Here is an 87,352-nt window from a genome sequence, read left to right as displayed (position 1 = left end):
GCGACGGTTCGGAATGGAGAACCCTACCGGCTTGAGGAAAGACAGTTGCTCCTACGGAAGCTGCATGATGGCCTCAGCCGTCGATCAGCGCGCGCGCGCCCTGTGCCAGCAGCGCCTGCGCGACCTCGATGCCCAGCGCCTCGGGGGCAGTGGCGGGACCCTCGGCCTGCGCGCGGATGCAGCGGCCGTCGGCGGTCGCGCCGACCAGTCCCTGCAGCAGCAGGCGTTCGCCCTGCAGCGCGGCCAGCCCCGCCACGGGGACATGGCAGCTCCCGTCCAAGGCGCGGTTCATCGCCCGCTCGGCGGCCACGCAGGTGCGGGTGGCGGCATCGTCCAGCGCCGCGCACAGCGTCGCCACGCGCGGGTCGCCGTCGCGGGTTTCGATGGCGATGGCGCCCTGCGCCGGCGCCGGCAGCCAGGCCGGTGCGTCCAGCCGCGCGCGGATGCGGGCGTCGAAACCCAGCCGCTGCAGGCCGGCGCAGGCCAGCACGATGGCGTCGTAATCGCCGGCGTCGAGCTTGGCCAGGCGCGTGTTGACGTTGCCGCGCAGGTCGCGCAGCTGCAGGTCGGGACGCAGCGCGCGCAGTTGGGCCTGCCGGCGCAGCGACGAGGTGCCCACGCATGCACCCTGCGGCAAGGCATCGAGACCGTCGAAGCGGTTGCTGACGAAGGCATCGGCATGGTCGGCGCGCGGCAGGATGGCGGCCAGCGCGAAGCCGGGTTCCAGCGTCATCGGCACGTCCTTGAGCGAGTGCACCGCGCAGTCGGCTTCGCCGCGCTGCATGGCGATTTCCAGCTCCTTGAGGAACAGGCCCTTGCCGCCGATGGCCGCCAGCGAGCGGTCCAGGATCTCGTCGCCGCGGGTGGACAGCGGCACCAACTCGACGCTCAAGCCCGGATGCGCGACGCGCAGGCGCTCGGCGACGTGTTCGGTCTGCCACAGGGCGAGCGGGCTCTTGCGGGTGGCGATGCGCAGCGTAGTCATGCGCGCATTATCGCCGCTGGCCGGCGCGCGTGCCCGCCGCGCCCGCAACGCGCCTACTCGACCGGCGGCTCCAGCACCACCGGCGTTTCGCCCGGCAGCGTGTCCACCTCGCGCAGGCTGCGCTCGATGGCGCGGGTGCGCACGCCGGTGTGCTCGATCTGCTTGCTGGCCTGGTCGAGCTTGTTCTTGACGTTGTCGAGCACGTCGCCGAACTTGCCGAATTCGGTCTTGGCCTTCTCGAGGATGCGCCACACCTCGGCCGAACGCTTCTCGATGGCGACGGTGCGGAAGCCGATCTGCAGGCTGGTCAGCAGCGCCAGCAGGGTGGTCGGGCCGGCGATGGTGATCCGCTGCTCGCGCTGCAGGCCCTCGAACAGCCCCGGCCGGCGCAGCACCTCCGCGTACAGGCCTTCGGTGGGCAGGAACAGCACCGCGAATTCGGTGGTGTGCGGCGCGGCCACGTATTTGCCGCGGATGCGCTTGGCCTCCTCGCGCACGCGCCGCTCCAGCGCGTCGCCGGCGGCACGCGCGGCGTCGACGTCGGCGCGTTCCTGCGCGTCCACCAGGCGCTCGTAGTCCTCGCGCGGGAACTTGGCGTCGATCGGCAGCCACACCACCGCATCGGCGCCCGAACCCGGGAAGCGCACCGCGAATTCCACCCGCTCGCTGCTACCGGGGATGGTGGCGACGTTGGCGGCGTATTGGTCGGGCGCGAACACCTGTTCCAGCAGCCCGGCCAGCTGCACTTCGCCGAAGATGCCGCGCGACTTCACGTTGGTCAGTACGCGCTGCAGCCCGCCCACGTCGGCCGCCAGCTTGCTCATGTCGCCCAAGCCCTGGTGCACCTGCGCCAGCATGCGGGTGACGTTGCCGAAGCTCTCGGTCAGGCGCGTCTCCAGGGTGGCGTGCAGCTTCTCGTCGACGGTGGCGCGCATCGCCTCCAGCTTGGCCGCGTTGTCGGCCTGCAGCGCCTTCAGCTGCTGCTCCAGGGTGGCGCGCAGCTCGCCCAGCCGCAGTTCGTTGCGCTCGCCCATCTCGCGCAGCTGCTGGCCCTGCGCCTCGGCGTGGCGCTGCTGGCTGGTGGCCGCTTCCAGCCGTGCCTTGCGGGCATCCTCGGTCAGCGCCGCGCGCAGTTCGTCCAGGCGCGCGTCGGTGCGCTGGGTCAGTTCGTCCAGCCGTTGGTCGGTGCGCGCGGCCACCGCCTGCAGCTGCGTGCCGAAGCCGTCGATGCGCTGGCCCTGCTGCAGGGCGAAGCTGTCCAGCTGGCCGCGCAGTTCGTCGCGACCGCCGCGCTGTTCGTCGCGCAACAGCGCGGCGATGCGGTCCTCAGGCCGACGCAGCAGCAACAGCGCGACGAGGGCCAGGACGGCGAGCAGCAGCAGCGACAGCAGGAGCGTGTTGGTATCCATCCCGCCAGTGTAGCGGCGGGCGTCGCAGCGCCTGCGACCGCGATCAGCCGACGCTGACCCCGAACGCCCAGCCGATCAGCGCGGTGGCGGCCTGCGCCAGGCTGCCCCACAGCAGCACCCGCCAGGCGCCCTTGATGCCGCCGCCGCCGGCCACCCGCTCGGCGACGTAGCCCAGCACCCACAGCAGCACGGTGGTGCTGGCGACGATGGCGATGGCCAAGCTTCCGCTGCGCCACAGCCAGGCCAGCAACACCGGTGGCAGGGCACCGACGGTGAACGAAGCCGCGGAGGCCAACGCGGCCTGTACCGGCCGCGCGCGCTGCAGGTCGTGGATGCCGACCTCGTCGCGCAGGTGCGCGGCCAGGTCGTCGTGGGCGGTCAGCTGCTCGGCCACCTGCCGCGCCAGCTCCGGCTCCAGCCCACGGCGCACGTAGATCTGGGTGAGTTCTTGCAGCTCCGCTTCCGGATGCTGGTCCAGCGCCGCGCGCTCGATGCGGATGTCGGCGTGCTCGGCATCGGCCTGCGAGCTGACCGAGACGTATTCGCCCGCCGCCATCGACAGCGCACCGGCGGCCAGGCCGGCCATGCCGGTCAGCAGGATGGTGGCCGGCTCCGCCTGCGCGGTGGCCATGCCCAGCACCAGGCTGCTGGTGGAAATCAGGCCATCGTTGGCGCCGAGTACCGAAGCACGCAGCCAGCCGCTGTGCTGGCTGCGGTGCGGCTCGTGGTAGTGATGGGTTTCGATCTGCATGGACGCGGGCCTGGCAGGGGCTTGGGTGCGCGCATTGTAGGCGCGCCCGCTACTCGTCATGCCAGAGGTCGTGCGCGTCCACCAGCACCCGCAGCCGCGCCCGCTCGGCATCGGCCCGGGCATCGGCCTCGGCGGCGGCGATCTGGGTGTGCTGACGCTGCACGAGCAGCCATTCGGCCACCGCCACCTCGCCCAGTTCCCAGCCGCGCTTGACGCGTTTCAGCGCCGCCACGCTGGCGTCGAGTGCATCGCGCTGGGCCTGCCACTGCGCCGCCAGCGTGGCGGCCGCGGTCACCGTCACTACCGCTTCGCGGCTGATGTCGCGGCGCATGCTGGCGACGTCGCCGTGCACGGCGGCGGCCTGGGCGGACTCCGCCTGCGCATTGGCCGCGCGGTAGCGACCGCCCAGCGGAATGCTCAGGACCAGGCCGTTGACCTGCTCGGCGCCGCCGCGCTCGTCCAGGCGGCGGAACCCGAGGACGGGATCGGCGATGCGTTCGGCGCGGGCGCGCGCGGCGCGCGCGTCGGCCTGTTCGGCATCGGCGGCCAGCGCGCCGATCTCATGGCTGCGCGCGATGATCCGGTCGATCCACGCCTGCGGCGTCTCCGGCAGCGCCAGCGGCGGGTCCACTGCAAGCGCGCTGGCGGGGATCGGCAGGCCCGGGAAATCGCTGTGCATGGCCTCGCGGGTCGAATGCAGCGCCGCCTGCGCGGCCAGCAGGCGCGCCTGCGCCTGGGCGCGCTCGACGTCGATCAGATCCAGGTCCTTGCGCGAGGATTCACCCAGTTCCACCCGCCGCGCCAACCCGCTGCGCTCCCGCTCCAGCAGGGCGGAGGTCGCCTCCGCGGTGCGCAGGTGCTCCGCCGCACGCAGCCAGTCCATCCAGTCATCCAGCATGCGCCGCGCGCCCTGGTGACGGGCATCGTCCAATCGCAGTTCCGCCGCCACCACGCCGGCATCGCCGATGCGGCGGTCCAGCGCTGCCTTGCCGGGCAATCGAATGGCGCGACTGAGGGTGAATTCGGATTCCGAAAAGCGCTGGCGGCCGCCCAGCTCGTCGGTACTGCGCCGCTGCGCCACCGCATCCAGCTGGAACTCGTGCGGCCCGGCTGCCAGCGCGCCGGCGTGCGCGCGCGCCGCGTCCACCCGCGCGCGCGCCGCGACCACGTCCGGCTGGGCATCGATGGCCTCATGCACCAGCTCGTGCGGGGGCAGCCACTGCTGCGCCTGCGCACCGAGGCTGCAGGCGCCCAACAGGATCACGAACAGTCGTTTCATCCCAGCCTCCCCATCGCCAGCACCGGCTCGATCCACCAGCGCACTTCCCGTGCATCCACCTGCCCGCGCAGCGCCGCCAGCACGGTGTCCACCTGCGCCCGCGGCAGCAGCATCCACAGCACCCGCCGTTGCACCCGGCCATGCACCTGCTCGGCGGCCGAGGCGGTGCTGAAGTCACTGGAATGGCCCTCGGCCTGCAGCAGGGTGAAACCGGGCAGGCCCGCTTCGGCCACCAGCGTTTCGGTCACCGCGGTTTCCAGCCGCGGTGGGAACACCAGGTTGAATCGCACGATGTCGTTCATGCGGCCTCCTTCGAGGGTTCGATGCCGAACCGCCGGTACAGGATCGGCAGCAGCAACAGGGTCAGCGCGGTGGACGTCACCAGCCCGCCGATCACCACGATGGCGAGCGGCCGCTGGATCTCCGAGCCCGGCCCGCTGGCCAGCAGCAGCGGCACCAGCCCCAGCGCAGTGATGCTGGCGGTCATCAGCACCGGCCGCACCCTCTGCAGCGCGCCGCGCCGCACCACTTCGCCTATCTCCAGCCCGGCGTCATGCAGCTGGTTGAAGCAGGTCACCAGCACCAGTCCGTTGAGCACGGCGATGCCAAGCAGGGCGATGAAGCCCACCGAGGCGGGCACCGACAGGTATTCGCCGGACAGCCACAGCGCCATCACCCCGCCCACCAGTGCGAACGGGATGTTGCCCAGGATCAGCAGCGCCTGCCGCAGCGACCCGAAGCTCAGGAACAGCACCACGAAGATCGCAGCCAATGCGATCGGCACCACCAGACCCAGCCTTGCGGCGGCGCGCTGCTGGTTCTCGAACTGGCCACCCCATTCCATCCGGTAGCCGGGCGGCAGCTTCACCGCCGTGGCCAGCGCCGCCTTGGCTTCCTCGACGAAACCGACCAGGTCGCGGCCATCCACGTTCGACTGCACCAGCGCATAGCGCGAGCCCTGTTCGCGCCCCACCTTCACCGGACCGCTGCCGGCCTTGAGCGAAGCGATCGCGGACAGCGGGATATCGCCGCCACCGGGCAGGGCGACGCGCAGGGTGCGGAAGCGCTGCGCCGACATCCGCACCTCGTCGCCGCCGCGCACCAGGATCGGCGTGCGCCGGCCGGGTTCGATCACGGTGCCGGCCGGCATGCCGTCGATTTGCGCGCGCAGCTCGTCCTGCACGTCGGCCACCGCCAGGCCGTTGCGACCGGCCGCCACCGGGTCGACCACCACCTGCAGGTAGTCCACCCCCTCGGTGGTCTGGGTAAGGATGTCCTGCGCGCCGGGCACCTTCTCCAGCGCGACCGCGGTCTGCTGCGCCAGCGTGCCGAGGGTGGCAAGGTCGGGGCCGAAGATCTTGATGGCGAGGTCGCCGCGGCTGCCGGTGAGCATTTCCGAAACGCGCATCTCGATCGGCTGGGTGAAGCCGATGTCCATGCCGGGGAAGCCGTGCAGCACCTTGCGGATCTCCTCCGCCAGCCAGGCCTTGTCCGGGTTGCGCCACTGCGCCTTGGGCTTGAGCTTGAGGAACATGTCGGTTTCGTTCAGGCCCATCGGGTCCAGGCCGAGTTCGTCCGAACCCACCCGCGCCACCACGTGGTCGACCTCCGGCACCTTCGCCTTGATCGCGCGCCCGACCGCCAGGTCCAGCTCGGCGGAACGCTGCAGCGAGATCGCCGGCGACTTGGCAATCTGCACCAGGATGTCGCCTTCGTCCATGGTCGGCATGAAGCTCTTGCCGACCCCGAGGTAGGCGGCCACGCCCAGCACCAGTGCCGCCAGCGCCGGCAGCAGCGCGCGTTTCGGCCGCGCCAGCACCGCGTCCAGCAGCGGACGGTAGACCCGCTCCACCTGGCGCATCAGCCACGGCGTGTGTTCCACGTGCGAACGCAGCAGGAAAGAGGCCAGCACCGGGATCAGGGTCAGCGACAGCAGCAGCGACGCGCCCAGCGCAAACACGATTGTCAGCGCCACCGGCCCGAACAGCTTGCCCTCCAGCCCTTCCAGGGTGAGCAGAGGCAGGAAGGTCAGGGCGATGATCAGCATGCCGGCGGCCACCGGCGTGGCCACTTCGCGGGTGGCATCGAACACCCGGTGCAGGCGCGGCAGGTGCGCGCCGCGTGCGTCCGGCTGCAAGCGGGTCACGGTGTTCTCCACCACCACCACCGCCGCGTCCACCAGCATGCCGATGGCAATCGCCAGCCCGCCCAGGCTCATCAGGTTGGCGCTCTGTCCGGTCAGGTGCATCAGCAGGAAGGTGAACAGCGCCGCCAGCGGCAGCATCAGCGACACCACCAGCGCCGCGCGCAGTTCACCCAGGAACAGCAGCAGCAGCACCACCACCAGCACGGTGGCTTCCAGCAGCGCGTTGCGCACGGTGGCCACCGCGCGTTCGATCAATTCGCTGCGGTTGTAGAAGGGAACGATCTTCACCCCCGGCGGCAGGCTCGGCGCCAGCGATTGCAGCCGCGCCTCGGCCGCATGCACCAGCTTGGAGGCGTCCACGCCGCGCAGCGCCACGACAATGCCCTGCACCGCCTCGCCCTTGCCGTCGCGGGTCACCGCGCCATAGCGGGTCATCGCCTCGGTGCGCACGCGCGCCACGTCGCGCACCCGCACCGGCGGCATGCCGGGCTTGAGCACCACGTTGCCGATGTCGTCGGCATCCGCCAGCGCGCCTTCCACGCGCACGATCAGCGCGTTCTCGCCGGCCTGCAGCCGGCCGGCGCCGTCGTTGCGGTTGTTGCGCTCCAGCGCCAGCACCAGGTCGTCCAGTTGCAAGCCGTTGGCCAGCAGGCGGGCGCGGTCCGGGACCACAACGAACGCGCGGGCGTGGCCGCCCAGCACGTTGACGTCGGCCACGCCGGGGACCGTGCGCAGGGCCGGGCGGATGGTCCAGTCGAGCAGGGTGCGCTTTTCCTGCAGGTCCAGGCCGCCGCCCTCGATGGTGAACATCAGCACGTCCGACAGCGGCGTGGCGATCGGCGCCAACCCGCCGCCGACCCCCGCCGGCAGCACGTCGGCGACGTTGCCGTAGCGCTCCGCCACCTGCTGACGCGCCCAGTAGATGTCGGTGCCCTCCTTGAAATCCAGGGTGATGTCGGCGATCGCATACTTCGCGGTCGAGCGCAGCATCACCGCGTCGGGCACGCCCAGCAGCTCCATCTCCAGCGGCGCCACCACCCGGCTTTCCACTTCCTCCGGGGTCATGCCCGGCGCCTTCAGGATCAGCTTGACCTGGGTGGGCGAAATGTCGGGATAGGCATCGATGGGCAGCTGCATGTAGGCGCGCAGGCCGAAGCCGGCAAGCACCAGCACCGCCAGCAGCACCATCAGGCGCTGGCGCAGGGAAAACGCGATCAGCCGCTGCAGCATGGGCTTACTCCCCCGCCGTCAGGGTCTTGAGCAGGTTGGCGCCGGCGCTGGCCACCGGCAGTCCTGCGCGCAGCCCTTCGCCGGTGACGATGGCGCGGCGCCCGTCGTCGCCCAGCAGGCGCACCGGCAGGCCGCGCCAGGCGTCGCCTTCGAGCACGAACAGCAGGTGGCCGTCGCCGTCCTGCAGCAGCGCACTCGCCGGCACCGCCACCGCGCCGGCGGGCGCCGGCAGCTGCAGGGTCACGTCCAGCTGCTGGCCCGGCAGCAACCCGCTGCCAGCGGCCAGCTGGGCGCGCACGCGCAGGCTCTGCGCGCCGGCATCGGCATCGCCACCCACCGCCGCCACGCTTGCCGTGGCGCCGCCGGGCAGCGCCACCGGCTGGCCGACGCGCAGCTGCGTCGCCAGTTCCACCGGCACCGCGAATTCCAGGTCCAGGCGGTCGTCGCTGGCGAGCGTGAAGACCGGCGCCAATGCGTCCAGCGCCTGGCCGGGACGCACCTGCCGGTGCAGGACGCGGCCGGCCTGCGGGGCCAGCAGCTCGAATTCACCGGCGTTGCCGCCGCTGGCCCGCAGCTGCGCCAGCGAGGCGTTCGCCTGCCGCAGGCTGGCGTTGGCCACCTGTGCCCGCGCGCGGCTTTCCTGCGCGCGCGCGGCCGGTATCAGCCCTTCGCGTTGCAGCAGCGCGTCGCGCTGGGCCTGCTGCGCCGCCAGCCCGGATTCGGCGCGGGCCCTGGCGTAGTCGGCCTGCACCGCCACCAGCTCGCGACTCTGCACCCGCAGCATCGGCTGGCCGCGGCGCACGGTCTCGCCTTCGTCCACCAGCACCCGCGTCACCACCCCGGCGTACGGCATGGTCACCTGCGCACTGGAGGCCAGCGGCACCGTGACCTCGGCCGGCAGGCCGGTGACCGGCACGCTGTCGGCAGCCACCGCCGGGGTGCGCTGGATGCCGAGGTTGGCGGTCTGCGCGGCGCTCAGGCGGATCCGGCCCTGGGCGTCGGCCTGCGGGGCGGCTTCCGTTGGCGCGGCGTCGTTGGAGGAGCCGCAGGCGGTGAGCGCCAGCAGCGTGGAAGTCAGGACGAAAACGGCGGGAAGACGGCGCATGGCGATGACGGAGTCCGGCGGTTGGGCTCAGTCTGAATACGCAAGCTTTCGCCAGGCTTAAGACCCGGCGGCCCTGGAGTTGCTGTCGCCCGGAGGCACGGACGGCACCGGAGCGTCGCGACGATCGGCACGACGGGCAGGGTTTTCCCGGCGCGGCGGGAAGCCGGGCCGGGAAAACCCGGCACGCAAGCACCCGATCTGCTTTACCGGATCCGGCGGCCTGTCCGGCCCTGCCCACCCGCTACAGCGCCGGGATCGGCCCCAGTGCCGCCTGCAGCTGGCCCTCCTGCAGGGTGAACCGCAGTTGCAATCCCAGTGCCGCCGCCATCGCCCGGACCAGCGCCAGGCCCAGCCCGGCATGGCGGGCGTCCGCCTCGCGGTCGCCACGCCAGTGGCGTTCGCCGAAGCGGGCAAGGTCGGCATCGGCCAGACCGGTGGCGCGGTTGCGCACCTGCAGCCACCATCCGTCGGTTGCCTGCTCCAGCGCGGCCTCCACCGGCGCATCGGCATCGCCGTATTCCATCGCGTTGAGCAGCAGGTTGGTGGCGATGCGCTCCAGCATGCCGGCGTCGCAGACCACCCAGGCCTCGACCGGAAGCAGCAGGCGCAGGCGCCCGGCCTCCCACTCCTCGCCGCCGCTGCCCGCCAGCTGGCGCAGCAGCGCCGCCAAGTCCAGCGGATCGACCTGCGGCGCCTCCTGCCCGGATTCGAAACGGGCCAGCGCCAGCAACGCTTCGATCCCGCGCTGCATGCGCGCATTGACATCGCGAACGCTGTCCAGCGCCTGCCGCAGGCCCTCGACATCGTGCCGACGCTGCGCCAGCTCGGTGACCGCGGCGATCTCGGCCACCGGGGTGCGCAGCTCGTGGGCCACGCTGCGCGACAGCCGACGCTCGCGTTCGGCCATGCGCCATGACCGGCGCAGCGCTTCGTGGGCGGCCTCAACGAATGGATGCAGTTCACGCGGCGTGCTGGCCAGCAGCCCCGGTTCCGGCGGACCGTCGTGCGGCAGCCGCCGCGCTTCGCGCGCCATGTGCACGAAGGCCTGGCGCACCAGCAGCAGGCACAGCAGCACCGCCGCAGCAATCGCCGCCAAGGTGCCGGCCAGCAACACGCCGTGCATGCGCCGCTCGGTGCTGTCCCAACTCTCCCGTTCAGTGGCCATCACCAGCCGGCCGCCGGCGAAATGACCGCCGGCCAGTGACAGCACCCGGTAACGCCCGGCATGGCCGTCCGGCAGCAAGAGGTCGCCGCGCGCGCTGGCCGGCAGGCGCAACGCGCCGTCGCCGCTGTTCATCGAGGCCGCGCGCAGGTGGCCGCCGGCGTCGTAGATGGCGAAGAAGTCGGTATGCCCGGCGATGTCCCAGGCCGGCAGGATGTGGGCGCGCGGGTCGTCGTCCACCTGCAGCTGCTGCGCCAGCGCAGACGCGCGCGCGTCCAGGAACTGGTCCAGCTGGCGGAACATCGCCCGGTCCACCAGCACGTCCAGCACCAGGAACAACCCGCCCAGCAGCAGGCCGATCGCCAGCACCAGCTGCCACAGCAGGCGGGTGCGCAGCGACCACGCGCGCGGCCTATTCGATGACATAGCCGAAGCCGCGGCGGGTGCGGATGGGATCGGGCGCGCCGGCCTTGGCCAGCTTGCCGCGCAAGGTGCTCAGGATCACTTCCACCACCTTGTCGGAGGATTCGCTGGCGCTGTCGTACAGGCGGTCGAAGATCGCCGGCCGCGACAGCACCTTGCCGCGCTGGCGCAGCAGCAGTTCCAGCAGCGCGTATTCCTTCGGCGACAGCTGCAGGTCGCTGCCCCGCCAGCGCGCGCGGCGGGCGCCGGTGTCGACCTGCAAGCCGTCGAGTTCCAGCACGGTATCGCCGCCGTCGCGTGCGCGCCGCGCCAGCGCCCGCACCCGCGCCTGCAGTTCGTCCAATGCGAAGGGTTTCACCAGATAGTCGTCGGCGCCGGCATCCAGCGCCGCCACGCGGTCGGCGACGGTGTCGCGCGCCGACAGCATCAGCACCCGCGCGCGCGAACCGGACCCGCGCAGCGCCTTCAGCACCTGCAGGCCGTCACGCCGCGGCAGCATCCAGTCCAGCACCAGCAGGTCGTAGTCGTGGCCGGCAAGGAAGGCGATGGCCTGCTCGCCGTCGGCGGCGTGGTCGCAGGCATGGCCGTCCTGTTCCAACGTGGCGCGCAGGCTCTCTGCCAGCGTCTGCGAGTCCTCGACGATCAGCAGGCGCATGGCCGGCGGCCCTTCAGTCCAGCACGCGGCAGAACACCGCCTTCAGGTAGCGCGATTCCGGCACCTGCGCCAGCCACGGGTGGTCCGGGCCGGCGCCGGCGACCTTGAGCACCTGCACGGTGCGGCCGGCATAGAACGCGGCGCGGCGCAGCATGTCGAGGAACTGCTCCTCGCTGACCAGGCCGGTGCAGCTGAAGGTGGCGAACAGCCCGCCCGGCTTGACCACGCCCAGCGCCAGCTTGTTCATGTCCAGGTACTTCTTCAGTGCATTGATGACCTGCTCGCGGTCGCGGGTCATCTTGGCCGGGTCCAGGATCACCGCATCGAAGCGTTCGCCGTTGAGCGCGGCGTCGCGCAGCCACGGGAAGATGTCGGCCTGCACGAAGCGCGGCTTGCGGCTGCCGATCAGCGCGCTGTTGAGCTGCGCGTTCTGCTTGGCCAGTTCGATCACCGCCGGGTCGATGTCGATCCCCACCACCTCGGCCGCGCCGCGCGCCGCCGCGTACACGCCGAAACCGCCGGTGTTGCAGCACAGGTCCAGCACGCGTTTGCCTTCGACCTGCCGGCTCAGCCACTCACGGTTCTCGCGCTGGTCGGCGAAGAAGCCGGTCTTGTGCGCGCCGGCCGGGTCGGCGCGGAAGCGGATGCCATGCTCGGTGACGATGGCCGGCTCGGTGCCCTGGGTGTCCTTGTAGTCGAAGCTTTCCTGCTTCTGCACGTGCTCGTCGGCGAAGCTGTGGAAGCGGCAGCCGGGGAAGTGCTCGCGCAGGGCATCGAAGATGATGCTGCGGTGGCGCCACGCGCCGGCGCTGAAGAACTCGACCACGATCAGGTCGTCGTAGCGGTCCACCACCAGCCCGCTGATGCCGTCGCCCTCGCTGTGGACCACGCGCCAGGCGTTCGACACCTCGTCCAGGCGCAGGATCTCGCGGCGCAGGCGGATCGCCTCGCCGATCTTGTGGACGAACCAGGCCGCGTCCACCGCCACGTCGGGGTCGCGCTCCAGCATGCGCAGGGCGATCCGCGAATGGCCGTTGTAGAAGCCGCGGCCGATCCAGGTACCGTCCACCGCCTCCACGTCCACGATGCTGCCCGGCTTGGGCCGCTGCGCGGGCTTCTCCACCAGTCGCTGGAAGATCCACGGGTGGGTCGAGTTCCAGGCGTTCTTCAGGCGGACGACGGGCAGGGGTTCGGCCATGGCGGCATTCACGCGGTTTTACGGGGATCTGCTATTGTCGCCGAAGAAGGGGAGTAACTCCGCGTGCGGTCGTCGTCATTACGGGCAGGTTGTCTTCCGACAGCAGCCCCGGCGCCGCAGCTGGCCACCGGCCAGTGAGTGAGACCTTCGCCGAACGGCGAAGCGCGCTCCCTTTCCATGCGTCCCTGCATGGACGCCTCCGTCGGTCGCAAGGCGCGGAGCTCTCATGGAAACGATTGGAACCCCTTTTCTCTGGCTGGTCTTCGGCCTGGTGGTGGTCGCCGCGCTGGCGGTCGACCTGGTGCTGATGCGGCACGGCGGCCCGCACAAGGTCACGTTCAAGGAAGCCGCCTGGTGGAGCACCGGCTGGGTGGCGCTGGCCCTGGCCTTCAACGCCTGGCTGTGGTGGGAAGCAGGGCAACGCTTCGGCGCCGAAGAGGGCGGGCGCATCGGCATGGAGTTCCTGACCGGCTACCTGGTCGAGAAGGCGCTGGCGGTCGACAACATCTTCGTGTTCCTGATGATCTTCAGCTATTTCGCGGTGCCGGAGATGCAGCGCCAGCGCGCGCTGGTGATCGGCATCGTCGGCGCCATCGTGCTGCGCGCGATCCTGATCTTCGCCGGCGCCCTGCTGCTGGCCAGGTTCCACTGGATCCTCTACGTGTTCGGCGCCTTCCTGCTGTTCACCGGCGCCAAGATGTGGCGCGCGGCCGGCGAGGAGCCGGACCTCGAGCGCAACCCGGTGCTGCGCTGGATGACCGCCCACGTGCCGTTCGTGCGGCGCTACGTGGGCAGCGCGCTGTGGATCGGCCAGGGCAGCCGCCGCAAATTCACCCCGCTGTTCATCGTGATCGCGATGATCGGCATCACCGACGTGATCTTCGCGGTGGACTCGATCCCGGCCATCTTCGCCATCACCGCCGACCCGTTCATCGTGCTGACCAGCAACGTGTTCGCGGTGCTGGGCCTGCGCGCGATGTTCTTCCTGCTGCAGGGCATGGCCGACCGCTTCCACCTGCTGCCCTACGGGCTGGCCCTGGTGCTGGTGTTCATCGGCGCGAAGATGCTGATGGTGGACCTGTACAAGCTGCCGGTGCTGCTGTCGCTGGGCGTGGTGGCCGCGATCATCGGCAGCACCATCGCGCTGAGCCTGCTGCGGCCGGCGAAGCCGCATGCCTGACGGCAAGGCGGGCGCGCGCCGGCAACATCGGCCGCGCCCGGGTTGCAATCGGCCGCCGCCGCCCCACCTCGGTGGGATGTCCGCCGCCTCCGACCATCCACACCAGAGCGACCGCCGCCGCGTGCGCCGCGCGTTGAATGCCAGCCTCGCCGGCGTGCTGCTGCTGTGGCTGTGCTTCGCCGCGCAGCAGGGCTTCGACTGGCGCTTCCTGGCGGTGGTGCCGCAATCGTTCGCCGGCCTTGCCGGCGTGCTCACCGCGCCGCTGCTGCACGGCTCGGTGGCGCACGTGCTGGCCAATACCACCGCGCTGCTGCTGCTCGGCACGCTGGCCGGCACCGTCTATCCGAAGGCCAGCCTGCGCGCGCTGCCGCTGCTGTGGCTGGGCGCAGGGCTGGGCGCGTGGCTGCTGGGCCAGCCCGGCTCGCACCATCTCGGTGCCAGCGGGATCACCCACGGGCTGGGCTTTTTGGTGTTCGTGCTGGGCCTGCTGCGGCGCGACCGCGCGGCGATCGCCGCCGGCATGATCGCGTTCCTGTTCTACGGCGGCATGCTGATGAGCGTGCTGCCGCGCGAAGCCGGCGTGTCCTGGGAATCGCACCTGGGCGGCGCGCTGGCCGGCATCATGGCCGCCTTCCTGTTCCGCCGCAGCGACCCGCAGCCGGCGCGGCAGAAGTACAGCTGGGAGCTGGAGGAGGAATTCGAGGCCGAACAGGCGCGCCGCAAAGCCGAAGACGGCTTCGCCACCTACGAGACCCGCGCCCCCGACGACGTGCCGGTGCTGTGGCGGCGCGAGCCGCCGGTGGAAGAGCAGGGCAAGGTGCTGCCGTTCCGGCGTCGCGAGTGACCGCGTGGATGAAACACCGGCGTTACTTGCCGGCCAACACCGCCGCCCCCAGCTGCCGGTCGTGCCAGCGCGACAGCAGCAACAGCGACACTGCCGCGCCGCACAGGCACAGGAACATGTCCCACTGGGTGTCCCACTGGTCGCCCTGGGTGGCGAGGAAAGCATCGGCGTCGGCGCCGTAGATCAGCGCGGCCCACCATTCGATCAGCTCGAAGAACGCCGAGAAGCTCAGGCAGGCGGCCAGCACCAGGTAGACCAGCCAGCCGCCGCGGCGCAGCGGGGTCAGCCGCAGCAGCAGCTCGCGGGCGAGGATGGCCGGCACGAAGCCCTGCATCCAGTGGCCCAGCCGGTCCCAGGGATTGCGCGCGGTGCCCAGCAGCTCCTGCAGCCAGAACCCGCCGGGCGTCAGCGAATAGGTATAGGCGCCGCCGTGGATCAGCACCAGCGCGTGCAGCGCCAGCAGCCAGCACAACAACCGGGTCAGCGGGAAGCGCGGCCAGCGCCACGCCACCAGCGCCAGCCCGACCATGGCCCAGATCACCTCCAGGAACCAGGTCAGCCGATCGGCGGCGATGACGAACGAGACGGCCAGCGCTGCCAGCACGCCCCCCGCCAGCAACCAGCGTTCGATCCGGGAGGGCGGCGCGGCGATGGGGTGGTGGGGCATCGTGATGTCCGAAGTCGCGGGTCTGCGTCGGGATTATGGCGTTCCTCCGCGCCAAGGCGGATGCGGGATCCCGCACCGGCATGAAGGCCGCGTGGCGGTCGCCGGGCGGATGCGGGATCGGAGCGGTTTGGCTCGCGTTGCGGCATTGGCAATTAAGCTGGGTGCTCCCCGGTTATTCCAGCATCCGATGCGCGTCCTTGCCGCCGCCCTTGCCTGCACGCTTCTTGCCGCCTGCGCCAGCGCGCCGCCCGCGCCCGCCATCGCGCCGTCCGGCGCACCCGTTACCGTCGCGCCGATCAAGGTGGGGCTGGCGCTGGGCGGCGGCGCGGCCAAGGGCTTTGCCCACATCGGCGTGATCAAGATGCTGGAAGCCAACGGCATCAAGCCGGTGGTGGTGTCCGGCACCAGCGCCGGCAGCGTGGTCGGCGCGCTGTACGCCAGCGGCATGGATGCGTATGCGCTGCAGCAGAAGGCGGTGGCGCTGGACGAGGCCAGCATCCGTGACGTCAGCCTGTTCTCGGGCGGCGTGGTGAAGGGCCAGAAGCTGCAGGACTACGTCAACGCGCAGCTGGGCGACCGCACCTTCGAGAAGCTGAAGAAGCCGCTGGCGGTGGTGGCCACCCGGCTGGAGGACGGCCAGCGCATGGTGTTCGTGCGCGGCAACGTCGGCCAGGCGGTGCGCGCGTCCAGCTCGATCCCCGGCGTGTTCGAGGCGGTCAGCATCGGCAAGCATCACTATGTCGATGGCGGCGTGGTCAGCCCGGTGCCGGTGGACGCCGCGCGCGAGCTGGGCGCCGACTTCGTGGTGGCGGTGGACATCAGCAGCAAGGCCAGCGGCGCGGCCGATCCGTCCAGCATGCTCGGCAACGTCAACCGCAGCATCGCGATCATGGGCCAGAAGCTGGGCGCGGCCGAACTGGCGCGCGCCGACGTGGTGATCCGCCCCAGCGTCAACGACATCGGCGCCACCGACTTCGCCCTGAAGAACCGCGCCATCCTCGAGGGCGAACGCGCCGCGCAGGCCGCGCTGCCGCAGATCCGCAGGAAGATCGCCGCTTTGCAGGCGCAGCGTCTGGCGCAGGCACGCCAGGTCGCGGAAACGAAGGCGGCGCAGCAACGCGAAGCCGAGCGCCAGGCGCGCTGCGCGCAGCAGACCGGCCTGCTGGACAGGCTTCGCCGCGATGCGGACTGCAAATGAGCGCGCCGGGCGCTACGCCTCGCGCGCGGTGACGCCCACCCCGTAGCCGTACACCAGCTTGCCGCCCAGCCAGCCGGTGGCCAGCAGCGACAGCAGGCCAACGCCGCCCAGTACCAGCGCCCACGCATCGGGCGGCACCGGCCGCTGGTCATGCAGGCGCAGGAACACGCTGCCTGCGTACAGGCACCAGGTGGTCAGCGCCAGCCCCATATGCGCATTGGCGGTGCTGCCGGCCGGGTGCCCGGCCGGCAGCTTGAGCAGCTCCAGGAACCCTGCCGCCGCCGCCACCAGTCCGAACACGCAGCCCAGCACGGTCAGCGCGAACGCCAGCTGCCACAGCCACGGGATGGACCAGAACAGGCCGATGCCATCCGCCAGCGTCGCCAGCGACCAGCAGGCCACCGGGAAATGCACCACGGCGGGATGAACAGGGTGGCTCATTGCATCACCACCGCCGCGATCAGCAGCACCGCACCGGTCACCGCGACACCGGCATGGGTCAGCACCACCCGCTTGAGGGCCACCTGCTTGCCGTAGTGGATCGACGCCAAATGGAAGCCGAACAGGGCGGCGACCACGAACACGCACAGCGCCGCCACCGGCAGAACGCCGACCGCATCGCCGGTCAGGATGGCCGCAATCAGCAGGATCAGGCCGCTGGCACCCAGCAGGGCGTGCAGCAGCGACACGGCCCACGGCGCCAGCTTCCCGCGCAGCACGTACGAGGCCAGCACCAGGCCGCCACAGGCGCCCACCAGGAACACGAACAAGGCATACAGCAACATTCCACACCCCCTTGTTGATTGGACATCGACAACATCAAGCCTGCGCGCCGGGCAGTGCCGCGATCCGCGCCATCACCAACTCGGTCATGCGCGCGCAGCGCGCGCCCATGAACTGGAACGCCTCCACCTGCGCCGCCGAGACGCGGCTGGTGAGGGCCTCGCGCAATTGACGGCGGGCGCGGTGCAGGCGGGTCTTCACGGTTTCCGGGCGGATCTCCAGCGCGCTGGCGGTTTCCTCCACCGAGCAGCCCTCCACGTCGCGCAGCACGTACACCAGCCGGAACGCTTCCGGCAGTTCGTCCACCGCCTGTTCCAGCAGCCGGCGCAGCTGCGCGCGCGCCGCTTCCTCGGCGGGGTCGTCGCCCAGCACGCGGCCGGGGAACGCAATCAGCTGCGCCGCCGGCGCGCTCGTGTCGATATCGTCGATGTCCACGCTGTCGCGCCTCCGGCGCAGGCGACCATAGGCTTCATTGAGGGCGATGCGGGTCAGCCAGGTCGCCAGCGATGCCTCGCCGCGGAAGCTGCCCAGCTTTTCGTAGCCGTGCACGTAGGCTTCCTGCACCACGTCCTCGGCTTCGGCCTCGTTGCGGATGACCCCGCGCACCACCCGGAACATGCGCTGGTTGCAGCGCTGCATGATCTGCCGGAACGCGTCGCGCTCGCCGTCGCGCACGCAGGCCACCAGCGCGGCATCGTCCAGTGCGGCGTAATCGCGCGCGGTGCCTGCGGCAATCGTGTTCATGGCTGTTCCTCCATCACGCCGACAGCGCAGCGAGGATATCGCCGCGCCACGGCTCGCGTTCGAACGCGCCCAGCAGGCGCCGGGTCAGCATCGCGCTGCCGTGCACGCGCACGCCGCGGGTGGTCATGCAGGCGTGGCTGGCGCGGATCGCCACCGCCACGCCGCGCGGCTGCAGTTCGCGCTGCAGGGCGTCGGCGATCTCCACCGTCAGCCGCTCCTGGATCTGCAGCCGGCGCGCATAGGCATCCACCAGCCGCGCCAGCTTGGACAAGCCCACCACGTGTTCGCCCGGCAGGTAGGCCACGTGGGCGACGCCGGTGATCGGCGCCATATGGTGTTCGCAGGTGCTGTGCAGCGGGATGTCGCGCAGCAACACGATGTCGTCGTAGCCGGAACGCTCGAAGCGGCGGCCGAGGATCCGCGCCGGATCCTGGGCATAACCGCCGCACCATTCCTCGTAGGCGCGCGCCACCCGCGCCGGGGTGTCGTGCAGGCCGGCGCGCAGCGGGTCGTCGCCGGCCCAGAGGATCAGCGTGCGCACCGCCGCTTCGGCTTCGGCGCGACTGGGGCGAGGCATTTCGGCTACGGTGTCCTGGACATCGGCAAGCGGCGGCGCGGCGGCAAGCGGGTTCAGCATGGCAGGGCCTTTCGGGGGTCTTGCCTCGGCAGATGCAGCGGCCCAAAAAAGGTTCCCGGGAACCTATGCGCCCATTCCGCATCTGCAGTTGCAGGGATCCACACACCAGCGGAGCGCGACATGGCACAGGCGGCAGTTCTTTCCGGCCCGGATTTCACCGCCGGCGTGGCGCTGGCATCCATCCCGGCAACCGGCGTGTTGCTCGGCCACGTCGGCGAAACGCCGGTGCTGCTGGCGCTGGTGGACGGCAAACCGCACGCGGTCTCCGCCAGCTGCACCCATTACGGCGGGCCGCTGGCGGAAGGCCTGCGGGTGGGCGATGAAATCCGCTGCCCGTGGCACCACGCCTGCTTCAGCCTGCGCAGCGGCAAGGCGATGAAGGCGCCGGCGTTCGCACCGCTGGACTGCTGGAAGGTGGACGTGGAGGGCGAGCGCGTGTTCGTGCGCGGCAAGCAGGTCGCGGCCGACGCCGCAGCCGAGCCCTTGGCGACGTCGCTGCAGGACGTCCTCATCGTCGGCGGCGGCGCGGCCGGTTTCGCCTGCGCCCAACGCCTGCGCGAGCGCGGCTTCGCCGGCCGCATCACCCTGCTCAGCGCAGACAGCGCGCCGCCGGTGGACCGGCCCAACCTGTCCAAGGACTTTCTGGCGGGCAGCGCGCCGGCCGAGTGGATTCCGCTGCAGCCGCCCGCCTACTACCGCGAACACGGCATCGACCTGCATCTGGATTGCGCGGTGACGGCGCTCGACCTTCGGGAGCGCCGGGTGACCACCCGCGCCGGCCAGCGCTTCGGCTACGACGCACTGCTGCTGGCCACCGGCGCCGAGGCCGCGCGCATCCCGCTGCCGCGCTTCGACGCGGCCAACGTGTTCACCCTGCGCAGCCTGGCCGATGCCGACGCGCTGATCCGCGGCATCGCCGATGCCGGCACCATCGCCGTGATCGGCTCCGGCTTCATCGGCATGGAAGCCGCCTCCGCGCTGCGCGCCCGCGGGCTGGCGGTGCACGTGGTGACGCCGGAAGCGCTGCCGCTGGAACGCATCCTCGGCGCGCAGCTGGCGCAGCATCTGCTCGATTTGCACCGCAGCCACGGCGTGCGGTTCCACCTGCAGACCCAGGCCGAGCATTTCGACGGCCACAACCTGCGGTTGGCCAACGGCGACACCCTGGCCGTGGACGCGCTGCTGGTGGGCATCGGCGTGCGCCCGCGGATCCAGCTGGCCGATGCCGCCGGGCTGCGGATCGAAAACGGCATCGTGGTCGACGACCGCCTGCGCACCGCGGCCGCCGGGGTGTATGCCGCGGGCGACGTGGCCCGCTATCCGCACGCCGGCGGGATGGCGCGGGTGGAGCACTGGGTGCACGCGCAGCGGCAGGGCCAGTGCGTGGCCGACAACATGCTGGGCTTCGATCGCGCGTTCGATGACCCCCCGTTCTTCTGGACCCACCACTACGGCACCGACCTGCGCTACCTCGGCCACGGCAGCGGTTGGAACCGGGTGGAGATGGATGGCGACCCTGCCGCCAATGACTGCCTGGCGCGCTACTACCGCGACGATGTGCTGGTGGCGGCGGCAGCCATTGGCCGCGACCGCGGCCTGCTGGCGCTGCAGGCGCAGCTGTAGCGCCGCGCCAACTCAGCCGGCGTCCGCCTCCAGCGGCAGCGCCTGCGCGCGCTTGACCGTGCGCAGCACGAAGCTGGAGTTGACGTCGTCCACCTCCGCCTGCGCCAGCAGCTTGTCCAGCAGGAAGCGCGAGAAATGCTCCAGGTTGCGCACCACCACGTGCAGCAGGTAGTCCATGTCGCCGGTCAAGGCATGGCAGGCCACCACTTCCGGCCAGGCGTTGACCTGGCGGGCGAAGCTGTCGATGCGCTCGGCGTCGTGGCTCTTCAACTGCACCCGCACGAACGCCTGCAGGCCCAACCCCAGCCGCTCGGGATCGACCTCGGCGCGGTAGCCGACGATCACCCCCTCACGCTCAAGCCGCTGCACCCGCCGCAGGCAGGCCGAGGCGGACAGGTGCACGCGTTCGGCCAGCTCGGCATTGGTCTGGCGCGCGGCGCGCTGCAACTCCGCCAGCAGGGTCAGGTCGATCCGATCCAGGGTGATTGCGCTCATTTGTTCCTTCCGCCTGCCATCTAGCGCTTGAATCTTGCGCTAAAACGCCGAGTACCTGCAATTTTGCAGACATCTTGCGTGCAGTTGCGCCTACCCTGAGGCACTCGCCACTGCCCTTGCCGCCATGTCCGCCCAGCCCCAGCCGCGCCGCCTCGAAAGCATCCAGACCGACCGCGGCTCGGTGCCGGTCTATGCCACCGGCACGGTGGAACAGCCGTGGGACAGCTACAGCGACGAAGACCACGACGTCTGGCGCCAGCTGTATGCGCGCCAGCAGGCACTGCTGCCGGGCCGCGCCTGCGATGCGTTCCTGCAAGCGCAGGCGCGGATGCGGATGCCGGCCGACCGGATCCCGAAGTTCGCCGACCTCAACGCCATCCTCGGTGCCGCCACCGGCTGGCGGATCGTGGCGGTGGAAGGGCTGCTGCCGGAACTGGACTTCTTCACCCACCTGGCCAACCGCCGCTTCCCGGTCAGCTGGTGGATCCGCCGCGCCGACCAGATCGACTACATCGAAGAACCCGACCTGTTCCACGACCTGTTCGGCCACGTGCCGCTGCTGATGGAGCCGATGTTCGCCGACTACCTGCAGGCTTACGGCGAGGGCGGGGTGAAGGCGCACGGCTTCGGCCCCGAGGCGCTGATGCAGCTGGCGCGGCTGTACTGGTACACGGTGGAATTCGGCCTGATCCGGCAACCGGACGGGCTGCGCATCTACGGCGCCGGGATCGTCAGCTCGAAGGGCGAATCGATCCACTGCCTGGAGTCGGCGTCGCCGAACCGGATCGGCTTCGACCTGGAGCGGGTGATGCGCACCCGCTACAGGATCGACAGCTACCAGAAGACCTATTTCGTCATCGACAGCTTCGAGCAGCTGATGGACGCCACCCGCCCGGACTTCGCCCCGCTGTATGCGCGACTGGCCGGACAGGACAGCATTCCCGCCGGCAGCGTGCTGGGCACGGACGCATTGCTGCACCGCGGCACAGGTGAGGGCTGGACGTGCGACGGCGACGTCTGAGCGCGCAGTGGGCGCATAGGCATCACTTCATCTGCACGGTGATGCGCTTGTCGGCTGCAGAAAGCTCGAACGCCACCTTGTCGAAACCCGGCCGCTTGAACACGAAGGGGTTGTTGGAGAAGCCGTAGCCGTCGCGCGGGATCCCCAACGGTCCGACGTCGAACTTGCCATTGCCGTCGCGGTCATGCAGCACCACCACGCCGTAACGCCCCGCACGCAAGCCATCGAAGCGCACCTGTTGCTGGCTGCTGCCGCCCGGATGCACACGGCGCGCGGCCAGTGCATTGCGCTTGCCTTGCCAGGCCGCTTCGGAATCGAACAGGTACACGGTGAGGCGTCCTGTGTTCTGCGGGTAGATTTCCTTGATCTCGACCACCAGCTCGGCGGCAGTGGCAGCCGGGGATGCAAAACAGGCCAGGACGGCGGCGATGGCGATGCTGAAACGGGGGCGGGTCATGGCAGGCTCCTGAAGGCGGGGGTGGACAGGGGCGCATCTCTGCGCATGCGCGGGCGTGCGTACTTGCGGTCCAGCCAGAGGCCAGCCAGCACCGCCACCGCCACTGGCGCAAACCACGGAAACAGCTGGGCCACTTGCTCCGGCAGCGCCGCGTTGGTGCGCAACCAGGCCCACACCGGCCGCATCGCGATGCCCAGGAAGGCCACATGGGTGGCGATGCCGCAGCCAAGCATGGCCTGGTAGTGCTGGATCACATGCCAGTTAGCGTGCTTCGGGCCGCGCCGGGCGAACTGCCGCATCTGTACCCCCAGCAGCAGGCCGATGGTCGAAAAGCCCATGAACAGCGGCTCAGCCCGGGCCACCCCCAGCGCCAGTACGCCGAGTCCGGCGCCCATCGCCGCCCACGACCATGCCCGCCACGCGGGCCGCGCAACCATGGCCCGCCAGTCGCGCTTGTCGGTCACCGCGCGCCAGGCCATCCACATCGCCTGCGCGGTGATTACCAGCAGGTAGCCGAGAAAGACTGCGGCAACCGATCTTCCGGTAAACAGGAAATGCGCGGACATCGGCATGCCGCTGGCGAGGATGCCGCCCATCGCGATCAGGAATGCACGCCCGACCAACCGGTGTCGCGGAGACCCCTTCTTCAGCCAGGCAGCGACCCAGAAAGTCAGCAGAGCGACCACGCCGCTGACCACGTGCAGTACGACGAACAAGCGATAGCCCGGCATGGCGAAGTCCTCGTTGCAACATGCAGACAGATTGCAGGACCGGCGATCGCCCCCCCAGTCCCGCCAGTCACCTTTGCGACCTGCCGGAAGTCACTTTCTGGCTGGAAACACTTGTCGGCAGGCTTCGCCTCGCCCAGCATGCCAACATGCGCCTGAAATCACTGCTGCTGCCGCTGAACATCGCTGCCATCAGCACCGTCGCAGCCATCGGCGCGACACTTTCCGCCTTACCACCGGTGCACTGGCCTCTCGTATACGGGCTGTTGCTGGCATTCGGGGTCCTCATGCTGCTTGCGGACCTGCTGCCTTCAGCACCGCGCCATGTGCATCACGCCGCGCTGCTGGCGATGGGCGCGATCGGACTGTTTCTCCTGCTGCAGTTCCCGCGCGCCGGCAGCTTGCCGATCCTGAGCGTGATCTGGGCGGCGATGATCGCTAGCAGCTGGCCACTGCGGACAGTGGTTGCGGGGCTGCTGGCCAATAATCTCGCTGCGTGGTGGATCCTGCAGGACGCAGGGTATCGAAGTCCGCTGATGTCGGTGGTGCTGTTCGCCTGCTTCCAGTTGTTCGCGGTGTTGACTGTGCACTACGCCCGCAGCGCGGAACGCTCGCGCGATGCGCTGGCGCTGGTGAATGCAGACCTGCTCGCCACCCGCGCGCTGCTGACCGACGCCACCCGCGATGCAGAACGCCTCCGCATGGCCCGCGAGCTGCACGACGTAGCCGGCCATAATCTCACCGCGCTCACGCTCAATCTGCACGCATTGGCGGCCGACCCGGCGCTGGCTTCCCGCGGCGAACTGCGCACCGCGCAGGCGGCGGCGTCCCGGCTGATGGGAGATATCCGCGGAGTGGTTCACGCGCTGCGCGATGCCCGCGGGCTTGATGTGGCGACTGCGCTGCAGGCGTTGGCTGCACCGTTGCCGCGACCGCGTCTGCATCTAGATATCGCTGCCGACGTCCGCATCGAGCACGCGGCGATCGCGGAGACGCTGCTGCGCATCGTGCAGGAGGCGCTGACCAACGCCGCACGCCATGGCAACGCCAGTACCCTGCACGTACGGCTCCAGCACAAGGAGGACGCGTTGCAACTCCAGATCCACGACGATGCCCGGGCCCCGCGCATCAGCGCGCCACTGCGCGAAGGTCATGGCCTGACCGGCATGCGGGAGCGGATCGGGGCGTTAGACGGAACCGTGGATATCGCGCGCAGCGCAGGCGGCGTGCGCATCAAGGCGAGTCTTCCATACCCCGAGATTCGCGCATGAGCCTGCAAGTCGCATTGGTGGATGATCAGGCGCTGGTGCGCGCGGGGCTGCGCGCACTGTTGGAACGCAGCGGAATCACGATCGCATTCGAATCCGAGGACGGGAAAACGCTGCTCGACCAGTTGTCGATGCAATCAGTGGACGTGGTGCTGAGCGACATCCGCATGCCGGGCATGGACGGCATCGCCGCCGTGCAGGCGCTGCGTGACCGCCACGACAACACCCCGGTGCTGCTGCTCACGACTTTCGATGACGCCGACCTGCTGCTGCGCGCGACCGAAGCTGGCGCGCAGGGTTTCCTGCTCAAGGATGCCGCACCGGAGGACCTGCTCGAGGCGATTGTGCGCGTCGCCGGCGGCGACACCCTGCTGCAACCGGTAAGCACCGCCCCTGTGCGCGCACGCTACCGCTTCCACGCCGACGAGTCACCCCCGCGCGACACATTCGGCAAGCGGGAGGTTGAGATCCTGCGCTTGATCGCAGGCGGCTACTCCAATCGTGAGATAGCGCGCAGCCTGTTTCTGGCGGAAGGCACTGTGAAAAACTATGTGTCCGCCATCCTTGACAAGCTCGGCACCCGCGACCGTACACGCGCCGTGCTGAAGGCGATCACGCTGCGCATCATCTGAGCGCGACGACGTACATCGAGGTGCCAAGCTTCTTCCAAGGACATGCGTGGATCTGATGGAGCCGATGATCGGCGACTGCTAAGAAGCTGTGCCGAGGATCAAGCCCCACGGCCTGCATGAGCTAGCGCGCCGGCCGCCGCCTCATGCAGGTCGGCGCGACACCCGCAAACCTGCCGCCCCGAACAGGGTGAACGCGCCGCCGAAGAGCGTGAACAACGCCGGTACGCCCCAGATCTCCGCGAGACTGTCGATCCGCGCACTCACGGTGCCATCGGCCAGCACGGAATAACGCACCGCGACCTGTCTGCCAATCCGGGGGGCCCGGTTCGGATCGCGTGCCCGCATGCCATGCAGCTCCATCCCACGGCCATCGGGCAGGTAGTAACGCACCACGGGCACCACGCTGCGGAGGCTGTTGCCGGCGGCATCCCGGCGATCCCGTCGGTCGGTCATTGCCGCCTGATGGCGCACCACCTTGCCTGCCGTAGTGGCGGACCGGCCTTGGAACTGCACGGCCGCGGCGAGCAGCAGAAACCCGAACAGCAATGCCGGCACGCCGATCGCCAGCCACACCCATGCGTGCTTGCGCACCGCAGGTTTGTCAACCCAGACCGCTCGTCGCATGACCAACCCGCCCATTGCGCCGGAGTGCGCCGACCCGATTCTGCCCGATCTCGGCACGGGGCAGCGCGTGGCTTGCGCCGCATCCGGACCGGAGCGGCCACCGCAAGTCGGTGGCCACCGGCAAGACGCCGCGTTCACATTCGCGCGACGGCGCTTCGTCCATGCTCAGCGGCACTTCACGCAAAGGAGCGGCTCGATGCTCAAGTGGGCCCTGATTTTCGCCGTGATCGGCCTGGTCGCCGGCGCGCTCGGTTTCGGCGGCATCGCCGGCGGCGCGTTCGGCATCGCCAAATTCCTGTTCTGGGCCGCGATCATCATCGCGGTGGTGTTGTTCCTGCTGGGCGTGACGATCTTCAAGAAGCTGACCTGACGCGCATGGCCGGATGTGGGGTCACCCGTGCGGCGCGCCTGCGTGCCGCCCGTGCGTCGACTTGGGCGACAATAGGCATCCGTCTTCCCACAAGGGCATGGCCGTGTCGCAACCTTCCGTCTCCCTCACCCGCTTCCTGATCGAAGAACAGCGGGCCGGCCGCGTCAATGCGGAGCTGCGCCTGCTGGTGGAAGTGGTGGCGCGCGCCTGCAAGCGCATCTCCATCGCGGTGGGCAAGGGCGCGCTGGGCGGGGTGCTCGGCGATGCAGGCACCGGCAACATCCAGGGCGAGGCGCAGAAGAAGCTGGACGTGATCGCCAACGACGTGCTGCTGGAAGCCAACGCCTGGGGCGGCCACCTGGCCGGGCTTGCCTCGGAGGAGATGGACCACAGCATGCCGATCCCGGACGTCTACCCGCGCGGCAATTTCCTGCTGCTGTTCGATCCGCTGGACGGCAGCTCCAACATCGACGTCAACGTCTCGGTGGGCACCATCTTCTCGGTGCTGCGCTGCCCGGAAGGCGTGACCACGCCGGCCGACGAAGACTACCTGCAGCCAGGCACCGCGCAGGTCGCAGCCGGCTACTGCGTGTACGGCCCGCAGACCACGCTGGTGTTGACCGTCGGCCACGGTACCCACGCCTTCACCCTCGACCGCGAGGTCGGCAGCTTCATCCTGACCACCCGCGGCATGCGCATCCCCGAGGAGACGAAGGAATTCGCGGTCAACGCCTCCAACCAGCGCTTCTGGGAACCGCCGATGCAGCGCTATGTGGGCGACCTGCTGGCCGGCAAGGACGGCCCCCGCGGCAAGGACTTCAACATGCGCTGGATCGCCTCGATGGTGGCCGACGTGCACCGCATCCTCACCCGCGGCGGCATCTTCAGCTATCCGCTGGACAGCAAGTGCGCGCCCAAGGGCGGCAAGCTGCGGCTGATGTACGAAGCCAACCCGATGAGTCTCCTGGTCGAACAGGCCGGCGGTGCGGCCAGCACCGGACGGGCGCGGATGCTGGAGGTGCAGCCGACCGGCCTGCACATGCGGGTGCCGGTCTTCCTCGGCTCGAAGGCGGAGGTGGAAGCCGCGGAGGCCTATCACCGCAGCCACGACGCCGGCGTCGCCTGACCGGGCCAGGCGGGCAGCCGCCCGCCCAGAATGCTTTCTGCGCTCGCCATTCCGCGGCGTGATGCGGCAACTTCCCGCGATTTCGGCAGAATGCAACCATGTCTCTTGATCCGCACCTGTGGTCCCAGCTCGCGTTCGGCCTGATCCTGGCCGGCGGGCTGTACCTGTTCATCAGCGAACGGCTGCGGGTCGACGTCACCGCCATGCTGATCCTGCTGGCGCTGGTGCTGACCGGGGTGCTGGACAGCCGGCAGGCGCTGTCCGGGTTCTCCAGCGAACCGGCGATCATCGTGGCCGCGGTGTTCGTGATTTCCGGCGCGCTGGGGGCCACCGGCATCAGCGAGCGCCTGGGCCGCTGGGTGGAGCGCGCCTCGGGCGAGCACGAATGGCGCACCATCGCGGTGGTGATGCCGCTGGTGGCGCTGCTGGCCTCGTTCACCCACCACGTGATGGTCACCGCGATGATGCTGCCGCTGCTGCTTCGGCATGCGCGCAACCGCCGGTTGCCGGCCTCGCGGCTGTTGATGCCGATGTCGCTGGCGGCGTCGCTGGGCACCACCCTGACCCTGTTCAGCGCGCCCGCCTTCCTGCTGGCCAACGACATGTTGCAGCGCGCGGGCAGCGAAGGGCTCGGGATCTTCTCGATCACCCCGATCGGCATCGCGCTGGTGCTGGTGGGCACCGCCTACATGCTGCTCACCCGCTGGCTGCTGCCCAAGCGCAGCGGCGAACAGAACGAAGACGACTACCTGCGCCTGGACCGCTACCGCACCGAGCTGGTGGTGGTGAAGGATGGCCACTGGTGCACCCGCCCGTTGGCCGAGCTGCAGAAGGCGCTGGGCGAACGCTTCCGCCTGCTGGGCTGGCTGCGCGATGGCGTGCGCCGCGACGATCTCGGCAGCAACAGCCCGCTGCTGGCCGGCGACCTGCTGCTGGTCGAGGCGGCGGCCGACGAACTGATGTCGCTGCACGACGATGAAGGCTTGGACCTCAACGCCGTGGCCCGCTTCGGCGGGCTGGCCGGCGGCGACGGCAAGGCGCAGCTGGTGCAGGCGGTGGTGGCGCCGGGTTCGGAGTTCATCGGACGCAGCATCCGCGAGCTGGATTTCGCGCGGCAGTTCCATACCGTGATCGCCGGGCTGTGGCGGCGCGGCGAACAGATGGCCGACCGCCTGTCCGATGCGCGCCTGCGCGAAGGCGACCTGCTGGTGCTGTGGGGCCGGCCGGCGCGGTTCAACGAACTGGCCGCGCACCACGGCTTCCTGATGCTGGTGCCGTTCGCGGGCGAGGCCAAGCGCCGGCTGCGCGCGCCGCTGGCGCTGGCGATCCTGGGCGCCACCATCCTGGCCGCCGCCACCGAATGGCTGTCGCCGCCGCTGGCCTTCCTGTTCGGCGCCGTGGCGATGGTGGCCGCCCGCTGCATCGACGTGGAGCAGGCCTACCGCGGCATCGACGTGCGCATCTTCGTGATGATCGCCGGCGTGATCCCGCTGGGCATCGCGATGGAGCAGACCGGCACCGCCGCGCTGCTGGCGCAATGGCTGTCGCACTTCATCGCGCACTGGCCGCCGCTGGCGATCCTGCTGGTGATGTTCTCGCTGGCCGCGCTGCTGACCCAGGTGATGAGCGATGCCGCCACCACCGCGCTGCTGGGACCGATCTCGATCGCCACCGCGCAGGTGCTGGACCTGCCGCCGGCGCCGTTCGTGGTGTGCACCGCGCTGGGCGCGGTGGTCGCCTTCCTCACGCCGATCGGCCACCACGGCAACCTGCTGATCCTGCGCCCGGGCCAGTACCGGTTCGGCGATTTCCTGCGCGTGGGCCTGCCGCTGACCGTGCTGATTGCCCTGGTCAGCGCGTGGATGGCGCGCTGGCTGTGGATGGATGGGCCGCTGCTGCCGCATTTCGGTTGATCCCGTCCACCCGGACGGGCACGTTGTCAGGAGGACGCCATGACCACGTTGATCGCCCCGCGCACACACGACCTTGGCGGTTTCCAGGTACGCCGCGCCGTGCCCACCCTGCAAGCGCGCAGCGTGGGCCCGTTCGTGTTCGTCGACCACATGGGCCCGGCGCTGTTCGAACCCGGCCGCGGTATCGACGTGCGCCCGCATCCGCACATCGGCCTGGCCACGGTGACCTACCTGTGGGCCGGCGCGCTGCGCCATCGCGACACCCTGGGCAGCCTGCAGGACATCCTGCCCGGCGACGTCAACTGGATGACCGCCGGCCGCGGCATCGCCCATTCCGAACGCACCCCGCCCGATCCGCGCGCGGCCGGCCACGACCTGCACGGCATGCAGACCTGGGTGGCGCTGCCGAAGTCCCACGAGGAGACTGTGCCGTCATTCCACCACCACGCAGCCGCCACCCTGCCGTGGCGGGACCACGCCGGCGCGCGGCTGCGGGTGATCGCCGGGCGCGGTTTCGGCATGGAATCGCCGGTGCGGGTGTTCGCCGACACCTTCAACGTCGCCGTGGACCTGTCAGCGGAGGCCGAGCTGCCGATCGAAGCGGAAGCGGCGGAGCGCGCGCTCTACGTGCTGGAAGGCCAGGCGCAACTGGACGGCGCGGATCTCCCGGAAAAGCATCTGGTCGTGCTCGACCCCGGCACCCGCCACCTGCTGCGCGCTAAAACCCCGCTCAAGGCGATGCTGTTCGGCGGCGAACCGCTGGATGGCCCGCGCCACATGTGGTGGAACTTCGTGTCCAGTTCGAAGGAGCGCATCGAGCAGGCGAAGCAGGACTGGGACAGCGGCGCATTCGGGCTGATTCCCGGCGACGACGCGGAGCGGATCCCGCTGCCGGGGCGCTGAGCGGACCGCCATGGCAAACGACAACGCCACGCGGGCTGCCGCACGCCAGGACAAGGTGTTCGCGCTCCGCTTCTCGAGCCTCTACCCGCTGTACCTGAAGAAGGTGGCCGCCAAGGGGCGCACGCGGACCGAACTGGACCGGGTACTGGGCTGGCTGACCGGTTACGACGCCGCGGGCCTGCGGCGGCAGTGCGATGGCGACCGGGACCTGGCCACGTTCTTCGCGCACGCGCCCGCGTTCACGGCCGCGGCGGACCGCATCACCGGCACGGTCTGCGGCGTGCGGGTGGAGACGGTCGAACACCCGCTGATGCGGAAGATCCGGCAGATGGACAAGCTGGTCGATGAGCTCGCGCAGGGCCGCCCGCTGGAGAAGATCCTGAGGGACTGAGCGGCAACCGCGGCTCAGAACAGCTCGCCCTGTCGCGACGGCTTTCGCGGCGGAACGAACAGGTCCGTGCGCAGCGGCGGCAGCGCCCCGAAGCCCAGCCGCTTGCGCGTCTTCGCGAAGCGCATCGCCACCAGGTCGGCGAACGGGCCCTGGCCGCGCATGCGTGTCCCGAACGCGCTGTCGTAGTCCTTGCCGCCGCGCATCTGGCGGACCAGGCTCATCACGTGCGCGGCCCGGTCCGGATAGTGCAGCTGCAGCCACTCGCGCCAGATTTCCTTCAGCTCGTGCGGCAAGCGCAGCAGCACATAGCCGGCGGACTGCGCACCGGCCTCGCGCGCGGCCTCGAGGATGCGTTCCAGGTATTCGTCGGTGATCGCCGGAATCACCGGCGCCACCAGCACACCCGCCGGCACGCCCGCCCCGCGCAGCGCGGCGACCAGCTTCAGCCGCGTATGCGGCGCGGCGGCGCGTGGTTCGAGCTTGGCCGACAGCGCGTTGTCGAGGGTGGTGATCGACACGTGCACGTTCACCAGTCCGTGCGTGGCCAGTTCCGCCAGCAGGTCCAGGTCGCGCAGCAGCGCGCTGCCCTTGGTGACGATGCTGAGCGGATGGCGCGCCTGCAGCAGCACCTCCAGGCAGGCGCGGCTGATGCCATGCGCCCGCTCCAGCGGTTGCCAGCCATCGGTGTTGATGCCCAGCGCGATGGGCGCAGGCACGTAGCCGGGCCTGGCCAGCTCGTCGCGCAGCAGTTCCGCGGCATTCGCCTTGGCAAACAACCTGGTTTCGAAGTCCAGCCCCGGCGACAGGTCGAGGTAGGCGTGCGAGGGCCGGGCGAAACAGTACACGCAGCCGTGTTCACACCCGCGGTACGGATTGACCGACTGCGAGAAGCCGACGTCGGGCGAGCTGTTGCGGCTGATGATGCTGCGCGCGCGCTCGCTGGTGATCTGGGTGCGCAACGCGGGCGCCTCCTCCAGCGCCTCGTAGACGGAACCCCAGCCGTCGTCGTCGTAACGCAACGCGCGCTTCTCGAAACGGCCCGCGGGCGCCGAGGCCGCGCCGCGTCCCCGGCGTGGCGCCATCGCGCGGCGGGCGTCGTCGTCGGGATGGGGGGCGGGTGAAATCTCCATCCGCTCAGCCTAACCTGTGGCGGTCGCATCCCCCGCGACACAGGAGAACGCCGTGGCCGCACTGATCGACGCCTGGGATGCGTTGTGGGCGATCCCCCACATCCGCGCCTGGCTGACCGCGGGCTGGGCACTGTACCTGCTCTGGCTTGGCGGTTGGATCGTGCTGCAGAAGCGCGAGCCGGTGGCGACCCTGAGCTGGCTGATCAGCCTGGCGGCGCTGCCCTACATCGGCTTCGCGATCTACTACATCCTCGGCCCTCAACGGATCATCCGCCACCGCGCCCGCCGCAAGCGCCACCACGCCGCCCTGCCGGCGGATGCCGAAGGCCCCGGCGACGAAAGCTTGGAGCTGCGTGCGCTGGCGCATGCCACCAGCGGGCTTGCGCCCAGCACCGCGCGCGACGTGCGCCTGCTGGTCGACGGCGGCAGCAAGTATCCCGCGCTGCTGGAGGCCATCGCCCATGCGCGCGACCACGTCCATCTGGAGTACTACATCTACAACCCGGACCGCACCGGCACGGCGCTGCGCGATGCGCTGGTCGCGCGTGCGCGCGCCGGCGTCAAGGTGCGTCTGCTGGTCGATGCGGTCGGTTCCATGCAGTGCGGCCAGCGCTTCTTCGACCCGCTGGTTCAGGCCGGCGGCGAACTGGCCTGGTTCCATCCGGCGCGGCTGTCGGTGCCATGGAAGCGGCCGTGGCTGAACCTGCGCACGCACCGCAAGATCGTGGTGGTCGACGGCCGGGTGGGCTTCCTTGGCGGCATCAACATCACCGACGAGGAAGACGAACGCCTGCGCGACGATGCCTACCGCGACCTGCACCTGCGCGTCGAAGGCGACATCGTGCGCTCGCTGCAGGAGGTGTTCGTCGAGGACTGGGCCTATGCCACCGAGCGCAAGGACTTCATCGGCGACGTGGTGCGCGCCATGCCGACCCCGCAACCCGGCCCGATCCACGCCCAGCTGCTGGTTTCTGGCCCGGATTCACCCTGGGAGGCGATCCACCGCACCTACGTCAGCGCCATCCACGCGGCGACCCGGCGGATCTGGCTGACCACGCCGTACTTCGTTCCCGGCGAAGCGGCGATGATGGCGCTGACCTCCGCCGCGCTGGCCGGGCTGGACGTGCGCCTGCTGCTGCCCAAGATGAGCGACAGCCGGCTGGTCACCTGGTGCGTGCGCTCCTATTACGACGACCTGCTTGCGGCCGGGGTGAAGATCTACGAATACGGACCGCGCATGCTGCACAGCAAGTCGTTGCTGGTGGACGACCGCCTGGTGATCATCGGCAGCGCCAACTTCGACCATCGCAGCTTCCGCCTCAACTTCGAGTCGTCGCTGCTGATCGATGATGGCGAAGTTGCCGGCGAGCTGGCCCAACTGGTCGAACGCGAGTTCGCATCGGCCCCGCGGGTGCGCCCGGATCGACCGCGACCGCTGCTCACGGCGCGCCTGCCGGAGGCGCTGGCCCGGCTGACCGCCCCGCTGCTGTAGGGGGCCCGCGCGGCGTAAACTGGCGCGCGTACCCACCCGGAGCCGCATGCATGCACTGGCTGTTCCTGCTCCTCGCCGTCGCGGCGATGGCGCTTGCCTTCCTGACCACCTCGATGGCGGTGCTGGCGGGCTGCCTGATCGCCGCGCTGGTGCTGTTCGTCGCCTGGGTGTTCGGGCTGTACCAAGCGCGGGTTGCCGGCAGCGATCGCGATGCCACCCAGATGATCGACCCGGCCGAACTGCGGCGGCTGCGCGAACTGGCCGAAGCGCGCAAGCAGGAGCGCGATGCCGCCGGTGGCGCGTCGTGACCGCGCTCAGCGTCAACCTCAACAAGATCGCGGTGCTGCGCAACTCGCGCGGGGGCAGCGAGCCCGACGTCCTTGCTGCCGGCGTGGCCTGCATCGATGCGGGCGCCCATGGCTTGACCGTGCATCCACGCCCCGATGCACGGCACATCCGCAGCGCGGACGTGCATGCGCTGGGCGCGCTGTGCGCCACCCGCGGCGTCGAGTTCAATGTCGAAGGCAACCCATTCGCTCCGCCGCGCTCCGGCTACCCCGGCCTGCTGGCCCTGTGTGAAGCCGTGCGTCCGGCGCAGGTCACCCTTGTGCCGGACAGCGACGGCCAGCTGACGTCCGACCACGGCTTCGATTTCGCCCGCGATGGCGCCGCACTGCACCCGCTGGTGGCCGCGTTCAAGGCACTGGGCTGCCGGGTCAGCGTGTTCGTCGATGTCGGCGATCCCACGGTGGCGCAGGCGGCCGTCGTGGGTGCGGACCGGGTGGAGCTTTACACCGGTCCCTATGCCGAGGCTTTTGCCGCAGGCAATCCCGACGCAGCGCTGCGGGCCGCCGCCGGCACCGCGCGCCTGGCCCAATCGGCGGGCCTCCAAGTCAATGCCGGCCACGACCTCAATCAGGCCAATCTTGGCCCGTTCCTGGCGGCGGTGCCGCAGGTCCGCGAGGTCTCCATCGGCCATGCGCTGATCGGCGAGGCGCTGTACGCCGGCCTGGATGCCACCGTGCGCGCCTATCGCCGGATCGTGGACGCCGCGACCGCGGCCCGGAGTGCGGATCCCGGTTGCGCAGGGTCGTCGCGCGGCTGACTTGGGCCACGCCACGCCACGCACAAAAAAACGCCGCCCAAGGGCGGCGTTTCGTCATCCACGACGTGCTCCGGAAGCCGGAGCCTGAATGCTTACTTCTGGACGAACCCGATCTTGATCATGTCGGCGTTCTTTGCGGCCGCCAGCACCTGCGCCAGCACGCCGTATTCCGCCGATTCGTTGGTGTCGATCTGCAGCTCCGGCTGGTTGGTCGGATCGCGGGCGACTTCTTCGTCCATCATCCGCTCCAGCGCCGAAACGGCGACCGGCGAGTTGTTCCAGTAGATCTGGCCCGAGGCGTCGATCCGGAGTTCAATCGGATCCGGCGGCTCCTTCGGGTTTTCCGGTGGCTTGTCCGTCTTCTGCGGCAGATCCACGTCCACCGGCACCGACTGGATCGGCATGGTCACCATGAAGATGATCAGCAGCACGAGCATCACGTCGATCAACGGGGTGACGTTGATGTCCGCCATGGCACCTGCGCTGGCTTTGGCAAAGGCCATCGTGCGTTCTCCTTACTGCCCTTTCTTCGGCGGCGTGGTGACGAAGCCGACCTTGGCCATGCCCTGCGCCTGCGCGACCTTCACGACTTCGTTGATCAGCCGGTACGGGGTGGTTTTGTCGCCACGGATCTGCACCGGCGGCTGCGGGGTCTTCTGGGCCTCGACCGACAGGCGGCTTTCGATCGCCTGCCGGGTCGCCGGCTCATCGTTGAGGAAGAGCTCGCCCGCCTCGGTCACCGTGATGGTCACCGGTGGAATCTGCTGCTTCTTCTCTTCCTTCTTCTCGACCACCGCCTGCGGCAGCTGCACCTTGACCTTGTGGTTCATCAGCGGCGTGGTGATCATGAAGATGATCAGCAGCACCAACATCACGTCCACCAGGGGCGTGACGTTGATTTCGGCCATCGGCGCGCCGTCTTCCTTGTTACCGACACTTGCTCCCATGGTCAGGGGCCTCCGTCAGGTTCCAGTGGCCAACGATCAGCGCTTGCCGGCCGCGTCGCCGACGCGAGCGCCGGTGGCGAAGAAGTCATGCAGGTCGTGCGCGAAGGTGTCGAACTGGTTGTTGGTGATGCGGTTCGAGCGCACGAAGGCGTTGTAAGCCAGCAGCGCCGGAATCGCGACGAACAGGCCCAGCGCGGTCATGATCAGCGCCTCGCCCACCGGGCCGGCGACCGCCGAGATCGATGCATCGCCCGACGAGCCGATCTTGATCAGCGCGTGGTAGATGCCCCACACGGTGCCGAGCAGGCCGACGAACGGGGCCGACGAACCGGTGGTGGCAAGCACGGTCAGGCCGGCTTCCAGGCTCAGCGACTCGCGGGTCACGGCCTGGCGCAGGGCGCGATCGACGAACTCGGAGCGGTTCAGCGACTCGGCCAGCTTGGAACCGTCGTGGCGCTGGTGGTGCGCGGCGGCCTGGGCGGCGTCCAGTGCGATCTTGGAGAACGGCTCGGACTTCGGCTGTTCTTCCATGTAGCGGATCGCGTCCTGGGCGTTGGTGGTTTCCCAGAACGTGGCGACCACGCGTTCGGCACGGCCACGCAGGCGCATGTTCTTGATGAAGTTGATGATGATCCAGTACCAGGACATCACGGACATGATGCTCAAGGTCAGGAACACGATCCAGCCGACAATGTCGAAGTTCTGGATGAGGTGGTCAAAGCCCATCGCCTGCAGAGCGGCGGCGTTGTTGCCTCCGGCGGCGGCAGGTGCGGCGGCAGCAGTTTCTTGCAACATACGCTTACCCTTGGATGTCGTGGATGAAGTTGTTCAAAGAGGTGACGCTTTGCGGTGGAACGGGTGGTGCGGAACAGCGGTTACATCTTGAATTCGACTGGCACCCGGACGCGACTGGCGACCTTCTGGCCGTTCTTCACTTCCGGGTTGAAGCGCCAGCGCTTGGCCGCGGTGATCGCGGCGCGATCGAGGTTGCGGTTGCCGCTGGACTTCTCCACCTCGACGTCTAGCACGCCGCCGCTGGCGTCGATGCTCACGATCAGGATGGTGGTGCCCTGGATGCCGCGCCGCATTTCTTCCGGCGGGTATTTCGGCGGGTTCATGGCTCGCGAGGAAGGGTCGACGCTGGAGCCGATGTCCGGTACCGAGGCCGGCGGCGACGGCGGCGACGGCGGCGGTGCTGCCACGTCGACGGCACGCGATTCGCTCAGCACCACCGGCGGATCTTCCGGCGGCGGCTGCACCGGGCTCGGGCGCGGCGGCGACAGCGTCTTCGGCGGCGTTGTCAGCGGCTTGGGCTGTTCCGGCGGCGGCGGCGGCGGCGGCGGCGGTGGCGGCGGCGGCTCGATGAAGGTGACGCTCACCACATCGTCCTTGTCCACCTCCTGGGCAGGCGGGGACAGCGGCGCCAGCAGCAGCAGCAAGGCCGCGGCATGCAGAGCGATGGCGAAACTGAAGCCGGCGATGCGCGGCCAGCTCACGCCATCGCGGTTGTCATTCTTCTCGATGTGGGCGAGATCTTCCGTCATGCGCACGGCTCTGGTGTGGAGGGCCCCGGCCGTCACGGCTTGGGCGGATTACGGTGCAGCCTGATGGCCGCAGGAATCCCGTAGTTTATACCAGTAGACCCGGCTTGTTCCAAGCCTTGCCTGTGGTGTAGGTCAAAAACTGCGCTGTGCGTCTCAACGCGCGAGGATGCGGTTGGCTTCTTCCGGCTTCTTGATGCCTTTCTCGAGCGCCTGCTTGGCCGCGGCTTTCGCTTCCGCCTTGCGATCCGCGTAATCCAGCACCTTGGCGAGGTTGAGGTAGGCCTCACCATCCGCCGCAAGCGGCGCGGCCAGCTTGTACAGCTCGATCGCCAGCGGGATCTTGTCGTCCATGTAGGCGTTCTGGGCGAGGATCTGGTAATCGCGGGCCAGGTCCGCATCCTGCTGCAGGATGCCCTTGGCCACGCCGTCGTCGATGACCTTCTTGGCGTCGTCCCAGCGCTGGGCGTTCATGTAACCGATGTACAGCGCGCGCAGTTCGCGCTTTTCGGTGAGCATGCCCCGCTTGTAGGCGCTCTCCAGCAGGACGTTGGCTTCGTCGAATTTGTCGCCGTTCTGCAAGGCGGCGACCGCGTTCATCAGCAGGCGCTTGTCGTTCGGGTTCTTGGCGACCAGATCCTTGTAGATCGCGGCGGCCTCGTCGTGCCGGTCGAGGTTGGCCAGCACGCCGGCGCGGAATGCCAGGTGCTCCGGCTTGTCGGACTTGCTCTCCGCCAGGAAGCGATCCATGGTTTTCAGCGACTCGGCGTACTGCTCGTTGCTGAACTGGATGATGGCAAGGTTGTACATCGTCGAGAAATGGCCATCGTTGTCCATGCCATTGGCCTCGACCGCCTTGGCGAAGAACTCGCCGGCCTTGGCCTGGTCGTCCATGTTGGCGGCGGCATTGCCTGCCATCGAATAGGCGAAGGACTTCTCGTAGGCGTTCGCGGTCGGCATGGCCGCCAGCTCTTCGGCCTTGGCGATCACCCCCGCCCAATCATCCTTCTCGTACCGCGACTGCAGCTCCTGCAGGTGCTTCATCAGCTTCGGCGATGCCTTGGCCTCCGGCGCCTGGCGGGTGGCGTTGGGGTACAGCGCGGGCTTGGCTTCTTCCTGCTTTTGCTGACCCTGACCAAGCTCGGCGCGACGGCGCGCGCGCTCCTCCTGCTTGCTCATCGTCTGCGATTGCGGTCCGGCGTGGACGACGGGCGCAAGCACCAGCATGCCAAGGGCGGCGGAAAGGGCGACAGTGAGCGGGCGGCGGTAGGACTTCGACATGGGGGCATTCCTCGATGGCAAGGTGCCGCGACAGGCGCGGCCAAGGGCGAAAACGTAGCAGAAACCGGGGGCGCCGACCTGTGCCGGAATGCACCAGGTCAGCGACAGCGGGGAGTGTGCCCGCTGCTGCGCGCCGCCTGCATGACCGGCGTCAACCCGGCTGCGCGCGCCTGCAGCTCGCGCAGCCGGGAGGCGGGATCCGGGTGGGTGGAAAGCCATTGCGGCGGTCGCGAACCGCCGGCGGAGGCCATGTTGCGCCACAGCTGGACGGCGGCCTCCGGATCGAAACCGGCCTTTGCCATCAGTTCCTGGCCCACGACATCCGCCTCGGACTCCTGGACCCGCGAATTCGGCAGCAGGAACGCCCCCTGCAACAGCGCACCGCCCAGCTGGCCGGTGGTCTGCTGGGCACCCTCGCCGTAGCGCGAGCCGGCCAGCGCGCCGGCCACGCCCAACCCGGTCTGGGCATAGACCTGGCGGGTGATGCGCTCGTCATGGTGGCGTGCTGTCACGTGGCCGATTTCATGGGCGATCACCGCCGCCAGCTGGTCCTGGGTGGTGGCGACCTTGAAGATGCCTGTGTAGACGCCGATCTTGCCGCCGGGCAGGGCCCAGGCGTTGGCTTCGCTGTTGTCGAACAGCGCGTACTCCCAGCGCACGCCGTTCCAGGGCGCCGGCAGCTGCGCGGTGATCGCGCGCACGACGCAGCCCACGTAGGCGTTCTGGGACGCGTCGCGGCTCAGCGGCGTAGAGGCCTTGGCCTGATCGAAGGCCTGCAGTCCGAGCTGGTCCAGCTGCGCCTGCGAGACGGCCCCCACGTACTGGGTGCGCCCGGTCGGCGAGGTGGTGGTGGCGCAGGCCGCCAGCGCCAGCGCGGCGGCGACACCCAATGCGAGAGCCTTGGCGTTCATGTCGGTCTCCGGTCCTGATGCGGTACGCCGTTGTAGGCCGCAAGGCCTGAACGCGGCGTCAAACCGGCGATATCAGACGTCCAGGTTGGCCACCTTGAGCGCGTTGTCCTCGATGAACTCCCGGCGCGGCTCCACCACGTCGCCCATCAGGGTGCTGAAGATGGTGTCCGCGGCCACCGCATCCTCCAGCTTGACCTGCAGCAGGCGGCGGGTGTCCGGGTTCACGGTGGTGTCCCACAGCTGTTCCGGGTTCATCTCGCCCAGGCCCTTGAAGCGCTGGATCTGGCGGCCCTTCTTCGCCTCCTCCAGCAGCCAGGCCTGCGCATCTGCAAAACGCTCGATCGCCTGGGACTTGCTACCGCGGACGATCCGCGCGCCGTCGCGCACCAGCCCGTGCAGCTTGGCGGCGGCTTCGCGCAGCGGGCGCAACTCGCCGTGTTCGAACAGCGACTGCGGCAGCACCTGGGTCAATTCCTCGCCCATGTGGCTGCGGGTGGCGAGCAGCGCTGCCGGCCGGCCTTCCTCCGCAGCCTGCCAGCGCAGACTGTAGCGAGGCTTGCCGAGGCCGCTCTGGTTGAGGCGGCCTGCCAGCGACTCCAGCGCCGCCGACAGGTCGCCCTGCGCGGCGACCGAGGCGGCATCCAGCGGCACGAAGTCGATCAGCGCTTCCAGCACGCCCGGGTCGAACCGGTGGGCATTGCGTGCGATGGCCTCCCTCGCCCGCGCGTAGGCGAGCAGCAGTCCTTCCAGCGCAGCGCCTTCGATCGCCGGCTCGGACTCCGCCGGCACCAGCCCGGCGCCCTCCACCGCGCTACCGGCGAGGTAGGCGTCGAGGGCGGCGTCATCCTTCAGGTACAGCTCGTTCTTGCCCTGCTTGATCTTGTACAGCGGCGGCAGGCCGATGTAGATGTGGCCGCGGTCGATCAGCTCCGGCATCTGCCGGTAGAAGAAAGTCAGCAGCAGGGTGCGGATGTGGCTGCCGTCCACGTCGGCGTCGGTCATGATGATGACGCGGTGGTAGCGCAGCTTGTCCGGGTTGTATTCGTCCTTGCCGATGCCGGTGCCCAGCGCGGTGATCAGGGTGCCGACATCGGCCGAGGCCAGCATGCGGTCGAAGCGCGCGCGCTCGACGTTGAGGATCTTGCCGCGCAGCGGCAGCACCGCCTGGGTCTTGCGGTTGCGGCCCTGCTTGGCGCTGCCGCCGGCCGAGTCACCCTCGACGATGAACAGCTCCGACAGCGCCGGATCCTTCTCCGAACAGTCGGCCAGTTTGCCGGGCAGGCCGGCGATGTCCAGCGCGCCCTTGCGGCGGGTCAGGTCGCGCGCCTTGCGCGCCGCCTCGCGGGCGCGGGCGGCGTCGACGATCTTGCCGGCGATGGCCTTGGCCTCGTGCGGATGCTCCTGCAGGAACTCCTCCAGGCGCGCGGCGAACGTACTGTCCACGACCGGTCTCACGTCAGATGAGACGAGCTTCTCCTTGGTCTGGCTGGAGAAGCTGGGGTCCGGCACCTTCACCGACAGCACCGCGATCATGCCCTCGCGCATGTCGTCGCCGGACAGCGCCACCTTGGCCTGCTTGGCGATGCCGCTCTGCTCGATGTAGTTGGTCAGGGTGCGGGTCAGCGCCGAGCGGAACCCCTGCAGATGGGTACCGCCGTCCTTCTGGGGGATGTTGTTGGTGAAGCAGAACATCGTCTCCTGGTAGGCGTCGGTCCACTGCAGGGCGACTTCCACGACGATGCCGTTCTGCTCGCCACTCACCGAAATCACGTTCGGATGCAGCGGGGTCTTCAGCTGGGCCAGGTGCTCGACGAAGCTCTTGATGCCGCCTTCGTACTGGAATACATCGCGACGGCCTTCCTCGCGCTCGTCGACCAGGGTGATCTTGACCCCGGAGTTGAGGAAGCTGAGCTCGCGCAGGCGACGCGCCAGGATCTCGTAGTGGAATTCGGTGTCGCTGAAGGTTTCCTCCGAGGGCCAGAACCGCAACACGGTGCCGCCGCGACGGTCCCCTTGGTCGCCCATCCGCTTGAGCGGATACACGGGCTCGCCGTGCGCGTATTCCTGCTGGTGGTGGCCGCCATCGCGCCAGATGTCTAGGGTCAGCTTGCTGGACAGCGCATTGACCACCGACACACCCACGCCGTGGAGGCCACCTGACACCTTGTAGCTGTTGTCGTCGAACTTGCCGCCCGCGTGCAGCACGGTGAGGATCACCTCCGCCGCCGACACGCCCTCTTCCTTGTGGATATCCACCGGGATGCCGCGACCATTGTCCGACACGCTGACCGAGCCGTCGGCATGGATGGTGACGATGATGTCGTCGGCATGGCCCGCCAGCGCCTCGTCCACCGAGTTGTCCACCACCTCGAACACCATGTGGTGCAGGCCGGTGCCGTCATGGACGTCGCCGATGTACATGCCGGGGCGCTTGCGCACCGCTTCCAGCCCGCGCAGGACGGTGATCTTGCTGGAATCGTAGGAGGTATTCGGGGTGGCTTCGGGCGTGGCGCCCGGGGTCTGTTCGTTCTGCGACATCGACGCGTTCGACTCCCGTGACGTATCCAGGGATACGCCAAGACACATTAGCTATAGGAATGCGCAGTATAGCCGACCGGGGCGTGCAGCCCGGATATGCCCGGGGTGCCTGCGCTTCCGGTGCGATTGGCATGGCCAGCAGGGCACACTTGGGCCCTCATTCCCCGGGTCCACGGATGCGGCCATGTTCCACGTGGAACATCGCAACATCAATGTCGCCTGCAGCCAGCCCGGCCGGGGCCTCCGTTCCCGTGATCAATACCTGCGCGCCGCTGGCTGCAAGGACATCGAGCACGCGGCGCTGATGGTGGCGATCCAGCTCGGAGCCCAGATCGTCCAGCTGCAGCGCCGGCCAGTGGCCCTGCGCCGCAGCCAGATGCCCCGCCTGCCCCAGCAGCAGGGCCAGCGCCAACTGCTTGGTCTGGCCACGGGACAACCCCTCGCGCCCCGGCAGATCGCGCAGGGAAACCCGCAGATCCGCGCGATGCGGTCCCTGCGACGTATATCCCAGGGTGACGTCGCGCTCGCGCCCGAGCAGCAATGCATCTGCGAGGGCGAGCTCCTGCCGCCTCCATCCCGGGTGCAGCGTCAGCACCACGTCGCCTGCTGCCGGCAGGAGATCCGGCAGCAGCCGGGACAGCGCAGGTTGCAGCGCGGCCACGTAGTCCTCCCGCAACTGGGTCAGCTGCTCCCCGGACTGGGCCAGCTCATGCTCCCACGCCTCCAGCTGCGCCGAAGGGTGGCCGGGCTGGCGCAGCAGCGCATTGCGCTGCTTGAGTGCGCGCGCGTACCGCCGCCACTGCGGCATGAACCCCTGTTCCACGTGGAACAGTCCCCAGTCGAGAAAACGCCTGCGCACCTCGCTGCTTCCGTCCACCAGCGCGTGGCTGCCCGGCTCGAAGGTGATCACCGCCAGCGCCGCGCACAGCTGTCCCAGCTGGCGCACGTCCTCGCCATCCAACCTGGCTTCCCAACTGCCACCGGCGTGGCGCAGCCCGGCTCGGTGCATGCGCGCGCCGGCCTCCCACTCCACGTAGGCGCTCAGGGCGGATTCCCCCTGGCGGATCAGGCCATCGCGAACACGTCCACGGAAGCTTCGGCCATGGGCCAGCAGATGCAGCGCCTCAAGCACGCTGGTCTTGCCGCTGCCGTTGTCCCCGGTCAGCAGGTTGAAACCGGGACGCAGGGCGATCTCCGCCGCATCGAAGCGGCGAAAGGCCTGCAGGCGGAGCCGCTGGATCAACATCGATTCACCCGCGCCCGGCAAGGCCCATAACGGCGACGCCCGGACAAGGCCGGGCGTCGGAGGGCGGAATGTTCCACGTGGAACATCACCTCAACCTGGCGCAAGCGGCAGAGGCCAGCCACAGGTTGCGGGCATCGCTGGTCACAGGCGCAGCGGCATCACCACATGGCGAGCGTGCTGGCTGCCCGCGCCCCGCACCAGCGCGGAAGAGTTCGCATCGCGAAGCTGCATGACCACGAACTCCTCGCGCAGGGCACTCAGCGCTTCCAGCAGGTAGGTCACGTTGAAACCGATCGCCAGCGTATCGACGTGGGTTTCGGCCTCGACCTCTTCCTGCGCCTCTTCCTGCTCGGGGTTGTGCGCGCTGATCTTGAGCAGGTTGGGCGATACCTCAACCCGGACCCCGCGGTACTTTTCGTTGGACAGGATGGAAGCGCGCTGCAGCGCGGCGCGCAGGGCTTCGCGATCGATCTTGACTTCGCGGTCGGCGCCGATCGGGATGACAGCCTCGTAATCCGGGAACTTGCCGTCGATCAGCTTGCTGGTGAAGGTGACGTCATCGCGCTTGACGCGGATATGGCCCTTGCCCAGCTCCAGCTGGATCTGGCGATCGCCGCCTTCCAACAGGCGCTGCAATTCCTGCACGCCCTTGCGCGGAACGATGATCTGGCGCCTGCCGCCGTGACCCTGCTCGAGGCTGGTTTCGCACAGCGCCAGGCGGTGGCCGTCGGTCGCCACGCAGCGCAGGGTGTCCTCGCGCAGGTCGAACAGCAGGCCGTTGAGGTAGTAGCGCACGTCCTGCTGCGCCATGGCGAAGGCGGTGCGCTCCAGCAGCTCCTTGAGCGCGGCCTCGGGCACGCTGACCTGCTCGGTGGCATCCACTTCGTCCAGCGAGGGGAAATCGTTCGCCGGCAGGGTGGCCAGGCTGAAGCGGCTGCGGCCCGCCTGCACGGTCACTTTGTCCCCGCTCTGGCTGATCGTGACCCGGCTGCCATCCGGGAGGGCGCGGACGATGTCGAACAGCTTGCGTGCCGGAATGGTGATCTCGCCGTCCTGCGCATCCTCCGCAGCGGTGCGCGCAACCATCTCGACTTCTAGGTCGGTGCCGGTCAGCGCCAGTTGACCGCCGTTGACGCGGACCAGCAGGTTCGCCAGGACCGGCAGGGTATGCCGGCGTTCGACCACATTGACGACCTGCGCCAACGGCTTCAGCAGGACTTCGCGTTGCAGGGAAAACCGCATGTAGACCCCTCACCCTTTTGGCTGGTTCGAAAGGCTGCCGGTTGGCAGGCCCTTGCTTCTTGAATATGGATAAATCTTGAAAGTCGGTGGTGCTGGAGCAGCAAAAAATCCGGGATATCTATCGCAAGTCTTTGTTTTAAATGGCATTAGTGCTGGAGCAAAGCCGGGGTAAAACTGTCCCGGAAGCCCGGGAGAACCTGTGGATCGTTTTCCCCCTGCAGAACCATCCCCCGGTTATCCACAGTGCATCCCGGGTTCATTCACTGAGTTTGCGGATCAGCTTGTCCCAGTCCTCGTGGAGCTTTCCGTCGCTTTCCATCAGCGTCCGGATCTGCCGGCAGGCGTGCAGCACGGTGGTGTGGTCGCGGCCATCGAACGCCATGCCGATCTCCGGCAGGCTGTGTTCGGTCAGTTCCTTGGCCAACGCCATCGCCACCTGCCGCGGCCGCGCCAGCGACCGGGTGCGCTTCTTGCCCAGCATCTCCCGCAGCTGCAGACCATAGTAGTCTGCCACGGCCTTCTGGATGTTGGCGATGCTGATCGCCTGCTGTTGCGCCCGCCACAGGTCGCGCAGGGTTTCCTGGGCGAACTCCATGGTCACCGGCCGGCCCAGTAGGCCCGCTTGGGCGGTCAGCTTGTTGATCGCGCCTTCAAGCTCGCGCACGTTGCTGCGCATCTTCTTGGCGATCAGCTGGGCCACTTCGTCGGGCAGAACCGCGCCGCGTTCGCGCGCCTTCGACAGCACGATCTGGGCGCGGGTCTCGAAATCGGGTGGATCGATCGCCACCGACAAGCCCCAGCCCAGCCGCGACTTCAACCGTGGTTCCAGGCCGTCCACCTCGCGCGGGTAGCGGTCGCAGGTCATGATGATCTGCTGCTTGCCTTCGAACAGCGCGTTGAAGGTGTGGAAGAACTCCTCCTGGGTGCGGTCCTTGCCGGCGAAGAACTGGATGTCGTCGATCAGCAGCGCGTCGATCTTCTGGAACTGGCGCTTGAACTGGTCGGTGGTCTTTTCCTGCAGCGAGCGGAAGAACGCGTCGTAGAACGTGTTCGAGCGCAGGTACAGCACCCGCGCGGCCGGGTTGAGCCGGCGCATCTCGTTGCCCGCCGCGAACATCAGGTGGGTCTTGCCCAGGCCGGTGCCGCCGTACAGCAGCAGCGGGTTGTGGGTGCGCTCGCCGGGCTTCTGCGCGGCGTGCCAGGCGGCGGCGCGGGCCAGCTGGTTGCTGCGGCCTTCGACGAAGTTGTCGAAGCTGTAGTGCGGGTCCACGTTGCCGTGGAAGGGTTCGACCACCGCGGCCGGCGTGGCCTTCGGCGCCGCCGCCGGGCTGGCCGCCGCCGCCGCTGCGCGCTTCGGGGCGCCGATGTCGACCACCACGTCGGCGCTGCCGTCGAAATGCCGGACCAGCTCGCGGATGCGCTCGAGGAAGCGGCTCTGGACCTCGTCGCGGACGAAGGCATTGGGCGCATACAGCACCAGCCCGCCGTCCCGCCGGTCCGCCTGCAGCGGCTTGAGCCACATGCTCACCTCGTCCTGCGGGAGTTCTGTTTCGAGGCGTTGCAGGCAGGCGGGCCAGACGTGCATGGGTCGAGGGATCCGGAAAGAGCGCGGGCGGCCGGACCGGGATGGCCGGCGGCTGTGGATAAGATGGGAACTGGGCAGGTTACCACCGCGTCCGGGTGCCGCCAAACCGGCAGCAGACCCGGTAACGGCGGGCGGACTTGCGTGGGTCTCGTTGGCCCGCTATCATTCCGGGTCTTATTCTCTGAAACAAAGCAAGCAGGCCCGCCATGGCGACCAAGCGCACCTACCAGCCCAGCAACCTCAAGCGCAAGCGTGATCACGGCTTCCGCGCCCGCATGGCCACCGCCGACGGCCGCAAGGTGTTGGCGCGCCGTCGCGCCAAGGGCCGCCGTCGCCTGACCGTCTGACCTTCGGGTCGGACCGCGTCGCCGGCGCCCGCGCCGGGACTGCAATGATGTTGCCAGCGATGCCCCAGACGCCGGTGTCCGGAGAGGACGCCGGCGTTGTCGCGTTGACGCCTTCCCGCCCGGCCGGGTTCCCGCCCGCGGCGCGGGTGCGCGCGAAAGCGGAGTTCACCCGCGTGTTCGATGGCGGCCGGCGCACCGCCGAGCCGCGCCTGGCCCTGCACTGGCTGGCCGATGCCGCGCCGCCGCGGCTGGGCCTGGCGGTATCGCGCAAGGTCGATCCCAACGCGGTCGGCCGCAACCGCATCAAGCGCGCCCTGCGCGAAAGTTTCCGCCGGCTGCGGCCGCAGCTGCGCGGCGGCGCCTACGTCGTCGTCGCCCGAAGTACCGCTGCCCAGGCCGACAACCGGACGCTGCAGGCCGCGTTCGAACAGCTGCTGACGCGCGCCGGCGCGTTGCCCCTGCCGGCCGCGGCCGGCACAATGCCGCCCGCCGATTCCCCGGCTTCGCCCGATGTGGCCGCGCCGCAAGCGCGCCCCGAGACCCCTGCCCAATGAACCAGATCCGTACGTTCCTGCTGATTGCCTGGCTGATGGTGGCGTTCCTGCTGTGGCAGGAGTGGGGCAAGGAGAAGGTCGCCTCGGCGCAGCCGGCGCCGGCCGTTCCGGCAGCCGTGCAGGGGCAGGTGCCGGCGGCTGCCGCGACGCCGGTGGCGACCGCCCCCGGCGCCGTGGCGCAGGCCAGCGCGGTGGCGGCTGCGCCCACCCTGCGCCTGCGCAACGATGTGCTGGCGCTGGAGCTCAACGGCCGCGACGTGACCCGCGCGGAGCTGGTCGACTATCCGCAGACCCGTGCCCCCGGCAGCCCGCCGGTGGTGCTGTTCGACACCGACCCGGCCCGCTATTTCGCCGCCGAGGCGTTCTGGCGCGGGGTCGACGGGGTCGAGCTCGCACTGCAGCCGCAGGGCGACGCGCGCGAGATCGTGTTGGCGGATGGGGCCCGCGAGGTGCAGGCGCGCTTCGTCGCCACCGCCGCCAACGGCATGCAGCTGCAGCGGACCTACACGCTGGCCCGCGGCAGCTACGCGCTGCGGGTGCGGGATGAACTGGTCAACGCCGGCAACTCCGCCTGGACCGGCGACATCGAGCGCCGCCTCGAACGCGTGCCGCCGGCGGTCAAGACCGGCTTCACCAACCCCGAATCGTTCAGCCTTAACGGCGCCGCCTGGTACAGCCCGGCCGAAAAGTACGAGAAGCGCAAGTACCCGGACTTCGTCGAGGACGGTCCGCTCAACCAGCAGGTGACCGGTGGCTGGGTTGCCCTGTCGCAGCATTACTTCCTCGGCGCCTGGGTGCCGCAGAAGGACCAGGCGGCGCTGTACTCGCTGGCCCAGAAGGGCAACCTCTACAGCATCGCCGCGCGCGGCCCGCGGGTCACCCTGGGCCCGGGCCAGCGCTTCCAGAGCGAGGCCACCCTGTGGGTTGGCCCGAAGCTGGCCGACAAGCTCGACGCCACCGCGCCCGGCCTGGGGCTGGCGATGGACTACGGCATCTTCACCGTGCTGTCCAAGCCGATCCACTGGCTGCTGACCCAGCTGCACAAGCTGACCCACAACTGGGGCTGGGCGATCGTGCTGCTGGTGGTGCTGATCAAGCTGATCCTGTATCCGCTGTCGGCGGCGCAGTACAAGTCGATGGCGAAGATGCGCCGGTTCCAGCCGCGCATCGCCCAGCTCAAGGAGCGCTACGGCGACGACAAGCAGAAGTTCCAGATGGCGATGCTGGACCTGTACAAGAAGGAGAAGATCAACCCGGCCGGCGGCTGCCTGCCGATCTTCATCCAGATGCCGGTGTTCCTGGCGCTGTACTACGTGCTGCTGGAGGCGGTCGAGCTGCGCCAGGCGCCGTGGATCGTCGGCTGGGTCAGCGACCTGACCGCGCGCGATCCGTTCTTCATCCTGCCGATCCTCAACGGCGTGGTGATGTGGCTGACCCAGAAGATGTCGCCGATGGTCGGTATGGACCCGATGCAGCAGAAGATGATGCAGATGATGCCGCTGGTGATGGCGGTGATGTTCGCCTTCTTCCCGGCCGGCCTGGTCCTGTACTGGGTCACCAACGGCGCGCTGGGCATGGCGCAGCAGTGGTGGAACATGAAGCGCTTCGCCGAGGAACCGGCGAAGGCCTAAGGCGCATGGCGGACGCTTCGCGGGCGTCCTGCGGCGGGCGGTTCTGCGGAACACGCCGCAAGTACGTCCATGTAGGCTCATCGGCGACATCCCTGTCGCCGATGGTTCCGCAGAACCGCCCGCCACATGCCGCCTTGTGGGCCGGGAGGATGCTGCAATGACAGCGGATGACACCATCGTCGCCATCGCCACCGCGCCCGGCGCGGGCGGCGTCGGCATCGTCCGACTGTCTGGCGCGGACGCGCGCGCCATCGGCGAGCGCATCTGTGGCCGGAGGCTGCGGGTGCGCGCCGCGCAGTACGCGCGCTTCACCGATGCCCATGGCGGCACCCTCGACGACGGCATCGCCCTGTATTTCGCCGCCCCGGCCAGCTTCACCGGCGAGGACGTGGTGGAGCTGCAGGGACACGGCGGCCCGGTGCTGCTGCGCGAACTGGTGGCGCGCTGCGTGGCGCTGGGCGCGCGCCAGGCCGGGCCGGGGGAGTTCAGCCAGCGCGCCTTCCTCAACGGCAAGCTCGACCTGGTGCAGGCCGAGGCGATCGCCGACCTGATCGCGGCCGGCGACGCGCGCGCGGCGCGCGCGGCACGGCGGTCGCTGGACGGCGCATTCTCCGGCCGCGTCGACGCGTTGATGGCGCAGCTGCTGGCGATCCGCGTGCACGTGGAGGCGGCGATCGACTTCGCCGACGAATCGCTGGACACGCTGGGCGGCACGGCGTTGTTCGGCCGGCTGCAGCAGGCGCGCGATGCACTGGCGCAGCTGCGCGGCGACGCCGAACGCGGCCGCAAGCTGCGCGATGGCCTGCACGTGGTCCTGGCGGGCCCGCCCAACGCCGGCAAAAGCTCCCTGCTCAACGCCCTGGCCGGCAGCGAACGCGCCATCGTCACCGACATCGCCGGCACCACCCGCGACGTGCTGCAGGAAACCATCCGCATCGACGGGGTCGAACTCACCCTGGTCGATACCGCCGGCCTGCGCCTTGCCGACGACGCCATCGAAGCCGAGGGCATCCGCCGCGCGCGCGGCGAACTGGCGCGCGCCGATCTTGCGTTGGCGGTCCTGGACGCGCGCGAGCCGGACGCGGGCCGCGCCGCGCTCGCGTCCGACCTGGCTGGTGCCGCGCAGGTGCTCTGGCTGCACAACAAGGCCGACCTGCTGCCTGCCCAGCCCGTGCTGGGAGACGATGCGCTGGCAGTGTCGGCGCGTACGGGCCTGGGCCTCCCGCGGCTGCACCAGCGCCTGTTCGAGCTGGCTGGTGGCAATGTCGGCGAGGGCGCGTTCTCGGCGCGCGCGCGCCACGTGCTGGCGCTGGCGTATGCCGAGGAGTGGCTGACGCAGGCCGCGGCGGAGCTGTCCGCCGAGCGGCTGGAACTGGCCGCGGAAGCATTGCTGCGCGCGCATGAGGCCCTGGGTGAAATCGGTGGGCGAGTAGACGCGGATGGACTACTGGGTCACATTTTCACATCGTTCTGCATCGGCAAGTAAGCGGCTCTACTTGACAAGGTGAGCCCGGATGTCGCGTGCTACGCTGGAAAACGCTTTTGCATCAACAGGGGAAACGGGATGAGTGCAAACAACAAGATCCGCAAGGGGTGGGTGCCGGTTGCATTGACCGTGGCCGTGGCGTGTGCGCTGACGGCATGCAAGAAGGACGAACAGGCGGCGACAGGGCCGCAGGCGGCGCAACAGGCCGCGCCGGCGCCAACGCCGGAAACGGTGGTGGCGGCGTCGGTGTCGGCGATGGGCGTGGACCAGCTGCGCGATGCGGCCAACACCGCATACAACGACAACCGATTGTATGCGCCGGCCGGCAACAACGCGATGGAGTACTACCTCGCGCTGCGCGACAAGCAGCCCGGTGATGCCGGTGCATCCAGCGCGCTCAGCGATCTGCTGCCGATGGCGGTGATCGCCACCGAGCAGAGCATTGCCCGCGAGGACTTCGAGGAGGCCTCGCGCCTGCTCGCCCTGATCGGCAAGGCCGATCCCAACCACCCCGCGCTGGGACGGCTGAAGGCCAGCGTCGCCAGCGGCGAGGCCAGGCTCAAGCAGCAGGCCGAGACCCAGAAGCTGACCGCCGAGGAAGAGGCCAAGCGCAAGGCCGACCAGCTCAAGAAGCGTGAGGAAGACCAGCGCAGGCAGCAGGAGCAGCAGCGCCAGCAGGTGCAACAGCAGGAGCAGACTCAGCGCGAAGCCGCGCAGCGCGAGGCGGCGCAACGGGAAGCAGCCCAGCGCGAGGAAGCACAGCGCGAGGCGGCGCAGCGCGAGGCGGCGCAGCGCCAGCAGGCCGCGGCGCCGACACCCGCGCCGGCGGCAGCGCGCCCCGCCGCGCCGTCCACCGAACTGCGTCCGATCAGCCAGCCGGGACCGAAGTATCCGCCGGCGGCGCAGCGTGCCGGCGCCACGGCGACGGTGCAGGTGGAGTTCACGGTCGGCACCGACGGCAGCATCACGAGCGCTCGGGTGGTGTCTTCCGATGGCACCCGGCAGTTCCAGCGCGAGTTCGAGCGCGAAGCGCTGAACGCAGTCAAGCGCTGGCGGTTCCAGCCGATCGGCCAGGCCACTACCAGCCGCCGCACGATCGCGTTCGAGCAGTAAGGCGTTCTGCGGCGAAACGAAAAAGCCCGGCAACCGCCGGGCTTTTTCATGTTGCACTCGCCGCCGCAATCGCCGCGCCACCGACCGGCGGCGCGGCTCCGGTTCATGCCGAGATCGCGAGCTTTTCCTGCCGGTAGCGCCACACCGCCAGCGCCCACAGCAGGGCGGCCAGCGCCAGCGAGCTGGCAAGGTAGACGCCCCATTGCTGCAGCGAGGCGACTTCGCCGCGCGAGATCTTCTGGATCAGCTGGTTCTGCGACAGGAACGGCACCGCGTACTGCCACACCGCGGTGTCCTTCAACGGGTAGGCCATCAGCCCGTAGGCCGGCAGCATCGGCAGCATCATCAGCCACATCATGTGGCTCTGTGCTTCCTTCATGCTCTTGGCACCGGCGGCCAGCGCGGTGATCAGCGCGGTGCCGATCAGCACCAGCGGCACCAGCGTCAGCAGCAGCTTGCCCATCGCCAGGAAGCTCACATCCATCTGCTTGGCCATGCCGGTGGCCAGGGTGGCGGTGAGCTTGAACGCGACCAGGATCAGCAGCATCGAGATCATCCCCAGCAATGCCGCCGCCAACATCTTGCCGCCCACCAGCGCGGCGCGCGACGCCGGCGTGGCCAGCAGCGGCTCCAGCGACTGCCGTTCGCGTTCGCCGGCGGTGGTGTCCATCGCCAGGTGCGCGCCGCCGATGAAGGCGAATATGGTCAGGATCATCGGCAGCAGGATCGACATGAACTGGTTGTTCTTGGCCTCCGGCGTGGCCATGTCTCGGGTGCCGACGTGCAGCGGCGTGGCCACGCCGGGGTTGATGCCGCGGATCAGCAGCCGCATTGCGCCGACGCCGTTGCCGTAGCTCTCCAGCACCTTGCTCACCCGCGCCACCTTGACGTCGCCATTGCGGCGGGTGGTGTCGGTGATGATGTCGATCTTGGCGGGCTTGCCGGCGTGCCAGTCGTCCGCGAAGTCGGCATCGACCGCCAGCGCCAGGTCTTCCTGCTGGGCACGCACGCGCGCCTCGATGTCGGCCGGCGCCGGCTTGGCGTCGATGCCGTAGCTGGCCAGGAACTTCATCAGGTTCGGCGCGCGCTCCATGCCGACCACCGGCACGCTGAGGGTCTTCTCCAGCTGGGTCTCGGCGCGCATCTGGGTGAGCTTTCCGATGCCGAGGAAGAGCAGCGGATACAGCAAGGGCATCATCAACAGGCTGAGGTAGAAGGTGCGGCGGTCGCGGAAGAAGTCCAGCCATTCCTTGCGCATCACCGTCAGCATGGCGGTGGTGAACGACGTTTTGTTCATGCGTGCAGGCCCTCTTCGCTGCCGATCAGTTTCACGAATGCGTCTTCCAGGTTGGCCTCGCCGGTCAGGGCCCGCAGTTCGTCCGGGGTGCCCTGGGCGGCGACCCGGCCGCTGGCGATGATCACGATGCGGTCACACAGCGCGGCCACCTCCTGCATGATGTGGCTGGAGAAGATCACGCAACGGCCCTCGCCGCGCAGCTCCTGCAGGAAGCCGCGCAGCCCGCGCGTGGTCATCACGTCGAGCCCGTTGGTGGGTTCGTCCAGGATCACGTTCTTCGGGTCGTGGATCAGCGCGCGCGCGATCGCGGTCTTGGTGCGCTGGCCCTGCGAGAAGCCTTCGGTGGCGCGGTCGAGGAAGTCCTCCATCTGCAGCGCCTGCGCCAGCTTGCCGGTGCGCGCGGCGATCTCCGCCGGCGCCATGCCGTGCAGCTTGCCGAAGTAGTCGATGTTCTCGCGCGCGGTCAGGCGCTTGTACACGCCGCGCGCGTCGGGCAGCACGCCCAGGCTGCGGCGCACGCGCTCCGGATCGGCGGCGACATCGACGCCGTCCACCAGTACGCGCCCGGTTTCCGGCGACATCAGGGTGTAGAGCATGCGCAGGGTGGTGGTCTTGCCGGCGCCGTTGGGGCCGAGCAGGCCGGTGATCTCGCCGTCGCGGGCGGTGAAGCCCACGTCGTCCACGGCGACCACCGGGGTCTTGTCCTTGCCCCGTCCGGGGAAGGTCTTGCGGAGGTGTTCTGCAACGATCATTGCAAGGTTCCTGTCGAAAGGGGCTTACGGCTGCGCGCCGTTGAAGCTGATGAAGGGCGTGGGATAGGCCAGCGTGTCCAGGCACTTGCCATCGAGGGCCTTGGCATCGGTCTTCTCGATGAACTGGCTGAACAGCTTGGGCATGCAGCCCGCGCCCAGCGCGCCGTGGCCGACCCCCTTCAGCACGAACAGGCGGCCGTTGGGGAGCGTCTTGACGATCTCCTTGCCGTAGCGCGGCGGCGTCACCGGGTCGAACTCGCCGGCCAGCACCAGTGCCGGCACCTTGGTGGCCAGCGGCTGGTTGAAGTCGGCAGGCACCTTGCCCTTCGGCCAGGCCTTGCACATGGCGGCCATGCCCGACGGCATCAGGTTGCCGAGCACGGTGTTCGCGTCTTCGGCGCGGGCCACCATGCTGTCGGCATCTTCGCTGCAGACCACCGACAGCTGCATGCCCATCGCCATCGCGTCCTCCATGTTGCCGACCATCATCTTGGCCAGCGCCATCAGGTTCTCGTAGCGGCCGGCGTTGGCCTCGTGGATCAGCTTGGGCAGCAGCCCGCTGGCCAACGGCATGTAGGCGTACATGCGCACCAGCCCGGCCACGGTTTCGGCGCGCAGCGTGCCGTGCTTGACCTCGCCGCTGGTCGCGTCGCGGTAGTCCACCTGCACCGGGTTGGCCCGCAGGCGGTTCAGCAGCACGTCCAGTTCGGCGCGCGGGTCGCCCAGCTTGTCCCTGCAGGCCGGATCCTTGGTGCAGAGGCCGAACTGCAGGGCCAATGCGTCATCCAGGTTGCGGGCGAAGATGTTGCCGAGCCCCAGCGTGTTGGGGACCGGCGAGTCGAGCACGATGCTGCGGGTGGCGGCCGGATGGCGCATCGCATATTGCTGCGCGACGCGGGTACCGTAGCTCACGCCGACCAGGTTGATCTGCTCGGCGCCGATCGCCTGGCGCACGTCCTCCAGATCGGCGACCGCATCGGTGGTGGTGTAGTGGCGCAGGTCGGCCTTTTTCGAGAGCGCGTCGGCGCATGCGGCGGCTTGGGCCTGCATCGCTTCCGGCGAGGGATCGAAGGCGTCATCGTCGCCCTCGGGCGGCGCGCACGACAGCAGGTTGGATTTTCCGGTGCCACGCTGGTCGACCAGGATCACGTCGCGCTGCTTGCGCACCTCCTTGAACACCGGATTGAGGCCGGCGAAGGACTCGACCGCCGACTGGCCGGGGCCGCCGGCCAGGAAGAACACGGGATCGGGCTGCGCGCGGCCGCGCTCGCTGGGCTGCAGCCAGGCGATGTTGAGCGCGATCTTGCGGCCGCCGGGCGCGGCGCGGTCTTCCGGTACCGCGTAGGTGGCGCACATCGCGTCCAGGCTGTCCTTGGCCATCGGCGAGCTGAGGCTGCACGGGGAGAAGGCGATCTTGCCCAGCATCACCGGCGGAATGGGCGCCACCGGCGCGGCCGCGAGATCGGCCGCGGCCTGCGGGGAATCACCCGCTGCGCCGGGTTTCGGATTCAGCGCCTTGTAGCCAAAGATCGCGGCGGCCACCGCGACGGCAAGGATCAGTCTGGTCTTGCGGGAAATCATCGGGACAACCCCTTTTGCTTGTTGCAGATGAAAAAAGCGGGAGGAAACCGGGCTCAGTCGGGAAGGAACACGTCTTCGATGCGGCAGGCGAACAGACGGGCGATGCGGAAGGCCAGCGGCAGCGACGGATCGTACTTGCCGGTCTCCAGCGCGTTGACGGTCTGGCGGGACACCTCCAGCCGCAGCGCCAGTTCGCCCTGCGACAGCCCCTCGCGCTCGCGTAACTCGCGCAGCCGGTTGTTCATGCGGCCCCCCGCCGCCGTCGTTCGCGGCCCACCGGTGCAGCGTCAAGCGGCGCCGTCACAGATAGCGCCTCGTCAGCACCATCTTGGCGATGCCGTAGCTGGCGCACAACAGCGGGAACACCCAGATCATCGCGGCGGCGGCGTCGACATCGATGACCTTCGCTTTCTGCAGCAACCCGCCGGCGAAATACAGCAGCGACACCAGCAGGCTGGCGATGCCGATCGACTCCGTCTCGATCCGCCGCTGCAGTTCGTCGATCTCGCGCAGGTAGCGCAACGCCGCGCGCATCAGCAGCGCGATCGCCAGGGCCGGCAACACCGCCACCACCGCGCGCAGCGGCACCGATTCGATCCCGCGCTTGACCAGCCAGATCGACATGAACAGGGTCAGCGAATAGCCGATCATGATCGGCCACAGCGCGCGCAGGTAGCGGCGGCCGGCAGGCTGCGCGTACATCTCGTCGCAGTGCTGCCGCCACCAGCGCGGCAGCAGCAGGAACAGCGCCGCGCCCAGCAGGTAACCGGCGCCGATGTCGACCCACATGCCCACCATGTCGTCCGGCCAGCGCAGCAGCCACTGGCCGGCAGCAGCCAGAAGCAGCGCGGTCAGCCCGATGCCGACGAAGATCCACATCCAGCGGCGCATGCTCATTCGGCGCCACCCCCGCGCGAACGGGCCAGGAAGACGATGCCCAGGCCGATCAGCGCCAGCCCCACCCCGAGGAACGCGGATTGCCCACTGGCGGCGATGGCCAGGAAGGCCGCACCGATGCCCAGGTAGCTGATGCCGGCGCCCTTGAGGCGATTGCGTGGCGTGACCATTGCGGATATCCCTTGTCAAGCAAGCTTGACAGGACGATAGCGGCGTCGCCGGGCCATTGTCAAGCGTGCTTGACAGGTGTTTCTGGTGAGGCGCCCGATATGTCGATTCTTTATGGTGACTTGCTCTACATGTCACAAAATGCAGCTAACCCGCAGCGGCGATGGCAACACCGGGACCGGTCGCGCACCGGTCCGGATTCTTCAACTTGTGCAAGGAGCTGTGATGCGTTTCAACAAGACGGGTGTGGCGATGGGCGTGGCGGCAGCGATGGCGCTGACGCTGCTGGCGGGCTGCAAGAAGGACGGCGCCTCCGCATCGTTGAAGGACGCCGCGTCGGCGGCACTGGAGCATGCGTCCGCAACGGCGGCAACGCAGGACGCCGCGGCGGCGAAAGCCGGCGAGTTCGACATAGCGAGCGTTCCGCTGAGCAAGGTGCCCCTGGGCGACTTCCCCTACATCAGCCTGCCTCAGGGCTACACAAGCAACGGGGAGCCGGAAACCAAGCAGATCGCCCGCTTCCCGTTCTGGGTGCAGGGCCGCGCGCACTGGGTGGAAGGACGCTTCTATCTGGTCAATGTCTATCCCGAGAAGGAAGGCGGCTACAACCCGCATGAGCTGCGCCGGAACCTGGACGCGCTGGTCGCGCAGATGGGGGGGGTGAAGATCTCGGAAGAAAAGATCCCCTACGACACCGTGAAGGGCTGGGGTGACGAGATCACCTCGGGCTTCCTGACCGGCCTGGGCGATGTCTACAACGTGCCGGCCATCACCTACCTGGTGCGACGCGACGACGGCAACATCTGGATCCATTTCGCCCAGGACACCGCGCAGGGCGGCATCATCGTCGGCCAGGAGAAGGGGTTCGTCGCCACCGCGTCGCTGCTGCCCGCCAGCGAGATGAAGAAGCAGCTGGATGCGGCAGGCAAGGTGGCGCTGCAGGTCAACTTCGCCACCGACAAGACCGAGGTGCTGGCGGACTCGCTGCCGCAGATCGAGCAGGTGGCGGCGCTGTTGAAGCAGGATCCGTCGCTGCAGCTTGCGGTCAACGGGCATACCGACGACAGCGGCGACGCCGCGCACAACCAGCAGCTTTCCGAAGGTCGCGCCAAATCCGTGGTGGCCCTGCTCACCGCAAAGGGCATCGACGCCGCGCGCCTGACCGCCGCGGGCTTCGGGTCCACCCAGCCAGTGGCCGACAATGGCACCCAGGAAGGCAAGGCGAGGAACCGGCGGGTGGAGCTGGTGAAGCAGTGATGTACGTAATGCGATGGTGTGTGAAGTTGGTATTGCTTGTGGCGGCCTGCCTGTTGTCGGCATGCACCGGCCTTCCGGTGCAACACAACACGGCCGCAGTGAACGTCGAGCCGGGCACATTCGCACCCGCAACGGCCGCCGCCATCGCGGCGGCGCGTCAGCAAGGCATTTCCCTGCATCTGGAAGTGCTGCCCGCGTCGGCATGGGCGGCACTGGAAGCAAGCCCTGCGATTCCGGTTGGGCTAGCGCCGGGCCAGCCTGCGAAGGTCTATGTGATCTTCGACGCCAATTGTCCGTATTGCGCCGACCTGTACTGGCGGCTGCAAGGCGACGCATTCCGCAGCATCGGCATGCGTTGGGCGCCGGTGGCGTTCATGAAACAAGACAGCGCCGCCATCGCCGACGTCCTTCTGGCCGCAAACGATCCGAGCAAGGCGTTGGATGACTATTTCCGGACGAATGATCTCAATAGCGACAAGGGTCATGAATTGCCGTCCTTTGTCATGCAGGCCCGGCATGCACAAGACTACACGGGGCTGATGCGCCATCTGACCGAATGGGGCGGCTATGCCCCGATGGTCATCATTCGCACGCCGGCTGGAGAAGTGCTGCAGGTGCGTCACGACCAGGGTGAGGCACTGCGTCTGGCGCTGGGCCTGGCGGCGGCGCGATAGGTGCGCCAAGGCGCACGCCAGCCTCACTTGTTACTGACGTATTTCTCGCGCCGGGTAAGCGCCGGTGCTTGCGCGGCACTGCCGCGCGCCGGTGCGAACGCCGCGCGCGTCCCGCGCGTGGCCGGGGATCCGGCCGAGGTCACTTGTTACTGACGTATTTCTCGCGCCGGATCATCGGCACCGGCAGGCCGATCTCCTTCAGCGCCTCGAAGGTCGCATCCACCATGTCGGGATTGCCGCACAGGTAGGCGATGTCGGTGGCCGGGTCCGGCGCCAGTTCCGGCAGCACGTTCTGCACGTAGCCGTGGCGCACGTCGGCGTGCGCATGTGCGGAGCCTTCAGCCGGCAGTTCGCGCGACAGGCAGGGCATGTAGCGGAAGCCCGGATGGGCCTCGGCGAAGGCGCGGAACTCGTCGCCGTACAGCAGTTCCTCCGGCGTGCGCGCACCCTGCAGCAGCACCACCTCGACGCCGCGCTGGTCCGTCTGCTGCGCCAGCTGCGGCAGCATCGCCCGGTACGGGGTGATGCCGGTGCCGGTGCCGATCAGCAGGTAGCGGCGGTTGGCGTCGTTGGGATACAGGCAGAAGCGCCCGAACGGGCCGCTGGCATTGAGCGTGGCGCCGATGTCCAGCGCTTCGAACAGCGCGGTGGCGGCGCCGCCGGGCACGTAGCTGACCGCGATGTCCACCCGCCCGTCGGCCGGTGCGTCCAGCGCCCGGCCCACCGCGATGGAATAGCTGCGGCGCGCCGCGCTGCCGTCGGCGTACTCGAAATGGATCTGGATGAACTGGCCGGGGATGCAGGGCAGCGGGTGGCCGTCGTCGCGTTCGAACGACAGGTGCGCCACGGTGGGCGCGATCATGCGGCGGGCGACGAGCTTGAGCGGGAAATGGGCGATGGCCACGGCGATGCAACAGTGCGTGGCGGGAGTGGAGCCACGGGGCTGCCTATACTACCGGCTTCCCGCGCGGCGCTCCGCGCACGAGGCCATCCATGAGTCCTGATCCCGCGCTTGATCCGGCTGCGCCCGCACTGTGCGTGCGCGACCTGCGCAAGACCTACGACAACGGCGTGCAGGCGCTGAAAGGCGTCAGCCTGGACGTCGCCCCCGGCGATTTCCACGCCCTGCTGGGGCCCAACGGCGCCGGCAAGAGCACCCTGATCGGCATCGTCAGCTCGCTGGTCAACAAGACCGCCGGGGCGGTGCAGGTGTTCGGCGTCGACATCGACGCCGACCGCAGCGCCGCGATGCGCCTGATCGGGCTGGTGCCGCAGGAATTCAACTTCAACATGTTCGAGAAGCCGCTGGACATCTGCGTGAACTACGCGGGGTTCTACGGCGTGCCGCGCGCGCAGGCGCTGGAACGGGCCGAGAAGGTGCTGAAGGACGCCCAGCTGTGGGACAAGGCGGACAAGATGAGCCGCACCCTGTCCGGCGGCATGAAGCGGCGGCTGATGATCGCCCGCGCGATGATGACCGCGCCGAAGCTGCTGATCCTGGACGAGCCCACCGCCGGCGTGGACATCGAGATCCGCCGCGGCATGTGGAAGACGCTGAAGGAGATCAACGCCGCCGGCACCACGATCATCCTCACCACCCATTACCTGGAGGAAGCGGAGAGCCTGTGCCGCAACCTCGCCATCATCGACCACGGCACGATCGTCGAGCGCGGGCCGATGAAGTCGCTGCTGGCCAAGCTCGACGTGGAGGGCTTCCTGTTCGACGTCGAAGACGCGCTGCCGGCCGCGCTGCCGGCGATCGAAGGCGCCGCCCTGGCGGCGCTGGACGCGCACACGCTGGAGCTGGACATGCCGCGGGCGATGGATCTCAACCGCGTGTTCGCCGCCTTCGACGCCGCCGGCATCCGGGTGCGCTCGATGCGCACCAAGAGCAACCGGCTGGAAGAACTGTTCGTGCGGATGACCGCGCGCGAAGGAGCGGCGGCATGAGCAACCAGAACCTGGTCGCCCTGGGCACCATCACCCGGCGCGAGGTGATGCGCATCCTGCGGATCTGGACGCAGACGCTGATCCCGCCGGCGATCACCATGACCCTGTACTTCCTGATCTTCGGCGGGCTGATCGGCTCGCGCGTTGGCCCGATGGGCGGGCTGGACTACATGGAGTTCATCGTCCCCGGGCTGGTGATGATGAGCGTGATCCAGAACAGCTACGGCAACATCAGCAGCTCGTTCTTCGGCGCCAAGTTCGGCCGCCACGTCGAGGAGCTGCTGGTCAGCCCGATGCCGCACTGGGTGATCCTGGCCGGCTACGTGGCCGGCGCGGTGCTGCGCGGGCTGATGGTCGGCGCCATCGTGCTGTGCATCGCGATGCTGTTCACCCGCGTGCACGTGCCGCATCCGCTGGTGACGCTGAGTTCGGTGCTGCTGGGGGCGATCATTTTTTCGCTGGCCGGCTTCGTCAACGCGGTGTACGCGAAGAAATTCGACGACATCGCGATTGTCCCGACCTTCATCCTGACCCCACTGACCTACCTCGGCGGCGTGTTCTATTCGATCAGCCTGCTGCCCGGCTGGGCGCAGGCGGCTACCCACGCCAACCCGATCTTCTACATGGTCAACGCGTTCCGCTACGGCCTGCTGGGCGTCAGCGACGTGCCGCTGTGGGTGGCCTATGCGCTGATGCTGGGCTTCGCCTTCGCGCTGTCGGCGGTGGGCCTGTGGTTGCTGAAAAAAGGCGTGGGGCTGCGCAGCTGAGCCAAAACGTGGAAGCGGTCACGCTTCCTGATTACACTCTGCGGCTCTTTCCGCACCCTGGAGCCGATTCGATGTCGATCAAGACCGCCGCACTGGCAATGGCCGTGGGCCTGTCGCTGTTGGCCTGCAAGAAGCAGGACGATGCCGCCGCGGCAGACAGCGGGGCTACGACTGCGCCCAGCGCAGCCGCAACCGCGGATGCCGCGCCGCAGCCTGCCCCTGTCGCGCAAGCCCCCGCCGCCGTGACACCCGCACCGGCCGCGACCAGCTTCGACATCAACACCATCGCGGTGAGCGACAAGCCGCTGGGCGAATGGCCCTACTTGGTGCTGCCGGCCGGTTACAAGTTCAGCGGCAACCTGGCGAACAACACCAAGGACTTGGCGCGGGTGCCGTTCTGGACCGGCGGCCAATTGCTGTGGATGGAAGGCAAGACCTTCGAGGCGGAACTGCGCGCCGGCGACGGCAAGACGTATTCGCGCTTCGAGATGCTCAAGGGCATCGACCAGGCGCTCACCGCGCTGGGCGCGGTCACCCTGACCCAGCGCAGTTATGACGAGACGGTGTTCGAGGCGAACAAGGCGGAGTTGGGGCCGTTCCGCAGCGAGTTCGATGACATCGGCGGAGCCTACTGGTACGACAAGGACGCCCGCACCTACCTGATCCGCCGCGCCGACAAGGCGATCTGGGTGGTGGTCTATGCCGACAACTACAACGGTGCCGTGCTGGTGGCCGAAGGCCCGCTCCCGGAAGCGCCGGCCAAGCAGTAAGCGCGTTGCTGGCCAAGGCGGACGCCCGGCTCCGGTCGGGCGTTTTCGCCCCCGACGGTGTGATCCACATCACGGTTGCCATTAGAATCGCCGCTTTCGCAAACAATGGAGCGGCAGATGCGTGCAGGGAATACCGGGGTGGCGATGTTCTTGGCCGTGCTGCTGCTGGCCGGCTGCAACAAACAGCCTGCGGCGGCGGCCAGCGCGACGCCTGCCGACGAGGCAGCGGTCACGGGCGAGACCCCCGTTGCCGAGGCCGGCGACGAGGAACTGCCGGCAACGGATGAAGACGCGGCACCGGGCAAGATCAGCAAGCGCGATGCGATCAGCATGGGCGTGGCGATGACCGCGGCAGTGGAGCTGTGCGGCCTCAGCAATGCGATCGAGTCGCAGGCCGCGCTGGCCAAGATGGCGGCCGAACCGGGCGCACCCTCCGCTGGCGAGATCGAGGCGATCTACCTGGCCGCCAAGCAGCAGGGCAAGGCCGCCCAGGCGCAGAACCCGGGCAAGTTCGAGCAGGAGTGCGCGGGCCTGCGCAAGATGGCCGACCCGGCCGAGGTCAAGAAGATGGAGCAGGCGGCCAAGGAACTGGAAGCCTGGGCCAAGAAGATGGAAGCCGAGGCGAAATAAGCGCCTGCCATGCGCGAACCCCGACGACGCCCGGCACCCGCCGGGCGTTTTCGTTGGGGCCGTTACGCCGGCAGTCGGAAGAACGCGGTCGCGGCCGCGCTGCTGCTGGCGGCGGTGGCGGCCACGTCCTCGCCACGGTCGCGCGCCAGCTCTTGGACGATGTGCGGCAGGAACGCCGGCTCGTTGCGGCGGTCCTTCGGCATCGGCCTGAGCGTGCGCGGCAGCAGGTAGGGCGCGTCGGTTTCCACCATCAGCCGGTGGGCGGGGATGCTCTTGACCAGTTCGCGCAGGTGCGCGCCGCGGCGCTCGTCGCAGAGCCAGCCGGTGATGCCGATGTACCAGTCGTTGTCGAGGTAGTCGAACAGTTCCTCGCGAGTGCCGGTGAAGCAGTGCACCACCGCCGGCCCGATCCGGCCGTCGAAGTTCTTCATCATCGCCATGAAGTCGGCGTGGGCGTCGCGCTGGTGCAGGAACAGCGGCTTGCCGACGCCATCGACGGCCAGGTCCACCGCGATCTGCAGCTGCTTTTCGAACGCGCTGCGCTGCGCCGGCCGCGGCGAGAAATCACGGAAATAGTCCAGCCCGCATTCGCCCACCGCCACCACCTCCGGGTGCGCGTGCAGGGCGCGCATCTCGGCATCGCATTCGGCGGTGTATTCGGTCGCGTGGTGCGGATGCACGCCGGCGGTGGCGAACCATTCGCCGGGGCGCGTGCGCGCCAGTTCCAGGGCCTTCGGCGAATGCTCGCGCGATGCGCCGGTGAGGATGGCGCGGGTCACTCCGGCATCGCGGGCGCGCTGCCACACCGCGTCGCGGTCGCGGTCGAAGCTGTCGTGGGTGAGGTTGAGGCCGATGTCGATGAGCTGCATGGCGTGATTTTAACGGCTTGATGAAGCCGGGTTCCGCAAGTTGCGATGCCGCGTGTCGAAGGCGGGGTGTGCTTCGAGCGCGCCATGGATGGCGCGCGGCCGCGCTTCGGAGCCGGATGCGGAGCCTAAGCGGCGAAGCACACCCCGCCTTCGACACGCGGCCCATCCGAAGCAAAAGGCGACGCTCCCGTATCCTTTACGAGTGAACACCGCTGCATTCCCCATTTCCGATCTGTTGCCGTGCATCCGCGCCTCGCTCGCGTCGCATCCGCGGCTGGTGCTGGAAGCGCCGCCCGGCGCGGGCAAGACCACGCAGGTGCCGCTGGCGCTGTTGGACGCGCCGTGGCTTGCCGGCAGGAAGATCGTGATGCTGGAACCGCGCCGGGTGGCTGCGCGCGCGGCCGCCGGCTTCATGGCGAAGCAGCTGGGCGAAGCGGTCGGCGAGACGGTCGGTTACCGCATCCGTTTCGAGAACAAGGTGGGGCCGAAGACCCGCATCGAGGTCGTCACCGAAGGCATCCTCACCCGCATGCTGCAGGAGGACCCGCTGCTGGAGGGCGTGGGCGCGGTCCTGTTCGACGAGTTCCACGAGCGCCACTTGGCCGGCGACCTCGGGCTGGCGCTGGCGCTGGACGTGCAGCCGGTGCGCTCCGACCTGCGGATCGTGGTGATGTCGGCCACGCTGGACGGCGAGCGGCTGGCGCAGTTCCTCGATGCGCCGCGCCTCTCCAGTGAAGGGCGCAGCCATCCAGTGGAGATGGCGCATTTCCCCGCGCGCCGCGACGAGGCGCTGGAGCAGCAGGCGCGGCGCGCCATCGAACACGCGCTGGCCACGCATCCGGGCGACGTGCTGGTGTTCCTGCCCGGGCGCCGCGAGATCGCGAAGTTGGAGCAGATCCTCGCGGCTGCGCTGCCGGCGCTTGGGGCATTGCTTTGCCCTCAGTCAGGGCATCCTGCCCCGATTCGGGCGCGCGCCATCCCTGGCGCGCTTGACGCAATGCCCCGGCCGCCGACAACGCGGCTCCCGGTTTTCGAGGTGCTGCCGCTGCACGGCGACCTGCCCGTAGAACAGCAGTCGCGCGTGCTGCAACCCGCACCGGATGGTCGCCGGCGCGTGGTGCTGGCCACCAATGTCGCCGAGTCGTCGGTCACCCTGCCCGGCGTACGGGTGGTGATCGACAGCGGGTTGGCGCGCGAGCCGCGTTTCGACCCCAACAGCGGCTTCTCGCGGCTGGACAGCGTGGCCATTTCGCAGGCATCCGCGGACCAGCGCGCGGGCCGCGCGGGCCGCGTCGCCGCCGGCTGGGCGTATCGCCTGTGGCCGCAATCACAGCGGCTGGAACCGCAGCGGCGTCCGGAAATCGCGCAGGTGGAACTGGCGTCGCTGGCGCTGGAACTGGCGGCTTGGGGCAGCGTAGACCTGCGCTTCGTCGATCCGCCGCCGCCCGGTGCACTGGCGGCGGGCCGCGACCTGCTGCAGCGGCTGGACGCGCTGTCGGCAGCAGGCACGCTGACCGCGCGCGGCAGGCGCATGCTGGCGCTGGGCACGCATCCGCGCCTTGCCGCGATGCTGCTGGCATCCGCGGAGCCCGCGCGGCTGGCCCTGGTCTGCGACCTGGCGGCGCTGGTGGAGGCGCGCGACCCGCTGCGCAGCCGCTCCGACGCATTGGCCGAGCGCTGGCAGGCGCTGGCCGCGTTCCGCAACGGTCGCGTCGGCGCCGATGCCAGCCGCTCCGCCCTGGCCGCCATCGACGCCGCGGCGAAACAGTGGCGTCGCCGCCTGCGCTGCGATGCCGCGCCGCCGGCCGCGGCGCCGGTGCATGCGCTGGGCGACCTGCTGGCGCACGCCTTCCCCGACCGCATCGCAAGGCAGCATCCGCAGGACCCGCTCCGCTACCAGCTGGCCAACGGGCGGATGGCGCGGCTGTTCGACGATTCCGCGCTGTACGGCGAGCCGTGGCTGGTCGCCAGCGAACTGCGCTTCGAGGCCAAGGATGCGCTGCTGCTGCGCGCCGCGCCGGTGGACGAGGCGTTGCTGCGCGCCGGGTTCGCGACGCATTTTTCCGACGCCGACGAGGTGCGCTGGGATGCGGAGAAGCGCGCGCTGCGCAGCGAACGCATCGAGCGTTTCGACGGCATCGTGCTGGCGGTGAAATCCGCCGGGCGGGTCGACCCGGCGCAGGCCGCGCCTGCGCTGACGGCGGCCGTGCGCGAGCTGGGCCTGGCGGTGCTGCCATGGAGCGATGGCCTGTCGCAGTGGCGCATCCGGGTGCAGTGCCTGCGCGCCTGGATGCCGGAGCTGGGGCTGCCGGATCTTTCCGACGCCGCCCTGCTGGCCTCGCTGGAGCGCTGGCTGCAGCCAGCGTTCGAAGGCAAGACCCGGCTGGATGCGCTGGACACCGGCGAGATGGCCGACGCGCTGAAATCGGGCATCGACTGGCCCCTGCGCCAGCGCATCGACCAGCTGGCGCCGACCCGCATCGCGGTGCCGTCCGGGCTGAAGCGGGGCATCGACTACCGGCTGGACGACCACGGCGAGCCGGCGCCGCCGGTGCTGGCGGTGAAGCTGCAGGAACTGTTCGGGCTGGCGCAGACGCCGCGCATCGCCGACGGCCGGGTGCCGCTGCTGCTACACCTGCTCTCGCCCGGCGGCAAGCCGCTGCAGGTGACCGCCGACCTGCACAACTTCTGGACCAATACCTATGCCGAGGTCAGGAAGGAAATGAAGGGCCGCTACCCGCGCCACCCGTGGCCGGACGACCCGTGGAACGCGGTGGCTACGCACCGGGCGAAGCCGCGCGGCACGTGACGCATCCGTCACGTGGAAGCGCCATACTGCTGGCGTGACGATGCAAGCCGAGGAGCAGCAAATGGGCAAGTTGGAACGCACGCAGGATCGGACCCTGGAACTGTTGGCCGACGTGGGCGAAGGCCTGCGCAGGAAACTTCCGGACAGGGCCGTGCAGTGGGTCGAGACCGGCGCGGCGCTGGGTGCGCTGCGGGTAGGAAGCAAGGTGGCGGGCAAGTTCGTGCGCCGCAACCCGGTGCTGGTGGGGGCCGCGGTGGTCGGCGCCGGCCTGCTGTGGCTGGCGGCCCGGCAGCGCGCCAAGCGCAAGGAGGCGATCGAAGGCGAAGCCAAGCAGGTGCGCGCGTTGCGCCGCGGCGAGTACGAGCGCGACGACTACGGCGTCTGAGCCCCGGCGCACCGGTTGCTGCAGCGGGCCCGCCGCGGCATGGGCGGCAAGCGCGCCGCGCAGGCTCAGTGGTCGCTAATTTGACGCCATCGGCCGGGCTGCAGACCGTCCAGCCGGTGCGGCCCGACCGCCACCCGCACCAGCCGCAGCGTGGGTAGCCCGACGGCGGCGGTCATCCGCCGCACCTGGCGGTTGCGGCCTTCATGGATCACCAGCTCCAGCCAGGCATCCGGTACGGTCTTGCGGAACCGCACCGGCGGATCGCGCGGCCACAGCGCCGGCGCATCCAGCCGCCGCGCCTGCGACGGGCGGGTGGGGCCGTCGCTGAGCGTCACGCCCTCGCGCAGCTGCTGCAGCTGCGCATCGTCGGGCGTGCCTTCCACCTGTACCCAGTAGGTCTTCGGCTGCTTGTGGGCGGGATCGGTCAGCCGGTGGGCCAGGCGACCGTCGTCGGTGAGCAGCAGCAGGCCTTCTGAATCGAAATCCAGCCGCCCCGCCGGATACACCCCCGCCGGTAGGCCGAATCCTGCCAGCGTCGGGCGCGGCGGCTGGCTGCGGTCGGTGAATTGGCAGAGCACGCCATAGGGTTTGTTGAAGGCGATCAGCATCGAGGCGTGGACGATCAACCTGTCCCGGGATGCGCAGGCGTCCGCCGCCGTGGCGCGCAGCACCCGGCGCGGACCTGCGAATGCCATCGCCTCAGGCCGGTGGGCTGTTGCATGGCGCGGACCAACGGATCAGGGCTTGCGGAAGCGCAGGGTCATGCGGTCGCTTTCGCCGATGGCGGCGTACTTCGCCTTGTCTGCCTCGTCGTGGCGGTTGGTGGGCGGCAGCGTCCACACGCCGTTGGGATGGTCGGCGCTGTCGGCCGGATTGGCGTTCACCTCGCTGCGCGCCTCCAGCACGAAGCCCGCGCGGGTGGCCAGATCGACCACCAGCGCCTCGGTCAGGTAGCCGGACTTCTTCATCGTGTCGAGGTCGGTGCCCGGCTTGGCGCGATGGTCCACCACGCCCAGCGTGCCGCCCGGCTTGAGCGCGGCGAAGAAGGCCTGGAAGTAGGCGTCGGCGCTGCCGGCGGCCACCCAGTTGTGCACGTTGCGGAAGGTCAGCACCGCATCGGCGCTGGCCGGCGCGCCCAGCGACGGCGCCTTGCCGTCGTATTCGACCAGGGTGGCGCGGCCGTAGCGCGCCGGATCCGCCGCGAACACCGCGCGCAGCGCGTTGCTGCGGCCCGGCGCGGGCGTCGCGCTGGCGGCGACGTAGCGGCCCGCATCGCGCAGGTACGGTGCCAGGATCGCGCTGTACCAGCCGCTGCCCGGGCTGATCTCGATGACGGTGTTGGTGGGCGTGAGGCCGAAGAACGCCAGCGTTTCGGCCGGGTGGCGGTAGCGGTCGCGGGCGCGCTGGGCGGCGTCGCGGCCGGGATCGGCCACTGCGGCCAGCAGCGCGGCGTCCGTCGCCGGCATGACCGCCCGCTCCTCGCTCGAAGACGTGGGCGTGCCGGCGCAGGCGGCCAGCAGCAGGGCAAGCGTGGGGATCGACAGGCGGGTCATGCGGCGGCTCCGGATGCGACGGGCCTGCAGGGTAAACCGGCTTGCCGCAAACGCGAAGCCCGGCGCGCGGCCGGGCTTCGCGGGTCGTCGTCCGGCGGGAATTACAGCGTGGCCAGCGCCGCGTTCAGCGTGGCCGACGGCCGCATCGCCGCCGACAGCTTGCCCATGTCCGGCTGGTAGTAGCCGCCGATGTCCACCGGCTTGCCCTGTACGGCGATGAGTTCCTCGACGATCTTCGCTTCGTTGTCCGCCAGCGCCCGGGCGACCGCCGCGAACTTCGTCGCCAGCTCCGCGTCCGCACTCTGCTCGGCCAGCGCCTGCGCCCAGTACAGCGCCACGTAGAAATGGCTGCCGCGGTTGTCAATCGTGCCCAGCTTCCGGCCCGGCGAGCGGTCGTTGTCGAGGAACTTCGCGTTGGCCGCGTCCAGCGCATCGGCCAGCACCTGCGCCCGCTTGTTGCCGGTGGTGTTGGCCAGGTGTTCGAACGAGGCGGCCAGCGCCAGGAACTCGCCCAGCGAATCCCAGCGCAGGTAGTCCTCCTCCACGAACTGCTGCACGTGCTTGGGCGCGCTGCCGCCGGCGCCGGTCTCGAACAGGCCGCCGCCGTTCATCAGCGGCACGATCGACAGCATCTTCGCGCTGGTGCCCAGCTCCATGATCGGGAACAGGTCGGTCAGGTAATCGCGCAGCACGTTGCCGGTGGCGCTGATGGTGTCCAGGCCTTCGCGGATGCGCTTGAGGGAGAACTTCATCGCCTCCACCGGCGAGAGGATGCGGATGTCCAGGCCGGCGGTGTCGTGGTCGTTGAGATAGGCAGCCACCTTGGCGATCAGGCCGCGGTCGTGGTCGCGCTGCGGGTCGAGCCAGAACACCACCGGCGTGTTCGACAGCCGCGCGCGGCTGACCGCCAGTTTCACCCAGTCGCGGATCGGCGCGTCCTTGGTCTGGCACATGCGCCAGATGTCCCCGGCCTTGACCGGATGCTGCAGCAGCACGGTGCCGTGCTCGTCGATCACCCGCACCACGCCGTCGCCGGCGATCTTGAAGGTCTTGTCGTGGCTGCCGTATTCCTCGGCCGCCTGCGCCATCAGCCCGACGTTGGGCACGCTGCCCATGGTCGCCGGGTCGAACGCGCCGTGTTCCTTGCAGTCGTCGATCACCACCTGGTAGATGCCGGCGTAGTTGCGGTCCGGGATCACCGCCTTGGTGTCCTGCAGTTCGCCGCCGGCGTTCCACATGCGGCCGCTGTCGCGGATCATCGCCGGCATCGAGGCGTCCACGATCACGTCGGACGGCACGTGCAGGTTGGTGATGCCCTTGTCGGAATTGACCATGGCGAGGCCGGGGCGCTGCGCGTACAGCGCCTTGATCTCCGCCTCGATCGCGTTGCGCTCGGCCTCCGCCAGCTGGGCCAGCTTGGCGTACAGGTCGCCGATGCCGTTGTTGGGGTCGAAACCGATTTCGGCCAGCGTGCGCGGATGCTTTTCCAGTACCGGCGCGTAGAAGCGCGACACCGCGATGCCGAACATGATCGGGTCGCTGACCTTCATCATGGTCGCCTTCAGGTGCAGCGAGAACAGCACGTCCTTGGCCTTGGCATCGGCGATCTGCGCGTCGATGAAATCGGCCAGCGCGCCGGCGCTCATCACCGCCGCGTCGATCATCTCGCCGGCCTGCAGCATGACCGGCCCGCGCAGCGGGAAGCTGCTGCCGGTGACGCTGGTGTATTCGATCCGCACCGGGCCGGCGTTGACCAGGGTGTAGCTCTGCTCGCTGCCGTAGAAATCGCCGGACGCCATGTGCGCCACGTGCGACTTCGAGGAGGCGTCCCACTTGCCCATCCGGTGCGGATGCTTCCTCGCATAGGCCTTCACCGCCTTCGGCGCGCGGCGGTCGGAATTGCCCTCGCGCAGCACCGGGTTCACCGCGCTGCCCTTGACCCGGTCGTAGCGCGCCTTGATGTCCTTTTCGCTTTCGCCCTGCGGCGCGTCCGGGTAGTCCGGCAGCGGGTAGCCGCGGTCCTGCAGCTCCTTGATCGCGGCCTTCAGCTGCGGGATCGAGGCACTGATGTTGGGCAGCTTGATGATGTTGGCTTCCGGCGTCTTGGCCAGCTCGCCCAGCTCGGCAAGGTCGTCCGCCACCGCGCGCTCGCCCAGCAGCTCCGGGAACTGCGCCAGGATCCGCGCCGCCAGCGAGATGTCGCGCGTCTCCACCGCCACCCCGGCGGTCTTCGCATACGCCTGCACGATCGGCAGGAACGAGGCGGTGGCCAGGAACGGCGCTTCGTCGGTCAGGGTGTAGAGGATCTTGGACATGGCGGCTCTGTGTCGCGGAGGAAGCCGACATTGTCGCGCCTTGCCGCCCCCACGGGCAAAACCCGTGCGCATGCCCGCATGCCGGCCACGAAAAAGGGCGCGGCCGAAGCCGCGCCCTTCCGGGAGGGAAGCGCTGCGCTGGTTCAGCGCACCTCGAATTCGCGCGTCTGCACCACGTTGCCGTCCAGCGAGATTTCCACCTTGTACTTGCCGGTCGGCCAGCCGCTGGGCTTGCTGATCTGGAAGTTGGTCATGCCGTCGCCGGTGAGGGTGATGTCCTTGCTCTCCTCGTTGACCGTCTGGTTGCTGTCCACGTGGGTCCACTTCGCGCCCAGCTTGGCCGGCACCGAGGCCGTCGCGTCGGAGGTGGCGGTGGCGACCGCGGCGTGGATGGTGTCCTTCGGGGCGAACGTGGTCATCGGCGCGGTCACGCGCATGTCGGCGCCCACCGCATTGCCAAGGTCGACCCCGGTGACCGAGGCGGTGGCCGGCATCGGCGCAGGGGGTTGCGCCATCGGCGCGGGCTCGCTGGCCACCGGCGGCGGCGCCGGCTCTTCCTTCTTCTTGCAGCCGACCAGCGCCACGCCGCCCAGCAGGACGGCCAGTACGCTCATGTGGAGACGGTTGAAGTTCTTCATGTGGAATTCCTTGTCAATGGTCGGAAGGGGGCGTGGAGTCGTCTTCGCGCGCGGGGATCCGCAACACCTGGCCCGGGTGGATGCGGTCGGGATCCGAGAGCTGGTCGCGGTTGGCGTCGAAGATGCGCTTCCAGTCCTGCTTGCCGTAGAAATGCTTGGCGATCTTCGACAGGTTGTCGCCCTTCTCGACCGTGTAGGTGCGCTCGGCCGGCGGGTCGTTGTTGGCGATCGCCTCGGTGGAGGCCACCCGTGACTGCACGTCGGAGAAATCGGGCTTGACCTGCTCCGTGGTGTGCACGGCACTGCGCACGTCGGAGAAGTCGGGTTTCTTGTCGTTGCTCATGGGAACTCCTTGTCCGCTATTCGGACAAGGGCAACGCTTACACGCGGCCTGTTAAGAAAACATGTCGGCGCGTCCAGGCAGCCTCACTGGCGTTCGGTGCGGACCGCCGCGGGCGCGGCGAGGCCGGGCGTGGCGCGCCAGGGATTGATGTCCAGGCCGCCGCGGCGGGTGTAGCGGGCCTCCACCGACAGCTGCTGCGGCGCGCAGCGCGCCAGCAGGTCGACGAAGACCTGCTCCACGCACTGTTCATGGAAGCCGGCGTGGTCGCGGAAGCTGACCAGGTAGCGCAGCAGGCCGGCGCGGTCGATCCGCGGGCCGCGGTAGGCGATGGTGACGTCGGCCCAGTCGGGCTGGCCGGTGACCGGGCAGTTGGACTTCAGCAGTGCGCTGTGGAGTGTCTCCGCGACGATCTCGGCCGCGTCCGCATGCAGCAGCGTGGGGTCCGGCGGGCCGTAGCTGTCGATGGCGATGTCGAGGCCATCGATGTTGTCCGCCTCCGCGGTGGCCGCCAACGCCGGCAGGCCGAACGCCATCGTCACCGGCGCGCCGGCAGCCTGCGACAGGTCCGCCCCGATGCGCGCGCGTACCGCTTCGGCGTCGTCGAAGCGGCTGGCGTTGAAGGAGTTCAGGTAGAGCTTGAGCGACTTGGATTCGACCAGGTTCGGCGAATCCGCCGGCACCTGCAGGGTGGCGGTGGCTACCTGCGGTTTGCCGCGCGGGTCCAGCCACGAGAGCTCGAATGCCTGCCAGCGGTCGATGCCGATGAACGGCAGGAAATCCGAGGCGATGCCCAGCTGCGCTCGCGCCGGCGCGCGCGGGATCGGGTACAGCAGCGACGGGTCGTACTGCTCGGGATAGGCGGTCTCGCGGCCGAGCGGCGAATTGGCGGTGGTGTTGGCGTTCATTCGCAGCGGTGCTCGTGGGCGAGGTAGTCGGCGGACTGCATTTCGATCAGCCGCGAGGTGGTGCGTTCAAATGCGGCGGCCAGGCGTTCGCCGGCGTACAGCGCCATCGGCGCGGCGTCGGCGGTGCATACCAGGTTGACGTGGCGGTCGTACAGCTCGTCCACCAGGTGCACGAAGCGGCGCGCGGCGTCGTCGCGCAGGCCGTCGAAGCGCGGGACCCCGCCCAGCAGAACGGTGTGGAATTCGCGCGCGATCTCGATGTAGTCGGCATTGCCGCGCGGGCCCTCGCACAGCGCCGCGAAATCGAACCAGCACAACCCCTTGCTGCGCGCGCGCACCGGGATGCGGCGGCCGTCGATGACGATGCCGGCGTCGCGATGGCCATCGTCGCCGCCCAGCTCGTGCCAGCGCTGCTGCAGCCAGGCATCGCCCTCGGCGTCCAGCGGCGCGCGGTAGACCGGCGACCGGGTGAGCGCGCGCAGCCGGTAGTCGGTGTCGCTGACCAGCTCCACCACGTCGCAGTGGCGCTGCAACAGGGCGATCGCGGGCAGGAAGCGCGCGCGCTGCAGGCCGTCCTTGTAGAGCGCCGCGGGCGCGGCGTTGGAAGTGGTGACCAGCACCACGCCCTCGGCGAACAGGCGCTCCAGCAGCCGGGCCAGCAGCATCGCATCGCCGATGTCGGAGACGAAGAACTCGTCCAGCACCAGCACCCGCAGGCTGCGCCGCCATTCGCGCGCGATCGCCGCCAACGGGTCGCGCTCACCCGCGTGCGCACGCAACCGCTCGTGCACTTCGCGCATGAAGCGGTGGAAATGGGTGCGGCGCTTCTCGCGCAGCGGCAGGCCGGCGTAGAACAGGTCGATCAGGAAGGTCTTGCCGCGACCCACTCCGCCCCACAGGTACAGCCCGTGTACCGGCGGCGCCTCCGCCGGGCCGCCAAGCAGCCGCTGCAGCAGGCCGCGCGCGGGTGCCGGCCGCAGCAGCTCGGCATGGACGCGGTCGAGCGCGCGCAGCGCCTGCTGCTGGGCCGGATCGGCAAGCCAGTCGCCGCGCGCCACGCCCTCGGCATAGCGCTGCGAGGGAAGCAGGGCCTCGCTCATGCCGCAGGCGGCGGCAGCCAGCCGCGGATCCCGTTCTTCAGCGCGCCGCGCAGGTCCATCAGCTTGCGGTGGAAGAAGTGGCTGGTGTCGGGCATTTCCACCAGCATCGGCGGCGACGGCAGCGAGGCCACCCACTCGCGCACCGCGCCGGCATCGACGATCTCGTCGGCATCGCCCTGGATCACCAGCCACGGCACGGTGGGCAGCGCGATGTCATCGAAGTTCCAGCTGCGGCCCACCGGCGGGGCGATGCTGATCAGCGCGGCCGCACCCAGTTCCACGGCGCCGCGCAGCGACACCCAGGCACCGAAGCTGAAGCCGGCCAGCCAGAGGGCCTTGTCCGGATGCCGCGCGCGTGCCCACGCCACCACCGCGCGCAGGTCGTCGAGCTCGCCGTCGCCATCGTCGAACCTGCCCTCGGAGCTGCCCACGCCACGGAAATTGAAGCGCAGGGTGGCGACGCCGGATTCGCGCAGCGCGCGCGCGGCCATCGTCACCACCTTGTTGTGCATCGTGCCGCCTTCGGTGGGCAGCGGATGGCAGAGGATCGCCAGCACCGGTCGCGGCGTGGCCTCGGCCTCGTCGTAGGCGGCCTCGATCCGGCCTGCGGGACCGTCGATGACCGGCGACGCATCGGCGCCGGCGGGCTTGGCTGTCGTCTCGTTCATGCCTGCCATGATGCCGCAGCTGGCGTGAAACCGCCGGCTCGCCCGCCGCAAACGCGAACGCCGCCCGCAGGCGGCGTCCGGGGGGCGCGCAGCGCGATTTACTTGCTCTGCGCCACCATCCACTCGACCACGGCCTTCATCTGATCGTCGGTCAGGGCCGGGTTGCCGCCCTCGGCCGGCATCACCCCGGCGGTGCCGGTGAAGCCTTCGGTGGCCTTCTTGATCAGCATTTCCACGCCCTGTTCCGCCGCGCGCGCGCCGATGCCGGCGGCATCCAGCTTCGGGGCACCGCCCACGCCGGCGGCGTGGCAACCGGCGCAGGGCCCGTTGTTGAAGATCTCGGCGCCATCGGTACGGCCATCGAACGGCACGTTCGCGGTCTGCGCGGCGACGGCGGCCGCTGCGGCCGCCGCCTGCGCCGCGGCGCCGGTGGCCCCGGCATAGACCGCGCCCACCGGGGCGATGCGGTCCTGCAGGCTTTGTTTGGCCACTGCGTTCTCGGGGTACTCGACCGTCCCGTTGAGATGGCGGGCGAACAGGATCAGGCCCAGCGCCAGCAGCACCAGGAAGGCGATCACCATCGAGAAACGCTTGAGGAAAGCCAGGTCGTGAGTCCGCATGTCGGTTCCGCGCTGTCGTGGCCGTTGTTGGCCGCCAAGCACGGGATTATTCCAGAACCGGCGCTGCGACGCGAGGTTTGCGGCGGAATGGCGCGCCTGGAGGGATTCGAACCCCCGACCAATGGCTTCGGAAGCCACTACTCTATCCGGCTGAGCTACAGGCGCGTGTCGCGCGACGCAGCGCATCGCGGCCGCGCATTCTCGCACGATTGCGGACGGCTGTGCCGCTGATAGGCTTAGCGAATGTATCCGCGAATGGACACCAATGCCGCCGCGCCGCACTGGCGCGAGCGCCTGCGCCTGTACTGGAAGCTGGTGCGCGCGGACCGGCCGATCGGCTGGCTGCTGCTGCTCTGGCCGACCTGGTGGGGGCTGTGGATCGCCGCCGGCGGGGTGCCGCCGCTGTGGCCGCTGCTGGTGTTCTCGCTGGGGGTATGGTTGACCCGTTCGGCCGGCTGCGTGATCAACGACTACGCCGACCGCTGGCTGGACGGCAGCGTGGAGCGCACCAGGCACCGGCCGCTGGCGACCGGCGAGGTCAGCGGCCGCGAGGCGCTGGCCGTGTTCGCGGTGCTGATGCTGGTGGCCTTCGCGCTGGTGCTGACGCTGAACCGGTTGACCATCTACATGAGCGTGGTAGGGGTGTTGCTGGCGGCCAGCTATCCGTACCTGAAGCGCTACACCTACCTGCCGCAGGTCTACCTGGGCATGGCCTTCGGCTGGGGCATCCCGATGGGCTTCGCCGCGCTGACCGGCGCGGTGCCGCCGGTGGCGTGGGTGCTGTACGTGGCCAACATCTTCTGGGCCACCGCCTACGACACCTGGTATGCGATGGTCGACCGCGACGACGACATCCGGATGGGGGCGAAGTCCACCGCGATCCTGTTCGGCGAGATGGACCTGGTGGCGCAGGGCGTGCTGTATGCCTGCATGTTCTTCGCGCTGGCGCTGGTCGGTCGCGAGAGCGGGATGGGCGCCTGGTACTGGGCGGGCATGGGCGCCGCGCTGGTGCTGGTGGCGTGGGAGTTCGGGCTGGCGCGGGGGCGCGAGCGCGCGGCCTGCTTCCGCGCTTTCCTGCACAACAACTGGGTGGGAATGGCCCTGTTCGCCGGCATCGCGCTGGATTTCGCCCTGCGCGCGAAGGTGGTGGCCGCCTGAGGGCCAGCAGGGCCGTCACGCTACCCGCGCGCAAACCCACGCATCGATGCGCGCCACGCCGGCCGCACGCAGGGCCTTGGCGGCGGCGTGCAGGGTGGCGCCGGTGGTCATGACGTCATCGACCAGCGCCACATGCGCCGGCAGTGCCGTTCCGGCATCGACGCGGAACGCGCCGCGCAGGTTGCGCGCGCGTGCGTCCGCATCCAGCCGCGATTGTGCGTGGGTCGCCCGGCATCGATGCAGCAATCCGGCGTGCAGCGGCAGATCCAGCGCCCTGGCCAGCGGCCGCGCCAGTTCCAGCGCCTGATCAAAGCCGCGCTGGCGCAACCGCCCGCGGTGCAGCGGCACCGGCAGCAGCGCCTGCGGGCGCGGCAGGCCGGCAAACCGCTCGGCCATGCACTGCGCCAGCACCCGCCCGGCGGCGAAATCGCGATGGAACTTCAGCCGCGGCAGCAGCCGATCCAGCGGGAACGCGTAGTCGAAGGCGGCATGCGCCGCGTCCAGCGGCGGTGGCTGCGCGGTGCAGGCCGGGCAGGTCGCGGCCTCGGGCATCGGCAGGGCGCAGTGCGGGCAGGCGTGACGCGGGCGCGGCAGCCCGGCATGGCAGGCGCCGCAGAGGTCACGACCCGGGAGGCCGATGTCGCCGCAGACCAGGCAGCGCGGCGGGAACAGCCAGCACAGCGGCGCACGAATTCTGTCAACTTTGCATTGTTCAGTTTGGTTGACGGTGGTCGGCATGCGTTCCAGACTGCCCGCCTTCGCCCCCCGCGTCAGTCGGAAAATCCCCATGCCCGAGGTCGTCGCTTTCCCCATCCGCCATGACTGGAGCCGCAGCGAAGTGGAAGCGCTGTTCGCGCTGCCCTTCACCGAGCTGCTCCACCGCGCTGCCAGCGCCCACCGCCAGTATTTCGATCCCACCGAGGTGCAGGTGTCCACCCTGCTGTCGGTGAAGACCGGCGGCTGTCCGGAGGATTGCGGCTACTGTCCGCAGGCGGCGCGCTACCACACCGGTGTGGAGGCGACCAAGCTGATGGACCCGGCCGAGGTGGTGGAGAAGGCGCGGCAGGCCAAGGCCGCCGGTGCCTCGCGCTTCTGCATGGGGGCGGCCTGGCGCTCGCCGAAGGACCGCGACATCCCGAAGGTCGCCCAGATGATCCGCGAGGTGAAGGCGCTGGGGCTGGAAACCTGCGCCACGCTGGGCATGCTCAGCGGCGGGCAGGCACAGGCGCTCAAGGACGCCGGCCTGGACTACTACAACCACAACCTCGATACCGATCCCGAGTTCTACGGCGACGTGATCCACACCCGCCAGATGCAGGACCGCTTCGACACCCTCGCGCAGGTGCGCGACGCCGGCATGAAGACCTGCTGCGGCGGCATCGTCGGCATGGGGGAATCGCGCCGCCAGCGCGCCGGCCTGCTGATGACCCTGGCCAACCTGCCGGCGCACCCGGACTCGGTGCCGATCAACCGCCTGGTGCAGGTGGAAGGCACGCCCCTGCACGGCACCGTGGACCTGGATCCGTTCGAGTTCGTGCGCACGGTGGCAGCGGCCCGTATCCTGATGCCGAAGTCGATGGTCCGGCTGTCGGCGGGCCGCGAAACGATGTCCGACGAACTGCAGGCGCTATGCTTCGCGGCGGGCGCGAATTCGATCTTCCACGGGGAGAAGCTGTTGACCACCGGCAATCCGGATACCGGGCGCGACCAAGCGCTGTTCGAACGCCTCGGCCTGCGGTCGATGCGGGTCGAAGCCGTGGCCGACGACGCCATCGACGCCTGCACCGCCACGGTGCATGCCGGCATTACCGCAGCGGCCTGAGATGGCGCGCGAGTCGCTGCCCGCCCGCATCGCCGCGCAGCGTGAGAGGCGCGTTGCCGCGCAGCGCATCCGCGTCCGCCGCAGCGTGCTGCACCGCGACGGTGCGCGCTGCGAGGTGATGGGCGCCGATGGCGTGCCGCGCTGGCTGCTGAATTTCTGCGGCAACGACTACCTGGGCCTGTCCCAACAATTCGCGGTGGCCGGTGCGCTGCAGGACATGGCCGCGCGCGAAGGTGCCGGCGGCGTGGCCTCGCATCTGGTCTGCGGCCACCATGCCGCCCACGACGCGCTTGAGCGCGAGATCGCCGACTGGCTGGGCGTACCCGCGGCGCTGCTGTTCGGCAGCGGCTACATGGCCAATCTGGCGGTGCTGCAGGCGCTGCTGGGCAAGGGCGACGTCTGCGTGCAGGACCGGCGCAACCACGCCAGCCTGATCGACGGCGCCCAGCTGGCCGGCTGCGCCCTGCGCCGCTACCCGCATGCCGATCCCGAGGCCGCCCTGCGGCAGCTGCGCGGCTGGCCGAACGGTGCCGCGCTGCTGGCCACCGATGGCGTGTTCAGCATGGATGGCGACATCGCGCCGCTGAAGCAGCTGGCGCTGGTGGCGCGGGTGCAGCGCGCCACCCTGTACGTGGACGATGCCCACGGCATCGGGGTGCTGGGCGAGGAAGGCCGCGGCAGCATTGCCGAGGCCGGGCTGGACAGCGCGGCGGTGCCGCTGCGGCTGGTCACGCTGGGCAAGGCGCTGGGCAGCCATGGCGCGGTGGTGGCCGGCGAGGCCGACCTGGTCCGCCACCTGGCCGAAACCGCGCGCCCCTACATCTACACCACGGCGCTGCCGCCGGCGCAGGCCGCGGCCTCGCTGGCGGCGGTCAAACTGGCGCGGCGCGAACACTGGCGTCGCGAAAAACTGGCCGCGCTGGTGCAGCGTTTCCGCGCCGGCGCGCGTCGCCACGAACTCGACCTGCTGCCTTCGGAAACACCGATCCAGCCGCTGCTGTGCGGCGCCGAGGCGGATGCGCTGGCGATGGCCGCGGCACTGGAGCGGCAGGGCTTGTGGGTGGCGGCGATCCGTCCGCCCACCGTGCCGGAGGGCGGCGCGCGCCTGCGCATCACCCTGTCGGCCACGCATACCGAAGGCGACGTCGACAGGCTGCTGGACGCGTTGGCGCGCTCACGCGATTACGTGCGCGCCACCGCCACCGCCGCCGCCGAGGTTTGAACGGGTAGCGCCGCGTGCCGGGACGGGGCGCCGCGGAGCCGCGTGCGGCCGCGCGCGCCTACACGCCGCCGATGCAGACGTACTTCAGCTCGGTGTAGTCGTCGAGGCCGTGCTTCGAGCCCTCGCGGCCGCTGCCGGACTGCTTCACCCCGCCGAACGGCGCCACTTCGGTGGAAATCAGCCCGGTGTTGATGCCCACCATGCCGGCCTGCAGCGCTTCCGAGACCCGCCAGCTGCGCGCCAGGTCGCGGGTGTAGAAATACGCGGCCAGCCCGAACGGCGTGGCGTTGGCGCGGCGCAGCACCTCGTCCTCGCCCTCGAAGCGCAGCAGCGGCGCCACCGGGCCGAAGGTTTCCTCGTGCGCGAGCAGCATGCCGTCGTCGGCATCCAGCAGCACTGTGGGTTCGAAGAACGTCCCGCCTAGGGCATGGCGGCGGCCACCGGTGGCGAGGCGCGCGCCCTTTGCCAGCGCGTCGGCCACGTGCGCCTCCACCTTCGCCAGCGCCTTGGCATCGATCAGCGGGCCCTGGTCGGTGTCCCCCTGCAGGCCGTCGCCCACCCGCAGCCCCCGCACCGCCGCGACGAGTTTCTCCGCGAACGCGTCGTAGACCCCCGCCTGCACGAACAGGCGATTGGCGCAGATGCAGGTCTGCCCGGTGTTGCGGAACTTGCTGGCGATGGCGCCGGCGACCGCGGCGTCGAGGTCGGCATCGTCGAACACGATGAACGGCGCGTTGCCGCCCAGCTCCAGCGACAGCCGCTTGAGGTCGGTCGCGCACTGCGCCATCAGCTGCTTGCCGACCGCGGTGGAGCCGGTGAAGCCGAGCTTGCGGACCTTCGGGTTGGCGGTCATCTCGGCGCCGATGGCGGGGGCGTCGGCGCCGGTCACGATGTTGAGCACGCCCGGCGGCAGCCCGGCGCGCTCGCCGATCACCCCCAGCGCCAGCGCCGAGAACGGCGTCTGCAGCGCCGGTTTGCAGACCACGGTGCAACCCGCCGCCAGTGCCGGGGCCAGCTTGCGGCCAAGCATCGCCGAGGGGAAATTCCACGGCGTGATCGCGGCGACCACGCCCACCGGCTGGCGCAGGGTGAGGATGCGCCTGTCGGCGGCATGGCCGGGAATGGTGTCGCCATCCATGCGCTTGGCCTGCTCGCCGAACCATTCGAAATAGCTGGCCGAATAGGCGACCTCCCCCAGCGCTTCCGCCAGCGGCTTGCCCTGCTCGGCGGTCATCAGCACGGCCAGATCGTGCTGGTGCTGCATCATCAGGTCGTGCATGCGGCGCAGCACCTGCGCGCGCTGTTTCGCGGTGGTGCCGGCCCATGCCGGAAAGGCGGCGTGGGCGGCATCGATGGCCTGGCGGGTTTCCGCCGCGCCCATGTCCGGTACCGTGCCCAGCAGCGTGCCCGTGGCCGGGTTGCGCACCTCGCAGCGGCCGCCGGCATCGGCGTTGCTCCACTGCCCGGCGATGAGCGCCTGCTCGCGCCACAGCCCGGGATCGGCAAGGGATGGCTGGCGGCTGGCGTTCATGGCGGCTCCGGTGGCTGGCGATCCGCCCACGATACGGCGGGTGGCGTGGGCTTCGCGCGATAATGCGGCTCCTGAACCTGCCGCGCGCTGTCGGCGCGAGATCAATGAACAAGCTGCATGTGGACATCGCGGGCAGCGGCCCGCCGCTGGTGCTGCTGCACGGCTGGGCCATGCACGGCGGCATCTTCGCGCCGCTGGTGGAGGCGCTGCGCGCGCACCGCACCCTGCACGTGGTCGATCTGCCCGGCCATGGCCACAGCCGCGACAGCGGGGTGCCGCTGGCGCTCGATGCCTGCGCGCACGCGCTGCTGGACGCGCTGCCGGTGGCGCCGTGGTGCGGCTGGTCGCTGGGTGGGCTGGTCGCGCTGCGCGCTGCGTCGCTGCAACCGGCGCGCGTACCGGCGCTGGCGCTGGTCTGCGCCACGCCGAAGTTCGTGGTGGCCGAGGACTGGCCGCAGGGCATGCCTGCCGAGGTGTTCCACGGCTTCGCCGATGGCCTGCGGCTGGACTGGCAGGCCACCATCGACCGCTTCATCGCGCTGGAGGCGTTCGGCTCCGACCACATGCGCGAGGAGCTGCGGATGCTGCGCGACGCGGTGCTGGCGCACGGCGAACCGTCGCCGCGGGTGCTGGCGGAAGGCCTGCAGGTGCTGGAGCAGGGCGACCTGCGCGATGCGCTGCCGGCGCTGGCGATGCCCAGCCTGTGGATCAGTGGGCGCCGCGACAGGCTGGTGAACCCGGCGGCGATGCAGGAGGCCGCCGCCATCGCGCCGAATGCGCGGTTCGTGCAGATCGAACACGCCGGCCACGCGCCGTTCCTGACCCACGCCGATGCAGTAGCCGATGCGCTGCTGGGTTTCCTGGACGACGTGAGCCGTCATTCCCGCGAGGGCGGGAATCCAGCGCTTGCTCTTCTCGATGACGAAGGAAGGCTGGATGGGACAGGCCCGCGTCTGTCAGAAGCGGCGCGCCTTCGCGGGAATGACGAGCAAGGCCATGAATGAGCCGCTATTTGACGCCAAGCAAGTCCGGCGCGCGTTCTCGCGTTCCGCCGCCAGCTATGACGCGGTGGCGCAGCTGCAGCGGCTGGCCGAGGCGCGGCTGATCGAATCGCTGGACTACCTCGACGACCCCGCGCTGGCGCGCAAGCCGCCGCAGCGCGTGCTCGACCTCGGCTGCGGCACCGGTCATGCCAGCGCGCTGCTGCAGCAGCGCTGGCCGAAGGCGGAGATCCTGTCGCTGGACCTTGCCCTGCCGATGCTGCGGCAGGCGCGCGCGGCGGCGAAGCCTGCCGGGCGCTGGCTGCCCAACCCGTTCGCGCGGGCGCCGCTGCAGGTCTGCGCCGATGCGCGCCGGCTGCCGCTGGCCGACGCCAGCGTGGACGTGCTGTTCTCCAACCTGTGCCTGCAGTGGGTGGAGGATCTCGATGCGGTGCTCAACGGCTTCCGCCGCGTGCTCAAGCCGCAGGGCCTGCTGCTGTTCTCCACCTTCGGCCCGGAAACCCTGTGGGAGCTGCGCGGCGCGTTCGCGCAGGCGGACGCGGCCCCGCACGTCAGCCCGTTCGTGGATACCGCCGGGATCGGCGATGCGCTGGTCAACGCCGGCTTCTTCCAGCCGGTGGTGGACCGCGACGAGGAAGTCACCGTGTATCCGGACCTGCCGGCGCTGATGCACGAGCTGCGCGCGCTGGGCGCGACCAATGCGCTCGCCAGCCGGCGCGCCACGCTGACCGGGCGCGGGCGTTTCTCGGGCGCCGCTGCCGCCTACGAAGCGCATCGCCTCGATGCCGGCCTGCCGGCGACCTGGGAAATCATCAGCGCGATGGCCTGGGCACCGGAGCCGGGCGCGCCGATCCGCGAGGGCGGCGCCGACCTTGCCGCGGTGCCGGTGTCGCGCATTCCGATCCGGCGGCGCGGATGAGTCCGTCGCGCCGCGCGCTGTTGGCGGTGGGGCTGTCGCTGCTGTCGGCGCTGTTCTTCACCCTCACCTACGTGCTGAACCGCGCCGCGGCGCTGGCCGGCGGGCATTGGGCGTGGACGGCGGCGCTGCGCTACCTGTTCGTGCTGCCGCTGCTGCTGCCGCTGATGCCGTGGCAGGGCGGCATCGCGCCGGTGTGGCGGGCGATGCGCGCCGCGCCCGCGGCGTGGCTGCTGTGGAGCGGCGTCGGGTTTTTCCTGTTCTACATGCTGCTCTGTTACGCCGCGGCCAGCGGGCCGTCGTGGCTGGTGGCCGGCACCTTCCAGGTAACTGCGCTGGCCGGCATGCTGTGCGCGCCGCTGCTGTACGACGATGCGCGCGCGCGCATCCCGCGGGCCGGCTTCGCGGTGGCTGCGCTGATCCTGGCCGGGGTGCTGCTGATGCAGCTGGGGCATGCGCGCGGGGCATTGGATGCGCAGGCATGGGTGGCGCTGGCCTGCGTGGCCGCCAGCGCGTTCGCCTATCCGCTCGGCAACCGCGGCCTGCTGCTGCACCTGGAGAGGCGCGGGATCGATCTCAACGCCAGCCAGCGCGTGTTCGGCCTGACCCTGGCCAGCCTGCCGGCCTGGCTGGCACTGTCGCTATGGGCTTGGACGCAGGCGGGCCCGCCGCCGGCCGCGCAGGTGGGGCTGGCGTTCGGGGTGGCGCTCAGCGCCGGCGTGATCGCCACCATCCTGTTTTTCCAGGCCACCGGCATGGTGCGCGAGAACGGCACCGCGCTCGGCGCGGTGGAAGCGATGCAGGCGGCGGAGGTGCTGTTCGCCGCGCTGCTGGGCGCGCTGTTCCTGGGCGAAGCCTGGCCGCGGGGCCAGGCGCTGGCGGGGGCGCTGGTGGTGGTGGCCGGGATCGCCCTGTTCGCCTGGGTGGTGGCCCGCGAGGCCGCCCGCGACCGCCGCGAACTGCGCGCGCTGCGCAGCGACCGCGGTGGTTGACGCGGTCTCCACGCGGGTGCGGTTAGGCTAGGGCATTCCCCAACGGGTCCGCGCATGCCCCCCCAAGACATCCGGCAGCAAGCCGCCTGGATTGCGATCGTCCTGACCCTCGTGGTCACCCTGCTGCTGGATGCCATCACCCCGCTGGGTTATGCGGAATGGTGCATGTACTTCGTGGCGGTGGCGCTGGCGTTCTTCCAGGAACGGCCCCGCGGGCCGCTGCTGGTGGCGGCCATCGCCACGGTGCTGCTGGCCTCCGGCAGCTGGCTCTCGCCGGACGGCATCGATCCGTTCATGGCCAACCTCAACCGCGCCATCGGCGCGGCCGGCTGCTGGGTCCTGGCCTGGGTGGTGCGCGACGCCCTGCTGGCGCGCGTGCAGGTCAGCGAAGCGCTCTGGCTCGAGGAGAGCCTGGCCGAGCTGATGGTGGCGCTGCGTGGCACCCAGACGCCGGAGACGCTGGCGCGCAATGCGTTGGCGGTCCTGGCCTCGCGCCTGGAGGCACCGATCGGCGCGCTGTACCAGAGCACCGACACGGAGCTGGTGCTGGTGGGGGGGCTGGCGATGCCGCCCACCCAGCCGCGCAGCCTGCGCCCCGGCGACGGCGCGGTGGCGGAAACCGTGCGCAGCGGGCGCGCGCAGCGCATCGCGCCGGTGCAGACCTCGCACCTGCTGCTGTCCACCAGCCTGGGAACCAGTGCCCCGGGCGAACTGCTGCTGGCGCCGGTGACCGCGGATGGCGAGGTCACCGGCGCGTTCGAACTGGGCCGCATGGGCAAGTCGCGGATCTCGCCGCGGCTGGAGCTCAAGCTGATCCGCGCCGCCGGCGAGCCGATCGGGGTGGCGCTGCGCGCCGCCAACGTGCGCCAGCAGCTGCTGGACCTGCTGGAGGAAACCCAGCGTCAGGGCGCGGAGCTGCAGGCGCAGCAGGAAGAGCTGCAGGTGGCCAACGAGGAGCTGGAGGAACAGAGCAATTCGCTGCAGCAGTCGCAGGTGGTGCTGGAGGCCCAGCAGGCCGAGCTGGAGCAGACCAACGTGCACCTGGAGGAGCGCACCCGCGAGCTGGAGGCGCAGCGGCGCAGCCTGCTGGCAGCGCAGGCCGACCTGGAGCGCAACGCCCAGGCGCTGGCCGAGGCCAGCCGCTACAAATCCGAGTTCCTGGCGAACATGTCGCACGAGCTGCGCACGCCGCTCAACAGCGCGCTGATCCTGGCCAGGCTGCTGGCCGACAACAAGCCGGGCACGCTCACCGAGGAGCAGGTGCGCTACGCCAACGCCATCCATGCTTCCAACAATGACCTGCTGGCGCTGATCAACGACATCCTGGACCTGTCGCGGATCGAGGCCGGACACGTGGAGCTGGCGGCGGAACCGCTGGATCTGCAATGGGTGGCCACCCGCCTGCGCGAGATCTTCCAGCCGCTGGCCGCGGACAAGGGCCTGGCCCTGCGCATCGAGGGCGACTTCGATGCCGGCGGCGTGGGCGACGTGAAACGGCTCAAGCAGATCCTCAAGAACCTGCTGGCCAACGCAATCAAGTTCACCCCGCAGGGCGAGGTTTCGCTGCGCCTGCACGCGCGCGGCGACCGGCTGGTGTTCGTGGTCAGCGATACCGGCATCGGCATCGCGCCCGACCAGCAGGAACTGATTTTCGAGGCGTTCCGCCAGGCCGACGGCAGCACCAGCCGGAGTTTCGGCGGCACCGGGCTGGGGCTGTCGATCTCGCGCGACCTGGCGCGGCGCATGGGCGGCACCCTGGCCGTGCGCAGCACGCCGGGCGAAGGCAGCGTCTTCACGCTGGAGGTGCCGGCCGACATGAGCGCCGTCGCGCAGGCGTCGGCGATCCCCGAGCCCGCGCCTGCGGTCGATGCCGCTGCCGGCGTGATCGCCCAGGCGCCGCACGCGCGGCCGCCGGCGGATCCCCACGCGCCACCCCCGATGGGGCTGGTGCCCGATGACCGCGCCTGCCCCGCGCGGCCGGGCCGGCTGGTGCTGGTGGTGGAAGACGAGCCCGCGTTCGCCGCGGCGATGGTGGACATCGCCCACGACCTCGACTTCGACTGCGTGGTGGCCGCCAGCGCGGAGGAGGCGATCGCGCTGGCCGGCGAACTGGCGCCGTGCGGCATCCTCCTCGACATCGGCCTGCCCGATGGATCGGGCCTGGGCGTGCTGGAGCGGCTCAAGCGCAACCCGGCCACCCGCCACATCCCGGTGCACGTGGTGTCGGCGCTGGACCGCACCCAGCTCGCGCTGGAAATGGGCGCAGTGGGCTATCTGCGCAAACCGGCCACGCGGGAAATGCTGGGCGGCGTGCTGCGCGAACTGGAGTCGCGCGGCCGGCGCGAAGGCCAGCGCCTGCTGATCGTCGAGGACGACGCCGACCTGCGCGGCAGCCTGTGCGAACTGCTGGCGCGCGACGGCCTGGAGATCGTGGCGGTGGGCAGCGTGGACGAAGCGCGTCGGGCCCTGGCCGGCGCCCGTTTCGACTGCGTGGTGACCGACCTGGCGCTGGACGACGGCAGCGGCGATGCGCTGCTGGAGCAGATCGCGCGCGCCCAGGGCGCCGCCGCGCCGCCGGTCATCGTCTATACCGGCCGCGCGCTGGGGCGCGAGCAGGAGCAACGCCTGCGCCGGTTCTCCCGCAGCATCATCATCAAGGGCGCGCGCTCGCCGGAACGGCTGCTGGACGAAGTCACCCTGTTCCTGCACAGCGTGGAGGCGCAGCTGCCCGGCGACCAGCAGCGGTTGCTGGCCGAGGCGCGCCGCCGCGACAGCGCGCTGGACGGCCGCCGCGTGCTGCTGGTGGAAGACGACGTACGCAACATCTTCGCGCTGTCCAGCGTGCTGGAACCGCTGGGCGTGCGCCTGGACATCGCGCGCAACGGCCGCGAGGCGCTGGAGGCGCTGGAACGCCAGGACTTCGACCTGGTGCTGATGGACATCATGATGCCGGAGATGGACGGCCTGGAGGCGATGCGCCGGATCCGCGCGCAGCCGCGGCTGGCGGACCTGCCGATCATCGCGCTGACCGCCAAGGTGATGCACGACGACCGCCAGCGCTGCTTCGACGCCGGGGCCAGCGACTACATCGCCAAGCCCATCGACGTGGACAAGCTGGTGTCGCTGTGCAGGGTGTGGTGTTCGCGGCCGTGAACGAGGAGGCGCTGTTCGACCTGGAGGTGCGGCTGTTGCTGGAGGCGCTGTTCCAGCGCTACCACCACGACTTCCGCGAATACGCCATGGCCTCGGTGCGGCGGCGCGTGCGGCAGGCGATGCAGCGGCTGGACTGCGAGCGCGTGGCCGACCTGCAGCACCGCATCCTGCATGAGCCGGATGCGTTCGCGCAGGCGCTGCCGTTCTTCACCGTGCAGGTCTCGGAGATGTTCCGCGACCCGGCCTATTTCCTGGCGCTGCGCGAACACGTGGTGCCGGTGCTGCGCACCTATCCCTCGCTCAAGTTGTGGGTGGCCGGCTGCAGCCACGGCGAGGAAGTGTGGTCGCTGGCGATCCTGCTGGCCGAGGAGGGGCTGCTGGAGCGCACCCTGATCTATGCCACCGACATCAATCCGCAGGCGCTGCGCGCGGCGGAGAGCGCGACCTACGAGACCCGGCGGATCACCGGCTTCAGCAGGAATTACCAGGCCGCCGGCGGCACCGGCTCGCTGGCCGATTACTACAGCAGTGCCTATGGCCGCGCGGTGTTCGATCGCCGCCTGCGCAAGCACGTGGTGTTTGCCGACCACAGCCTGGCCACCGACGCGGTGTTTTCGGAAGTGCACATGGTGTCCTGCCGCAACGTGCTGATCTACTTCAATGCCGGGCTGCAGGACCGCGCGATCGGCCTGTTCCGCGAGGCCCTGGTGCATCGTGGCTTCCTTGGCCTTGGCAGCCGCGAGTCGCTGCGCTTCGGCGCCAACGCCGACGCGTTCGAGCCGCTGGTGCCGGCGCAGAAGCTGTTCCGGAAGCGGACATGAGCCTCCTGCAACCGACGCCGCGGGCGATCGTGATCGGTGCTTCCGCCGGCGGCGTGCTGGCAGTGCGCGAACTGCTGTCCGGCCTGCCGGCCGACTTCCCCTGCGCGCTGCTGGTGGTGATCCACCTTCCTCGCGGGCGCCCCAGCCAGCTGGCGGAAGTGATGGATGGCGCCGTTGCCCTGCCGGTGATGGAAGCCGAGGACAAGCAGCCCATCCTGCCCGGCCAGGTGCTGCTGGCGCCGCCGGACTACCACCTGATGGTCGAGGACGACGGGCACGTTGCGCTGTCCGTGGACGCGCCACCGATGTACTCGATGCCGTCGATCGACGTGCTGTTCGAATCCGCCGCGCATGTCTGGCAGCATGAACTGCTGGCGATCGTGCTGACCGGCGCCAGCGCCGATGGTGCGCAGGGTGCGGCCGCGGTCCGTCGCGCCGGGGGGCGGGTGTGGGTGCAGGATCCCGGCGAGGCGGAAATGCCGATGATGCCGGCAGCGGCGCTGGCGGCCGCGGGCGCCGATGCCGTGCTCACGCTGAAACAGATGGTCCAGCAACTGGCGGGGGTGGGTCGATGAATCTGTCGCAGGCGGAACCGGCACCGTTGCAGGCGAACGTGCTGGTGGTGGACGACGTGCCGCAGAACCTGATGGCGATGCGCGCGATCCTGGAGGACGAAGGCCTGTCGGTGCTGACCGCCGAATCCGGCGCGCAGGCGCTGGAGCTGCTGCTGACGCATACGGTCGCGGTGGCGCTGCTCGACATCAACATGCCGGAGATGAGCGGCTTCGACCTGGCCGAACTGATGCGCGGCTCCAGCCGCACCCGCGAGGTGCCGATCATCTTCCTGACCGCGTCGCCGCGCGACCTGCGCCGGATGTTCCGCGGCTACGACAGCGGCGCGGTGGATTTCCTGTACAAGCCGGTGGAGCCGCACGTCATCCTCAGCAAGGTGCGGGTGTTCGTGGAGATGGCCCGCCAGCGCGAACTGATGCGGCAGAACAACGAACGACTGGCGCGCGCGCTGTCGCTCAACGAAACCATGATCGCGGTGATGACGCACGACCTGCGCACGCCGCTGTCGGTGATCAGCCTGTGCGCCGAATCGCTGGAGCTGATGCCGCCGGAAACCGACCGCAGCCGCATCGCCGGGCGCATCCTCGACAGTGCCCACCGGATGGCGCGGATGATCGCCCAACTGCTCGATTTCTCGAAGATCCGCTCCGGCGTGCTGCGGCTGGAGCCGCGCGAGGGCGACCTGCGTGCGGTCGCCGACGAGGTGGCCGAGGAGTTCCGCCAATCCACGCCGGGCGTGGCGGTGGAGGTGGCCTGCGAAGGCACGCTGGGCGGCCGGTTCGACGTCGACCGCATGGCCCAGGTGCTGTCCAACCTGGTGGGCAACGCGGTCCGCCATGCCGCGGACGCGCGGGTTTCGCTGCAGCTGGACGGCAGCGATTGCAGCCGCCTGCAGGTGCAGGTGCGCAACCGCGGGCGGATCGACGACCAGCTGCTGCCGCGCCTGTTCGAACCCTTCAAGGGCAGCTTCCAGGCGTGCAACGGGCTGGGCCTTGGGCTGTACATCGTCGACCAGTTCGTGCGCGCCCACGGGGGTGAGGTGGTGGCCGCGAACCGCGATGGCGAGGTGGTGTTCAGCCTGTGGATTCCGCGCCAGCCCGCCGCGGCGGCGCCGGCGGG

86 protein-coding genes, 1 tRNA gene and 1 pseudogene (1 of these 88 cut by a window edge) are annotated in these 87,352 nt (G+C 69.6%); 38 read left to right on the top strand and 50 right to left on the bottom strand.

Going from position 1 to position 87,352, the window contains the following annotated elements:
- Positions 1 to 73: 73 nt before the first annotated feature.
- From hemC to SPK54_RS06855, 10 genes are all read right to left on the bottom strand, one after another.
- Positions 74 to 985: a hydroxymethylbilane synthase gene (gene hemC, locus SPK54_RS06900; protein WP_330947184.1), complete on the bottom strand. Its 912-nt coding sequence runs from the start codon at positions 983 to 985 to the stop codon at positions 74 to 76.
- A gap of 53 nt (positions 986 to 1,038) precedes the next feature.
- On the bottom strand, positions 1,039 to 2,394 hold the full coding sequence (rmuC, locus tag SPK54_RS06895; protein WP_330947183.1) for a DNA recombination protein RmuC: 1,356 nt from the start codon (positions 2,392 to 2,394) through the stop codon (positions 1,039 to 1,041).
- A gap of 43 nt (positions 2,395 to 2,437) precedes the next feature.
- The gene (locus SPK54_RS06890; RefSeq protein ID WP_330947182.1) at positions 2,438 to 3,145 is read right to left on the bottom strand and encodes a VIT family protein; all 708 of its coding nucleotides are present in this window, start codon (positions 3,143 to 3,145) and stop codon (positions 2,438 to 2,440) included.
- A gap of 49 nt (positions 3,146 to 3,194) precedes the next feature.
- Positions 3,195 to 4,424 carry a TolC family protein gene (locus SPK54_RS06885; protein ID WP_330947181.1) on the bottom strand — a complete coding sequence of 410 codons (1,230 nt, stop codon included), beginning with the start codon at positions 4,422 to 4,424 and terminating at the stop codon, positions 3,195 to 3,197.
- On the bottom strand, positions 4,421 to 4,726 hold the full coding sequence (locus SPK54_RS06880) for a DUF3240 family protein (protein ID WP_330947180.1): 306 nt from the start codon (positions 4,724 to 4,726) through the stop codon (positions 4,421 to 4,423). Before SPK54_RS06880 ends, SPK54_RS06885 begins: the two co-directional genes overlap by 4 nt.
- Entirely contained in the window at positions 4,723 to 7,800 is a 3,078-nt protein-coding gene (locus SPK54_RS06875) for a CusA/CzcA family heavy metal efflux RND transporter (RefSeq protein ID WP_330947179.1), read from the bottom strand. Before SPK54_RS06875 ends, SPK54_RS06880 begins: the two co-directional genes overlap by 4 nt.
- 4 nt (positions 7,801 to 7,804) lie before the next feature.
- Complete coding sequence (locus SPK54_RS06870) at positions 7,805 to 8,905, bottom strand: efflux RND transporter periplasmic adaptor subunit (RefSeq protein WP_330947178.1); 1,101 nt, start codon at positions 8,903 to 8,905, stop codon at positions 7,805 to 7,807.
- Between the two features lie 241 nt (positions 8,906 to 9,146).
- Positions 9,147 to 10,493: a HAMP domain-containing sensor histidine kinase gene (locus SPK54_RS06865; RefSeq protein ID WP_330947177.1), complete on the bottom strand. Its 1,347-nt coding sequence runs from the start codon at positions 10,491 to 10,493 to the stop codon at positions 9,147 to 9,149.
- Positions 10,480 to 11,145 carry a response regulator transcription factor gene (locus SPK54_RS06860; protein ID WP_330947176.1) on the bottom strand — a complete coding sequence of 222 codons (666 nt, stop codon included), beginning with the start codon at positions 11,143 to 11,145 and terminating at the stop codon, positions 10,480 to 10,482. Before SPK54_RS06860 ends, SPK54_RS06865 begins: the two co-directional genes overlap by 14 nt.
- Before the next feature lie 13 nt (positions 11,146 to 11,158).
- Positions 11,159 to 12,343: a class I SAM-dependent rRNA methyltransferase gene (locus SPK54_RS06855; protein ID WP_330947175.1), complete on the bottom strand. Its 1,185-nt coding sequence runs from the start codon at positions 12,341 to 12,343 to the stop codon at positions 11,159 to 11,161.
- Between the two features lie 226 nt (positions 12,344 to 12,569).
- Between SPK54_RS06855 and SPK54_RS06850 the strand changes: the two genes are divergently transcribed.
- Together SPK54_RS06850 and SPK54_RS06845 are read left to right on the top strand one after the other, a co-directional pair.
- A complete protein-coding gene (locus tag SPK54_RS06850; protein ID WP_330947174.1) occupies positions 12,570 to 13,523 on the top strand; it encodes a TerC family protein in 954 nt (317 codons plus the stop codon).
- Between the two features lie 76 nt (positions 13,524 to 13,599).
- The gene (locus SPK54_RS06845) at positions 13,600 to 14,367 is read left to right on the top strand and encodes a rhomboid family intramembrane serine protease (protein ID WP_330947173.1); all 768 of its coding nucleotides are present in this window, start codon (positions 13,600 to 13,602) and stop codon (positions 14,365 to 14,367) included.
- 22 nt (positions 14,368 to 14,389) lie between these two features.
- On the opposite strand, the gene SPK54_RS06840 is transcribed toward SPK54_RS06845, so the two are convergent.
- Positions 14,390 to 15,034, bottom strand: a complete 645-nt coding sequence (locus SPK54_RS06840) for a DUF2238 domain-containing protein (RefSeq protein ID WP_330947172.1) — start codon at positions 15,032 to 15,034, stop codon at positions 14,390 to 14,392.
- 187 nt (positions 15,035 to 15,221) lie between these two features.
- Between SPK54_RS06840 and SPK54_RS06835 the strand changes: the two genes are divergently transcribed.
- On the top strand, positions 15,222 to 16,232 hold the full coding sequence (locus SPK54_RS06835; RefSeq protein ID WP_330947171.1) for a patatin-like phospholipase family protein: 1,011 nt from the start codon (positions 15,222 to 15,224) through the stop codon (positions 16,230 to 16,232).
- A 12-nt stretch (positions 16,233 to 16,244) separates the two neighbouring features.
- Here SPK54_RS06835 and SPK54_RS06830 read toward each other — a convergent pair whose 3' ends face one another.
- The 4 genes from SPK54_RS06830 to folE are packed head-to-tail and all read right to left on the bottom strand — an operon-like array spanning position 16,245 to position 18,396.
- The gene (locus SPK54_RS06830) at positions 16,245 to 16,673 is read right to left on the bottom strand and encodes a DUF2231 domain-containing protein (RefSeq protein WP_330947170.1); all 429 of its coding nucleotides are present in this window, start codon (positions 16,671 to 16,673) and stop codon (positions 16,245 to 16,247) included.
- Positions 16,670 to 17,017, bottom strand: a complete 348-nt coding sequence (locus tag SPK54_RS06825) for a hypothetical protein (protein WP_330947169.1) — start codon at positions 17,015 to 17,017, stop codon at positions 16,670 to 16,672. Before SPK54_RS06825 ends, SPK54_RS06830 begins: the two co-directional genes overlap by 4 nt.
- Before the next feature lie 34 nt (positions 17,018 to 17,051).
- A complete protein-coding gene (locus SPK54_RS06820) occupies positions 17,052 to 17,759 on the bottom strand; it encodes an RNA polymerase sigma factor (RefSeq protein ID WP_330947168.1) in 708 nt (235 codons plus the stop codon).
- A 13-nt stretch (positions 17,760 to 17,772) separates the two neighbouring features.
- Complete coding sequence (folE, locus tag SPK54_RS06815) at positions 17,773 to 18,396, bottom strand: GTP cyclohydrolase I FolE (protein ID WP_330947167.1); 624 nt, start codon at positions 18,394 to 18,396, stop codon at positions 17,773 to 17,775.
- Positions 18,397 to 18,516: 120 nt separating this feature from the next.
- Here folE and SPK54_RS06810 point away from each other — a divergent pair, with 120 nt between their 5' ends.
- The gene (locus SPK54_RS06810; RefSeq protein ID WP_330947166.1) at positions 18,517 to 20,019 is read left to right on the top strand and encodes an FAD-dependent oxidoreductase; all 1,503 of its coding nucleotides are present in this window, start codon (positions 18,517 to 18,519) and stop codon (positions 20,017 to 20,019) included.
- 12 nt (positions 20,020 to 20,031) lie between these two features.
- On the opposite strand, the gene SPK54_RS06805 is transcribed toward SPK54_RS06810, so the two are convergent.
- Positions 20,032 to 20,514 (bottom strand): Lrp/AsnC family transcriptional regulator, encoded by a 483-nt coding sequence (locus tag SPK54_RS06805; RefSeq protein WP_330947165.1) that lies wholly within the window; start codon positions 20,512 to 20,514, stop codon positions 20,032 to 20,034.
- Positions 20,515 to 20,638: 124 nt separating this feature from the next.
- On the opposite strand from SPK54_RS06805, the gene phhA reads away from it, so the two are divergent.
- On the top strand, positions 20,639 to 21,535 hold the full coding sequence (gene phhA / locus SPK54_RS06800; RefSeq protein ID WP_330947164.1) for a phenylalanine 4-monooxygenase: 897 nt from the start codon (positions 20,639 to 20,641) through the stop codon (positions 21,533 to 21,535).
- Between the two features lie 22 nt (positions 21,536 to 21,557).
- On the opposite strand, the gene SPK54_RS06795 is transcribed toward phhA, so the two are convergent.
- Both SPK54_RS06795 and SPK54_RS06790 read right to left on the bottom strand, forming a co-directional pair.
- The gene (locus tag SPK54_RS06795) at positions 21,558 to 21,992 is read right to left on the bottom strand and encodes a DUF2141 domain-containing protein (protein ID WP_330947163.1); all 435 of its coding nucleotides are present in this window, start codon (positions 21,990 to 21,992) and stop codon (positions 21,558 to 21,560) included.
- Positions 21,989 to 22,723, bottom strand: coding sequence for a hypothetical protein (locus SPK54_RS06790; RefSeq protein WP_330947162.1), 735 nt, complete (start codon positions 22,721 to 22,723; stop codon positions 21,989 to 21,991). Before SPK54_RS06790 ends, SPK54_RS06795 begins: the two co-directional genes overlap by 4 nt.
- Positions 22,724 to 22,869: 146 nt before the next feature.
- Here SPK54_RS06790 and SPK54_RS06785 point away from each other — a divergent pair, with 146 nt between their 5' ends.
- A complete protein-coding gene (locus SPK54_RS06785; protein WP_330947161.1) occupies positions 22,870 to 23,991 on the top strand; it encodes a histidine kinase in 1,122 nt (373 codons plus the stop codon).
- On the top strand, positions 23,988 to 24,620 hold the full coding sequence (locus SPK54_RS06780) for a response regulator transcription factor (RefSeq protein WP_330947160.1): 633 nt from the start codon (positions 23,988 to 23,990) through the stop codon (positions 24,618 to 24,620). Before SPK54_RS06785 ends, SPK54_RS06780 begins: the two co-directional genes overlap by 4 nt.
- A 141-nt stretch (positions 24,621 to 24,761) precedes the next feature.
- Here SPK54_RS06780 and SPK54_RS06775 read toward each other — a convergent pair whose 3' ends face one another.
- Positions 24,762 to 25,211, bottom strand: coding sequence for a DUF3592 domain-containing protein (locus SPK54_RS06775; protein ID WP_330947159.1), 450 nt, complete (start codon positions 25,209 to 25,211; stop codon positions 24,762 to 24,764).
- Positions 25,212 to 25,440: 229 nt separating this feature from the next.
- Between SPK54_RS06775 and SPK54_RS06770 the strand changes: the two genes are divergently transcribed.
- The 5 genes from SPK54_RS06770 to SPK54_RS06750 all read left to right on the top strand — a co-directional run bounded on the left by SPK54_RS06770 (position 25,441) and on the right by SPK54_RS06750 (position 29,947).
- Positions 25,441 to 25,614 (top strand): DUF1328 family protein, encoded by a 174-nt coding sequence (locus SPK54_RS06770; RefSeq protein WP_330947188.1) that lies wholly within the window; start codon positions 25,441 to 25,443, stop codon positions 25,612 to 25,614.
- A 103-nt stretch (positions 25,615 to 25,717) separates the two neighbouring features.
- Positions 25,718 to 26,740 (top strand): class 1 fructose-bisphosphatase, encoded by a 1,023-nt coding sequence (locus tag SPK54_RS06765; protein WP_330947158.1) that lies wholly within the window; start codon positions 25,718 to 25,720, stop codon positions 26,738 to 26,740.
- A gap of 98 nt (positions 26,741 to 26,838) precedes the next feature.
- Positions 26,839 to 28,653, top strand: coding sequence for an SLC13 family permease (locus SPK54_RS06760; RefSeq protein ID WP_330947157.1), 1,815 nt, complete (start codon positions 26,839 to 26,841; stop codon positions 28,651 to 28,653).
- 39 nt (positions 28,654 to 28,692) lie between these two features.
- Positions 28,693 to 29,556, top strand: a complete 864-nt coding sequence (locus SPK54_RS06755; RefSeq protein ID WP_330947156.1) for a pirin family protein — start codon at positions 28,693 to 28,695, stop codon at positions 29,554 to 29,556.
- 10 nt (positions 29,557 to 29,566) lie between these two features.
- Positions 29,567 to 29,947, top strand: coding sequence for a DUF2200 family protein (locus SPK54_RS06750; RefSeq protein WP_330947155.1), 381 nt, complete (start codon positions 29,567 to 29,569; stop codon positions 29,945 to 29,947).
- Positions 29,948 to 29,961: 14 nt separating this feature from the next.
- Here the strand turns inward: SPK54_RS06750 and SPK54_RS06745 are convergent, their stop codons facing one another.
- Positions 29,962 to 31,077, bottom strand: coding sequence for a PA0069 family radical SAM protein (locus tag SPK54_RS06745; RefSeq protein WP_330947154.1), 1,116 nt, complete (start codon positions 31,075 to 31,077; stop codon positions 29,962 to 29,964).
- 52 nt (positions 31,078 to 31,129) lie between these two features.
- On the opposite strand from SPK54_RS06745, the gene cls reads away from it, so the two are divergent.
- The 3 genes from cls to SPK54_RS06730 are packed head-to-tail and all read left to right on the top strand — an operon-like array spanning position 31,130 to position 33,674.
- Entirely contained in the window at positions 31,130 to 32,569 is a 1,440-nt protein-coding gene (gene cls, locus SPK54_RS06740; protein WP_330947153.1) for a cardiolipin synthase, read from the top strand.
- 50 nt (positions 32,570 to 32,619) lie between these two features.
- The gene (locus SPK54_RS06735; RefSeq protein WP_330947152.1) at positions 32,620 to 32,877 is read left to right on the top strand and encodes a hypothetical protein; all 258 of its coding nucleotides are present in this window, start codon (positions 32,620 to 32,622) and stop codon (positions 32,875 to 32,877) included.
- Positions 32,874 to 33,674 carry a pyridoxine 5'-phosphate synthase gene (locus SPK54_RS06730; protein ID WP_330947151.1) on the top strand — a complete coding sequence of 267 codons (801 nt, stop codon included), beginning with the start codon at positions 32,874 to 32,876 and terminating at the stop codon, positions 33,672 to 33,674. The genes SPK54_RS06735 and SPK54_RS06730 overlap by 4 nt, the downstream gene beginning before the upstream one ends.
- A gap of 92 nt (positions 33,675 to 33,766) precedes the next feature.
- Here SPK54_RS06730 and SPK54_RS06725 read toward each other — a convergent pair whose 3' ends face one another.
- The 10 genes from SPK54_RS06725 to dnaA all read right to left on the bottom strand — a co-directional run bounded on the left by SPK54_RS06725 (position 33,767) and on the right by dnaA (position 44,965).
- Positions 33,767 to 34,177 carry a biopolymer transporter ExbD gene (locus tag SPK54_RS06725; RefSeq protein ID WP_190279735.1) on the bottom strand — a complete coding sequence of 137 codons (411 nt, stop codon included), beginning with the start codon at positions 34,175 to 34,177 and terminating at the stop codon, positions 33,767 to 33,769.
- A 12-nt stretch (positions 34,178 to 34,189) separates the two neighbouring features.
- The gene (locus SPK54_RS06720; RefSeq protein WP_330947150.1) at positions 34,190 to 34,621 is read right to left on the bottom strand and encodes a biopolymer transporter ExbD; all 432 of its coding nucleotides are present in this window, start codon (positions 34,619 to 34,621) and stop codon (positions 34,190 to 34,192) included.
- Positions 34,622 to 34,657: 36 nt separating this feature from the next.
- Positions 34,658 to 35,416, bottom strand: coding sequence for a MotA/TolQ/ExbB proton channel family protein (locus SPK54_RS06715; protein WP_330947149.1), 759 nt, complete (start codon positions 35,414 to 35,416; stop codon positions 34,658 to 34,660).
- Positions 35,417 to 35,496: 80 nt separating this feature from the next.
- Positions 35,497 to 36,165 (bottom strand): energy transducer TonB, encoded by a 669-nt coding sequence (locus SPK54_RS06710; protein ID WP_330947148.1) that lies wholly within the window; start codon positions 36,163 to 36,165, stop codon positions 35,497 to 35,499.
- Positions 36,166 to 36,318: 153 nt separating this feature from the next.
- Positions 36,319 to 37,443: a hypothetical protein gene (locus SPK54_RS06705; protein WP_330947147.1), complete on the bottom strand. Its 1,125-nt coding sequence runs from the start codon at positions 37,441 to 37,443 to the stop codon at positions 36,319 to 36,321.
- 98 nt (positions 37,444 to 37,541) lie between these two features.
- Positions 37,542 to 38,354, bottom strand: coding sequence for a M48 family metallopeptidase (locus tag SPK54_RS06700; RefSeq protein WP_330947146.1), 813 nt, complete (start codon positions 38,352 to 38,354; stop codon positions 37,542 to 37,544).
- A 72-nt stretch (positions 38,355 to 38,426) separates the two neighbouring features.
- Entirely contained in the window at positions 38,427 to 40,892 is a 2,466-nt protein-coding gene (gene gyrB, locus SPK54_RS06695; protein WP_330947145.1) for a DNA topoisomerase (ATP-hydrolyzing) subunit B, read from the bottom strand.
- A 157-nt stretch (positions 40,893 to 41,049) separates the two neighbouring features.
- Positions 41,050 to 42,138, bottom strand: a complete 1,089-nt coding sequence (gene recF, locus SPK54_RS06690; protein ID WP_330947144.1) for a DNA replication/repair protein RecF — start codon at positions 42,136 to 42,138, stop codon at positions 41,050 to 41,052.
- 141 nt (positions 42,139 to 42,279) lie between these two features.
- Positions 42,280 to 43,380 (bottom strand): DNA polymerase III subunit beta, encoded by a 1,101-nt coding sequence (gene dnaN, locus SPK54_RS06685; RefSeq protein WP_330947143.1) that lies wholly within the window; start codon positions 43,378 to 43,380, stop codon positions 42,280 to 42,282.
- Between the two features lie 256 nt (positions 43,381 to 43,636).
- Positions 43,637 to 44,965 (bottom strand): chromosomal replication initiator protein DnaA, encoded by a 1,329-nt coding sequence (gene dnaA, locus SPK54_RS06680; RefSeq protein WP_330947142.1) that lies wholly within the window; start codon positions 44,963 to 44,965, stop codon positions 43,637 to 43,639.
- Between the two features lie 206 nt (positions 44,966 to 45,171).
- On the opposite strand from dnaA, the gene rpmH reads away from it, so the two are divergent.
- The 5 genes from rpmH (at position 45,172) to SPK54_RS06655 (ending at position 50,096) form a co-directional block, all read left to right on the top strand.
- Positions 45,172 to 45,312, top strand: a complete 141-nt coding sequence (gene rpmH, locus SPK54_RS06675; protein ID WP_028840469.1) for a 50S ribosomal protein L34 — start codon at positions 45,172 to 45,174, stop codon at positions 45,310 to 45,312.
- A gap of 59 nt (positions 45,313 to 45,371) precedes the next feature.
- Positions 45,372 to 45,866, top strand: coding sequence for a ribonuclease P protein component (gene rnpA / locus SPK54_RS06670; protein ID WP_330947141.1), 495 nt, complete (start codon positions 45,372 to 45,374; stop codon positions 45,864 to 45,866).
- On the top strand, positions 45,863 to 47,497 hold the full coding sequence (yidC, locus tag SPK54_RS06665) for a membrane protein insertase YidC (RefSeq protein WP_330947140.1): 1,635 nt from the start codon (positions 45,863 to 45,865) through the stop codon (positions 47,495 to 47,497). The genes rnpA and yidC overlap by 4 nt, the downstream gene beginning before the upstream one ends.
- Before the next feature lie 157 nt (positions 47,498 to 47,654).
- Positions 47,655 to 48,983, top strand: coding sequence for a tRNA uridine-5-carboxymethylaminomethyl(34) synthesis GTPase MnmE (gene mnmE, locus SPK54_RS06660; protein ID WP_330947139.1), 1,329 nt, complete (start codon positions 47,655 to 47,657; stop codon positions 48,981 to 48,983).
- Positions 48,984 to 49,061: 78 nt separating this feature from the next.
- Positions 49,062 to 50,096 (top strand): energy transducer TonB, encoded by a 1,035-nt coding sequence (locus tag SPK54_RS06655; protein WP_330947138.1) that lies wholly within the window; start codon positions 49,062 to 49,064, stop codon positions 50,094 to 50,096.
- A 103-nt stretch (positions 50,097 to 50,199) separates the two neighbouring features.
- Here the strand turns inward: SPK54_RS06655 and SPK54_RS06650 are convergent, their stop codons facing one another.
- The 6 genes from SPK54_RS06650 to SPK54_RS06625 are packed head-to-tail and all read right to left on the bottom strand — an operon-like array spanning position 50,200 to position 54,793.
- Positions 50,200 to 51,393, bottom strand: a complete 1,194-nt coding sequence (locus SPK54_RS06650) for an ABC transporter permease (protein WP_330947137.1) — start codon at positions 51,391 to 51,393, stop codon at positions 50,200 to 50,202.
- Entirely contained in the window at positions 51,390 to 52,145 is a 756-nt protein-coding gene (locus SPK54_RS06645; protein ID WP_330947136.1) for an ATP-binding cassette domain-containing protein, read from the bottom strand. Before SPK54_RS06645 ends, SPK54_RS06650 begins: the two co-directional genes overlap by 4 nt.
- A 24-nt stretch (positions 52,146 to 52,169) precedes the next feature.
- Complete coding sequence (locus SPK54_RS06640; protein ID WP_330947135.1) at positions 52,170 to 53,726, bottom strand: alpha/beta hydrolase; 1,557 nt, start codon at positions 53,724 to 53,726, stop codon at positions 52,170 to 52,172.
- A 53-nt stretch (positions 53,727 to 53,779) separates the two neighbouring features.
- Positions 53,780 to 53,971 carry a helix-turn-helix transcriptional regulator gene (locus SPK54_RS06635; RefSeq protein WP_330947134.1) on the bottom strand — a complete coding sequence of 64 codons (192 nt, stop codon included), beginning with the start codon at positions 53,969 to 53,971 and terminating at the stop codon, positions 53,780 to 53,782.
- A gap of 55 nt (positions 53,972 to 54,026) precedes the next feature.
- The gene (locus tag SPK54_RS06630; protein ID WP_330947133.1) at positions 54,027 to 54,623 is read right to left on the bottom strand and encodes a hypothetical protein; all 597 of its coding nucleotides are present in this window, start codon (positions 54,621 to 54,623) and stop codon (positions 54,027 to 54,029) included.
- Positions 54,620 to 54,793: a hypothetical protein gene (locus SPK54_RS06625; RefSeq protein ID WP_330947132.1), complete on the bottom strand. Its 174-nt coding sequence runs from the start codon at positions 54,791 to 54,793 to the stop codon at positions 54,620 to 54,622. Before SPK54_RS06625 ends, SPK54_RS06630 begins: the two co-directional genes overlap by 4 nt.
- Positions 54,794 to 55,016: 223 nt before the next feature.
- On the opposite strand from SPK54_RS06625, the gene SPK54_RS06620 reads away from it, so the two are divergent.
- Both SPK54_RS06620 and SPK54_RS06615 read left to right on the top strand, forming a co-directional pair.
- Complete coding sequence (locus SPK54_RS06620) at positions 55,017 to 56,048, top strand: OmpA family protein (RefSeq protein WP_330947131.1); 1,032 nt, start codon at positions 55,017 to 55,019, stop codon at positions 56,046 to 56,048.
- A 98-nt stretch (positions 56,049 to 56,146) separates the two neighbouring features.
- Positions 56,147 to 56,722, top strand: coding sequence for a hypothetical protein (locus SPK54_RS06615; RefSeq protein WP_330947130.1), 576 nt, complete (start codon positions 56,147 to 56,149; stop codon positions 56,720 to 56,722).
- Positions 56,723 to 56,861: 139 nt separating this feature from the next.
- Here SPK54_RS06615 and SPK54_RS06610 read toward each other — a convergent pair whose 3' ends face one another.
- A complete protein-coding gene (locus SPK54_RS06610; RefSeq protein WP_330947187.1) occupies positions 56,862 to 57,584 on the bottom strand; it encodes a ferredoxin--NADP reductase in 723 nt (240 codons plus the stop codon).
- Between the two features lie 131 nt (positions 57,585 to 57,715).
- On the opposite strand from SPK54_RS06610, the gene SPK54_RS06605 reads away from it, so the two are divergent.
- The 4 genes from SPK54_RS06605 to SPK54_RS06590 all read left to right on the top strand — a co-directional run bounded on the left by SPK54_RS06605 (position 57,716) and on the right by SPK54_RS06590 (position 60,839).
- A complete protein-coding gene (locus tag SPK54_RS06605) occupies positions 57,716 to 58,672 on the top strand; it encodes an ABC transporter ATP-binding protein (protein ID WP_330947129.1) in 957 nt (318 codons plus the stop codon).
- A complete protein-coding gene (locus tag SPK54_RS06600; RefSeq protein WP_330947128.1) occupies positions 58,669 to 59,439 on the top strand; it encodes an ABC transporter permease in 771 nt (256 codons plus the stop codon). Before SPK54_RS06605 ends, SPK54_RS06600 begins: the two co-directional genes overlap by 4 nt.
- A 71-nt stretch (positions 59,440 to 59,510) precedes the next feature.
- Positions 59,511 to 60,209: a hypothetical protein gene (locus SPK54_RS06595; RefSeq protein WP_330947127.1), complete on the top strand. Its 699-nt coding sequence runs from the start codon at positions 59,511 to 59,513 to the stop codon at positions 60,207 to 60,209.
- A gap of 117 nt (positions 60,210 to 60,326) precedes the next feature.
- Positions 60,327 to 60,839 carry a hypothetical protein gene (locus SPK54_RS06590; protein WP_330947126.1) on the top strand — a complete coding sequence of 171 codons (513 nt, stop codon included), beginning with the start codon at positions 60,327 to 60,329 and terminating at the stop codon, positions 60,837 to 60,839.
- Positions 60,840 to 60,901: 62 nt separating this feature from the next.
- On the opposite strand, the gene SPK54_RS06585 is transcribed toward SPK54_RS06590, so the two are convergent.
- A complete protein-coding gene (locus SPK54_RS06585; RefSeq protein WP_330947125.1) occupies positions 60,902 to 61,708 on the bottom strand; it encodes a TatD family hydrolase in 807 nt (268 codons plus the stop codon).
- 202 nt (positions 61,709 to 61,910) lie between these two features.
- On the opposite strand from SPK54_RS06585, the gene hrpB reads away from it, so the two are divergent.
- Together hrpB and SPK54_RS06575 are read left to right on the top strand one after the other, a co-directional pair.
- Complete coding sequence (hrpB, locus tag SPK54_RS06580; RefSeq protein ID WP_330947124.1) at positions 61,911 to 64,517, top strand: ATP-dependent helicase HrpB; 2,607 nt, start codon at positions 61,911 to 61,913, stop codon at positions 64,515 to 64,517.
- Between the two features lie 61 nt (positions 64,518 to 64,578).
- Positions 64,579 to 64,902 carry a hypothetical protein gene (locus SPK54_RS06575; protein ID WP_330947123.1) on the top strand — a complete coding sequence of 108 codons (324 nt, stop codon included), beginning with the start codon at positions 64,579 to 64,581 and terminating at the stop codon, positions 64,900 to 64,902.
- 65 nt (positions 64,903 to 64,967) lie between these two features.
- On the opposite strand, the gene SPK54_RS06570 is transcribed toward SPK54_RS06575, so the two are convergent.
- The 10 genes from SPK54_RS06570 to SPK54_RS06525 form a co-directional block, all read right to left on the bottom strand.
- Positions 64,968 to 65,510: a pseudouridine synthase gene (locus tag SPK54_RS06570; protein WP_330947186.1), complete on the bottom strand. Its 543-nt coding sequence runs from the start codon at positions 65,508 to 65,510 to the stop codon at positions 64,968 to 64,970.
- 129 nt (positions 65,511 to 65,639) lie between these two features.
- A complete protein-coding gene (locus tag SPK54_RS06565; RefSeq protein WP_330947122.1) occupies positions 65,640 to 66,455 on the bottom strand; it encodes a methyltransferase in 816 nt (271 codons plus the stop codon).
- A 101-nt stretch (positions 66,456 to 66,556) separates the two neighbouring features.
- Positions 66,557 to 68,770, bottom strand: a complete 2,214-nt coding sequence (locus SPK54_RS06560; protein ID WP_330947121.1) for an NADP-dependent isocitrate dehydrogenase — start codon at positions 68,768 to 68,770, stop codon at positions 66,557 to 66,559.
- A gap of 143 nt (positions 68,771 to 68,913) precedes the next feature.
- A complete protein-coding gene (locus SPK54_RS06555; RefSeq protein ID WP_330947120.1) occupies positions 68,914 to 69,408 on the bottom strand; it encodes a hypothetical protein in 495 nt (164 codons plus the stop codon).
- 13 nt (positions 69,409 to 69,421) lie between these two features.
- Positions 69,422 to 69,751 carry a LysM peptidoglycan-binding domain-containing protein gene (locus SPK54_RS06550; RefSeq protein WP_330947119.1) on the bottom strand — a complete coding sequence of 110 codons (330 nt, stop codon included), beginning with the start codon at positions 69,749 to 69,751 and terminating at the stop codon, positions 69,422 to 69,424.
- 83 nt (positions 69,752 to 69,834) lie between these two features.
- Positions 69,835 to 70,656 carry an NADPH-dependent 7-cyano-7-deazaguanine reductase QueF gene (gene queF, locus SPK54_RS06545; RefSeq protein WP_330947118.1) on the bottom strand — a complete coding sequence of 274 codons (822 nt, stop codon included), beginning with the start codon at positions 70,654 to 70,656 and terminating at the stop codon, positions 69,835 to 69,837.
- On the bottom strand, positions 70,653 to 71,756 hold the full coding sequence (gene zapE, locus SPK54_RS06540; protein WP_330947117.1) for a cell division protein ZapE: 1,104 nt from the start codon (positions 71,754 to 71,756) through the stop codon (positions 70,653 to 70,655). Before zapE ends, queF begins: the two co-directional genes overlap by 4 nt.
- Positions 71,753 to 72,424 (bottom strand): alpha/beta fold hydrolase, encoded by a 672-nt coding sequence (locus SPK54_RS06535; RefSeq protein ID WP_330947116.1) that lies wholly within the window; start codon positions 72,422 to 72,424, stop codon positions 71,753 to 71,755. Before SPK54_RS06535 ends, zapE begins: the two co-directional genes overlap by 4 nt.
- Positions 72,425 to 72,522: 98 nt before the next feature.
- The gene (locus tag SPK54_RS06530; protein WP_330947115.1) at positions 72,523 to 73,044 is read right to left on the bottom strand and encodes a c-type cytochrome; all 522 of its coding nucleotides are present in this window, start codon (positions 73,042 to 73,044) and stop codon (positions 72,523 to 72,525) included.
- An 88-nt stretch (positions 73,045 to 73,132) separates the two neighbouring features.
- Positions 73,133 to 73,209 (bottom strand) — tRNA-Arg (locus tag SPK54_RS06525).
- 90 nt (positions 73,210 to 73,299) lie between these two features.
- Between SPK54_RS06525 and ubiA the strand changes: the two genes are divergently transcribed.
- Positions 73,300 to 74,202 carry a 4-hydroxybenzoate octaprenyltransferase gene (ubiA, locus tag SPK54_RS06520; RefSeq protein WP_330947114.1) on the top strand — a complete coding sequence of 301 codons (903 nt, stop codon included), beginning with the start codon at positions 73,300 to 73,302 and terminating at the stop codon, positions 74,200 to 74,202.
- Positions 74,203 to 74,217: 15 nt separating this feature from the next.
- On the opposite strand, the gene SPK54_RS06515 is transcribed toward ubiA, so the two are convergent.
- Positions 74,218 to 74,940 (bottom strand): ComF family protein, encoded by a 723-nt coding sequence (locus tag SPK54_RS06515; RefSeq protein WP_330947113.1) that lies wholly within the window; start codon positions 74,938 to 74,940, stop codon positions 74,218 to 74,220.
- 49 nt (positions 74,941 to 74,989) lie between these two features.
- Between SPK54_RS06515 and bioB the strand changes: the two genes are divergently transcribed.
- Both bioB and bioF read left to right on the top strand, forming a co-directional pair.
- Positions 74,990 to 76,024: a biotin synthase BioB gene (bioB, locus tag SPK54_RS06510; RefSeq protein ID WP_330947112.1), complete on the top strand. Its 1,035-nt coding sequence runs from the start codon at positions 74,990 to 74,992 to the stop codon at positions 76,022 to 76,024.
- A 1-nt stretch (position 76,025) separates the two neighbouring features.
- A complete protein-coding gene (gene bioF, locus SPK54_RS06505; RefSeq protein ID WP_330947111.1) occupies positions 76,026 to 77,246 on the top strand; it encodes an 8-amino-7-oxononanoate synthase in 1,221 nt (406 codons plus the stop codon).
- A 58-nt stretch (positions 77,247 to 77,304) separates the two neighbouring features.
- Here the strand turns inward: bioF and SPK54_RS06500 are convergent, their stop codons facing one another.
- The gene (locus tag SPK54_RS06500) at positions 77,305 to 78,777 is read right to left on the bottom strand and encodes an NAD-dependent succinate-semialdehyde dehydrogenase (RefSeq protein ID WP_330947110.1); all 1,473 of its coding nucleotides are present in this window, start codon (positions 78,775 to 78,777) and stop codon (positions 77,305 to 77,307) included.
- 113 nt (positions 78,778 to 78,890) lie between these two features.
- Here SPK54_RS06500 and bioH point away from each other — a divergent pair.
- From bioH to SPK54_RS06465, 7 genes and pseudogenes are all read left to right on the top strand, one after another.
- Positions 78,891 to 79,640, top strand: a pseudogene (gene bioH, locus SPK54_RS06495) (pimeloyl-ACP methyl ester esterase BioH); the annotation flags it as partial.
- Positions 79,641 to 79,773: 133 nt separating this feature from the next.
- On the top strand, positions 79,774 to 80,697 hold the full coding sequence (bioC, locus tag SPK54_RS06490) for a malonyl-ACP O-methyltransferase BioC (protein WP_330947109.1): 924 nt from the start codon (positions 79,774 to 79,776) through the stop codon (positions 80,695 to 80,697).
- Positions 80,694 to 81,686: a multidrug resistance efflux transporter family protein gene (locus tag SPK54_RS06485; protein WP_330947108.1), complete on the top strand. Its 993-nt coding sequence runs from the start codon at positions 80,694 to 80,696 to the stop codon at positions 81,684 to 81,686. Before bioC ends, SPK54_RS06485 begins: the two co-directional genes overlap by 4 nt.
- Positions 81,687 to 81,740: 54 nt before the next feature.
- Positions 81,741 to 84,839 carry a response regulator gene (locus SPK54_RS06480; protein WP_330947107.1) on the top strand — a complete coding sequence of 1,033 codons (3,099 nt, stop codon included), beginning with the start codon at positions 81,741 to 81,743 and terminating at the stop codon, positions 84,837 to 84,839.
- Positions 84,812 to 85,660 (top strand): CheR family methyltransferase, encoded by an 849-nt coding sequence (locus tag SPK54_RS06475; protein ID WP_330947106.1) that lies wholly within the window; start codon positions 84,812 to 84,814, stop codon positions 85,658 to 85,660. Before SPK54_RS06480 ends, SPK54_RS06475 begins: the two co-directional genes overlap by 28 nt.
- Entirely contained in the window at positions 85,657 to 86,235 is a 579-nt protein-coding gene (locus SPK54_RS06470; protein ID WP_190279781.1) for a chemotaxis protein CheB, read from the top strand. Before SPK54_RS06475 ends, SPK54_RS06470 begins: the two co-directional genes overlap by 4 nt.
- A protein-coding gene (locus SPK54_RS06465; RefSeq protein ID WP_330947105.1) for a hybrid sensor histidine kinase/response regulator crosses the window boundary here: on the top strand, positions 86,232 to 87,352 show its 5' portion. Its footprint extends 40 nt past the window's final position; the window shows 1,121 of its 1,161 coding nt (coding positions 1-1,121); it begins with the start codon at positions 86,232 to 86,234; its stop codon lies off the right edge, out of view. The genes SPK54_RS06470 and SPK54_RS06465 overlap by 4 nt, the downstream gene beginning before the upstream one ends.

This window comes from Thermomonas sp. LB-4, from assembly GCF_036409385.1.
Lineage (GTDB): Bacteria > Pseudomonadota > Gammaproteobacteria > Xanthomonadales > Xanthomonadaceae > Thermomonas.
The sequence above is the reverse complement of the archived record's forward strand: the minus strand, read 5'-3'. Positions and strand labels throughout refer to the sequence as shown.

Bases quoted from the DNA above. Each gene is read 5' to 3' on its own strand.
- hemC (WP_330947184.1), bottom strand. From the start codon at position 985: ATGACTACGCTGCGCATCGCCACCCGCAAGAGCCCGCTCGCCCTGTGG.
- rmuC (WP_330947183.1), bottom strand. From the start codon at position 2,394: ATGGATACCAACACGCTCCTGCTGTCGCTGCTGCTGCTCGCCGTCCTG.
- SPK54_RS06890 (WP_330947182.1), bottom strand. From the start codon at position 3,145: ATGCAGATCGAAACCCATCACTACCACGAGCCGCACCGCAGCCAGCAC.
- SPK54_RS06885 (WP_330947181.1), bottom strand. From the start codon at position 4,424: ATGAAACGACTGTTCGTGATCCTGTTGGGCGCCTGCAGCCTCGGTGCG.
- SPK54_RS06880 (WP_330947180.1), bottom strand. From the start codon at position 4,726: ATGAACGACATCGTGCGATTCAACCTGGTGTTCCCACCGCGGCTGGAA.
- SPK54_RS06875 (WP_330947179.1), bottom strand. From the start codon at position 7,800: ATGCTGCAGCGGCTGATCGCGTTTTCCCTGCGCCAGCGCCTGATGGTG.
- SPK54_RS06870 (WP_330947178.1), bottom strand. From the start codon at position 8,905: ATGCGCCGTCTTCCCGCCGTTTTCGTCCTGACTTCCACGCTGCTGGCG.
- SPK54_RS06865 (WP_330947177.1), bottom strand. From the start codon at position 10,493: ATGTCATCGAATAGGCCGCGCGCGTGGTCGCTGCGCACCCGCCTGCTG.
- SPK54_RS06860 (WP_330947176.1), bottom strand. From the start codon at position 11,145: ATGCGCCTGCTGATCGTCGAGGACTCGCAGACGCTGGCAGAGAGCCTG.
- SPK54_RS06855 (WP_330947175.1), bottom strand. From the start codon at position 12,343: ATGGCCGAACCCCTGCCCGTCGTCCGCCTGAAGAACGCCTGGAACTCG.
- SPK54_RS06850 (WP_330947174.1), top strand. From the start codon at position 12,570: ATGGAAACGATTGGAACCCCTTTTCTCTGGCTGGTCTTCGGCCTGGTG.
- SPK54_RS06845 (WP_330947173.1), top strand. From the start codon at position 13,600: ATGTCCGCCGCCTCCGACCATCCACACCAGAGCGACCGCCGCCGCGTG.
- SPK54_RS06840 (WP_330947172.1), bottom strand. From the start codon at position 15,034: ATGCCCCACCACCCCATCGCCGCGCCGCCCTCCCGGATCGAACGCTGG.
- SPK54_RS06835 (WP_330947171.1), top strand. From the start codon at position 15,222: ATGCGCGTCCTTGCCGCCGCCCTTGCCTGCACGCTTCTTGCCGCCTGC.
- SPK54_RS06830 (WP_330947170.1), bottom strand. From the start codon at position 16,673: ATGAGCCACCCTGTTCATCCCGCCGTGGTGCATTTCCCGGTGGCCTGC.
- SPK54_RS06825 (WP_330947169.1), bottom strand. From the start codon at position 17,017: ATGTTGCTGTATGCCTTGTTCGTGTTCCTGGTGGGCGCCTGTGGCGGC.
- SPK54_RS06820 (WP_330947168.1), bottom strand. From the start codon at position 17,759: ATGAACACGATTGCCGCAGGCACCGCGCGCGATTACGCCGCACTGGAC.
- folE (WP_330947167.1), bottom strand. From the start codon at position 18,396: ATGCTGAACCCGCTTGCCGCCGCGCCGCCGCTTGCCGATGTCCAGGAC.
- SPK54_RS06810 (WP_330947166.1), top strand. From the start codon at position 18,517: ATGGCACAGGCGGCAGTTCTTTCCGGCCCGGATTTCACCGCCGGCGTG.
- SPK54_RS06805 (WP_330947165.1), bottom strand. From the start codon at position 20,514: ATGAGCGCAATCACCCTGGATCGGATCGACCTGACCCTGCTGGCGGAG.
- phhA (WP_330947164.1), top strand. From the start codon at position 20,639: ATGTCCGCCCAGCCCCAGCCGCGCCGCCTCGAAAGCATCCAGACCGAC.
- SPK54_RS06795 (WP_330947163.1), bottom strand. From the start codon at position 21,992: ATGACCCGCCCCCGTTTCAGCATCGCCATCGCCGCCGTCCTGGCCTGT.
- SPK54_RS06790 (WP_330947162.1), bottom strand. From the start codon at position 22,723: ATGCCGGGCTATCGCTTGTTCGTCGTACTGCACGTGGTCAGCGGCGTG.
- SPK54_RS06785 (WP_330947161.1), top strand. From the start codon at position 22,870: ATGCGCCTGAAATCACTGCTGCTGCCGCTGAACATCGCTGCCATCAGC.
- SPK54_RS06780 (WP_330947160.1), top strand. From the start codon at position 23,988: ATGAGCCTGCAAGTCGCATTGGTGGATGATCAGGCGCTGGTGCGCGCG.
- SPK54_RS06770 (WP_330947188.1), top strand. From the start codon at position 25,441: ATGCTCAAGTGGGCCCTGATTTTCGCCGTGATCGGCCTGGTCGCCGGC.
- SPK54_RS06760 (WP_330947157.1), top strand. From the start codon at position 26,839: ATGTCTCTTGATCCGCACCTGTGGTCCCAGCTCGCGTTCGGCCTGATC.
- SPK54_RS06755 (WP_330947156.1), top strand. From the start codon at position 28,693: ATGACCACGTTGATCGCCCCGCGCACACACGACCTTGGCGGTTTCCAG.
- SPK54_RS06750 (WP_330947155.1), top strand. From the start codon at position 29,567: ATGGCAAACGACAACGCCACGCGGGCTGCCGCACGCCAGGACAAGGTG.
- SPK54_RS06745 (WP_330947154.1), bottom strand. From the start codon at position 31,077: ATGGAGATTTCACCCGCCCCCCATCCCGACGACGACGCCCGCCGCGCG.
- SPK54_RS06735 (WP_330947152.1), top strand. From the start codon at position 32,620: ATGCACTGGCTGTTCCTGCTCCTCGCCGTCGCGGCGATGGCGCTTGCC.
- SPK54_RS06725 (WP_190279735.1), bottom strand. From the start codon at position 34,177: ATGGCCTTTGCCAAAGCCAGCGCAGGTGCCATGGCGGACATCAACGTC.
- SPK54_RS06720 (WP_330947150.1), bottom strand. From the start codon at position 34,621: ATGGGAGCAAGTGTCGGTAACAAGGAAGACGGCGCGCCGATGGCCGAA.
- SPK54_RS06715 (WP_330947149.1), bottom strand. From the start codon at position 35,416: ATGTTGCAAGAAACTGCTGCCGCCGCACCTGCCGCCGCCGGAGGCAAC.
- SPK54_RS06710 (WP_330947148.1), bottom strand. From the start codon at position 36,165: ATGACGGAAGATCTCGCCCACATCGAGAAGAATGACAACCGCGATGGC.
- SPK54_RS06705 (WP_330947147.1), bottom strand. From the start codon at position 37,443: ATGTCGAAGTCCTACCGCCGCCCGCTCACTGTCGCCCTTTCCGCCGCC.
- SPK54_RS06700 (WP_330947146.1), bottom strand. From the start codon at position 38,354: ATGAACGCCAAGGCTCTCGCATTGGGTGTCGCCGCCGCGCTGGCGCTG.
- gyrB (WP_330947145.1), bottom strand. From the start codon at position 40,892: ATGTCGCAGAACGAACAGACCCCGGGCGCCACGCCCGAAGCCACCCCG.
- recF (WP_330947144.1), bottom strand. From the start codon at position 42,138: ATGTTGATCCAGCGGCTCCGCCTGCAGGCCTTTCGCCGCTTCGATGCG.
- dnaN (WP_330947143.1), bottom strand. From the start codon at position 43,380: ATGCGGTTTTCCCTGCAACGCGAAGTCCTGCTGAAGCCGTTGGCGCAG.
- dnaA (WP_330947142.1), bottom strand. From the start codon at position 44,965: ATGCACGTCTGGCCCGCCTGCCTGCAACGCCTCGAAACAGAACTCCCG.
- rpmH (WP_028840469.1), top strand. From the start codon at position 45,172: ATGGCGACCAAGCGCACCTACCAGCCCAGCAACCTCAAGCGCAAGCGT.
- rnpA (WP_330947141.1), top strand. From the start codon at position 45,372: ATGCCCCAGACGCCGGTGTCCGGAGAGGACGCCGGCGTTGTCGCGTTG.
- yidC (WP_330947140.1), top strand. From the start codon at position 45,863: ATGAACCAGATCCGTACGTTCCTGCTGATTGCCTGGCTGATGGTGGCG.
- mnmE (WP_330947139.1), top strand. From the start codon at position 47,655: ATGACAGCGGATGACACCATCGTCGCCATCGCCACCGCGCCCGGCGCG.
- SPK54_RS06655 (WP_330947138.1), top strand. From the start codon at position 49,062: ATGAGTGCAAACAACAAGATCCGCAAGGGGTGGGTGCCGGTTGCATTG.
- SPK54_RS06650 (WP_330947137.1), bottom strand. From the start codon at position 51,393: ATGAACAAAACGTCGTTCACCACCGCCATGCTGACGGTGATGCGCAAG.
- SPK54_RS06645 (WP_330947136.1), bottom strand. From the start codon at position 52,145: ATGATCGTTGCAGAACACCTCCGCAAGACCTTCCCCGGACGGGGCAAG.
- SPK54_RS06640 (WP_330947135.1), bottom strand. From the start codon at position 53,726: ATGATTTCCCGCAAGACCAGACTGATCCTTGCCGTCGCGGTGGCCGCC.
- SPK54_RS06635 (WP_330947134.1), bottom strand. From the start codon at position 53,971: ATGAACAACCGGCTGCGCGAGTTACGCGAGCGCGAGGGGCTGTCGCAG.
- SPK54_RS06630 (WP_330947133.1), bottom strand. From the start codon at position 54,623: ATGAGCATGCGCCGCTGGATGTGGATCTTCGTCGGCATCGGGCTGACC.
- SPK54_RS06625 (WP_330947132.1), bottom strand. From the start codon at position 54,793: ATGGTCACGCCACGCAATCGCCTCAAGGGCGCCGGCATCAGCTACCTG.
- SPK54_RS06620 (WP_330947131.1), top strand. From the start codon at position 55,017: ATGCGTTTCAACAAGACGGGTGTGGCGATGGGCGTGGCGGCAGCGATG.
- SPK54_RS06610 (WP_330947187.1), bottom strand. From the start codon at position 57,584: ATGATCGCGCCCACCGTGGCGCACCTGTCGTTCGAACGCGACGACGGC.
- SPK54_RS06605 (WP_330947129.1), top strand. From the start codon at position 57,716: ATGAGTCCTGATCCCGCGCTTGATCCGGCTGCGCCCGCACTGTGCGTG.
- SPK54_RS06600 (WP_330947128.1), top strand. From the start codon at position 58,669: ATGAGCAACCAGAACCTGGTCGCCCTGGGCACCATCACCCGGCGCGAG.
- SPK54_RS06595 (WP_330947127.1), top strand. From the start codon at position 59,511: ATGTCGATCAAGACCGCCGCACTGGCAATGGCCGTGGGCCTGTCGCTG.
- SPK54_RS06590 (WP_330947126.1), top strand. From the start codon at position 60,327: ATGCGTGCAGGGAATACCGGGGTGGCGATGTTCTTGGCCGTGCTGCTG.
- SPK54_RS06585 (WP_330947125.1), bottom strand. From the start codon at position 61,708: ATGCAGCTCATCGACATCGGCCTCAACCTCACCCACGACAGCTTCGAC.
- SPK54_RS06575 (WP_330947123.1), top strand. From the start codon at position 64,579: ATGGGCAAGTTGGAACGCACGCAGGATCGGACCCTGGAACTGTTGGCC.
- SPK54_RS06570 (WP_330947186.1), bottom strand. From the start codon at position 65,510: ATGCTGATCGCCTTCAACAAACCCTATGGCGTGCTCTGCCAATTCACC.
- SPK54_RS06565 (WP_330947122.1), bottom strand. From the start codon at position 66,455: ATGACCCGCCTGTCGATCCCCACGCTTGCCCTGCTGCTGGCCGCCTGC.
- SPK54_RS06560 (WP_330947121.1), bottom strand. From the start codon at position 68,770: ATGTCCAAGATCCTCTACACCCTGACCGACGAAGCGCCGTTCCTGGCC.
- SPK54_RS06555 (WP_330947120.1), bottom strand. From the start codon at position 69,408: ATGAAGAACTTCAACCGTCTCCACATGAGCGTACTGGCCGTCCTGCTG.
- SPK54_RS06550 (WP_330947119.1), bottom strand. From the start codon at position 69,751: ATGAGCAACGACAAGAAACCCGACTTCTCCGACGTGCGCAGTGCCGTG.
- queF (WP_330947118.1), bottom strand. From the start codon at position 70,656: ATGAACGCCAACACCACCGCCAATTCGCCGCTCGGCCGCGAGACCGCC.
- zapE (WP_330947117.1), bottom strand. From the start codon at position 71,756: ATGAGCGAGGCCCTGCTTCCCTCGCAGCGCTATGCCGAGGGCGTGGCG.
- SPK54_RS06535 (WP_330947116.1), bottom strand. From the start codon at position 72,424: ATGAACGAGACGACAGCCAAGCCCGCCGGCGCCGATGCGTCGCCGGTC.
- SPK54_RS06530 (WP_330947115.1), bottom strand. From the start codon at position 73,044: ATGCGGACTCACGACCTGGCTTTCCTCAAGCGTTTCTCGATGGTGATC.
- ubiA (WP_330947114.1), top strand. From the start codon at position 73,300: ATGGACACCAATGCCGCCGCGCCGCACTGGCGCGAGCGCCTGCGCCTG.
- SPK54_RS06515 (WP_330947113.1), bottom strand. From the start codon at position 74,940: ATGCCGACCACCGTCAACCAAACTGAACAATGCAAAGTTGACAGAATT.
- bioB (WP_330947112.1), top strand. From the start codon at position 74,990: ATGCCCGAGGTCGTCGCTTTCCCCATCCGCCATGACTGGAGCCGCAGC.
- bioF (WP_330947111.1), top strand. From the start codon at position 76,026: ATGGCGCGCGAGTCGCTGCCCGCCCGCATCGCCGCGCAGCGTGAGAGG.
- SPK54_RS06500 (WP_330947110.1), bottom strand. From the start codon at position 78,777: ATGAACGCCAGCCGCCAGCCATCCCTTGCCGATCCCGGGCTGTGGCGC.
- bioC (WP_330947109.1), top strand. From the start codon at position 79,774: ATGAATGAGCCGCTATTTGACGCCAAGCAAGTCCGGCGCGCGTTCTCG.
- SPK54_RS06485 (WP_330947108.1), top strand. From the start codon at position 80,694: ATGAGTCCGTCGCGCCGCGCGCTGTTGGCGGTGGGGCTGTCGCTGCTG.
- SPK54_RS06480 (WP_330947107.1), top strand. From the start codon at position 81,741: ATGCCCCCCCAAGACATCCGGCAGCAAGCCGCCTGGATTGCGATCGTC.
- SPK54_RS06470 (WP_190279781.1), top strand. From the start codon at position 85,657: ATGAGCCTCCTGCAACCGACGCCGCGGGCGATCGTGATCGGTGCTTCC.